The sequence below is a fragment of the Serratia quinivorans genome (assembly GCF_052113645.1).
GTDB classification, from domain to species: domain Bacteria; phylum Pseudomonadota; class Gammaproteobacteria; order Enterobacterales; family Enterobacteriaceae; genus Serratia; species Serratia quinivorans_B.
In genome coordinates, this window is record NZ_JBIEIU010000001.1 from 344,192 (window position 1) to 457,634 (window position 113,443).

Here is a 113,443-nt window from a genome sequence, read left to right on the forward strand (position 1 = left end):
CCATCAGGGTGCCGCGACGTTTGTTCAACTTCTTCATGCGATCGTCGTCGCTGTCACCTGGACGGTAGCCCAACGGTGAGTAGTAACCCATCAGACTCAGTTGGTTTTCCTGATCTTTCCACAGGTAATAACCGGCCGTCAGCGTGCGGAAGTAGAAGTCGTCACCTTCATAGTTAATAACGGGAACCGGATACACGCGGTCCTGATAGCCACGATACGGATCCGGGCTAACCAGCGCGGAAGCACCGAGTGACCAGGTCCCAGCCTGGGCACTTTGCGCACAAACCATTGCGGAAGCGATAATGGCTAGCGTTTTGAGTTGAAAAATCTTCACTGGTTTTTTTCCATAAATAACAGAGTTAATAGCGGGCTTAGTTTATGTGAAAAAGTCGTTACGCGCATAATCTTTACAATAGAAAAGAACCAAGATCGAATAACTTAGAATAGAAATATGAATTAATCATGGCGGAACAATGACGTTTTTTGCCGCAGGCCGCGCCAGACAAGGCATTTGGCTATCCCTGTAATAACTGAGTCATTGATATGACTTAAAAAAAGCTTTTTATCGCGCAGGAAATTTTCTGGTATGCAAACTAAGCTTAATTCAGAAGGTGAATGGATCCTGAGCCCAGTGGCAATACAGCGCAACTCGCGATAATAAGCGCACCAAGTTGGCATACGGGTTGCTGTACTCAAGGATAACTTCTTCTTTTGGGGGCCAAAACACAATCATCAGCTCCCTTTAACCTGTGCTAATAACGAAAGGACGGGCATCGCCATGAACATATTTGACCACTATCGCCAGCGCTACGAAGCTGCCAAGGACGAAGAGTTCACACTGCAGGAATTTCTTACCCTCTGCCGGCAAGATCGCAGTGCATATGCCAATGCGGCAGAACGTCTACTCATGGCCATCGGTGAACCAGTTATGGTGGATACCGCGCTTGAGTCGCGTATGTCTCGCCTGTTCTCCAACCGCGTGATCGCACGCTATCCGGCATTCGAGGAGTTCTACGGCATGGAAGAGGCTATCGAACAGATAGTTTCTTACCTGAAACACGCCGCGCAGGGCCTCGAAGAGAAGAAACAAATTCTTTATCTGTTGGGCCCGGTGGGCGGCGGGAAATCATCGCTGGCGGAACGCCTGAAAGCGCTGATGCAACTTGTGCCTATTTACACCCTGAGCGCCAACGGCGAACGCAGCCCGGTCAACGACCACCCGCTGTGCCTGTTCAACCCGCAGGAGGATGCCAATATTCTGGAAAAAGAATATAACATCCCGAATCGCTATCTCGGCACCATCATGTCCCCGTGGGCGGCCAAACGCCTGCACGAGTTTGGCGGCGACATCACCAAATTCAAAGTGGTCAAGGTGCGCCCTTCCATCCTGGAACAGATCGCCATCGCCAAAACGGAACCGGGTGACGAGAACAACCAGGATATCTCTGCGCTGGTCGGTAAGGTCGATATTCGCAAGCTGGAAAACCATGCGCAAAACGATCCGGACGCCTATGGCTATTCCGGTGCCCTGTGCCGTGCCAACCAGGGGATCATGGAGTTCGTGGAGATGTTCAAAGCGCCAATCAAGGTGCTGCATCCTCTGCTGACCGCCACCCAGGAAGGTAACTATAACGGTACCGAAGGGATCTCCGCCCTGCCGTTCAGCGGCATCATTCTGGCGCACTCCAACGAATCCGAGTGGGTGACCTTCCGTAACAACAAAAACAACGAGGCTTTCCTCGACCGTGTTTATATCGTCAAGGTACCGTATTGCCTGCGGGTGTCGGAAGAGATCAAAATCTACGACAAACTGTTGGATCACAGCGAATTGACCCATGCGCCATGTGCCCCCGGCACGTTGGAAACCTTGGCGCGCTTTACCGTACTTTCACGTATGAAAGAGCCGGAAAACTCGAGCATCTACTCGAAGATGCGCGTCTATGACGGCGAAAGTCTGAAAGACACCGATCCAAAAGCCAAGTCGTATCAGGAATACCGCGACTATGCCGGGGTCGATGAAGGCATGAACGGCCTGTCCACCCGTTTCGCGTTTAAAATTCTGTCACGGGTGTTCAACTTTGATCACGCAGAGGTCGCCGCTAACCCGGTTCACCTGTTCTACGTGTTGGAACAGCAGATCGAACGTGAGCAATTCCCGCAGGATCTGTCGGAGAAATACCTGGAGCACCTGAAAGGCTATCTGATCCCGAAATACGCGGAGTTTATCGGCAAAGAGATCCAGACGGCTTATCTGGAATCTTATTCGGAATACGGTCAAAACATTTTTGACCGCTACGTGACCTATGCAGACTTCTGGATCCAGGATCAAGAGTACCGTGATCCGGATACCGGCCAGCTGTTCGATCGCGAATCCCTGAACGCTGAACTGGAGAAAATCGAGAAACCGGCCGGCATCAGTAATCCGAAAGATTTCCGCAACGAAATAGTCAACTTCGTGCTGCGCGCCCGTGCCAACAATAATGGTCGTAACCCTAACTGGACCAGCTATGAGAAGCTGCGTACCGTGATCGAGAAGAAAATGTTCTCGAACACCGAAGAGTTACTGCCGGTGATTTCATTTAACGCAAAAACCTCAACGGACGAGCAGAAAAAACACGATGACTTCGTCGATCGCATGATGGAGAAAGGCTACACCCGCAAACAGGTTCGTCTGCTGTGTGAATGGTATCTGCGGGTCAGAAAGTCTTCATAACGTCTAATGAGAATTAGCGTCATGGAGATGGCGTAGAAAGTTGGCAACGTCGTTTGGGGGAAGTATGGCCTATTTTATTGACCGACGGCTTAACGGTAAAAACAAGAGCATGGTTAACCGCCAACGCTTCTTGCGCCGTTACAAGTCGCAAATCAAACAGTCGATTGCCGAAGCCATCAACAAGCGTTCGGTCACCGACGTAGACAGCGGGGAGTCAGTCTCGATCCCCACTGACGATATCAACGAACCGATGTTTCATCAGGGTCGCGGTGGCACACGCCACCGCGTTCATCCGGGTAATGATCATTTTGTGCAGAATGACCGCGTCGAACGCCCTCAGGGCGGCGGCGGTGGAGGCAGCGGCCAGGGCAATGCCAGCCAGGATGGCGAAGGCGAGGACGAGTTCGTTTTCCAGATATCCAAGGATGAGTACCTCGACCTGCTGTTTGAAGATCTGGCACTGCCGAATCTGAAAAAGAACCAGTATAAGCAGCTCACCGAGTACAAGACCCATCGGGCCGGCTACACCGCCAACGGTGTACCGGCCAATATCAGCGTGGTGCGCTCGTTGCAAAACTCCCTGGCGCGACGCACCGCCATGACCGCCGGGAAACGGCGCACTTTACATGCGTTGGAGGACGAGCTCACCCAGATGGAAAACACTGAGCCGGTGCAACTGCTGGAAGAAGAGCGGCTGCGTAAGGACATTGCCGAGCTCAGAAAAAAAATCGAACGCGTGCCGTTTATCGACACCTTTGATCTGCGTTACAAAAATTATGAACGGCGACCGGAACCCTCCAGCCAGGCGGTCATGTTCTGCCTGATGGACGTTTCCGGCTCCATGGACCAGGCCACCAAAGACATGGCCAAACGTTTCTATATTCTGCTCTATCTGTTCCTGAGCCGAACTTATAAAAACGTCGAGGTGGTGTATATCCGCCACCATACCCAGGCGAAGGAAGTGGATGAACAGGAGTTCTTCTACTCGCAGGAGACGGGCGGCACCATAGTGTCCAGCGCGCTGAAATTGATGAATGAAGTGGTTGAAGAGCGTTACGACCCAGCTCAATGGAACATCTACGCCGCACAGGCGTCTGATGGCGATAACTGGGCCGATGACTCCCCGCTGTGTCACGAACTGCTGGCGAAAAAGCTGCTGCCGATGGTGCGTTACTACAGCTACATTGAAATCACCCGTCGCGCCCACCAGACACTGTGGCGCGAATACGAGGATCTGCAGGCAAAATTCGAAAACTTTGCCATGCAGCATATCCGCGAGCCGGACGATATTTACCCGGTATTCCGCGAACTCTTCCATAAACAGACAGTTTAGCCACGAGCAAAATCAGCCGGTTAACCCTGTTATCCGGCTGATCCTTTTACAGGGTTTGCGTGGCGGAATATCATCTTCAGCTCCCTTGTCATTTACCGTTAACCGCCGGCTGCTCGCTGAGGTAATTCCTAATTACGCTTTCTTTACCCAATGCTCATTGCTTAAATTAGGAATATTCCTATTTAATGGGTTGCCAAAATGGCATCTCAGGTGGGCGCTATGGAATTACTTCCCGTCGCAATCATCGTCGTTTTGATCGCCGTTGTCGTATTTTCCTTTGTCATGTATTTGCGACAAAGAAGAGTCAGTACTTTCAACGCCAGGCGGAAACGACGATAGGACATATCTCCACAGGGAAGTGGTTCACAGCCAGGTTCAGACGATTGCATTACCGACCCCCAACGCCTGGCGCAGTTTCCCATTGAGTCAATGCTCACGAGTTTTTCTGAGGATATTCTGATACCTGCGGCATTACGGATTTTCTGCTTGTCGCTAAAATTCAGGTGCGCTACTGTCGCCCTCTGGAGACACACGCCATCACATAACCAGAACAACATCCAGTTTGTCGCTATCATCCCTTAATCCCGCCGCTGTGCGGGATTTTTTTGGCCAGAAACTGGCGCGACCATCGTTAATGACAGCTGCCATAGCCATTATTACCGATAATTTTTCCGATTGGGAAACCGCCCTATCAACGCCATTTGCCGCGGCTATTATGGATTCGACAGTTTTGCCTCTCCCGAAGGGTTTCCGGGCATAAAAAAGCCCCGCGCACGCGGGGCATGATCCATAAAGCGTTACAGGCTGTTGGCCGCATCATCAATCAAAGTGGCAATGTCGTGCGGATGCGAAGCGAGCGAGGCATGACTCGCATTCAGGGTAATCACTTTTTTAGCGTTTAACCGTGCCGACATCCGCTGTTGATTCTCGGGTGCAATCATTCGGTCATCGCTGGAGATTTGATACCAGGAAGGTTTGTGTTTCCATGCCGGTTCGGTGATTGCATTACTGAAAGTACTGGCCAGCGGTGCCTTTTGCGTGACCGCCATCACCAGCGCTTCATCAGCAGTAAGATCCTGACAGAAGCTTTCATGAAACTTGTCTGTTTTAATCCATAAATAACCGTCGCTGTCCGGTGTCAGATTCGCCGCCGCGACAGGCGGATGTGTCTGGGTGATACCCCCGGGACTTTCGCCGGCATCCGGCGCAAAAGCGGCGATATACACCAATCCGACCACGTTGGGTTGGTTACCCATCTCACTGAGGACCGCGCCGCCATAGGAATGGCCGACCAAAAGCACCGGGCCTTGCTGCTGCGCCACCATCTTGCGCGTCCGCTCCGCATCATCGGCCAGCGATGTCAACGGCATCTCTACAGCGTGAATCGAGTGATACCCCTTGCGCGATAATTCGGTAATGACTTTACTCCAGTGCGCTGCTCCACCCCAAAATCCATGGACCAGGACTACGGTAGGTTTTGCCTTCATTACTGACTCCCTTTTTCACATGGAGGCGCTACGCCAGGCTTGTTCATTCGCACTGCAGTCCTTCCAGCACAATCTGCTGCAAGCCAAACGCCTTATATACCCCTTTGTATATAGTTCACATCCGGAGTTTCCAGCAATAGCTATGAATAGTTAACCTGGGGTCGGATCTCTCCTGGCATGCCATTCGTCCCGGGTGATCTCCCAAATCTCCGTTGCCATCCGGCCACTAACCAGTAGTACAACGCGATTAAAACTAGGATTTATACCTATAACGATCTAAAATCCCATGAAAAAACAACGAGAAGTAATTTCAATAATATCAATAGGGAATTTTTGCGTGAAGGAAATGATCACCATTCTTTTTATTGCAAGCCTGCTGGCGATGCTTTTTTCGTGGTTATTTGTCTACAGCCTCAATATTCATTAACGTCCTGCGAGAATAAAAAACCCCGGCATGCGTCGATGCCAGGGTTATCAAAACCACGCTACTGCCGTCCAGATTCTACAACCGCGGCAGCTACTGTTTCGTTTGGATCCAGAAAGCGTGGATCAGGCCAGGGAAGTAGCCAAACAACGTCAGGATAATGTTGAGGATAAACGCTCCACCGATACCTTTATCCAGCAATACGCCCAGCGGTGGCAGGATGATGGTAAATACGATTCTCCAAAAGCTCATAATAGCGCCTCATTGTGTTCCATAAGACATCAACATATTATATCTGCTTAACATTTTCAAATATCGCCCCACAATACAACCTGCCACAGAGTGTGAAAAAACGCCTATAGCCACAGCAATTGTGGTGATACCGGTCAAAATTGAATAAATAATTAATAAGCATTGATTATGTAGGGTCAAGTCCTTAAAATTTGTAACTTAACAATACAACTGGGAAAGGTTCATGTCGTCGCTGTGGGTTGCAACACAATACTTTTATTTAATTGGCTTGGTAGTTTCTATGATTTTCACCTACCTGGTCAGCCGGGACACCATAAAGATTCGCTTTCTCAGTGCCTTAACGATTGGTTTGACCTGGCCACTGAGCCTGCCGGTAGTGTTGATGTTCTCCTTGTTCTAGCGCTGCAGAAACCACCCCGTCAAACACTGACGGGGCGATATTGCCCCCTACATCAGAAATCATACCCTACCGTCGCCACCACGGAGCGTTCTGCGCCCCAGTAGCAATAACCGGTGCCGTAGCAGGCCGCGACATATTTTCTGTCGGTCAGATTATTTACATTCAGTTGCACATAGGCCCCCTTCAACGACGGATTAACCCTGTCCAGATTCATCCGAACCGAGGCATCCAACAGCGTCACGGAAGGGATCCGCAACGTATTTTCGTTATCTGCCCACTGCTTGCCGATGTAACGCACCCCTGCACCCAGATCCACGCCGTAAGCGGAGGCGTATTTGCCCCACAGTGAAGCCATTTGGTCCGGCGCCAGATACGGCGTATTGCCGTCATTGCCATCAATCGCATCCTTGAATTTCACTTTATTGTAGGAATAGCCTGCGATCAGATCGAAACGTTCGGTGATCTTGCTGCGAGCCTCCAGTTCAATCCCCTGAGAATGCACCTTGCCGGCAGGCAGGTAATAGCTTTGTTGCACCACGCGGTTAGCCACGTCTTTTTGCGTCAGGTCATACAACGCCACACTGTAGAGCGAGGAGCTGCCTGGCGGCTGGTATTTCAGGCCCACCTCATATTGCTCGCTGGTGCTCGGTTTGAGCATATGTCCGCTTTGATCGGGCAGCGCCTCCGGGGTGACTGCGGTGCTATAGCTGGCATAAGGCGAAAAACCGTTGTCGAAGCGGTATAACAACGAAGCGCGACCGCTAAAATTGTCGTCAGTACGAGCATCGCTGGCACCGGTGTTAACCACCGTATTTTTGGACTCTATACGATCAAAACGCCCGGAGAGATTCAGATACCAATTCTGCAGGCTGATCTCATCCTGCAGATAAACCCCGGTCTGCTCATAGTGACGTCGGGAATCGGTATGCGTCAGGTTGGTCAGGGCTGCGCCACCGGACACGCCGGTATAAGGATTGAGCGGCGAAGCTTCCGCAGACTCCTCCCACAGGTTATTGCGCAGACGCTGATAATCCAGGCCCAACATCACCTTGTGATCCAACGACCCGGTGGCAAAATCCGCCTCCAGCTGATTATCGACGGCGAAAGCATCCAGCGAGGTAGCTGAACCGCTGTAATAGCGATTCAGTAAGTTGTGATCGTCGTTCCAACCAATCTGATACACCTGTTGCAATTCAACATTGGAATGGGTGTAGCTGGCATTCTGGCGGAATGACCAAACGTCGTTAAAGCTGTGCGAGAAAGCGTAGCTGTAAATCTGCTCCCAACGTTTGAACAGGTTGCGACTGCTCTCACCGTCAAAGAAGCCGCGCCCAAGTTTGTCGCCTGAACTGGAATAGAGGCTGCCATCTGCCGGTACCGCGCTGTGATAACCGCCGGACGGATCTTTTTGCAGGTAAGCTTTCAGCAGCAGCGAGGTATTTTCATCCGGTTGCCACAGCAATGACGGTGAAATGGCATAGCGTTCCTCGCGTTGATGGTCATACATGGTTTCACTGCTGCGCGTCATCCCGGTCAATCGATAGGCCCACTGATCCGACAGCGGACCGGTCACATCGAAAGCGCCGCCCTGGGTGCTGTTATTGCCCGCCATGAGATTAACGTGCCCTTCCGTGGCGAACTGCGGCCGTTTGGACGTCAAGGCGACCAGGCCGCCCGGAATGCTTTGCCCGTACATTACCGATGAAGGCCCTTTGATCACGTCGATGCGTTCCAGGAACCAGGGATCAACCTGCAAGGCGTTATAGGTGCCGCCGTCGCTCAATAAGCGCAAACCGTCGAGGAAGGTGTTATTAACATCCCCACCGTGGAAACCACGCAATGCAATGGTGTCGTAGCGAGTGGCCCCGCCGGCGAAATTGGTGAAAACCCCCGGAGCATATTTCAGAGCATCGTTCACCGTTTGGGTATTTTGATCGGTCATCTGCTGACGGGTGACCACCGAAACAGACTGTGCCGTCAGGATCAGCGGCTTATCGGTTTTGGTCGCCCCCTGGCTGGTGGTAGCCTGGTACCCCTGGGTCGCAGCCTCTGCCGTATCGGCGGGTTTGGCGGTAACGATCAGAGTATCCTCAGCTAAAGACGTCAGTGGAAGGAACATCGCGAACGCACATAAAACCCGCGACCGTTTGACAGGAAAAATCCTCGGCATGCCCGTAATCCCCAGTAAAAATCATTGAATGACACCCAAAATGACCCCGTCAGCAACGCTGGCTGACAACCCGTGCAGAGGTTCTATTGGTGTGTTGTATGTAAAGGAAGTGAAACATTAATGATAATTATTATCTTTATCAATATTGAATTTCAAACATTAGTCGACTTTTTATCAGCGAGCAAAGTCATTGCTCCCGAGAAAGAGACCTTAGTAAGGACATGGTTATTGAGTTGAAAATTAACCATAAAAAAAGCCAGCGCCAGGCTGGCAAGAAAACAGGAAGCAATGTCGTGCCCGTTCGGAGGAGCGCACAAGGAGACAATCCTTTCCCTACGATGGGCGATCACATATGATAACGACTATCATTATCCTTTGAGGCGAGATGACTATCCACAACTTTCTGCGATCGGCTCTCAGCGAGGCCGTCTGATGAACCAGGCATGCAAACGCCCTATCGCCGACAGAATGGCGCCAAGCAAAACATTTGCCACAATCCACAAAATTAATATATATAAAAAGGTTTGATAAAGAGGAATTCCCCGCGCGGCAGAAAAGGGATTAAAATGCCAAAAACGAATAATATTGAAGGGATTCAGATTAAACCATTGGCAAAATAAAGCGACCACCATCGGCGGCAGGAAAAAATAAAGCCCCAGGGTGGCAATCAGCAGATACATTGTGACACGTTCGTTTTTATACTCTTTCATATCAATTAATTACCATCTCAACCCAGAGATAACACACCCTGAAAATTATGATATAAACAGACCCGACATGCCCTGATTAGTTCCCGGCCGAGGGTAAAATAAAGCCTGTTTAGCGTTTAAATTCCATTTAGTTTATGAATGGTATAACGCTAGTCAGCTCAGGAGGCTCCAATGATACCGGATTATTACCCTATCTCGCCAACACCCAAAAAACTGAAGATTATCTATGGTTGGTATATATATACCGTCTATGCCCTGCTGATCTTTAATATCTATCTGGCGGTATACAACGGCTGCGTTAGGCACCCGATTGAAGCTCCGCTGATCTCGGCGTGCCACAGCCTGTTCATCGGATTTATGCTTTACCATCTGCTTAAGAAACGCACGAATTTTGCCTGGGTGATGCTGGCCTATTACATTCTGATGCGGATTTACTACGCCAATGTGCTGCATATCGAGTTCACTGTATGGAGCCGTGGGCTGGTATTTATTTTCCTGATGTTGCTGCTTACCGGCCCTACGGTACTGGGTCAGTTGGCAACGCCACCGCTGCGTCAGGATTGGTTGGCGCGCTTAGGGTGGCGGCAGTGGGCTACGCTGGCCGGTTTATCGGGGTTGCTGACGCCATTAATTACCACCGATTACTTAGGCTGACAGCCGACATTCAGCGGGGTATATGGGGTTCCGAGATATCGACCAGGCGGCAGATCTTGGTGTAGTTATTGGATTTCTCACATATTTTATCAGTGACAAAAACGCCAAGGTAACTCAGTACCAGTAGATAACCGGCCATGCACAAAATGAAAATAAGCGTTCTCACCGATAGGACCAACCTGACAACAAAACCCTGAGCATCATACCTTGGTTACCCCACTCTAGACTATTTCAAAGTATTTCATTAATCCGCTGGTCATTTCAGACACTGAAATGTTATGTTATTACATATCATAAAAACCTACTACAGATGTGTTAATGGAAAGCCAAACCCCGCCGTTACTTACCCTGGAACACCTGACGCTGTCGCTCGATGGCGAGGTCAAAATTCACGATCTGAATTTCACTCTGCATGCCGGCGAACGTTTGTGCCTGCTTGGCGCTTCCGGCTCGGGCAAATCACTCACTGCCGCCGCCATTTTGGGCACATTACCGCTCGGCGCCGTGGTCAGCGGCTCGATACGGCTGCAGGGACAAGAAATCAGTGGCCGGCGTTTACAACAACGTACAGGTGCTAAATTAGCGGCTATTTTTCAGGATCCTTTTACCAGTCTCAATCCCCTGACCACCGTGGGGCAGCAACTGATCCTGGCGTTGCGCAGCCAAAGTAACATGGCAAAATCGCGGGCACGCCACTGTGCTGCCGAGTTACTGACCGCATTGGGGATGTCACCGGACAGCATCATGGCGCGCTACCCCGGCCAACTGTCCGGTGGCCAATGCCAGCGGATCTGTGCCGCTCTGGCATTGGTCGGTGAAAAAAGCCTGCTGATCGCCGATGAGCCCACCACCGCACTGGACATGGTCAGCCAACATCAGCTGATTGATATCCTAAAATGCTACACCGAACGCCCTTGCTCGCCGGCACTGCTATTTATTACTCACGATCTCACCGTGGCTGCCGGCCTGTGCCAACGCGTCATCGTACTGGTGAAAGGGGAAATAGCCGAACAGGGGTCCTTCGCGCAGTTGTTGCATCACCCTGCACATCCCTATGCCCAACAGTTGGTCACCACCGCTCAGCGCCCGGCATTCGACCGGACGGCGCCATTGAGCCTGGCAGGATAGCGGCATGAACAGCATGCCAGTTAACGCCGCACTGCCCTTTATCAGCCTGCAGCAGGTCAGTCGGCAATATTCATCTGGGGCCGGTGGGCTGAAACCCACCGATCTGAATCTGTATCCCGAAGATCGCGTTGGGTTGGTGGGGTGTTCCGGTGCCGGGAAATCAACACTGCTGAAGCTATTGCTGGCGTTGGAAGCGCCAGACACCGGTCATATTATGTGCCAGGGTGAGGAGATCCGCCCCGCCCCCGTGCATCGATTACGTTGGTACCGGCGCCTGGTGCAGTACGTCCCCCAGGACGCCCACGCCTCACTGAACCCTCGCCACACGGTGGCCGAATTGATTACCGCCCCCTTGCGCCAACTGACCCCGCCTCAGGATTGGGGTATCGCCGCCGAACGGGCACTGCGACAGGTCGAATTGGATGAAGGTCTGCTGTATGCCCGGCCTGGTCAACTTTCCGGCGGACAGGCGCAACGGGTGGCCCTGGCGCGCGCGATTGCACTGAAGCCCCGTTTTTTACTGGCCGATGAGCCGGTCAGCGGCCTGGACTTGCCGCTGCGCCAGCAGATCATTGTCCTGCTGGACCAGATTGCTCGCCGGCAAAATATGGGCATGCTGCTGGTCTCCCACGATATTTCACTGGTGGCCGCCTTGTGTCAGCGCACGCTGGTGATGGCCGCAGGCGTCATCGTGGAAGATCGTCCAACCCACGAGCTACTGCACACCCCTCGTCATTCCGCTACCCGCGATTTAATCGGTGCGATCCCGTCGTTACCTTCCCTTTTACCGCCCTGACATTCTGAGGAATTTTGCATGTTGAACCCGCGCTTTATTGGCCCAACCGGCTGCTTGCTCGCCGGCAGTTTACTGCTTGGCGGCTGCTTTGACCCTGCGGATCCGAAAGAAGGCACCGGCGAAGAACGGCGCATCCGGCTGGCCATGCTGCAACCCCCGCGCTCCGGACTCACGCCGTTGAGCGATGACGCGTTTAAACTTTCACGCTGGAGCAACGCCGAAACGCTGGTGGTACTGAACGCAGACGGCGACGCCGAGCCGGCGCTGGCAACCGAATGGCAGCCATTGGATCAACACCGCTGGCGCTTTGTATTGCGATCGGGCGTCAACTTCCACGACGGCAGCGCCATGACGCCGGAGAGCGTTGTGCGTTCGCTTTCTGCGGCGATGCAGGCCGCGCCCAAACCTCGCATCCTCGATGGCGTTGAATTGACGATCGCCACAGAAGGTGAGCATGCCGTAGTGATCTCCACCGCCGCGCCCGATCCGTTACTCCCGCAACGGTTGTCCAGCCCGCAATTGGCCATTCTCGCTGAACGGGCCTACGGTGCCAACGGCGTGGTCAATCCGTTACAGGCCGGGACCGGCGCCTTTGTATTAACCGAGATCAACGGCACCAGCAGCGTGCGGTTAAACCGTTTTGACGGCTATTGGGGCGAGAAAGCGGCCGCGCCGGGGATCGACGTCAGCTTTGTGCCGGACAGCACCGCCCGCGCTGCCGCCTTACGCACCGGCAGTGCCGATTTGGTTGAGGCGCTACCGGTATCACAGTTGCCGTTGATTGCCGCTGAATTGATCCACGAAGTGCCCATGCCGCGCACCAATACGCTGTATCTGAACACCAGAGTCGGCGCTTTCCGCGATCCGGCAGTACGCGCCGCCGCCGCCGCTGCGATTAAGCGTCGCCCTTTGGTGGAAAACGTCTACGAAGGTCGCGCCGATGTCGCGAGCGGGCTACTGGGGCCCGCACTGCCGTGGGCCGCGCCATTACGACAGCCGCAACCCGTACTGCCCACCACCGCGGTAGAGGGCAAAACCATCACCCTGGCCACTTTCAGCGATCGCGCCGAGTTGCCGGAAGTGGCGGTCTATCTGGCGCAACAACTCAGCGCCGCCGGCTTTGTGGTAAAGCAAGAAGTACGGGAATATGCACACATTGAAGCCGACGCGCTGGCGGGTAAATTCGACGCGTTTATTTTATCGCGTGCCACAGTGCTGGACTCGGGCGATCCGCTGGCTTACATGTACAGCGACTTCGCCTGCCGGGGCTCCTTCAATATTGCCCAGCTGTGCGATCCGCAGGTCGACGAAGCCTTGACTCGGGCCGCCGCCATTCCCGCAGGACCACAACGCCGCCAGGCGATCATCGCAGTGGAAAACCGCATCCTGGCAACGCATGCGGCAATACCCTTGCTGCATGAGCGCGTTATTCAGGGAGAGGCTGCCGTAATGAGGAACGCAAAGCGCGATCCCCGTGAGCGTCTGCTGGTTACGCCCAGCAGTTACATTGCCGTCGGACAGCCCTGATGGCGAAAGCGCAACGGCTTGTGCCGCTCGCCTCGCGCCTGTTTTCCCTGTTGGCGATGATTGTCCTGATTGGCCTGATGCCCTGGCTGTCCGGTCGCGATCCGGCCCTCAGCTTACTGAGAGCACGTTCGGGGGAACAGGAGGCTACGCCAGAAGCCCTGAAAGCTATTCGCCAGCAGTATGGCCTGGACGATGGGCCGTTGATTCTACTTGGGCGCTGGTTTAGCGAAGTATTGCAGGGTAACGCCGGTCACTCCTGGATTTCCGGCCGTCCCGTGCTGGAGGGCATGTTGCAGGCCACCGGGGTCTCTCTGACACTGATGGGCTACGCGCTGGCCATAGCGATGTTGGTGGCGGTGCTGCTGGCGCTGCCAACGCTGTGGCGCGGCCTGCATGGCGATAATCGCCGCCCCGATGGCATCGTGGCGGTTGCCTTGACCGCCCTGCCCGAATTTTTGCTGGCGGCGTTGTTATTGATTGTTGGCGCCGTCTGGCTGCACTGGTTTCCGCCTTACGGCTGGCAAGGCCTGAGGCATGTCGTTCTGCCTGCGCTGGCATTGGGTTTGCCTGCTGGCGGTCTGCTGGCCCTGCTGCTCAATGACGGCCTGGCCGCGACTTTTACCGAACGTTGGCTGATTACCTGGAGTCTCGCCGGCATCTCCCGGCGGCGTTGCCTGCTGGCCGTGCTACGCCGCACGCTGCCTGCCCTATTGCCGCAAATCGGTTTGGTGCTGGTCGGGCTGACCGGCGGTGCGATCGCCGTCGAGAAAGTGTTCGCCATTCCCGGCCTGGGCCGAGCCACTTTAGGCGCGGCCATCGCCCAAGATCTGCCGACCTTGCAATGCGGTATCCTGATCCTGCTGTTACTCGCTTTTGGTACCGGCTTTATTACGCAGGGCGTACATTACCTGTTGTTGGGCCGAATAGCGGCAGCGTTACCCAACTCGACACCGCCACAGCACCATCCCCGAGGAAGCTATGTTTTCGCTGCCGTCGCGGCACTGTTACTGTGCCTGTTGGTGCTGAGCGGGATCATTCGCGATCCTTTTTCATCGCTGCATATTCGCCTGCAACCGCCCAGCCTGGATCTGCCCTTTGGCGCGGATGCCACCGGCCGGGATATTCTGGCGCGTGTCGCCTACGGGGCGCTGAATACCAGCCTGCTGGCGCTGGCGGTCAGTTTCGTTTCTCTGTTCCTCGGGATCCTGTTTGGGCTGATGCCCCGCCTGATGTGCGGAGTCATTGAGTTAGCCAACGCTACGCCACCGATAGTCGCGGGCCTGTTGGTGACCGCAGTCACCGGCCCTTCCACCTACGGTGCCGCCTGTGCTGTGCTGCTGGTCAGTTGGGCACCGCTGGCCGCCCATTGTGCCTCTCTGCTGGCAGAGGCCCACACTCAACCCTATATCCGTATGTTGCCGGTATTGGGGATCGGCCGTTTGCGTACGCTGACGCACTATCTGTTGCCGGCGCTCTGGGTTCCACTGCTGCGTCACGCCATGCTGCGCCTACCGGGCATTGCACTGGCGCTGGCGGCGCTGGGCTTCCTTGGCCTTGGGCCGCAGCCGCCCAGCGCTGAATGGGGGCTGGTACTGGCGGAGGGCATGCCGTATATCGAACGTGCGCCATGGGGCGTATTGGCACCCGCAATTGCTCTGATGCTGCTGGCCGTGTTGGCGGTCACGCTGGCCAATACCGCCGGTAACCGCCGATAGCCGCCGGCGCATCCCGGCACGGTTTGTAGTAACATTATGTGATACCTCAACCGGCCGGGAGACCCCATGCACCATCTGATGTTAGACATTGAAACGCTGGATATAAAACCGAGTGCGGTGATCCTGGTGGTTGCCGCCGTTTTTTTCGATCCCCAAACCGGCCAGCTCGGTGCCGAATTTGAAAACGCCGTCAGCAGTCAAAAAGATCAGCCCGGCAGAACGATCAGCCTGGACACCGTCGCCTGGTGGGCGAAGCAGTCGGACGAAGCACGTAAGCTGGCTTTCGGCGGTACAGAAAGCCTCAAGCGCACGCTGACCAACCTGAGTCGGTTTATCCATATGAACAGCACCGATCAGGTCAAAGTCTGGGGCAACGGCAAGGAGTTCGACTGCACCATCCTCGAACATGCCTTTGAGCAGCTTGAGATGCCGTGTCCTTGGAAGTTTTGGGATACGCAAGATGTGCGCACGGTGATCACTCTGGCCGAATTGCTGGGTTTTAACCCTAAGAAAGAGCGAGCATTCGAAGGCACACCCCATCGCGCACTGGATGACGCCAAACATCAGGCTCGCTACGTGGCAGATACGATCTCCGCGCTGTACTATCGCAAAGCCGCCGCACTGTGAATCGGGCAAGTTAGCCGTGCCGATGACAGGCGGGTGTTTTGCCCCTTTCCATTTAGTGTCAGAGTCTCTACTCTAGCCCTCTTTGTCACTCGGATGTGCTGTTTTTGTTATGCAAAAATTTCTGTTTCTGCTTCTTAGCCTGGTGCTGCTCGGCCCGCTGGGTATCGATCTCTATCTGCCGACCATCCCTGCCATCGCACTTGGCCTTAACAGCAGTGAAGCGCTGATCCAGTCCACCATTTCACTGTTCATTCTGGTGCTGGGCCTGGGGCAGATTATCGCCGGGCCGCTGGTGGATAACTACGGTCGCAAACCCGTGGCACTGGCCGGAATTGTCATCTACATGATTGGCGCGGCCATGGCGGCGTTGGCCACCACGCCGACGGTATTTGTCGCCTCGCGCTTGCTGCAAGGTGTGGCGGTCTGTTGTACGGCCGTCGTGGCCTTCAGCGGCGTACGCGATCGGATGAACGGCGACGACGCGGCTCGCGCCTTCGGTTTCCTCAACGGCACGCTTAACATTATTCCCGCACTGGCGCCGCTGCTGGGTGGCTTGCTGGCAGAAGCCTTTGGCTGGCGCGCGCCGTTCTGGTTCCTGGTGTGTTATGCCCTGGCCGTACTGGTGTTAATCGCCCTGCGCCTGCCGGAAACTCGCCCGGCAGATACGGTACGCGTCAAAGGTTTGCCGGTACGCCAATATGTCAGCATCCTCAAAGAGCGCCGTTTTCTGTCCTTTGCCGTGGTCAACTCCGGCGCGATGGGCATGGCGTTGACCTACGTTTCGCTGGCCCCCAATGTGCTGATGGGGACCGCCGGACTGACGCCATTGCAATTCTCTTTGGTGTTTGGCGCCAACGGCTTCTGGATCATGCTGGTAAGTTTTTTCGCCAACCGCATTATTCACAAGGTTGGGCGTCCGGTTTGCCTGGCGACCGGCGGAGTATTGATGGGGCTTGGCTGTGTTGGCTTGCTGCTCGGCGTCTCTGTGCTTTCCGACACGGCGCAAACCCACTGGCTGGCCTATATGCTACCCGTCGCCAGCGCCTGCGCGGGGCTGGCCTTCGTGATGGGTCCGGCGACCAGCTATGCGCTTGAGCCTTACTCCAACGAGGCCGGCGTCGCTTCTGCGTTGGTAGGTTTTGTGCAGATGGCTGGCGGTGCAGGTTTGGGCCTGTTGGCGATGGCGCTGCCATTGCAACCCAAACTGTCGCTGGCGTTGGTGATGCTGGCAGGTTGCCTGCTGGCACTGCACGCAAGGCAGCGCAGCAAGCAAATAAAGGGTCAGTTGAAGAAAATTGCCTGAGGCTTAGGCCTCAGTGACTACGGGTACTCTGGCAGCCAGGGCCGTCAGCAATTCATAACCCAGCGTGCCTGCCGCGGCAGCGACATCGTCGACCGGCAGGCGCCGCCCCCACAGTTCCACTTCCGCCCCGATATCGGCATGGGGACAGGGGGTCAGATCGACCGCCAGCATATCCATCGAAACCGTACCCAGCGTTCGCGTCAACACGCCATCCACCCAGACCGGCGTACCTGTCTGCGCATGGCGCGGATAACCGTCCGCATAACCGCAAGCGACCACGCCGATACGTTGCGCGCCCCCGGCGCGATAACGCCAGCCATAGCCAACCTGGTCATTCTGTTTCAACGATTGAATGCCAATAATTTCGCTGCTCAGCGTCATCGTGGGCTGCAGGCCGCTGTCGGCAATGTCCCGCCATTGGCCACTGGGCGAAGCGCCGTAAAGCACAATCCCCGGCCGCACCCAACTGCCATGGGTTTCCGGATGCCACAAGGTCGCGGCAGAGTTGGCCAGACAACGAGGTAATGTGATGCCCGCCGCCGCCTCTTCAATGGTCGCCATCTGCTCTACCACACCCTGCGGACCGTCGGCGGTGGCAAAATGGCTCATTAGCGTCAGACTGGCGATATTGCCTATCTGCTGGGCTTTCAACCAAACCGAGTGTAAACGTTCCGGGGCAAATCCCAGACGATTCATGCCACTGTTCACTTTCAAATAAACATCCAGCGGTGCCGATAATTTGGCTTCGGCTATCGCCGCCAGTTGCCAGTCGCTGTGGACTGACGTCGTTAAACGATAGCGATCGAGCAGGGCTAAATCCTGCGCTTTGAAAAAGCCTTCCAACAGCAAGATCGGCCCTTGCCAACCGGACTCGCGCAACACGATGGCTTCAGCAAGATCCAGCAGTGCAAAACCGTCGGTTTGCGCCAAACTGCGCCAAACATGCTTGATGCCGTGCCCATAGGCATTGGCCTTGACCACCGACCAGACTTTGGCGCTGGGGGCAAAGCGACGAACCACCTGCAGGTTATTTTCAAAGGCGCCAAGGTGCAGCGTGGCAGTAATCGGGCGAGGCATGGGAAACTCCTACGGGCCTGCGAATGCGGTCACGGGCCGACGCCCGTGACGACAACATATCAATTAAGGTTTTTTAACGCGCGGGATGCACATCGTTCAAGGGCGCAGTGTAGGCGCTGCGAAACCCGGCGCTGTAGCGCGCCACCGCCAGGTCGTCTGAAGGAATGGCCGGCGTGATACCGGAAATCAGATCGGAAAGCAGCTGCCCCGAACCGCAGGCCATCGTCCAGCCCAGGGTGCCGTGCCCGGTATTCAGGAACAGGTTTTTCAATGAAGTCTTACCGACAATCGGCGTGCCGTCCGGCGTCATCGGACGCAAACCGGTCCAGAAGGTCGCCTCCTCCACTCGCCCACCGTTAGGGTAAAGATCGCGCACCACCATCTCCAGCGTCTCGCGACGTTTTTGCTCGAGCTGGGTATTAAAACCGACAATTTCCGCCATGCCGCCGACGCGAATACGCTGGTCGAAACGGGTTATGGCAATTTTGTAAGTTTCATCCAGAACGGTCGAGAATGGCGCCGCAGCCTCATCCGTAATCGGGATGGTCAGCGAGTAGCCTTTCAGCGGATATACGGGGATCGAGACCAGATCGCGCAACAGCGCGGTGGAATAGGAACCAAAAGCCACCACATAGCTGTCAGCCTTGAAGATTTCACCGCCGCACTGCACGCCGCTGATTTTATCCCCTTCCACCAGCAGGCGATCGACGCTGCGGTTATACAGGAAAGTGACGCCCGCTTGCTGCGCCAGTTTGGCCAGTTGCTGGGTAAAGAGTTGGCAATCGCCGGTTTCGTCGTTTGGCAGTTGCAGGCCGCCGGTCAGCTTATGCGCCACCTGAGCCAATGCCGGTTCGACGGTGGCCAATTGGCTGGCTTCCAGCAATTTGTAAGGCACGCCGGCATCTTCCAACACCGCGATGTCTTTGGACGCACTTTCAAACTGTTGTTGAGTACGGAACAGTTGCAGCGTGCCCCCCTGGCGGCCCTCGTACTGGATACCGGTTTCCTGGCGCAGCGCTTTGATGCAGTCACGGCTGTATTCTGCCAAACGCACCATACGACCTTTGTTGGTCATATAGTGTTCGGTGTTGCAGTTTTTCAGCATCTGCCACATCCAGCTCAGCTGGAAACTGCTGCCGTCCAGACGAACGGCCAGCGGTGCATGGCGCTGGAACATCCATTTAATCGCCTTTAACGGCACGCCAGGAGCAGCCCAGGGTGCCGCATAGCCCGGTGAGATCTGTCCGGCATTTGCCGCGCTGGTTTCCATTGCGGGGCCGGGTTGACGATCGATCACCGTCACCTCATGCCCTGCCTTCGCCAAATACCAGGCACTGGCAACGCCCACCACCCCACTACCTAAAATTACCACTCGCATCGCTGACTCCGGCTCAAGGCTTCACAAAGCATAATCTTCTGCTCACAGGAAATTAACTCAGTGGAAAAATCCGTCCAACATCTTCATCATCAAACGTGACAACATTCACAATTAATTTATCGTTCATGGCCGGTTCTTTTGCAATAGCGTCCTATAAATAGCGATAAGATGTTGTGAAAGGTCAATTTAAGAGCGAAATGGGCCCTAACATGCTGTCATTGCTAGCAATGAAATCACCATGAAAAGCTGCGGCATGCAACAAGGATTTAACAGAATATAAAAATGGAACGGCACTACTCAAGCAGGATAAAAAACCAATAAAAAGCCAATTTATCGAGATAACCTTTCGTACAACCCTGCGGCGGAATCAGCAGAAAAAACTCGCCTTAAACTCCCCCTGACAGCTCATCAGGTGGGATAGTCGCGACAGATCGTTGAATTTTTAAGCTTTATATCATTATTACCTCTGCCCAGATTGAGCTACGATTGATCTAGGGTCTGCCGTTCGAGCAAGGTCCGTAATAACGAGGGTGCGCTGATGACTACTTCAACACATGATAAGGTCAAGGAAGATAAGCGTCTGAGCGATGGACCGGACTGGACGTTCGAGTTGCTGCAGGTGTATCTGGAGCACATCGACCGCGTAGCCAAACATTACAAGCTCGATACTTACCCGCATCAGATTGAGGTCATTACCTCAGAACAGATGATGGACGCTTATTCGAGCGTCGGTATGCCGATTAACTACACCCATTGGTCATTCGGTAAAAAATTCATTGAGACCGAGCAGCGTTACAAACACGGGCAGCAGGGTTTGGCCTATGAAATCGTGATCAACTCCAACCCTTGTATCGCCTACCTGATGGAAGAAAATACCATCACCATGCAGGCATTGGTCATGGCGCACGCCTGCTACGGCCACAACTCCTTTTTCAAAAATAACTACCTGTTCCGCAGCTGGACCGACGCCAGTTCGATCGTCGATTATCTGCTGTTCGCCCGGCACTACATCAGTCAGTGCGAAGAACGCTACGGCGTTGAGGAAGTGGAAAAACTGCTCGATTCCTGCCATGCACTGATGAACTACGGCGTGGACCGCTATAAACGGCCGCAGAAAATTTCCCTGGTCGAAGAAAAAGCGCGGCAGAAAAACCGCGAGGAGTACCTGCAAAGCCAGGTCAATACGTTGTGGAAAACCCTGCCGCGGGTAGAACGCGAAGAAGCACCTGAACAAGCGCGCCGCTACCCAAGCGAACCGCAGGAGAACATCCTCTACTTTATGGAAAAAAATGCGCCGCTGCTGGAACCCTGGCAGCGTGAGGTTCTGCGCATCGTGCGTAAAGTGAGCCAGTATTTTTATCCGCAGAAACAAACGCAGGTGATGAACGAAGGCTGGGCGACGTTCTGGCACTACACCATCCTGAATCATCTGTACGACGAAGGCCGGGTAACCGAGCGCTTTATGCTGGAGTTTTTGCACAGCCATACCAATGTGGTGTACCAGCCGCCCTACAATAGTCCTTATTACAACGGCATTAACCCGTACGCACTGGGATTTGCCATGTTCCAGGACATCAAGCGCATCTGCCAGTCACCGACGGAGGAGGATCGCTACTGGTTCCCGGATATTGCCGGTAAAGATTGGTTGGAAACGCTGCATTTCGCCATGCGGGACTTTAAGGACGAAAGTTTTATCAGCCAGTTCCTGTCCCCCAAAATCATGCGTGACTTCCGGCTGTTCACCGTGCTGGATGACGATCGCAACAACTACCTCGAGATTGCCGCGATCCATAATGAGGCCGGTTATCGGGCGATCCGTCAGGAGCTGTCGGCGCAATATAACCTGAGTGACCACGAGCCGAACATTCAGATCTGGAATGTAGATTTGCGCGGCGATCGCTCATTGACGCTGCGTTATATTCCGCAGGACCGAGCACCACTGGACAAGAGCCGGCGTGAGGTAATGAAGCACCTGCACCGCCTGTGGGGTTTCGATATTATTCTGGAACAACTCAATGAGGATGGCAGCGTCGAGTTGCTGGAACGCTGCCCACCGCGACCCGCGCCACTCTAAAATTGGACCATAACAAAGGGGCGCCGTTGGCGCCCCTTTTGCTTAATGCGAGAGAAGATATTAACGGCGAGCTTCGGTCAGATCGCTCGGCATAGTGCCTTGCATGCTCTGCCAGATGGCTCCACTGTCTTTACCGTAGTTACGCACGCAGTCCATCACCTGATCGTAGGACTTCTCATGGCACAGCGTCGACAGCTTGCTGTAGAAGGTCAGTGCCAGCTTGCGGGATTCCGGGTTCGAGAAATAGTAGCGGCCCACACGGGTGTACAAACCTTTCAGACCGTTAAAGATCAGACCGTAAATCGGGTTGCCGGAGGCAAATGCCAGACCACGGAAAATTTCGTAGTCCAACAGATTGAAAGCATCCGCCTGATCTTCCACCTGGGTGGCTCGCGCCAAGACTTCCTGGGCAGCCTCTGGGTGATTACGCACCGCTGCGCGAATAAAGATCGCGGCAATATTGGTACGAACCGACAGCAAATTGTCGATCAACTGTGGAACGCTTTTATGATCGAGGCGTGCCACCGTTTCAAGGATATTAAGGCCGGATGTTTCCCAGAAATTATTTACTTTGGTCGGTTTGCCATGCTGAATGGTCAGCCAGCCATCACGGGCCAGGCGTTGTAAAACTTCGCGTAACGTGGTGCGCGTGACACCAATCAGTTCTGAAAGCTCACGCTCCGCGGGCAAAATAGAGCCAGGAGGGAAGCGATTATTCCAGATACTCTCGATAATGTATTCTTCCGCGAAACCGGCAGGACTCTGCGCCTTTATGACCATGTGTTTGACGTTCCGTAGCGACGATAATCAGTAATAGTAGTCGGCTGATCATACCAGATCGCCATGGCATGACATAGCGTGAGCGAAAAACATTAAACGAAAGTGTGCATAAAGTGGCAAAAAACGTGCAAAAACACCGCTTCAGAGAAATTTTTCGTCGTAAAGCAAGCCCATATTGCTTCTGCCCTGCCGCCGTTGTTAGGGTAATATGTGACAACTTATTTTCAGGACGTGTAACGCATAATGGAAACGACTTTACGCAGTGCCCTGGTGAAAAACTTCCTCGGGCAATCACCTGACTGGTACAAACTGGCCATCCTCATCTTCCTGTTGGTCAATCCGCTGGTTTTCTTTTTGGCCGATCCTTTCATTGCCGGCTGGCTGTTGGTGATCGAATTTATCTTCACGCTGGCGATGGCGCTGAAATGCTACCCCTTGTTACCGGGTGGCCTGCTGGCGATTGAAGCGGTGCTGATCGGCATGACCAGTCCCGATCGGGTTGGCGAAGAAATTGCCCATAATCTGGAAGTGCTGCTGTTGCTGATCTTTATGGTGGCCGGCATCTACTTTATGAAGCAGTTGTTACTGTTCGTCTTCACCAAGCTACTGCTCAACATTCGCTCCAAAATGCTGCTTTCTTTGGCATTCTGTTTTGCCGCGGCTTTTTTGTCTGCCTTCCTCGATGCGCTCACCGTGGTAGCGGTGGTCATCAGCGTGGCGACCGGTTTTTATTCGATTTACCACAACGTGGTTTCGAACCGTTCCGGCGACCATGCCAACGCCAACGACGACAGCACGTTGGTGAGCGACGATAACAAACAGACGCTCGAACAGTTCCGCGCCTTTCTGCGCAGCCTGCTGATGCATGCCGGTGTCGGTACCGCGCTGGGCGGTGTGATGACCATGGTGGGCGAGCCGCAAAACCTGATTATCGCCAAAAGCGCCGGCTGGGGATTTGTCGACTTCTTCCTGCGCATGGCACCGGTAACTTTACCTGTGTTGGTCTGTGGTTTATTGGTCTGCCTGCTGCTTGAGCGCTTTTGCATCTTCGGCTATGGCGCAAAACTGCCGGAGCCTGTGCGTGAGGTACTGAGCGAGTTTGACCGCCAGGCTACCGCCGGGCGCAGTAAACAAGAACAGGTCAAATTAGTGGTTCAGGCGCTGATCGGCGTTTGGCTGGTGGTGGCGCTGGCCTTCCATTTGGCAGAGGTTGGCCTGATTGGCCTGTCGGTGATTATCCTCGCCACTTCCCTGTGCGGCGTAACCGATGAACACGCCATCGGCAAAGCATTCCAGGAAGCCTTGCCCTTCACCGCCCTGCTGACGGTCTTTTTCACCGTGGTAGCGGTGATCATTGAGCAGCACCTGTTTACCCCCATTATCCAGTTTGTGCTGCAGGCGCAGCCGGCTTCCCAATTGTCGCTGTTTTATCTGTTTAATGGCCTGTTGTCTTCGGTATCTGACAATGTGTTCGTCGGCACGGTTTACATCAACGAAGCGCGCACTGCCTTTGAAAACGGCGCCATTTCCCTGAAGCAGTTCGAAATGCTGGCGGTCGCCATTAACACCGGAACCAATTTACCGTCGGTTGCCACGCCGAATGGTCAGGCCGCCTTCTTGTTCTTGCTGACTTCCGCATTGGCGCCACTGGTGCGTTTATCTTACGGCCGAATGGTATGGATGGCTTTGCCCTATACTGTGGTATTAACCCTGGTCGGTCTGCTGTGCGTACAGTTTACTCTGGCGCCCATGACTGACCTGCTGACCCAGTGGCATTGGCTGACGCTGCCGCCGCTTGAAGCCTCTGCACCTTAACCGTGTTAACCCGCTCCGCTGTCAGCGACTATTTTTATGCTGAATCAGGCTCAGGTGGCTGGCAGCGGGGTTGAATTGGTTTACACTGACACTTCAATTGCTTACTGCATGGAAGAATAAATATATGTTGCAATTCTTTAACCGCTGCTCGCAGGGGCGCGGTGCTTGGCTGTTGATGGCCCTGACTGCGCTGGCGCTGGAATTAGTCGCACTCTACTTTCAGCACGTAATGCTACTGCAACCCTGTGTGATGTGCATTTACGAACGCTGTGCGCTGTTTGGCATTCTGGGTGCCTCACTGCTCGGTGCCATTGCGCCGAAAACGCCGCTGCGTTATGCCGCTATTCTGCTGTGGATTTACAGTGCCTGGGAAGGCCTGCAGCTGGCGTGGAAACACACCATGATCCAACTGCACCCTTCGCCGTTTAATACCTGCGATTTCTTCGTCAGCTTCCCGTCCTGGCTGCCGCTGGATAAATGGTTGCCGGCCGTGTTTCACGCATCAGGCGACTGCTCCGTGCGTCAATGGGATTTCCTGACGCTGGAAATGCCGCAGTGGCTGGTTGGCATCTTCGCCGCTTATCTGTTGATCGCTATCGTTGTGCTGATCGCGCAATTCGTTCGCCCACGCCGCCGCGACCTGTTCGGCCGCTAAGCGTAGCAGCATGAAAAACGGCGCCCCAGGGCGCCGTTTTTCATGAAATAACTTATGATCTTCAGAGGTAATGCAACATTAGGTATGTGTAAGGTAATAAACGAGCACTATTAGCACTCCAGCCACGGCAAACAGTCGGATCATTTTCATTATTTTACTCTCGGAACTTAGCGTGAGAGCGCCCAAACTACCTAACCTTCCGGCTAAAAAGAAGCGTTCTGGCAGGATTTGGCGCGTAATTTACATAACATTAAGTTAGGAGAGTAAAAGGTCTTATCCACGAAAGCAGCCTTGCATTTTTTCGACCTGAATTCGAAAAAAAGGGGACGTTGATTTACCCCCAAACGCACGTCATACAAAAAAATTCATCATAGGGATGCATTATTGCATCGATATTTTGATGAACTTTTACCAAAGAATCCTTATAATATCCGCAAGTTAATATTTAACGATTTCCCTGGTGTTGTTGTGTGTCTTGCCCCTCTTCTTTGCAGGGGCTTTTTTCTTTATCTCGCCCAGCTCGGTTTGTTCAAGATGTGATCCTGCCAATCCACCACTTCGCTTTCGCGTACTGCAATGTGGCGCACCGTAATACGCTCACCGTGCATCGCCGCTTTAGAGCCGCTGACCAGTGGGTGCCAGGAAAATAACGGCTTACCCTCACCAATCAGACGATATGCGCAGGTCGGCGGCAACCAGTCAAACGTCGTCAGGTTTTCACGCGTCAACTTGATACAGTCTTCTTCCAGCTCAAAACGACGCTCATAGTTGCGGCACTGGCACGATTTAATGTTCAACTGGTTACAGGCTACGTTGGTGAAATAAATCTCGTCGGTATCTTCGTCGATCAGCTTATTCAGACAGCATTGCCCACAACCGTCGCACAGCGATTCCCACTCTTGTTCTGACATTTCCGCCAGCGTTTTTTGTTGCCAAAAAGGGGTTTGTGACATGTTCGCGTCCGGTATAGGTAAATGAATAGATAACCTGCGTACAGGTTTTGAGGGTGCACTATATAGATATCCCAGCCAAATAGAAAGGCCAAAAACACAATATAATCATAGCGATAACAATAAATTCGCTTAAAAAAAATGCTATTTAAAACAACAGCATTCGCCCTGCCCCGGCAGGATTATCAGGCCATTGCTGCCAGGGTTCTGCGGTTTAAAACGCCGGGTTTATCGCCTAATTATACGTACAAAACCCAGGTCTATCATCCTTTCGTTTTCCCGGCCTGTCCTCCGGTAAGATTCATCTCATAAAGCACGTTTTGCCGCCAACAACAGCATAATCCTGCTATGGTTAATGTTCGCCTTTTGAACGAAGATAAGGAGCTAAGTATGTTTGGGAAAGCAGAAGATAAGGTTAACGAAGCTGCCGGTGCCGTTGAGGAAGCCTTTGGTAAGGCAACGGACTCTCCGGATCATCAAGTCAAAGGCGCAGCCCGCAAATACGCATCTCAGGCCAGCTACGCGGCCCGCGATGCGGCCGATACGGTGCGGACTCAGGTTGAATCTAACCCGCTAGCCGGCGTAGCCATCGCCGCCGCCGTCGGGATTGTTTTCGGTTTCTTGCTGGGCCGTAAATAAGCCCTTTACCCAGATTCCACCGAAAGAAAAGGCCCCGCGGGGCCTTTTTTCATGCCGTTTACCCCGGTTTCAAATCACGCGGGTCGTCAGTGATTTACCGTTGAGAGTAATTTTCAGCATATCACCGGAGCTCATCGGACCGACGCCTTGCGGCGTGCCGGTAAGAATAATGTCGCCTGCGCGCAGCGTGAAGAAACGGCTCATATAGCTGATCAACGGCAGGATCGGCGTGATCATGTCACGGGTATTGCCTTGTTGACGCACCTGATCATTGACCGTCAGGGACAACTCGGCATTTTGCGGATCGCCAAACTCCGCCACCGGTATAAACCCGGAAATGGGGCAGGAACCGTCGAAGCCCTTGGCTTTCTCCCAGGGTTGCCCTGCTTTCTTGAAGCCCGCCTGCAATTCTCGCAACGTCAGATCAAGCGCAACACCGTAGCCAGCAATAGCGCGCGCCACGCGATCTTCATTCGCCTGCTTTAACGGCGTACCGATCAGCACCGCCAGTTCCACTTCGTGATGCACCGAACCAAACTCTTTGGGGATCGCCACCGGCTGGCGGATATCGCACAACGCCGTTTCAGGCTTGATAAACACTACCGGTTCTGCCGAGGTTGCACTGCCCATTTCCTTGATGTGGTCGGCGTAATTACTGCCGACGCAGACCACTTTGTTTACCGGAAAATCGAGTAATGAACCCTGCCAGTCTCTATGTTGATACATACCGCCTCTCCCTACAATCATGTAGGGGCTTAGCATGCTAAGCCCGTTATTCCACACGCTGGTGGAGGCACCGCAGCCCTTATCTAGTGCCCGATACCGTCAGCCATCATACCCACACCGATCGCAAAATAGTAAGAGCGATTCCAATGCATAATCGTGCGAAAGTTATCATAAACCAGGAATGCGCGGCCCTGCATGTCATCCGGTGTGATCACCCAACTGCGCAGGCTGGAATGTGGCAATGCCGAACCATCCGGACGTCGCACCCCACGCTTTTGCCATTCATTTACGCTGTGTGCCTGACGATCCTTTAACCCCAGATCATCGGTGCTGAAACCGGCAGGCAGCTTAACCTCTCTGCCCCAACCGACGCCCCGCTGCCAGCCTTCGCTCGACAAATAGCGGGCCGTAGAGGCAAAGACATCGTCAACGTTGTTCCAGATATCAATACGGCCATCACCGTCGCCGTCCGCCGCGTAGTTAAGGAACGAGGTCGGCATAAACTGGCACTGCCCCATCGCACCGGCCCAGGAGCCTTTCAGCTGGTCGCGGCTGACATGGCCTTGTTCGAGGATTTGCAGCGCCGCCATAAGCTGTTGACTGAAGAAAGCCTCACGGCGGCCTTCAAAAGCCAAAGTGGCAAGCGCAGATATCACATCTTCACGACCCTGGATTTTGCCGAAGGCGCTTTCCATCCCCCACAACGCCACGACAAAGCGTCCCGGCACGCCGTAGTGTGCGGTAACGCGAGAAAGTTGCGGTTGATACTGCCGATACAGGGCGCGGCCTTGTGCGACTTTGGCTGGGGGTAATACGCGCTTCAGATAATCATCCAGCGTGATTTTCTTTTCCGGCTGATTACGGTCCGCTTTGATCACCCGATCGACAAAATGCACGTTGTCGAAAGCGCTTTCGACAACGGTCGGGCTAATGCCCTGCGCCAGCGCCTGGCGTTTCAGTTGTTCCACATAGGCGGGGAACTGCGCAGGATCTCGGCCAGTATCAGAAAGCCGGCTTTGGGCCGGCGGATTAGCGGCACTCGTCGACGTTTCCGACACCGGAGTGGCAACCTGGGCCATCGCCTGCTGGCCCACCCCGCATCCCAGCGTCAACAGCATGGTTATCGCCGATAATCTCATCACGCGGCTCCTTTATCTGTTTAGGGCTTTTGCGCCAGCGTCACCCTGTGCACCTGAGGAGGTTATTTTTTGTCACCCGACAGGTGCTGGCTTAATAAATTTTCCAACGGCGGCGGAACCTGCAGATAAAACCCTTCTTCTTTCAGGGCTTCTTTCACTTTCTCAATATCCGCCGAGGCTAACTTTTCCCGACCGTCCAGAGAAAGCACCATCGCCAATTGCGGCGTGCCGAAACTTTTCATCAGATCTTCCGGTACTCGGGAGAAATCGTCTTTTTTTTCGACATAAAGATAAGTTTGATCGCGTTTAGCACTTCTATAGATCACACAAAGCATGTTTTTAACTCTATTTAATTGGGGCAGCGTCTTGCCTGGATATAACTCTGACTATAACATGCTTATAGTACTTCGGAATATCGCACCCCGATTGGTATTCCGGGGATTTAAAGTTGCTGAGACTGAGTCAGGATAGATGTCACAATCGCCAATTGAGCTAAAAGGCAGCAGTTTTACCCTATCGGTTGTTCATTTGTATAATTCGGAACCCGAGGTAATACGTCAGGCGTTACTGGAAAAAGTAGAGCAAGCTCCCGCTTTTTTGAAGAACGCCCCTGTTGTTATCAACGTTGCAACGCTGAACGGCGACGCAAACTGGAAAGAACTTCAACAGGCTGTCACGGCAGCAGGTCTGCGCGTTGTGGGTATCAGCGGTTGCAGAGATGAGCGACAGAAGCGCGCAATAACCCGTGCCGGGCTGCCGTTACTGAATGAAGGCAAAGGCCAAAAGATGGCCACTCCGGAACCGGCGCCCGCGCCAGCCCCGGTGGTGGATCCCAACGCCCCCGCCAAGACGCGTATCATCAGTACCCCTGTCCGTTCCGGCCAACAGATTTATGCCCGCAACAGCGATCTGATTGTGACCAGCAGCGTTAGCGCCGGCGCTGAATTGATTGCCGATGGCAATATTCACGTCTACGGCATGATGCGCGGTCGTGCGCTGGCCGGTGCATCAGGTGATACGCAGTGCCAGATTTTTTGCACGCACCTGGGTGCTGAGCTAGTCTCTATCGCAGGGCAGTACTGGTTGAGCGACCAAATCCCGTCCGATTATGTCGGGCAGGCCGTACGACTCAGCCTGTTGGATAACGCTTTAACCATACAACCTTTAAATTAAGCCCTTTTGACAAGGAATCCATTTCATGGCACGCATTATTGTTGTTACATCGGGTAAAGGGGGCGTTGGCAAGACCACTTCAAGCGCGGCCATCGCTACCGGTTTAGCCCAAAAAGGAAAGAAAACCGTAGTGATCGATTTCGATATCGGCCTGCGTAATCTTGACCTGATCATGGGCTGCGAACGCCGGGTTGTTTATGATTTCGTTAACGTAATTCAGGGTGACGCCACGCTGAATCAGGCGTTGATCAAAGACAAGCGCACTGAAAATCTCTTTATCCTGCCGGCTTCGCAAACGCGTGACAAAGACGCGCTGACCCGCGAAGGCGTTGAGAAGATCCTCAACGACCTCGGCGAGATGGATTTTGACTTTGTGGTTTGTGACTCACCGGCAGGTATCGAAACCGGCGCGCTGATGGCCTTGTACTTTGCTGATGAAGCCATTATCACCACCAACCCGGAAGTCTCCTCGGTACGTGACTCTGACCGTATCCTGGGCATCTTGTCTTCCAAATCCCGCCGCGCTGAGAGAGGCGAATCGCCGATCAAGGAACACCTGCTGCTGACCCGTTATAACCCGGGCCGCGTCAGCCGTGGCGACATGCTGAGCATGGAAGACGTGCTGGAAATTCTGCGCATTCCATTGGTCGGCGTTATCCCGGAAGACCAATCCGTACTGCGTGCATCCAACCAGGGTGAACCGGTGATCCTCGACGGCGAGTCGGATGCCGGCAAAGCCTATGACGATACCGTTAGCCGCTTGTTAGGGGAAGAACGCCCCTTCCGCTTCATTGAAGAAGAGAAGAAGGGTTTCCTGAAACGCCTTTTTGGGGGATAAACCATGGCATTACTAGACTTCTTTCTGTCCCGCAAAAAGCAGACAGCCAATATAGCCAAGGAACGGCTGCAGATTATCGTCGCAGAGCGTCGTCGCGGGGACAGTGAGCCCCCGTATCTGCCTGATTTGAAACGCGATATTCTGGCGGTAATTTGCAAATATATTCAAATCGACCCTGAAATGCTGCACGTGCAGTTTGAGCAGAAAGGGGATGATATTTCGGTACTTGAGCTCAACGTGACATTACCGGAATCGGAAGAAGCAACTAAATGAGTGTGACGCATTAATTACCCCCTGTATATTTTATATAGGGGGTAACTGTATGCATAACCAGTTATTGAGATAAAAAACGCCTAATAATCGTTTTTCACCCTTTGGGATTAATCTCAATTAATCTTGCGTCACTGTTGTTTAAAGTAAATGCTGCCGGTAAGTGTTTTTTTGATTATTTCAGATAAATAATCAGAGCAGCGTTTCCTTACCCTGCTCCAACATTTTACATCCCGATTAATAATCCTTCAAAATAGCCTGCAGCGGCGCCGCTAATAAATCACCACGCCAGCCGCTGACTAATTCTGGCAGGCTGTCGATGGCTTTCAATTTCCAATGCCAGTTCAGCAGTTGGTTAATCTGTCGACGCGATGCCAGCAATTCGCTGCTCAACCCGCTTTGCTCACTGACAATGACGATCGCCGCTTTGATATCCTTGAACACTTTCTTGTAGCCCGGTTGATCGACCAGGTTCGACAGCGGCTCTGGCAGTACGGCCTCGTCCAGCTCGCTCGCCTCTGCCACCAGCGCCAGCAGGGTTTTACCGTGATAACGGATTTCCGGACCGCTCAGGCCCAGTGAATCCAGTTCCCCCAACGATGTCGGCATATGACGCGCCACCTGCCAGAGGTTTTCCTCGCGCACCACGAAGTTCACCGCCAGGTCACGCTCCCGCGCCTGACGCAGTCGCCATTCCGCCAGCTTCTGTAAGCACCCCAACTGACGCGGGCGCAACTGCCAGGCGTTAGTGATTTCCCGGTAGGCTAATTCCGGTGCCAGGGACTCGCTACGGCGTTGGCACAGCAACAGGCATTCATTGTTGGCGGCGGCCGTCCAACCGGCCTCCTCCGTCTCCTGAACCAGGCGTTTGGCCATCGGCAGCAGATAGAACACGTCGGCAGCCGCATAGACGCACTGTTTTTCCGTCAACGGACGCGCCAGCCAGTCGGTGCGGGCTTCGCTTTTATCCAGATCCACCTGCATATATTCCGACACCAGCGTCGCAAAACCGCATGATAACGGTCGACCGGTGAAGGCCGCCAGAATTTGGGTGTCCACCATCGGCGTCGGCAGCGTTTTGAACGCGTTGAGGAACACTTCCAGATCCTCACTGCCGGCGTGCAGGAACTTCACAATCTGGGTATTGCTCAGCAGCTCGATAAACGGCTGCCATTGCTTGATGGGCAAGGGGTCAATCAGGGAGAGTTGTTCACCGTCGTATAACTGAATCAGGCCTAACTGCGGATAGTAGGTGCGCGTTCTGACAAATTCGGTGTCCAGCGCAATCTGGGCATGCTTTTTCGCCTGCTCGCAGACCTGCTGCAATCCGGCATCGGTAGTGATCAACTGATAGTTCAAAACGTCATTCTCTTGGTCGCTTCATGATTCAAACACAACAACGCCGGCATTCACCGGCGTTGTTGATCTGTAAGGCGTGGATGATAACCTAGGCAGCATCGGCCGCCGCAGGTTTTTTCTGCTCATCACGCAGTTCTCGCCGCAAAATTTTACCGACGTTAGACTTCGGCAACTCGTCACGGAACTCAACAATTTTAGGTACTTTATACCCGGTAAGCTGCCGACGACAATGGGTCAACAGCTCTTCTGCGGTCAGCGAGGCGTCTTTCTTCACCACGCAGATCTTGACCGTTTCACCGGATACTTCGTTCGGTACGCCAATCGCCGCGCATTCCAACACTTTCGGATGCTGGCTGACCACGTCTTCGATCTCGTTCGGGTATACGTTAAACCCGGAAACCAGGATCATGTCTTTTTTGCGGTCGACGACGCGGACAAAACCCATCTCGTCCACTGTAACGATATCGCCGGTCGCGAGCCAGCCATCTTTCAATACTTCATCGGTGGCATCCGGCCGCTGCCAGTAGCCTAACATAACTTGCGGCCCTTTGACCCACAGTTCACCCGGCTCGCCGACCGGCACGTCCTGACCGTTGTCGTCCACCAGACGAATATCCGTCGACGGCACAGGCAAACCGATACTGCCGCTGTAGTGCTTCAGATCGTAAGGGTTACCTGAGACCAGCGGCGCGCATTCCGTCAGGCCGTACCCCTCCAGCAGGTGTTTGCCGGTAGTTTTCTCCCACTTGTCTGCCACCGATTTCTGTACCGACATACCGCCACCGACGGAGAAACGCAGCGTGGAGAAATCAAGCTTGTGGAAGTCCTCATTGTTCAACAACGCATTGAACAGAGTATTCACCCCGCTCATGGCGGTAAACGGGTATTTGCCCAGCTCCTTCACCAGCCCGGGAATATCGCGCGGGTTGGTGATCAGCAGATTGCGTCCCCCCAGATCGATAAACAGCAGGCAGTTCACCGTCAGCGCGAAAATGTGGTACAGCGGCAGCGCCGTCACCACCAGTTCCTGCCCTTCTCGGAACAGCGGTAAATAGGCAGCCTTGGCCTGTTCCAGGTTAGCCTGCATATTACGGTGCGTCAGCATCGCGCCTTTGGCCACGCCGGTGGTACCGCCGGTATATTGCAGGAACGCCAGATCGGTATTGATAATATCGGGTTTGACATACTGTTGGCGACGCCCGCGCTGCAGCGCACTGCGGAAAGAAACGGCAGCCGGCAGATGGTATTTCGGCACCAGCCGTTTGATGTATTTCACCACGAAGTTAACCAACGTACCTTTGGCGGCAGAGAGCTGATCGCCCATGCGCGTCAGGATCACGTGTTTTACCTGGGTGTTGAACACCACTTTTTCCAGCGTGTGGGCAAAGTTGGAGACGATCACGATGGCGCTTGCACCACTGTCATTCAGTTGGTGTTCCAGCTCACGCGGCGTATACAGCGGGTTAACGTTCACCACCACCATCCCCGCGCGTAAAATGCCAAACAGCGCGATCGGATACTGCAACAGGTTCGGCATCATCAGAGCAACGCGATCGCCCTTCTGCAGACCCAGTTCGTTTTGCAGATAGGCCGCGAAAGCCCGGCTACGTTCTTCCAACTTGCGGTAGGTCATCACCTCGCCCATGTTAATGAAAGCAGGCTGATCGGCGTAGCGCTGAACCGCATTTTCAAACATTTCGACCAAAGATGAATAACGATCGGCGTCGATCTCTGCCGGAACATCCGCCGGGTAACGTTTTAACCAGACCTTATCCAAGGTATTACTCCTGAAATCATTATTCATTATCATCATCGCAGCCCCCAAACATGCAGCCAAACCATAACAATATTTTAACTCAGCAGACCAGTTTGAGTTTTAAACAATATTCAGGTTGCGATGTACGTCACTAATTGACGGGGTCCCCCTCGCCAAAAGAAAAAGGCGGCCGGAGCCGCCTCAAATTGCTGACAATGTTCTTTGCGTTTAAAAGCCCTGATCTGAGGGCTAATAAAAAACCAAGAATGATGTCTTCTGATTTACCCCAAACACCCGAAAATCCCATTTTTCGGGTGTTTGTCATCAGACTAAGGCGGCCGGGCCGCCCTCTTAAAATGGTTTACAACAAGCGAACACTACTCGGTGACGATGGTTTGCACCTGCGCCGGGCCAGGGTTATACCAGCCGTATCCCACGCCCCAACCTGGGCCCCAGGTGCCGCTACGCCAGCCCCATGGCCCCATCGGCGCCGGTGGCATCATCACCTGCTGGGTCAAATGCCAGCGTTTGTAGCCGGTGGCGTTCATGGTGACAAATTTATACGGCGTCATACCGATCTTACCGTCTTTCACACCGGTGATCGGCCCCACCACGGTCACCAGCTGACCTTTAAAATCAACCGGCTCCAGGAAGCCGTTAACCGAAGCTAACAGCCGGCCCCGCGACGGCTCACCCAAAATCGGCCGGGCACCGGAATCGAGTGGCACGGCAGCAATTTCCAACACCGTGCGCCCCTGTTCATTGGCGACGTTGACTACGGTGCCGCCAAAGCGAGCCTCGGCCCCGGCAAACAGATTCGGTGCATTTTGCACCGAAGATAGCTGTTGCACCGGCGTTGCCGTGCTGCCTTTGATGACATCAGGCACGGTTACGCAGCCTGACAGCACCAGCGCACCGCCGGCGATGGCCAGCAGCGACATTTTTTTACTTACAGTGCGGGTTAACATCGTCGCAATCTCCTGAAATGGCTGTAACTTTGACATCAATTCACAGAGCAAGTTGCAGAACATTCATATTCCGGCTGCCACCCAAGCACAATGGGCTGCGGCTATTCGCGGCCCGGCAATTTTTTCCAGGTGACTTCGTTGCGCAGGTAAGTTGGCTCGGCATTTTCGACCGCGACCGCCAGCCCTTGTTGCCAGGCATGCAGCGCCAACGGCAGCATATCTTCCGCCTGAGGCAACAGCATTTGCCCATCGCTCAGGGTTAACGAGGAACCGGCAACCAGATCCGGATAGGTTTGCCAACCGGTACCGACATGCGCCCAGTGGCCTTGCAGACCCTGCGCACGTACCAACGCCTGCTGCGGCGTCAGTACCGCTTCACCTTCGCTTTCAAGCCAGTTGCCGTCTTGCTGACGCTCAAACTGTCCCCAATAAACTTCCCCCATCCGCGCATCTATTGCCGCCAACACCCGGTCAGCCCCGGTGAGACGCCAGGCGCCTTGCGCCATGGTTTGCAGCGTGGAGATCCCCAGCAATGGCAAGCCGGCACCCAGCGCCAGCCCTTGAGCGATACCGATGCCAATACGCACGCCGGTAAAGCTGCCTGGCCCGCGGCCGAACGCCAGAGCATCGAGCTGATTAAGGGCGACGCCGGATTCTGCCAGCACCTGCTGCACCATAGGTAAAATACGTTGCGTATGCTCACGTGGGCACAGCTCAAACAGGGCGTGGATTTCGCCTTGATTCCAGATAGCAACGGAACAGGCTTCCGTCGCTGTATCGATCGCTAAAATTCGCGTGGACATGCCAACCTCAGGCGGGAAAAAAACAGGGTTTTTCATACAGGGCGCGCATTGTAGCACAGCCCTGGGGTCACGCCTATCGGCTAGCGCTCCGCCTGCAGGAAGGCAATGGCCTGGGCGATATCGCGGGTGCGCGGCGTTGGCGGCAGGCTATTGAGAAACACCTCGCCATAGGGTCTCATCACCAACCGATTATCGCAGATCACCAGTACGCCACGATCGTCGGTATCACGGATCAGTCGTCCCACGCCCTGTTTAAGCGTGATGACCGCATCCGGCAGTTGCACGTCGTTAAACGGATCGCCGCCGCGCAATCGACAGTCTTCAATTCGCGCTTTCAGCAACGGATCCTCAGGGGAAGTAAACGGCAGTTTGTCGATAATCACGCACGACAATGCATCGCCGCGCACGTCCACCCCTTCCCAGAAACTGCTGGTCGCCACCAACAGCGCATTGCCGGCCTCGACAAACTGCGCCAACAGTTGGCCTTTGCTGGTTTCCCCTTGCAACAGCACCGGCAACGTCATGGTCGCGCGGAACTCTTCCGCCAGTTCTCGCATCATCTGATGCGAGGTGCAAAGGAAGAAGCAGCGACCGTTATTGGCCTCAATCAGCGGCCTTAACATACGCGCCAATTGCCGGGCGCCGCCAGGCTGATTCGGTGAAGGTAAAAAACGTGGCACGCACAGCAACGCTTGCTTGGCATAGTCGAATGGGCTGGCCAGCAGCAGCGTTTTGGCCTTATTCAACCCCAGACGCTCGGTAAAATGCCCCATTTGTTCATTAACCGACAGGGTAGCCGAGGTGAAAATCCAGCTACCTGGTTTCTCATCCAGCAATTCGCGGAAGCGATCGGCCACCGTCAGCGGCGTCAACGCCAGTACAAAATGGCGTGAGTTGCACTCATACCAATAGCTGAAGCCCGGCTCATTGACCTCTTTCAAACGTTTAAGACGTGCACGGTACAAAGTCGCGCGCTCGAAGGCCGCATCCAGCAGGGCCGACCGACCAAGGGACAGTTTGACCACGTCGTAACACAGCTCCAGCGCATCATCGAGCAGCAGCAGGGCGCGTTGTACATTGGGCTGGCTCAGCACCTCGCGTAGGTTGCCGCGAAACCCCGGCTCCCCCAGCATTAAGCGAAAATCCTGCGTGCTTTGGCTGAGGCGGTCGGCGCTTTTTTGCAACTGTGCGGCGTCGCGCACTTCGGTGCGGTAGGCAATGGAAATGTCTTTGGCCAGATCCAGCAACTGACGGCTGGTCAACTGCTTGCCGAAATACTGGCTGGCAATATCCGGGATTTGATGCGCTTCATCGAAGATCATCACGTCAGCCTCAGGGATCAACTCGGCAAAACCGCCCTCTTTCACCACCATATCCGCCAGGAACAGATGGTGGTTTACCACCACCACGTCGGCATCCATGGCGCGGCGACGCGCCTTGACCACAAAGCAATCTTTATACAGCGGGCAGTCGCTGCCCAGGCAGTTGTCGTTTGTGCTGGTCACCAGCGGCCAAACGAAGCTGTCTTCCGCCACGTCGCTGCAACTGCTGATGTCGCCCTCTTTGGTCATTGACGACCATTTGCGCAAATGGACCAGATCGATCAGCGCCTGCCCGGCCAGCTCACCGCCGGCCATCGACTGCTGTTCCAGACGTTCCAGACACAGGTAATTGGAGCGCCCTTTTAACAGCGCCATCTTGCCTTTGTACTTCAGTGCCTTGGCGACGGTGGGTAAATCGCGCGCATAAAGCTGATCCTGCAGCGCTTTTGACCCGGTGGAAATAATCACTTTGCGATCGGCCCGCAGCGCCGGTACCAGGTAGGCGAAGGTTTTGCCGGTCCCGGTGCCCGCTTCGACCACCAGTTCCTGCTTGAAGTTAATGGCTTCGGTGACCGCTTCCGCCATCTGCCGCTGTGCTTCACGCGGTTTGAAACCCTTGATTGCCTGCGCCAGGGCGCCGTCTGTTGCGAAATCGTCTGTCACGCTATCTCTCTGCCGATGTAATTCAGCGTTAATTATGCCTATCCTGCCGCACCGCTACCACCGACTTTATCGTCACGCATTTTTGCCGATGGCTGTGTTACCCTTAACGCGATGATGATATGGAGATAATTGCATGAATATCGAACGAATTGATCCTGACCAGCGTTGGTCCGAAGCCGTGGTTCACAACGACACCGTCTATTACACCAGCGTGCCGGAAAATCTGGATGATGACGCTACCGCCCAGACCGCAAACGCCCTGGCGGCGATTGACGTGATCCTGGCGCGCGTAGGCTCCGACAAAAGCCGGGTGCTGGACGCCACCATTTTTCTGGCCGACGGCGCCGATTTTGCTGGCATGAACGCCGCCTGGGATGCCTGGGTGGTTGCGGGTAGCGCGCCGGTGCGCTGCACCGTGCAAGCCAAATTGATGAATCCGAAGTACAAGGTCGAAATCAAAATTATTGCTGCGCTGTAAAACCAAAAACCGCAGACGATAACGCCTGCGGTTTTATTTTTTCTACTCTTGTGCTGATTAAGCCAGTTTGATGATCACCATGCCCGCCAGCAACAGTACCAAGCCAATCCAGCCTTTGGCATTCAGGCGCTGACCGAACAGGATCCAGCCGGCGGCGATTGTCGCGGCGATACCGAAACCGCCCCACAATGCATAAGCCACCGACAGGTCAATCCCCTTCACCGCCTGTGCCAGAGCACTGAACGCTCCCAGCACCGACAGCAATGACAGCAGGCCTAACCAGATTTTACGGAAACCGTCTGACATCTTCAGGAAGATGTTGGCGACAATTTCCAACACAATCGCCAGTCCCAAGAACCCAATGTGGTACAACTCAAGCTGTTGCATGGTTGTCACCTCGCGGGCTGGCCTGTTTTCGTGGTTTGCGGGTGCCGGACTTCACCAACATGATACCGGCGATCAACGTCACCAGACCCAGCACTTTCAACGCCGAGATCGGTTCGTCGAACCACAGCACGCTGAACAGGGTAATAAACAGGATACCGATCCCTTCCCACAGGGCATAAGCAACGCCCAGGGCAACGCGTTTTACCGCCAACGACAACATAATGTACGACGCAGTGATCATCACATACATCACGATATGGCCGGTCATGCCGCCGCTGACGCTGGCGTATTTCATTGACAGGGTACCGATAATTTCGGCCACGATGGCCAAGCCTAAAAAGATCCAATAAATCATAATTTCTCTCCCAAACGGCGAATAACGCACGCTAAGGCATATTTATCCCGATTTATCTCGTCAGACAGGCGCAACCAGGCGCTGAAGACGCAGAGATCCCTGGGGATAAACTGACCCAAACGTAATAAAGATGTTTGCCCGGATACGCGAAATGACGGAGGACTGAACCTGTCACCAGCACCGGTTAAGGGAGAAAGACGCTATAGCTCGCTGCACCAGTGATGCTCACTGGCAAGGATGGCAGACAGGAAAAGCTGGCAAGTAGAGGTTCTGAGGGTAATTCCATTAGTTGTCATCATAAGTATTCTCTATTCTCAGCCGCACATTATCTTGTTACACGGAGTGCGATTTGCCCAATATCCTCATCAAGTAAAATTTTCAACTGCGATAGTTGTACCATAGCCGAAATTATAAAGCAAACCGCCGTTTTCACAAAAACGATAAAAAAAGAGTTTAAAAATAAGAAAGTTAACTGATTTAAAAATAAAAAAAGGCTCAACACGTTGTTGAACCTTGGTTTAAATTGGCGGGGCCAAATAATCGCCAACCCCAGGCCCGGCGCAGGTTACGCCGTAGCGCCGCTGACCGCAGTACGGGCCAGCTCGGTGATGCGGGCATAGTCGCCATTTTCAAGCGCGTCAGCCGGAACCAGCCATGAACCGCCGATACACAACACGCTTTTCAGCGCCAGATAATCACGGTAGTTGTTTGGCGTGATGCCACCGGTCGGACAGAAACGGACCTGCGGGAATGGGCCACCGATCGCCTGTAGCGCCTTCACTCCCCCGTTGGCTTCCGCCGGGAAGAACTTGAACTCACGCAGACCATGATCCATGCCCAGCATCAGCTCTGAAACGGTGCTGATGCCCGGAATTAACGGAATGCTGCCTGCGGTAGCCGCCTTCAACAGCGCTTCCGTCAGGCCCGGGCTGATGGCGAATTGCGCACCGGCCTCGGTCACTGCCTGCAACTGCTGCGGATTAATCACCGTACCGGCACCAATAATCGCCTCCGGCACCTCGGCCGCGATAGCGCGGATCGCCTCCATGGCGCAATCAGTGCGCAAGGTAACTTCCAATACGCGCACACCGCCGGCTACCAGCGCCTTGGCCAGCGGCACCGCATGTTCCAGTTTGTTGATCACAATGACAGGAACCACCGGGCCTGCGGTCAGGATCTGTTCTGCGCTGGTTTTCCAGTTTTTCATCGTTACTTCTCCATTACTTACGGGTTATCAATGGCACGCCCCTGCCACAGGGCCCCACGCGTTAACGCGGGCGTCCGGCCGTACCCCAAGTGATGTTAGCCCCGGTACTGCGGGCAAAAAAATGCCGACAGGTTAAGCTGCCGGCAGGGTTATTACTCGAACTCGTTCCAGGAACGGCCGTCGCGGGTGATCATCGCCACCGAAGCGACCGGGCCCCAGGTACCGGATTGGTACGGCTTAGGCGCTTCGTTATCCGCTTTCCACGCGTCCATGATGGAGTCAACCCACTTCCAGGCCTCTTCCACTTCGTCGCGGCGTACGAACAGCGCCTGAATGCCACGCATGGTTTCCAGCAGCAGGCGCTCATAAGCGTCGGCCACGTGCTCCTGGTTAAAGGTTTCGGAGAAACTCAGATCCAGCTTGGTGGTTTGCAGACGGTGCTTGTGATCCAGGCCCGGCACCTTGTTCAACACCTGGATCTCGATGCCTTCATCCGGCTGCAGACGAATGGTCAGTTTGTTCTGCGGCAACTGCTGGTAAGAATCGCTGAACAGGTTCAATGGCGGGTTCTTGAAGTAGACCACCACTTCAGAACATTTGGTCGGCAGGCGCTTACCGGTACGCAGGTAGAATGGCACACCGGCCCACTGCCAGTTGTCGATATCAACCCGGATAGAGACGAAGGTTTCGGTGTTGCTGCTTTTGTTCGCCCCTTCCTCTTCCAGATAGCCCGGCACTTTTTTGCCCTGCACGAAGCCGGCAGTGTACTGGCCACGCACCGTGGTTTCACGCACATTGGTCTGATCGATACGACGCAGTGAACGCAACACCTTCACTTTTTCGTCACGAATACGGTCAGTGGTCAGATCCGCCGGTGGCGACATGGCGATCATGGTCAGGATTTGCAGCAGGTGGTTCTGGATCATGTCACGCATCTGGCCGGCTTGGTCAAAATAACCCCAGCGCCCTTCGATGCCCACTTCTTCCGCCACGGTGATCTGCACGGAATCGATGGTACGATTATCCCAGTTGGAAGCGAACAGTGAGTTGGCGAAACGCAGTGCCAACAGGTTCAACACCGTCTCTTTACCGAGATAATGGTCAATACGGTAAACCTGGCTCTCGTTAAAGTATTCCGCGACCTGATCGTTGATCACGCGTGAAGAAGCGAGATCGGTGCCTAGCGGTTTTTCCATCACCACGCGAGCCGGCTCATGGTTCAGCTTGGCTTCGCCCAACCCTTTGCAAATCGCGCCGAAGGTGCTTGGCGGCATGGCAAAGTAGTTGATGGTGGTGCGATGCTTCTGGTCCAGCATTTTGCCCAATTTGGCAAAATTCTTGCTGTCGTTCACATCCAGGTTGCAGAAATCCAGGCGCGCGCTCAGCGTAGCCCAGAGTTCGTCATCCAGTTTTTCTTTCATAAAGGTGCCAAGCGCTTCCTTGACCACCTTGATATAGGCTTCTTTATCCCACTCGGCACGGCCGACGCCGATAATACGGGTATCCGGGTGGATATGACCGGCTTTCTCTAACTGGTACAGGGAAGGCAACAGCTTACGACGCGCCAAATCGCCTTTCGCGCCGAAAATAACCAGGTCACACGCCTGGGCTGTAGAGGTTACCGCCATGTTCATCTCCTCGTTGCAGGATATTTGTAATTTTCTTACATTACTAATGTACTCTCTTTAACTACGGCCAGTAAACCCGGATCAAAAGCAGAAAAAAAGCCCTAGAAATTGCAGTGTTAAGCGTTAACGACCCAAAGTGCCGCTGACCGAACCCAAAACTGTAATTTTCTGTCTTTTTTGACGCTCTTTTACCATTATGAAAGTTAGACACAGGTCATGTTCTGATGAAAAAAGCCTGCATACCCTCTGTCGACACTGCCAACGGTTACCAGCACGTAGTATATTTTCACTAAACCGGCATTGATTTCTCCTTTGATTGAAATCGACATACCCTATGAGTTTCAAGTTATAGCCAGTGCATTCACCTCCGCTATAGCTTGAAATACGACGGGTATAAACCATGAGTGACTCTCGTTATATGAATACGCTGGAAAAAATCCAGAGCCATCTGGAGCTGCTTAGCAAATCTGAACGGAAAGTCGCTGAGGTGATCCTCGCTTCCCCGCAGACCGCCATTCACTCCAGCATCGCGACGCTGGCCCGGATGGCGGACGTCAGCGAACCTACCGTCAACCGCTTTTGTCGCCGTCTCGATACCAAGGGCTTCCCCGATTTTAAGCTGCACCTGGCCCAAAGCCTGGCCAATGGCACTCCGTACGTAAACCGTAACGTGGAGGAAGATGACAGCGTCGATTCCTATACCGGTAAAATATTCGAATCGGTAATGGCCAGCCTGGATACAGTAAAGGCAAATTTGGATATTGCCGCAATCAATCGTGCTGTTGATCTGCTTACCCAGGCAAAAAAGATCTCTTTCTTCGGGCTAGGCGCCTCGGCAGCCGTCGCCCACGACGCGATGAACAAATTTTTCCGCTTTAACATCCCGGTGGTCTATTTCGACGATATCGTCATGCAACGCATGGGGTGCATGAACTCCAGCGAGGGTGATGTGGTGGTGCTAATCTCCCACACCGGTCGTACCAAAAACCTGGTGGAAATGGCGCAGTTGGCGCGGGAAAACGATGCTACGGTGATCGCCATCACCTCGCGCGATACCCCGCTGGCACACGAAGCCACCCTGGCATTGCTGCTCGATGTACCGGAAGATACCGACGTTTATATGCCGATGGTGTCGCGAATTGCGCAATTAACGCTCATCGACGTTCTGGCCACCGGATTTACCTTGCGCAGAGGGGCCAAATTCAGAGATAACTTGAAGCGGGTCAAGGAAGCGTTGAAAGAATCGCGCTTTGATAAGGGTGTGGTCATCCCCAACAATTTCGACTCGTAACCGATGTGAAAAAAACCGTCGTTCCGGATCCTCGCAACGAAGGCATTAGAAGCAGTACCCTGTTACAACGCTCATGCGGGTAACCCGAGTGAAATATCAGTGTAGTAAAATTACATTTCACTCCTGGTTTCGTTACCCGACGTTATCGCAACACCAATAATTTGCTTCACCAGTCAACGGAGTAATACATGTCCAGACGGCTCAGAAGAACCAAAATCGTTACCACCCTGGGTCCGGCTACTGACCGCGACAATAATCTGGAAAAGATCATTGCCGCCGGCGCTAACGTAGTTCGGCTTAACTTTTCCCACGGCACTGCAGAAGATCACCAGGCTCGCGCTGACAAAGTGCGCGAAATTGCTGCCAAGTTGGGACGTCACGTCGCTATTCTGGGTGACCTGCAAGGGCCGAAAATTCGTGTTTCCACCTTTAAGGAAGGCAAAATCTTCCTTAACATCGGTGACAAGTTCCTGCTCGATGCCAACATGTCCAAGGGCGAAGGCGATAAAGAAAAAGTCGGTATCGACTATAAAGGCCTGCCTGCCGACGTGGTGCCGGGCGACGTACTGCTGCTGGATGACGGCCGTGTACAGCTGAAAGTGCTCGAAGTTCAGGGCATGAAAGTCTTTACCGAAGTGACCGTTGGCGGCCCACTGTCCAACAACAAAGGCATCAACAAACTGGGTGGCGGCCTGTCCGCGGAAGCCCTGACCGAAAAAGACAAGGCCGATATCGTCACCGCGGCCAAAATCGGCGTCGACTATCTGGCGGTTTCCTTCCCGCGTACCGGCGAAGATCTGAACTACGCACGCCGCTTGGCGCGCGATGCAGGCTGCAACGCCAAGATCGTGTCCAAGGTTGAACGTGCCGAAGCCGTTTGCAGCGACGAAGCCATGGATGACATCATTCTGGCCTCCGACGTGGTGATGGTTGCCCGTGGCGATTTGGGCGTCGAAATTGGCGACCCGGAGCTGGTCGGCATCCAGAAAAAACTGATCCGTCGCGCCCGTACGCTGAACCGCGCCGTGATCACCGCGACCCAGATGATGGAGTCGATGATCACCAACCCAATGCCGACTCGCGCCGAAGTCATGGACGTGGCAAACGCCGTGCTGGACGGTACCGACGCCGTGATGCTGTCTGCAGAAACCGCCGCCGGCCAATACCCGGCAGAAACCGTGGCTGCGATGGCGCGCGTTTGCCTGGGCGCTGAGAAGATCCCAAGCATCAACGTTTCCAAGCACCGCCTGGACGTGCAATTCGACAACATCGAAGAAGCTATCGCCATGTCTTCAATGTATGCGGCTAACCACCTGAAAGGCGTTACCGCACTGATCGCCATGACCGAATCTGGCCGCACCGCACTGATGATGTCGCGTATCAGCTCCGGCCTGCCGATCTTCGCCATGTCCCGTCATGAGCACACGCTGAACCTGACCGCGCTGTATCGCGGTGTGACTCCGGTGTACTTCGACAGCCATAACGATGGTGTCGTCGCCGCCAATGACGCGGTTAACCGCCTGCGTGATAAAGGCTTCCTGGTGTCCGGCGATCTGGTGATCGTCACTCAGGGTGACGTGATGGAAACCGTTGGTACCACCAACACCAGCCGCATTCTGCGCGTCGAATAATCCGTCCTGCTGCCGGCCGATAACTCGGCCGGCATTTTTTATCGCCCCGCCCTTTTCCCCTGTTAAATTCGTCTCCTGTCGCCGCCACGGTAAAGGGAGAACCTTCGATGCTTCATCAGCACCCACCGCAAAACCGCACGGCCCAAAAGCTGGAACAACTTTGCACAAATGCCAGCCGTGCTGGAGCCGCTGATCGCCCAAGGTGCATGGTGCATATTTGAACCGCCAGAAACAGCAAGGGCCAGTCACCCGCAGATGACTGGCCCTTGGCCTGACGCGAAAACTGAGCTTAGCGGTATAAATCGTCGCGCGAATAGGGTTCGATTTCCCCTTCTTTGCGTGTTTTCAGCAATTTGAGGATCCAGGTGTACTGTTCCGGGTTGGGCCCGACCAGATTCTCCACCTCTTCATTCATTCGCCGCGCAATGCTGTGATCGTCAGCCGTAGCCAGGTCGTCCATCGGCGGGCGAATATAAATATCCAGCATGCTGGTTTTGCCATCATAGACCGGGAACAAAGGCACAATGGCCGCGCGGCAGACTTTCATCAGACGGCCCACCGCAGGCAACGTAGCTTTATAGGTTGCAAAGAAATCCACGAACTCGCTGTGTTCGGCGCCGTGATCCTGGTCAGGCAGATAATAGCCCCAGTACCCCTGGCGCACTGAGCTAATAAACGGCTTGATGCCGTCATTGCGCGCATGCATACGACCGCCAAACTTACGACGCACCGTATTCCACAGATAATCGACCAACGGATTGCTTTGGTTATGGAACATTGCCGCCATCGGTTGGCCACGCGCCGCCATCAGCATTGCCGGGACATCCACCGCCCAACCGTGCGGAACCAGGAAAATCACGTTTCGGCCTTCTTCGCGTATTTTATCCAGCACCTCTTCCCCGTGCCAGCGAACGCGCTTCAACACTTTCTCCGGTTGGGTGCAGGCCAGCTCGGCCATCAGGATCATCGACTGCGGAGCCGTAGCGAACATCTCGTCAATAATATGCTCGCGCTCATTTTCCGGCACCTCCGGCAGGCAGTACAACAGGTTGATGCGCGCACGGCGACGGGCACCTTTAGCCACCTTACCGGCCAGCTTGCCCACCGCGCCAAGCACCGGATCGCGCAGACGCGCAGGCACCAGTGAAATACCGGCCATCAGCCCGGTGCCCAACCAAACGCCCCAGTAGCGCGGGTGGTAAAAGGCTTTCTGAAATTGCGGAATGAACTCTGGGTTCGATTTTTTCTCGTTTTGCATGCACAAGCTCTTAGCATAGCGGTTCGGCTAATCATAATTGCAAAGGGTGATTTTGCAATTAACAACGGCGAAGCACCAAAATAAAACAACATCGGCCCGTAATCAGGCCGATGGAATCACTGGCGCGATAACGCGCCCGGACAAGAGGATTAATCCAGCTGCAGTTGAGGCACCACTTCTTTCACCTGCGCCAGGTAATCGCTGCGATCTTTACCGCTCAGCCCTTCAGAACGTGGCAGTTTCGCCGTCAGCGGGTTCACCGCCTGTTGGTTGGTCCACATTTCGAAGTGCAGGTGCGGGCCGGTAGAGCGCCCGGTGTTGCCGGACAGCGCAATACGGTCGCCGCGCTTCACCTTCTGCCCCGGCTTAACCAACAGCTTTTTCAGGTGCATATAACGCGTGGTGTACTGGCGGCCGTGGCGGATTGCCACGTAGTTACCTGCCGCGCCGCTGCGCTTGGCGATCAACACTTCACCGTCACCCACAGCCAGCACCGGGGTGCCGACCGGCATCGCAAAGTCGACGCCTTTATGCGGCGCGATGCGCCCGGTGACCGGATTGACCCGGCGTGGGTTGAAGTTTGAAGAAATGCGGAACTGCTTCATGGTTGGGAAACGCATAAAGCCGCGCGCCAGGCCGGAGCCCTGACGATCGTAGAATTTACCGTCTTCGGCACGGATGGCGTAATAGTCTTTGCCACCGGTACGCATACGCACGCCTAATAATTGGCTCTGTGCGCTCTTGCCGTCAAAGTGTTCACGGGACATCAGGACCGAGAACTGATCGCCTTTGCGCAATTTACGGAAATCCAACTGCCACTGCAGCGCTTTGATCACCGCATTGATTTCAGCACGGTTCAGGCCGGCATCACCGGCGCTGCTGACAAAGCTGCCGTTCAAGCGACCGCTGATCACGTTGTTGCGCCATTCGCCCTGCTGAGCTTCCTGCGTTTCTTTGAAACTGTTGCCGGTGCGATCGTAGGTGCGGGTTTCACGCCGGGACACTTCCCAGGTCAAACGCTGCAGATCGCCGGCGTCGTTCACCGTCCATGACAGCTGTTGGCCGATTTTCAGATTACGCAGATCGCGGTTTTGCGATGCCAGCAGCGTGACGTCCGACATATCGATACCGTATTGGGTCAGAATGCTGCCCAGCGTATCACCGGTGGAAACGACATATTCATGCACACCATCCTCGCCGGCGACCTTCTGGTCCAGCTCATCCTGTGGGATGTCATCATCGGGGGTGGCTTGGTCGATATCGATCGGCTCACTGGCTTCCGGCAGCAAGGATCGTAACTGACTGGATTCTAATTCAATGCTTTTAACGATGGGGTTATGTTCTGGGTGATAAACAAAAGGCCGCCAGACGGCAACGGCCAATGTAACCACTGTCAACGACCCCAGCATGACGCGATGGGGCCGTGGCAGATTGTTATACGCCAGAGCGATAGTTCGGACTATCTGCTGCACTCGATTTTATCCTCATAATCTTTACTTCAGGCAGCTCACGTACTGGTTTGACAGCTGAGTCAGGAAGTTCCCGTAGCTGTCTTTCCCCAGTGCGATGCCGGTGCCCAACGGGTCCAGCGTTCCAGAACGCACTTTAGTCCCCTTGGCAACGGCATTGATTACGGCCGGCCTGAATTGTGGCTCAGCAAAAACGCAGATTGCTTTCTGCTCAACCAACTGTGTTCGAATTTGGTGTAAGCGCTGTGCTCCAGGTTGGATTTCGGGATTCACGGTAAAATGGCCCAACGGGCTCAAACCGAAATGTTTCTCAAAATAGCCGTAAGCATCATGAAAAACAAAATATCCTTTACCTTGCACAGGCTTGAGCATGTTACCAACATTTTTGTCAGTTTGCGTCAGCAGATTCTCGAACTGGCGCAGGTTTGCGTCTAATTTGTCCTTATTCTGTGGCATAAGTTCCAATAACCTGTCGTGAATCGCGATCGCGGTCACTTTTGCCACTTCCGGAGACAGCCAAACGTGCATGTTATATTCACCATGATTATGTCCATCCCCCTCATCATGGTCGGCATGATTATGCGCATCAGCTGCATGATCATGATCCTGTTCATGCTCGTGGTGGTCGTCTTCGCCCTTCATCAACAGCGGTTTTACCCCACTCAGTTCACTGATGGCCAATTGGCGATTGGCCGCTACCGGCGTTAACGATTTGGTCAGAAAAGCTTCCATGTCCGGCCCCACCCACACCACCAGATCGGCGGCGCGCAGGCGCTGGATATCTGAAGGCCGCAGTGCAAAATCGTGCGGCGATGCACCATCCGGCAACAGCACTTCGGTCGGCGTTACGCCATCGGCAATGGCGGAAGCGATAAAGCCCAGTGGGCGAATGGAGGTCACCACCGCCGCAGAGGCGCTGCTCAGTGGTCCGGCCATCATCAGTGCAGTAGCCAGCAACGTGCGCTGCAGCCATTTATTTTTCTGTGCCATTGTCAGTAATCCCGTCGTTTTCATCAGCGAGGCGTGATATTATAACATTCGGTTAGTTCTGCAAAATGTAATCATGAGATGTCCACACTGACAACGCTAAAAAATATCTCCGTCTCCTTTGGTAACCGCAAGGTGCTGTCGAATATTTCGCTCAGCCTGCAGCCGGGCCGTATTCTGACGCTGCTCGGCCCAAACGGCGCGGGCAAATCCACGCTGGTCCGAGTGGTGCTCGGGCTGATTGCGCCCACCGAAGGTACGCTTGAACGCGAACCGGGCCTGCGCATTGGTTATGTACCGCAAAAACTGCACCTCGACGCTACCCTGCCGCTCACCGTCAGCCGCTTTATGCGCCTGAAACCCGGCGTTAAAAAAGCCGATATTCTGCCCGCGCTCAAACGCGTACAGGCGGCGCACCTGCTCGAACAACCGATGCAGAAACTCTCCGGCGGCGAGAATCAGCGCGTACTGCTCGCCCGTGCGCTACTGAACAAGCCACAGCTGCTGGTGCTGGATGAGCCAACGCAAGGGGTTGACGTCAACGGTCAACTGGCGCTGTACGATCTCATCGATCAACTGAGAAAAGAGTTGGGCTGCGCGGTATTGATGGTGTCCCATGACCTGCACCTGGTGATGGCAAAAACCGATGAAGTACTCTGTCTCAACCAACACATCTGCTGTTCCGGCGCGCCGGAAGTGGTCTCGATGCATCCTGAATTTATCGCCATGTTCGGCAACCGCGGTGCGGAACAGCTGGCGGTCTATCGCCACCACCATAATCACCGTCACGACCTGCAAGGACGAATTGTGTTGAAGAAAACCGGGGGCCGTGAGGCATGATCGAACTGTTATTACCCGGCTGGTTGGCCGGGGTATTGTTGGCCGCCGCCGCCGGTCCACTCGGCTCATTTGTGGTCTGGCGTCGGATGTCCTATTTCGGCGATACCCTGGCGCACGCGTCATTGCTGGGCGTGGCCTTCGGCCTGCTGCTAGACGTGAATCCTTTCTATGCGGTGATCGCCGTGACACTGGTGCTGGCGCTGGTGTTGGTGTGGCTGGAGCGTCGCCCGCAGCTTTCGGTTGATACCCTGCTCGGCATTATGGCGCACAGTGCGCTGTCGCTGGGGTTGGTGGTAGTGGCGCTGATGTCCAACGTACGGGTCGATCTGATGGCCTATCTGTTTGGCGATCTGCTGTCGGTGACTCTCAACGATATCTGGATGATTGCCATTGGGGTCAGCATCGTACTGCTGATCCTGTGGTGGCAGTGGCGAAACCTGTTGTCGATGACCGTCAGCCCTGAGCTGGCACACGTTGACGGCGTCAATCTGGTACGCGCGCGCACCGTATTGATGTTGGTTACCGCCCTGACCATTGGCCTGGCGATGAAATTCGTCGGCGCGCTGATTATCACTTCACTGCTGATTATTCCAGCGGCTACCGCACGACGCTTTGCCCGCACTCCGGAGCAAATGGCTGCCTATGCGGTGCTGGTGGGGGTGCTGGCAGTGACCGGTGGCCTGACCTTCTCGGCATTTTACGATACCCCGGCCGGTCCCTCGGTGGTGTTGAGCGCGGCGGTGTTGTTCGTCCTGAGCTTGTCCAAGAAGCAGCAAGCCTGATTTCACGACGCAGAGACGACAAGGGCCGCATAAGCGGCCCTTTTTAATGCGGATTGCGGAGCAATATTTACTCTTCGCGCACCATGCCAAAGTGCTTATAGGCATGATTGGTGGCCATGCGCCCACGCGGCGTGCGCTGGATGAACCCTTGCTGGATCAGGAAGGGTTCGATAACGTCCTCGATCGTTTCCCTTTCTTCGCCAATCGCGGCCGCCAGGTTATCCAGGCCCACAGGGCCACCGGTGAACTTGTCGATAATCGCCAGCAACAGTTTGCGGTCCATGTAGTCGAAACCTTCGGCGTCAACGTTCAACATGTCCAACGCCTGCATCGCCACTTCGCCATTGATCACGCCATTGGCGCGTACCTCGGCAAAATCGCGCACCCGGCGCAGCAAACGGTTGGCGATACGTGGGGTACCGCGCGCGCGGCGAGCCACTTCATGCGCCCCTTCGTCCGACAGATCCAGCCCCAGACAGTTAGCGCTGCGTGAAACGATGTGCTGCAAATCGGCGACCTGATAAAACTCCAGGCGCTGCACAATGCCGAAACGATCGCGTAGCGGCGAAGTCAATGAACCGGCGCGGGTGGTTGCCCCCACCAGCGTAAACGGCGGCAAATCGAGTTTGATCGAGCGAGCGGCCGGCCCTTCGCCGATCATGATATCCAGTTGATAATCTTCCATCGCCGGATACAGCACTTCTTCCACCACCGGAGACAGGCGGTGGATTTCATCGATAAACAGCACGTCGTGCGGCTCGAGGTTGGTCAGCATCGCCGCCAGATCGCCCGCCTTTTCCAGCACCGGGCCGGAAGTGGTGCGCAGGTTAACGCCCATTTCATTGGCAACGATGTTGGCCAGCGTGGTTTTTCCCAGCCCTGGTGGGCCGAAGATCAACAAATGGTCCAGAGCGTCGCCACGCTGCTTGGCCGCCTGAATAAAGATTTCCATCTGCTCGCGGACATGCGGCTGACCGACGTATTCCGTCAGCAGCTTTGGCCGGATGGCGCGATCAAGAATTTCTTCTTCATTGATCGGCTCGGCAGAAATCAGGCGATCGGCTTCAATCATTCTCTACCCCTTATCGGCGCTTACAGCGCGGCGCGCAGTGCGTCGCGGATCAGGGTTTCGCAATCTGCGCCCGGCTTGGCGATTTTGCTGACCATACGGCTGGCTTCCTGCGGTTTATAACCCAGAGCCACCAGCGCAGAAGCGGCCTCGGCTTCGGCATCCAGCTCGGCAGCTTGCGCCGCCGTAGCGGGAAGCGTGATTTCACTGCTGCTGTTGAACAGATCGCCATTGAGCCCTTTGAAGCGGTCTTTCATTTCGACCACCAGACGTTCTGCCGTTTTCTTGCCTACGCCCGGCAATTTTATCAGCGAAGTGATCTCTTCGCGCTCAACCGCGCTGACAAACTGTTGCGCAGACATGCCGGACAGAATAGCCAACGCCAGTTTTGGCCCTACGCCGTTCACTTTGATCAACTCGCGAAACAGCGCACGCTCTTGTTTATCGTTGAAGCCATACAGCAGTTGTGCATCTTCGCGCACCACGAATTGGGTAAACACAATAGCCTCTTGCCCCAGCTCGGGCAGTTCATAAAAGCAGGTCATCGGCATATGCACTTCATAGCCCACGCCGTTTGCCTCCAGTAATACCAGTGGCGGCTGCTTTTCCAGAATATATCCTCTGAGACGACCTATCATTTACCCTCCTGCTGAATTCTTGAACATGACCTTCTGCCATGCCGTGCTGGTAAAGCTTATAACATAAAAAAGGCTGGATGAATATCCAGCCTCGGAACTGATTAAGCGTTACTTTAAACGTCCACGCGCCAGATTCAACCGCCCTTCGCTCATCCGCAGCACGTTTTGGCTGAGATGGCAGTGGGTAATGGCGATCGCCAGCGCATCGGCGGCATCGGCCTGGGGATTGGCCGACAGCTTAAGCAACGAACGCACCATGTGCTGCACCTGTGCCTTTTCCGCCGCGCCGGTACCGACCACCGTTTGTTTCACCTGTCGTGCCGCATACTCAAACACTTCCAGATCCTGGTTCACGGCCGCGACAATCGCCACGCCGCGCGCCTGCCCAAGCTTGAGCGCCGAATCCGGGTTTTTCGCCATAAACACCTGTTCAATAGCGAAAAAGTCAGGTTTGAACTGGGTAATGATTTCACTGACGCCGGCATAAATCAGCTTCAAACGCGTCGGCATGTCATCCACCACGGTACGAATGCAACCGCTGGCAATGTAGCTCAACTGGCGGCCCTGCTGACGAATCAGGCCGTAACCGGTGACGCGCGATCCGGGATCGATACCGAGTATGATCGTCATCCCTACACCCACCTTGCGTTAAGCATTAACTTCGCCAGGCGCTGCCACAAAGCAGCGCCGTACTTCCACCCCATTACAGCGTCGCGGCAACCTCGTCGGAGATCTCACCGTTATGGTAAACCTCCTGCACGTCGTCGCAGTCTTCCAGCATGTCGATCAGGCGCAACAGCTTAGGCGCGGTTTCTTCATCCATATCGGCCTTGGTCGATGGGATCATGGAAACTTCGGCCGAGTCGGCGGTGAAACCGGCTGCGGTCAGTGCGTCTTTCACTTCGCCCAGATTTTCCCAAGCGGTGAATACGTCGATAACACCGTCGTCATAGCTGACGATATCTTCAGCACCGGCTTCCAGCGCCGCTTCCATCACCACGTCTTCATCCAGACCCGGAGCGTAAGTGATCACGCCCTTCTTGGTGAACAGATAAGCCACGGAACCGTCGGTGCCGAGATTACCGCCGCATTTGGTGAAGGCATGACGCACTTCGGCCACGGTACGGTTGCGGTTGTCACTCAGGCATTCGATCATGACGGCAGTGCCGCCCGGGCCGTAACCTTCATAAATGATGGTTTCCATATTGGAATCATCATCACCGCCCACGCCGCGTGCGATGGCACGGTTCAGGGTGTCACGCGTCATGTTGTTGGACAGCGCCTTGTCGATCGCCGCACGCAGACGCGGGTTAGCCCCCGGATCGCCACCGCCCAGTTTCGCGGCGGTCACCAGCTCGCGAATAATTTTGGTGAAAATTTTACCGCGCTTGGAATCCTGCGCTGCTTTACGGTGCTTTGTGTTGGCCCACTTACTATGACCTGCCATAAAAAATCTCCGAAAAAAATTACTGGACTGAATTAATCACAAACTCTTCAATCGCCTGCTGATTGCTCCAGGACTTGGTCAACTTCACGGCTTGCGCCGCCTCAAGCCACTGGTAGGCGTGATGCTCGGTAATCACCGGATCGCGCTCTTCAGGTAAAGCCAGACAGAACCAATGCTCTTTATTGCGCGTGGTTCCCGGGGCATAGCGATGTCGCAAATGGACAAAGAGTTCAAACTCCACACAGCGCTGGCAATCGAACAACGGCAGTTTCTCTGCTTCGATATCGATGCCGACTTCTTCCATGACCTCACGCCGTGCGGCATGCGGCGGCGACTCATCTTCCTCCAGGCTGCCGGTCACCGACTGCCAGAATTCGGTATCATCGCGCCGCTGTAACATCAGCACCCGGCCACTGGATTTGGCATAAATCACTACCAGAATAGACTCGGGACGCTTGTAGTTCATTACGGATTCTCTACATTTGAATCGTCAGTCGCTTTCTTTACCACGCTGATTGCCAGCTCTTGCAACGAAGCCGGGTTCGCGAAGCTTGGTGCTTCGGTCATCAGGCAGGCCGCTGCGGTGGTTTTCGGGAAGGCGATCACGTCACGAATGTTGTCGGTACCGGTCAGCAGCATCACCAGGCGATCCAGACCAAAGGCCAGACCGGCATGCGGCGGCGTACCGTACTTCAACGCGTCCAGCAGGAAGCCGAACTTCTCGCGCTGTTCGTGCTCGGTGATACCGAGAATGCTGAACACCGTCTGTTGCATTTCGCTACGGTGAATACGCACGGAACCGCCACCCACTTCGTAGCCGTTAATCACCATGTCGTAGGCGTTGGCGATAGCATTGATTGGCGTGTTGGCCAGCTCTTCCGGGCTCATGTCGCGCGGTGCGGTGAACGGATGGTGCATCGCGGCCAGGCCACCTTCGCCGTCTTCTTCGAACATTGGGAAATCCACAACCCACAGCGGTGCCCAGCTGTCCAGCTTGGTCAGTTCAAGGTCACGGCCCAGCTTCAGACGCAGTGCGCCCATGGCATCGGTGACAATCTTGAAGCTGTCGGCGCCGAAGAACAGAATGTCGCCTGTCTGCGCGTTGGTGCGCGTCAGGATCGCTTCCAGCACTTCTGCGCTGAGGAATTTAGCAATCGGGCTCTGTACGCCTTCCATGCCGGCGGCGCGGTCATTGACCTTCAACCAGGCCAGGCCTTTGGCACCATAGATGTTAACGAAAGCGCCGTATTCGTCGATCAGCTTACGGGTCAGCTGCGCGCCGCCCGGGACACAGATCGCGGCAACGCGGCCTTTGGCATCGTTAGCCGGGCCGGAGAACACTTTGAACTCTACGTCTTTCACCAGATCGGCAACGTCCACCAGCTCCAGCGGGTTACGCAGGTCCGGTTTGTCCGAGCCGTAACGACGCATGGCTTCTTCGAAGGTCATCACCGGGAAATCGCCCAGATCGATGCCCTTCACGTCCAGCCACAGTTCACGTGCCAGTTTCTCCATCACTTCACGCACCTGATCGGCAGTCATGAAGGAGGTTTCCACGTCGATCTGGGTAAATTCAGGCTGACGGTCGGCACGCAAGTCTTCGTCGCGGAAGCACTTGACGATTTGGTAGTAGCGATCAAAACCGGACATCATCAACAGCTGTTTGAACAACTGCGGTGACTGCGGCAACGCATAGAATTTACCTTTATGTACGCGGCTCGGCACCAGGTAATCACGGGCACCTTCCGGCGTGGCTTTGGTCAGCATCGGGGTTTCGATGTCGAGGAAGCCGTGGCTGTCCATAAAACGACGAACAAAGCTGGTGATTTTGGCGCGGGTTTTCAGGCGATCGGCCATTTCCGGGCGACGCAGATCCAGGTAGCGATATTTCAGGCGCGCTTCTTCGCTGTTGACCTGGTTGGAGTCCAGCGGCAGTGGCTCGGAGCGGTTAATGATCTCCAGAGCATGGGCGAACACTTCCACTTCGCCAGTCGCCATATCTTTATTGATCTGGCTGTCCGGACGGGCACGCACGGTGCCGACGATCTGGATGCAGAATTCATTGCGCAGGTCGTACGCCTTATCGAACGCGGCCTTCTGGTCCGGATCGAAGAACACCTGCACGATGCCTTCGCGGTCGCGCATATCAATAAAGATCAGGCCGCCCAGATCGCGACGACGGTTGACCCAACCACACAAAGTGACTTCCTGGCCCACGTGGGACAGATTCAACTGCCCGCAATATTCAGTACGCATACGCTATCCTTTTGGCTTAAGCCGATGCCGCGCGGGCTTTTAGCGCCTGCCACGCGGCTGTTTTCTGATGAACTCTATACCCGTCATCTTTCAAGTTGCAACGTTGTTATCTGCACCGGCTCACCCCAGTGACTTACTTAAGTAAGCGCCTGGGGTGAGCCGGCTGGTCGCCTGGCTGCAACTCGAAAGCTATAGGGTATATTTACTTACCCGGTTTGAAGTCGGTTGCATACCAGCCGGTGCCTTTTAACTGGAAACCGGTGGAAGAAATCAGCTTGGTCAATGCGGGCTGCCCACACGCCGGACAATCCGTCAGCGGCGCATCGGAAAATTTTTGCAACTTCTCTAACCGGAGGCTGCAAGCACCACATGCATATTCATAAATCGGCATAGGTCGTTGGAGTAAAGTGAGTTGAAAAAAGGCGATCATTATAAAGGAAATTCATGCGCCAGATAAGTGCGAACTCAGCTTTGTTGCAACACTAAATGGCGTGTTTTTGCCCGAAGTAACACATTGATTAACAAATTTCTCATTAACCGGTGATGCTTTTTTCACGTAGCCTGAATCGATACTTGTTTAGCGCGCCATTTCAGCTGCGCGTATTTTATCCACCCCGTCACGAGATATTTCCATGTTGAAACTTGAGGCTCCAACCACCGCCCTGGTGTTAATTGATTTGCAAAACGGCATCCTGCCCTTCGCCGGTGGCCCGCACAGTGCCGAAAGCGTGGTTGCCAATGGTGCGCAGTTGGCCGCACATTTCCGCTCGCTGGGCGCACCGGTGATCCTGGTACGCGTCGGCTGGTCCGATTCCTTCGCCGAAGCGCTAAAACAGCCGGTCGACAAGCCATCCCCCGCGCCTGTCGGCGGACTGCCTGCCAACTGGTGGGACTTCCCTGAATCCCTGGCAGTGAGTGACAGCGACGTTCTGGTGACCAAACGTCAATGGGGTGCGTTTTACGGCACCGATCTTGACTTGCAACTGCGTCGTCGCGGCATTAAATCGATCGTGCTGGGCGGTATCTCCACCAATATTGGCGTGGAATCCACCGCTCGCGCCGCCTGGGAACACGGCTACGAATTAGTGATCGCCGAAGATCTGTGCAGCGCGCAAAATGCTGAAATGCACCAGTTTGCTTTCGACAATATCTTCCCGCGACTGGCGCGCGTCCGCAGCACCTGCGAAATTCTTGCCGCACTCGGCGAGTAACGTTAAGTTGTAGGGGCGCCGCATGTTGCGTCCACCTTTGACTGGCAGGGAAAATTAAGGAAGATGCAAGCTTGATGTATATCGGACTCCCACAGTGGCAACACACGGCCTGGAATCGTATCGGGCTGCGCGATCTGGCGGATTACAGCCGCTATTTTAACTGCGTGGAAGGCAATACCACCTTCTACGCGTTACCCAAACTGGAAATAGTCCAGCGCTGGCGCGACATGACCACCGATGATTTTCGCTTCTGTTTCAAATTCCCCGCCACCATCAGCCATCAGGCCGCTCTGCGCAACTGCGCTGCCGATCTTCAAGCCTTCTACCACTGCCTGGGCCCGGTACATCAGCGCATAGGCCAGCTTTGGCTGCAACTGCCTGCCGCGTTTGGCCCGGCAGAGCTGCCAGCGATGTGGCAGTTCTTTGACGCGTTGCCCAAAGAATTCACCTACGGCGTAGAAGTGCGCCATCCGGCATTTTTCGGCAAGGGTGAAGAAGAACGGCTGTTGAATCAGGGATTGCATCAGCGCGGTATCAACCGGGTGATCCTCGACAGCCGACCGGTGCATCACGCCATCCCCAACAGCGCGGCGGTGCGCGATGCCCAGCAGAAAAAGCCCAAGCTGCCAGTGCATGCGCTGGTCACTGCCGATAATCCACTGGTGCGTTTTATCGGCGGCGACGTGTTGCAAGATAATCTGCGCTGGTTCGACGCCTGGCAGCAAAAATTGCCCGTTTGGCAACAACACCACCAGCCGTTCCTGTTTATTCATACGCCGGATAATGGCGATTCGCCCCAACAAGCGCAGAAAATCTGGCAGCAACTGCATCAGGCTATTCCGAATTTGCCACCCCCGCCTGACTGGCCGGAGCAGGATGCACTGTTTTGACCGATTAATCTGACCAATTACATCAGATTTTTCCTCGCGACAGTGATTGCAATGGCGGCTATGATGCTGGCTGCCAGTTTTGGTTAGGGAATGGAGTTAAAAATGGTAAGCGCGCTTTATGTTGTGCTCGGCGCATTGTTGTTGATCAAACTCTCTTATGACGTGGTTAGGTTAAGGATGCAATACCGTGTCGCCTACGGGGACGGCGGTTTTTATGAGCTGCAAACCGCGATCCGCGTTCACGGCAATGCCGTAGAATACATTCCTATCGCCGCCGTCCTGCTGGTGATCATGGAAATGAACGGCGCTGAAATATGGATGATCCATATTTGTGGTCTGATGTTGATGGCCGGCCGTTTGGTACATTATTACGGTTTGCGCAACCGCGAGGTTCGCTGGCGTCGCTCTGGCATGGCAGCCACCTACATTTCGTTGGTGTTAATGGTGCTGGCCAATATTTTCTACTTGCCATGGGATCTTATTTTCAGCCTGCATTAATCCCCTGCTTGTCCTCAGGCGGCTACGCCGCCTGCTTCCGCTGCGCTTTCTCGCCATTATCTGTTAGAATATGCCCCTTCGAATTCTGAACTGATTTTCCGCTATGCCAAACCGCGATACTCTTTTTTCTGCCCCGATCGCCAAACTGGGCGACTGGACCTTCGACGAACGCGTCGCTGAAGTGTTCCCTGACATGATCCAGCGTTCCGTTCCCGGCTATTCCAATATCATTTCGATGATTGGCATGCTGGCCGAGCGTTTCGTGCAACCCGACAGCCAGGTTTACGATCTGGGATGTTCACTGGGTGCAGCAACGCTGTCGATGCGGCGGAATATCAAGGTGGCGGGTTGCAACATCATCGCCGTCGACAACTCTCCGGCCATGGTTGAACGCTGCCGCCGTCATATTGATGCTTTCCGCGCCGACACCCCAGTAGAGGTTATCGAAGCCGACATCCTCGATATCAACATCGAAAACGCCTCGATGGTGGTACTGAACTTTACCCTGCAATTCCTGGAGCCGGCCGACCGCCTGCGCCTGCTGGAGCAGGTTTACCGAGGCCTGCGCCCAGGCGGCGCACTGGTGCTGTCGGAGAAGTTCAGCTTTGAAGATGCCGATGTCGGCGAGCTGCTGTTCAACATGCACCACGATTTCAAACGCGCCAACGGTTACAGCGAGCTGGAAATCAGCCAGAAGCGCAGCATGCTGGAAAACGTCATGCTGACCGACTCCGTAGACGCCCACAAAGCCCGTCTGAAACAGGCCGGTTTTGAGCATGCGGAAGTCTGGTTCCAGTGCTTTAACTTCGGTTCGCTGATCGCGTTGAAAGCGGGAGCCGCAGCATGATTGAGTTTGGCGATTTTTATCAGCGCATTGCGAAAAGTAACCTCAGCCACTGGTTGGATACCTTGCCCGCGCAACTCAGCGCCTGGCAGCGTGAATCGCTGCACGGCAAATTCAAACAGTGGTTTAACTCGGTTGAACATTTGCCGGCACTGACACCGACCCAGCTTGATTTGCTGCACGGCGTACGCGCCGAGATGGAACCGCCATTGTCGCCGGGGCAGTTGGAAGGCATCGAAAAGATGCTGCGGACCATGATGCCGTGGCGTAAAGGCCCATTCTCACTGTACGGCATCGATATCGACACTGAATGGCATTCCGACTGGAAATGGGATCGCGTATTGCCGCACATTTCTCCGCTGGCCGGCCGTACCATTCTCGACGTCGGCTGTGGCAGTGGTTATCACCTGTGGCGCATGGTTGGCGCCGGTGCACAGTTGGCGGTAGGTATCGATCCGATGCAACTGTTCCTGTGCCAATTCGAAGCAGTGCGCAAGCTGCTGGGCGGCGATCAACGCGCCCATCTGCTGCCGCTCGGCATTGAGCAACTGCCGGAGCTGGCTGCCTTCGATACGGTATTTTCGATGGGCGTGCTGTACCACCGCCGTTCACCGCTGGACCACCTGTATCAACTGAAAAACCAGCTGGTTGCCGAAGGGGAACTGGTACTGGAAACTCTGGTAGTGGAAGGCGATCGTCATCAGGTACTGGTACCGGGTGACCGCTATGCGCAAATGCGTAACGTCTACTTTATTCCGTCGGCTGAAGCGCTGAAGTGCTGGCTGGAGAAGTGCGGTTTCGTCGACGTGAAAATCGCCGACATGTGCGTAACCAGCACCGAAGAGCAACGCCGCACCGATTGGATGACCAGCGAGTCACTGGCCGAGTTCCTCGATCCGAACGACCCAAGCAAAACCGTCGAAGGTTACCCCGCTCCGCTGCGTGCCGTGCTGGTGGCGAAGAAGCCTTAAACCAAAAACGTCATCACTCCGCGCCAAACGGGGTGATGACGTAGCCCCCTTATTTTCGCCAGGCCTCCAGCAGATCCTTTTCCAGCACGCCGCTGGATTGACATGCAAAAGGTTTAACTTTGTCATTGCCGTCCGGCGCGGTTAGCCCGGCAATCCCGTTGACCTGCACCATGACATTGCTCCCCTCCCCGGCGCGGTAAATCTGCACCAAAATTCGGTATTCCTCCGTCAGGTTTGATGGCCCGTCCTGGTCGGTGCAAACCAGAAATAGCCCCGCCAGTTCAGGCTCATGGCCTGTAGCCCCGATGACGCCCAGACGACTGTCCGTCAGTGTCGGGGTTATTCCTTTCGCGCTTAAAATAGCAAGGGTACGGGCGAACAGCTCATCCGGCTTTCGGTTTCCTATCAGGCTGACATCGGTGATCCCGGATGAACCTGATGCAGCAGCCCCCGTTGCTTCAGCAGGCTGATTGCCGGTTTTGGTCGGGCCATACACCGACACGCAGCCGGTCAACATCAGCAACGCAATAGCGGTTAGTCGTCTCATCATTCACCTGTAATACAAAGAGGCACAGGCGCTTAAACAGCATACCAGCGATAAAATAATCAGATAACGCATGCCACTCTCCTTAGCGGTAATAGGCTGTGACGCAGCCGGACAATGCAAGACAGGTCAGCAACAACAAAATCAAATAACACTTCATGACGCCTCCATAACCGTGAAAATCCCTGTGTTTTATCCAGCCCGATGAACTGGCTGACGACAGAGGTTATTGCACTTTCCACGGGCCTGTCATTGGGTGCCAGTCGTGTCAGCGCTGGCAGAACAAAACTTGCCTTTTACAAGCTATGTCATGCGTCATGTCCGTTAGCTTCAACATTCAGTGCCGGTTTGTTGTGCCATATCCCAGCGACACCGAACCGCTACATTGAAAATAGCCACCCACCTAGAATGGCGATGAACCTAACGAAGGAGAAAACCATGTCTATTTTACAAAACATCGATAGCATCAGTGCTTTGAGAACCTATGCGCCAACGGAAAGTAACCAGGTGATTTTTTTGGTTTCGCATCAAACAGGCAGCTATCAGGGGGGCGGAAAATTCTACTATGACTCGGCGGATAATAGCAGCGCAGACAATAATGGCACCGTGATTGTCACGGCTTCAGGTGCTCGTTGGAAGAGGTTCGATGAACAGATCACTTTCGATGATTTTGGTGCAGATCCTACTGGTATTTCATCATCAGACAATGCCATAGCTGCAGCCATTAACGAGGTCGCGTTGCGACAAAACAAAATCGTCTTTAGCAGTAATAACGCACGATATCTGCTTAACAGCGCCACACCGATTACCGTACCAGCCGGTGTTACTCTTAAAGGAAATCGCAGCGCAATGGCGCAGGGCCCTTCCAGCAACACGAATAATGGCCCTGCGCGAGCCAACCTTTCTGATGACAGCGCATTTATTATCCGCAAACCAGCAGGTATTATCTGTTTCAGTTGCGCCAGAGACGTAGTTTTTGACGGTTGGTCATTCTTGTACCCAGGGCAAAACTACGCTGCGGAAAATAACACGCAATTTATCCAATACGGTGCGACAATTTCTTCCACAGGCACCCTTTCGGTATCACATTGCCGCTATGTTGGTGCCTATGACTTCGTTAATGCCAAAGGTGAAGCAAACTATTTCGACAGCATTTACGGTTGGGCAGTTCGCTGTGACTATCGGGTTTATGAGAGTCGGGAAATAAACCGATTTACTAATGTTCATGTTAACGCCAACGTAGTGCGGCCGACCGAAAAAGCTGTCACGGCCTCGCTGACAGTAGAAGGTTCATGTGCTTTTAACCTAGATCGCCATGACAACACCTTTTTAACCAACGTTTTTTCCTATGGGAAAAAGATATTCCTCAAAACCACTACAGTGGGGACCAGCTACCTAGGAGGGATCAGTTTGTCCAACTTTATGGCAGATCGGAATGGCACCTGCCTGGACATTGACTCTGATTCAGCCGCCAATATACAGATTTCCAACGGTTCTTATATCAATGATTACGGCGATGTGGACGGTGGATTCCTGGTGCTGAAGAAATCTTCATCCATCAAAAATATCACGCCGATTCAAATCACCAATGTAGTTTTTTCGACTGCCAATAACCCCAAGGGTACACTTTCGGCGCAAGCCATTCGCTTTGTTACTGAAAGCGGCTATCAGTTGAGTTTCAGCAATACCTGTATGCCGTTGTGGACCGAAGGCAAGCTCAATAATGCCAGCGGATATAATCTGCTCAGGGGTGAGATCAGCATTGCTCAGCGCTGCTATCGGCTGACAGCACCACCATTGAACTACCTATCTAACGCCAGTATGGTCGATATAGATGCCAACGCTCAGCCAGTCAACTGGTCGATTGATGGGAACCTGACGGCAAATAGCAATCAGCTTACATCGACCGGCATTAACCCTGGATACAAAGGTATTCTGCAGCGGGTTCATCGGAGTATCGGCCCCAGAACATTTTGGGCCGTCGCCTCATCGATTGGTGACCCTAATGCTAGCGCCCCTCCAGGAACACCTGTTCCAAATATTTCAACGGGGATTTGGGCCCGAGGTTTTAACGATGGCTATACCGATCTTATTGAAAGTGGGACGGTACCTTGGGTGCAGATAGGCAGCCTGTTCTATGCCCAGTTCCCTATGAGTAACACCCGGACAATTCACGATATCCTGGTCAATCCCGGCTCTAACGGTAATGTGGTCCAGATTATCGCCTGCGGCATTAGTCCTGGACAAATTTTCGATTTTAGCTCTCTGTCACTACGCTGAAGGACCTAAAAAAGCCCCGACAAAACGTCGGGGCTCGATACAAACATGACAACTTGGGAGCTGATTTTAAGCCAAGTAGCCTTTCAACCTGGAACTGATCGTCTGAACACGGTTACGTGGGGTGTTTAGGCACTTTGCGCCAGGGGATCAACCAGCGCCAGCGAGTTTTTCATCGCCTCTACCATGTCGCCATCCACGCAATAATGGCTGAACTCGTCAAACTCGCTGTCTGAACACATGGTTACCCCGGCTTTGCGATAGCGCATGGTCGAAGGTACCGCATGACCGGATGAGCTATGCAGTTCCTGAATACCGATATCGACAAATTTGTACAGGTTGCTGAGCCGCACGCCGGCGCCGGCCATAATCACCGGCCCCTGACTGGCCTGTACCAGGTCACGCAACAGCGGTAACCCCAGCTCCGCATTTTGCTGCTGGCCGGAGGTCAGTATCCGCGCCACGCCCAGTTGCGTCAGTTGTTCGAGCGCTATCATCGGATTTTGGCACATGTCGAAAGCGCGATGGAAAGTCACCGCCATATTGCCGCTCAAGCGCATCACTTCACGCATGCGCGGCAGATCGATATGCCCCTCTTCATCCAGCATACCCACCACCACGCCAGCGAAACCCATATCGCGGATCTGAGCAATATCATGCTTGATCACGTCAAAATCTACCGCGCCGTAACAAAAATCCCCTCCACGCGGGCGCACAATAGGATGCACCGGCACGCCGATCCTGTCGCGTGCCAGGCGCAATGAGCCGAAGCTCGGTGTCAAACCGCCTTCGCTTTGGCTGGCACATAACTCTATGCGATCGGCTCCTGCCCGCTCGGCCGTCAGCGCGCAATCGACGCTATAGCAGCAAACTTCCAGTTTAATCATTGTCACCCCCAGATGGCGGCTAACCTGCGACGGCCATTGTTAATTTTTCAATTTCTCACGTAGGCTCATATTAACCATAAGCCAGCTCAGGGTAGTAACTATGGCATTCAATTTTGATCTATGGGTAGACCGCAGTCACAGTGACAGCGTTAAGTGGGATAAATATCGCGACCGCGACATTATACCGCTGTGGGTCGCCGATACCGACTTCCCCTCGCCGCCGGCTATTATCGACGCATTACAGCAACGCGTGGCCCATGCGGTGTTCGGCTACGGTCATCCTTCCCCTGAGCTTATTGAGGTTTTTACCCGCCGTATGCTAGAGCGCTACGGTTGGCGTATCCATCCCGAATGGCTGATTTTCCTGCCTGGTTTGGTTTGCGGCCTTAATTTATGCGTGCGCGCTTTTACCGCTGAGGGGGAAGGCACTCTGGCGCCTTCGCTAATCTACCCGCCGTTTCGTAAAGCGGCGAAATTCGCCGGGCGCTCGCAGTTGCCGGTGCCGTTAACGCTGCACGACCAGCGCTGGCTATTGGATTTCAGTACTATCGAAGGGGCGCTCAATGGCACAGAGAAATTACTGATGCTGTGCAACCCACAAAATCCGGGTGGCACCGTCTATCGCAGGCAGGAGCTTTTGCAACAGCATGAGTTCGCTAAAGCCCATGATTTAATTGTCTGTTCAGATGAAATACATTGCGATCTGTTGCTCGAACCGGACAGTGTTCATATCCCCTTTGCCACTCTGAATGAAGATGCCGCCCAGCGTAGCGTCACACTGATGTCACCGTCGAAAACCTTCAATATTGCCGGTCTTGGCGCCTCAATGGCGATAATTCCCAACCCTGACTTGCGGCGAAAACTGGCCCGTGCGCGCAGTGGCATTGTGCCGGAGGTCGACGTACTGGCCCTGGTTGCCGCACAGGCCGCCTATCAACACGGGCAAGCGTGGTTGGACGCGCTGCTGGGTTATCTGCGCGCCAACCGCGATTTGGTGACCGAGCGTATTAATGCCATGCCCGGCCTGCTGCTGCCCCCCATCGAAGCCACCTATCTGGCCTGGATAGACTGCAGCCAACTGCCGGTTGATAACCCGCACGCGTTCTTTGAACAGGCCGGTGTAGGATTAAGCCCGGGCCTGGACTTCGGCAACCGGCGCTTTGTCCGGTTGAATTTTGGTTGTCGGCGCGAACTGCTCAACCAGGCGTTGGATCGCATGCTGCAGGCCACTCGCGCGCTGCAGTAACATTAGCCCTGTTCGCTGGCGACAACTTCCCTGATGGAATAAGGATGAAACTTAATCGTCACGGTGCCGTCGGTGATCGCCAATGTCGGGTTCGGCAAACGTTCACCTTCCCCCTGCGGGGAGCTTTGTTTCAGTTTGATCCCCGGTGCCAGCAGTGCTTCATCCGGCAGATGGGACAGCGCACGCGCGTACAGCGTGGCCGGGTCGCCACTAAGCACCAGTTCCACGTGTTCCCAACCTTCGTGCGGATAGCGTTTGTTGCCGGGATAAGGCAGCTCCACGCAGTCGATCAACCAGGGTCCTAGCTTAAGCGGTTGCTGGAGATCAAACAGGCAAATCGGACGGCCATTAATTATTGCCTCCGATAGCAGCGAGCCACACTGCTGCAGCCCCTGTCGCCAGCGGTCTGCCGTTGCGTTTTGATGGCAACGCAACGAGATGTGATCGGCGGTGAACTGGGACAGATCCAGATGCAGCTTGTCAGCAAACCGGCTCAGCGCCTGTTCAAAGCGCGGCAGATCCAGCGCTAAATCGTTAAGTTCGGCAATGGCCGGAAAGGTCGTCATGGGATCCTCGACGCAGAGAAAGCAGTTTTCAGGAGGAGTAATTTACACGTCTGGGACGCAGCTAGCCACATACCCGTGGCGGCAAACTGCCATTTTTAACGGAAGATGCTATTTCAGGTGAAGTTTAGGGTTCAGAAGCCCCTAAAAGCACAAAAATATAATTTTCTCATTTCCTATTACAACCGGGGATGACATCCCCCATCGCAATTTCAGATAATGGCTATGGCATAAGTTTATAGCTTTTTCTTATGACCTGAACGGTGAGGATATTACTAACTTATTAAGCCTGATAATTCGCGTAATCTGGCGTTCAAAAATGCTTAATAAATAGGTAACTCGCGTGTAGCAAAAAGCCAATGGTAAATTCAATGGAATTAGGATTAAAAATTCAATACCCTGTTTTTTATTGGTTTATTTTGCATATAGCATGAGAATCTTCCTAAACGGGACGTCCGCAATTGCTTGAAAATATCAATTGAGCTACTTTAGTGAAAATCGAGCCAGAGATAATCAATCATGTTTCTTTTAATAGTTTCCTTGTTACTGGTCGTTATTGCCGCTTACGCGATATTTCGCCACTTCAAATCACGCCGCAATAGCACGCTGGATTCCGGTCGTAGAAACAAAAAACACTAGTTCTGTCATTTCATTTTTTCACGGATATATTCTTTTGCTCACCCGTTTCCTTTCGCTCCACCTTCAACAACATTTGCGCTTTGTGGACCCGATATTACCCCACTGCAACTTTCACCTTATCCCCCGCGCCAACTGCTGACGTAACCCATCAGATCGGTTACAATTACAGGCTGTTTTGTGGTGGGCCGCCGTCTCGACGCGCAGCCAAAAAACCACCTTTGAATCCCACAGGGGCATGGCATACGGCCCCTCGTTCGTCATTAAGGTAACCCGGTGAATATTCAGGTTCTTCTTTCAGATAAAGTCAGCCAGGCGCTGATTGCCGCAGGCGCGCCAGCCGATTGCGAAGCGCAGGTCCGTCAGTCCGCCAAAGCACAATTTGGCGACTATCAGGCCAATGGCGTGATGTCCGTCGCCAAGAAACTCGGCATGCCGCCACGCCAGTTGGCGGAAAAAGTGGTGCAACTGCTTGATCTCGGCGACGTCGCCAGCAAAGTGGAAATTGCCGGTCCCGGTTTTATCAATATCTTCCTGAACAGCGCCTGGGTCGCACAGCAAACCGATTTGGTGCTCAGCGCGCCAAAACTGGGCATTGCGCCAGTCGAACCGCAAACCATCGTCATTGACTACTCTGCGCCCAACGTGGCAAAAGAAATGCACGTCGGCCACCTGCGCTCCACCATTATCGGTGACGCCGCCGCCCGCACTCAGGAGTTCCTCGGTCATAAAGTGATCCGCGCCAACCACGTGGGTGACTGGGGCACCCAGTTCGGCATGCTGATTGCCTATCTGGAAAAAATGCAGAACGAAAACGCCAGCGATATGGGCCTGTCCGATCTGGAACAGTTCTATCGTGAAGCAAAGAAACACTATGACGAAGACGCCGAGTTCGCAGAGCGCGCCCGCGCCTATGTGGTGAAACTGCAAGGCGGCGATCAATACTGTCTGAAGATGTGGCGCAAGCTGGTCGACATCACCATGGCGCAAAATCAGCTGACCTATAACCGTCTGAACGTCACCCTGACCGAAGACGACGTGATGGGCGAAAGCCTGTACAACGCGATGCTGCCGGGCATCGTTGCCGATCTCAAGGCCAAAGGTCTGGCGGTGGAAAGCGAAGGCGCTACCGTGGTCTTCCTCGACGAATACAAGAATAAAGACGGCGACCCTATGGGCGTCATCATCCAGAAGAAGGATGGCGGCTACCTGTACACCACCACCGACATCGCCTGCGCAAAATACCGTTACGAAACGCTGGGTGCCGACCGCGTGCTCTATTACATCGACTCGCGCCAGCATCAGCATTTGATGCAAGCCTGGACCATCGTGCGTAAAGCCGGTTATATCCCGGACACCCTCTCGCTGGAACACCACATGTTCGGCATGATGCTGGGCAAAGATGGCAAGCCGTTTAAAACCCGCTCGGGCGGCACGGTGAAACTGTCCGATCTGCTGGATGAAGCGGTCGATCGCGCCGGTAAACTGATCGCCGAGAAAAACCCGGACATGCCGGCGGAAGAGATGCAGAACCTGGCCAATGCTGTGGGCATCGGTGCGGTTAAATACGCCGATCTGTCAAAAAGCCGCACCACCGACTATATCTTCGACTGGGACAACATGCTGGCGTTTGAGGGCAATACCGCGCCTTATATGCAGTATGCCTATACCCGTGTGGCTTCCGTATTCAAACGTGCCGGTGTCGACGAAAGTAATCTGACCCTGCCGCTGGTGATGACCGAAGAGCGCGAAATTGCGCTGGCAACCCGCCTGCTGCAGTTTGAAGAAGTGATCACCACCGTGGCGCGCGAAGGCACTCCGCACGTGATGTGTAGCTACCTGTACGACCTCGCGGGCCTGTTCTCCGGCTTCTACGAGCACTGTCAGATCCTCAATGCAGACAGCGAAGAAGCGCGTCAAAGCCGCCTGAAGTTGGCGTTGCTGACGGCTAAAACGCTGAAAATCGGTCTGGATACTCTGGGTATCGAAACCGTCGAACGTATGTAAGCCACCCGTGCTGAATACGAGAAAGGGTCGCCGAGGCGACCCTTCAGATTGCTGACAAAGTCCTTTGCGGTTAAAAGTCCCGATCTGAGGGTTAATAAAAACAAAGGATGATATCTTTTGATTTACCCCAAACATCCGAAAACCACGTTTTTCGGGTGTTTGTCATCAGACTAAAGGGTCGCCGAGGCGACCCTTTTTACGTTCTGAAAGTGGGATAGCCCAGTTACGCCACCCGCCGGGCAAAATCGCGCGGACGGAAGCCCAGCCCCGCCAATACGCCGAAGTAAGCCACAACCCCCGCGACCACGACCACCGCCAAACGCAGCAGGCGTGCCAGCATATTGCCCTGATCCCAGGCCGGCATCAGCCACAACACGCCGACCAACACCACCGACATCACGAGCACCGCAATCACCAGCTTGGTCAGGAACATCGCCCAACCCGGCTGCGGATGGAAAATCTTCTGTTTACGCAACTGCCAGTACAGCAGCGAGGCGTTAAGACAGGCTCCCAGACCAATCGACAGCGAAAGCCCGGCATGCTTTAACGGGCCGATAAACATCAGGTTCATTACCTGAGTCAAAATCAACGTGATAATGGCGATTTTAACCGGCGTCTTGATGTCCTGACGCGAATAAAACCCTGGCGCCAAGACCTTCACGACGATCAACCCCATCAGCCCCACCGAGTAAGCCACCAGCGCGCGCTGAGTCATGGCGGCGTCGAAAGCGCTGAACTTGCCGTATTGGAACAAAGAGACGGTCAGCGGCTTGGCCAAAATACCCAGGGCAATGGCGCTCGGCAACGCCAGCAGGAAGCACAGGCGCAGCCCCCAATCCATCAAGCGCGAATACTCATCGTGGTTGCCACTGGAAAAACTTTTCGCCAACGACGGCAACAAAATGGTGCCCAACGCCACGCCCAGCACGCCGGAGGGAAACTCCATCAGACGGTCGGCATAGTACATCCAGGACACCGACCCCGAGACCAGGAAAGAGGCGAAAATGGTATTGATAATCAGCGAGATCTGGCTGACCGATACGCCAAAAATCGCCGGCCCCATCTGACGCATCACGCGCCACACGCCGGCGTCGCCAAGCTTGAGACGCGGCAGTACCAGCATGCCGATCTTCTTCAGGTGCGGGAGTTGATAACCCAGCTGCAGCACGCCGCCCACCACCACCGCCCAGGCCAGTGCCATCACCGGTGGATTGAAGTAAGGCGCGGCAAACAGCGCAAAACCGATCATGCTGACGTTGAGCAGCGTCGGCGCAAACGCCGGGATTGAAAAACGGTTCCAGGTATTGAGGATTGACCCGACCAATGAGGCCAGCGAAATCAACAGAATATAAGGAAAGGTGACCCGCAGCAGTGACGAAGTCAGGGCGAATTTGTCCGGTGAATCGACAAAGCCCGGCGCGGTAATGTAAATCACCCACGGGGCCGCGAGCATCCCCAACACCGTCACCACGGCCAACACCAGCGTCAACAGTCCGGAAACATAAGCAATAAAGGTGCGCGTCGCCTCTTCGCCCTGCTGGCTTTTGTATTCGGCCAGGATCGGCACAAAGGCCTGCGAAAAAGCCCCCTCGGCGAAGATGCGCCGCAGCAGGTTAGGAAGCTTGAACGCCACGAAGAAGGCATCCGTTGCCATGCCGGCACCAAATACCCGCGCCACGATGGCGTCACGGGCAAAGCCCAGCACCCGTGAAAACATCGTCATAGAGCTGACGGCTGCCAGTGATTTAAGTAGGTTCATGTGGTTTTTCTGATGTGCCCTGTAAATGTCGACGCCTGCATCAGCAGGCGTCAGTAAAACTATCGGCTAAGTTTACCCATACGTCGCAGAATAGCTACTCTCATATGTTACATGGAGTTATCTTACAAATTAGCGTCTCGCAACAGGCGTTCAATCACCCGTTGGGCGGCGATCGCCTGCTCACCGGCGGTTTCCGGCACAGTCTGATTGCTGACGGAGGCAAGGAAATGGCGGACCGCCCCGTCAAAACCGCGCTGCGCCAGCGTGGTCTGCCAGCCTGGCGCCGGTTGTTCCAGCACGCCCTGGGGATCTTCCCGCAGCCACTGACGCATATCGTTCAACTGATATACCGCGCCGTCCGTCACCGCCTGCACGCTTTCGCGCTGACTGCCTGCCCGGCGGTGCATGCTGGTGGTCACCTGCGTTTCTCCGCATTCAAAATGATGTTCGGCATAAACCAATTCACCGACTTCATTGGTGCGCAGGCAGCCACTGAGCAATGATCCGGCGTCCCCACCCAGCCACAGTGCGGTATCGATCACGTGCAGATAATCGTCCAACAGTGTAAAGCGCGCACTGTTTGGCCCGACGCTGTCGGCACGATGTTTATCCATGCGAATCGATGCCGGCTGATTCATCTCTTGCTTTAACTGACGATACAGCGGGGCAAAACGGCGGTTAAACCCGACCATCAGCGCTTTCCCCTGTTTTTCAGCCAGCGCGATCAACTGTTCGCCCTGTTCCACGGTTTCCGCCAGAGGCTTATCGACATAAACGTGGACGCCGTGACGCAGCAGTTCCCCGATCACCTGAAAATGGCTGGCGGTGCTGCTGTGAACAAACACCGCATCGCACTGCTGTGCCAGACTGTCGAGCCCAGTAAAACAGGCCATGCGATAACTGTCGCAAATCGGCTGCGCCTTCTGCTGATTAGGCGAGAAACCGCCGACCAACGTCCAGTCTGCCGCCTGACTGAGGATCGGCAGATACGCTTTTTGCGCGATGCCGCCCAACCCCACCACGCCAACGCGTAATTTACTCATGCGACTCTCGCTCCAATAACGCCTGCACTTGCTGTTTAAGCTGCGCCACTTCGTTTTCCAGCGTACTCACTCGCTCGTGTAAATCGCCGTCACTGGCCGGTAATGCATCCGCGGGCGCCTCATCAATCTGGCCGCTGAACAAATGCATAAACCGGCTTTCACGTTTGCCCGGCTCCCGCGCCAGACGCACCACAAAGGGGCCATCTTCCCGCGCGCTCAATTGCGCCAGCACCTGCTCCACTTCGGTGACATCATTAAATTCATGCATGCGGTTGGTACGAGTGCGCAGTTCACCGGGTGTTTGTGCGCCACGCAGCAGTAAAGTGGCGATTACCGCCAATTCAGCAGCGCTCAGCTTGAGCTGACCAAACTCCGAATTGCAAAAACGTTGTTCATATTTGACCACCCGGTTGCCGAAGCCGCTCAGGGTGCGCAGGAAGTGTTTCTTTAACAGCAGGTCGAGAATTTGCTGAACTTCATTTTCCGCCAGATCCATCACCGGTTCACGGTTGGTTTTCTGGTTACAGGCCATAGTGATGCCATTGAGGGAAAGCGGATATTGATCCGGGGTGGTCACCTGCTTTTCCAGCAGGCAGCCAATCACCCTGGCTTCTTTGGCGCTTAATTCGTATTTCATTATTTTGCCTCAGCGTGGCGGTAGCCATTCTTTATTGGTTAAAGCCGTCAGTACGTGATCCTGCCACTGCCCGTTGATCAGCAGATAGTCCTTGGCATAACCTTCACGTTCAAATCCCAGGCGGGTCAGCAATGCGCCGCTGCGCTGATTGTGCGGCATATAGTTGGCCATGATGCGGTGCATGCGCTGCTGGCGCAGCATATAACGGATGGCGGACTGCAGCGCTTCATACATCAGCCCTTGCCCCTGCCATTTTTCGGCCAACGAATAGCCGAGGAAACAGGCATGGAATGAACCGCGCAACACGTTGCTGAAATTCGCCACGCCCCGCACTTCATTTTCTTCCGGATCGAGCAGGATAAAATAGTAGGCGCTGCCCTGCTTTTGCATTTCGGTGATCATTCCCAGCCGCGCCTGCCAACCGGAAGGATAACAGTGGCTTTCATCCCGTACCGGCTCCCAGGGCTTAAGGAAGCTTCGGTTTTCGGCATAGTATTCCGCCAGCCGGTAGGCATCGCGTTCATTAACTAAACGGACAACCAGCCGATCGGTAGTAAGGCGTACTTTTGGTGATGCAGAGCGGTAGCCAAACATCATTTCCCCCGCGGTCAGAACGGTTCGATAAGAAGTATTTATTGGGCGCACGTCCGGATAATAATCCGGCGACGAACCTATTCTGGGCCATTATTTGTCAACTACCGGCGCAGAACCGCACTTACCCTCATTTAATATAACCGCAGCCTGCCCCGGAGGTAAAATCCCGGCAGCTCAGTAAATAAGCGATTAGTCATTTTACGGCTATTTTCGTGCGGTTTTGCCGCGCAGGTAACGTATTGACGATAAAAAAATATTATCTACCCCGCCCCTATCGGCCATCCGGGATTGGGTACAAACTAGAGCGGTCACACTCCTCTCCCTCTTAATTGCTCGTGGTGAAGCATGTCTCTGGTATCGCAAGCTCGGAGCTTGGGTAAATATTTTCTATTACTCGATAATCTGTTAGTGGTTTTAGGCTTTTTTGTGGTCTTTCCGCTTATTTCGATTCGCTTTGTCGATCAGCTCGGCTGGGCAGCCGTCGTGGTCGGCGCGGCGTTGGGTTTGCGGCAGTTAATTCAGCAAGGCCTGGGGATCTTCGGGGGCGCGATAGCTGACCGGTTCGGTGCCAAACCGATGATTGTCACCGGCATGCTGATGCGCGCAGCCGGCTTCGCCACCATGGCAATGGCCGACCAACCCTGGATGCTGTGGTTCTCCTGTGCCCTTTCTGCCCTCGGCGGCACGCTGTTTGATCCGCCACGTACCGCGCTGGTGATTAAACTCACTCGCCCGCATGAGCGTGGCCGCTTTTACTCCCTGCTGATGATGCAAGACAGCGCCGGTGCTGTTATCGGTGCCCTGATCGGCAGTTGGCTACTGCAATATGATTTCCACTTTGTCTGCTGGGTCGGCGCGGGCATTTTCGTGTTGGCGGCGGGTTGGAACGCCTGGCTGCTGCCGGCATACCGCATTTCTACCGTGCGTGCTCCGATGAAAGAAGGCATGATGCGCGTCCTGCGCGATCGCCGTTTCCTGACCTACGTGCTGACCCTGACCGGTTACTACATGCTGTCGGTACAGGTCATGCTGATGCTGCCGATCGTCGTCAATGAAATCGCCGGATCACCGACGGCGGTAAAATGGATGTATGCGATCGAGGCGGCATTGTCGCTGTCGTTGCTCTACCCACTGGCGCGCTGGAGCGAAAAACGCTTTCGCCTGGAACAACGCCTGATGGCCGGTCTGCTGCTGATGACCCTCAGCCTGATCCCGGTTGGCCTGGCCACCAGCCTGCAGGGCGTTTTTAGCCTGATTTGCTGTTTCTATCTCGGCTCAATCATCGCCGAACCGGCGCGAGAAACCCTCAGCGCTTCACTGGCAGATCCGCGCGCGCGCGGCAGTTATATGGGATTCAGCCGCCTGGGCCTGGCGCTGGGCGGCGCGCTGGGCTATACCGGCGGTGGCTGGATGTACGATACCGGTCATGCGCTGGGCATGCCTGAACTGCCCTGGATACTGCTCGGCATCGTGGGCTTGATTACCCTGTTCGCCCTTTATTGGCAGTTCAATCCGCGCAGCGCCATCCCGGAGGTTCTGCCCGGTGGCTGAGATTTTTCTCTAAGTTGCCAGAAAATCAGCCGAATTTCCCACAGCTGCTATCCTGATAGTAAAAACATAAACGGGAGAAGTTGGCGATGAGTGACGAAGACAAATTACCGCAACTGTTGGAACACATGGTACTGAACCTGCGCATGATCTATGCGCGGTCAACATTGGTAGAAAAAGCGCTGGCCCATATCATTGCTGACAATGCTACGCTGAAGAGTGACATCATCAAACAGCTGCAGATAGTCAACGCCACCAACGACCGCGATAAAATCGATCTTGAAGAAGCGCGCATCCATTTGATAGAAGTGATCAATTCCGTACCGACCAAAAAGTAACCCCAGCTTCGGCCCGCGCAACAGGCGCGGGCAATACAACAATAACGCACCTTCCAACAAGAACTTTTCGCGACAGCCTCAGTATGCTGTGATAACTATTGCTGTTAAAACCTGACAACCGGAGCAAGCATGAAACTGTTTATCTACGATCATTGCCCATTCTGCGTTAAAGCCCGCATGATTTTCGGCCTTAAAAACCTGCCCGTCCGCCTGGTCACCCTGCTCAACGATGATGAAGCGACGCCTGTCGGCATGATTGGCAAAAAAATGGCCCCGATCCTGCAAAAGGATGACGGCAGCTATCTCCCGGAAAGCATGGATATCGTGCATTACATCGATAACCTCGACGGCAAGCCGCTGCTGACCGGTAAAACCCGTCCGGCAATCGCCGACTGGCTGCAGCAGGTCGGCAGTTACAGCCTCTACTTACTGCTGCCGCGCTTTGCCAATGCCGACTTCGAAGAGTTCGCCACTGACAGTGCACGCCAGTACTTCATCGACAAAAAACAGGCTTCAATCGGCGATTTTTCCGCACGCCTGGCCGACAGTGCCGATCTGATTGCCCAACTGGAAACCGATCTGCAGGCGCTTTCCGGCCTGATCGTGTCTCCTGATGCGGTGAATGGCACGCTGTCGGAAGATGATATTCATCTGTTCCCCCTGTTGCGTTCACTGTCGATCGTCGCCGGACTCACGCTGCCGGATAACGTGGAAGCCTATCGCAACCGTATGGCGCAACGCAGTGATATTCCGCTGCTGTTCGATATGGAACAGTGACCCTCGCAATAAGGATATAGCGCGCAAATGTTGAAAATGGTGTTGGTCACCGCCCGCGATCGGGCACGGTTGAAAGAAATTTCCACGGTGCTGATCCGCTATGGGCTACAGGATGTGATCCGCCTGCTGGGCCTGAGTAGCCTGCTTAGTGGCGGTGACAGCGGCGGTGAGCAGCAAGACGGCCAAACAATGCCGCAGCGCCTGCGTGCTGCGCTGGAAGCCTTGGGGCCGACCTTTGTCAAATTCGGCCAGATCCTGGCGACCCGCTCAGATCTGTTGGACTCAAGCTGGACCGACGAACTGGATCGCCTGCACAGCCAGGCCAGCACCCTGTCGTGGGAGCAACTGGCGCCGCAGATCACGGCGGATTTGGGCGGTGACCCGCACAGCCTGTTCGCCGAGTTTGATCAAACGCCCCTGGCCGCCGCATCGATGGCGCAGATTTATCGCGCCCGCTTGCACAGTGGTGAAGCGGTAGTGGTCAAGGTATTGCGCCCCGGCCTGGCGAAAACCATTCAAGCCGATCTGCGCCTGCTGACCTATCTGGCGGAAACCGTGGAGCAGCAGAGTCCGGCACTGGCCCGTTATCGTCCGCGGCAGATGGTGAGAGCGCTGGCGACCGCGCTTAATCATGAACTGGATCTAACTCACGAAGGCAATAACTGTGAGCGGGTCGCCCAGCAGTTTGTTCAGCAGCCCGACGTAGTGATCCCCAAAATTTACTGGCAGTGGTCGTCCCAACGTTTGCTGGTGCAGGAGTTTCTGCCCGGCATCGCGCCGGAAAATCCTCAGCAATTGGCGGCGGCCGGTTTTGATGGCCCATTACTCGCACAGCGCGGCGCACAAGCCTTTATGAAAATGGTGCTGGAGCACCGTCTTTATCATGCCGATCCGCACCCCGGCAACGTGATGGCGCTGGCGGATAATCGCGTCGGCTTTATCGATTTCGGCATGGTCGGCCAGCTTTCCGAACGGCGACGCAATCAGTTGCTGCTGTTACTGCAAGCCATCGCCGAGCGGGAATCCAGCGGTATCGTTAATACCTTGATCGCCTGGTCTGACAGCGATCCTTTGGATCTGCTGGATCTGGAACTGGCGGCGCAAAACTTCCTCGACAAGCAAGCCTCCGCCACTCTCACTCTGGGCAAGGCGCTGACCGACCTGTTGGTGATGGCGCGTGAGCATCAGCTGGCGCTGCCGCCGGATCTGGTGTTGCTGTTCAAAGCGTTAATCACCGCCGATGGCGTGTTGCACCGGCTCGATCCCCATTTCGATATCATCGCCACCCTGAAACCGATGCTGCAACAGGTGATGTTACAGCGTTACACCCCTGAGGCCGTGCGTCGACGCATGCTGGCGCTGGGGGGTGAGGCACTGGACGCGGGTGAAGAGCTGCCGCAAGCCCTGCGCCTGTTAATGCGTCGGCTGAAAGGCGGGAAAATCAGCGCCGATATCAACCTCAAAAACATCGATCAGTTGAGCAAGGCGCTGGAACGGGCCGCCGTCACCTTGGCCATTGCCATTGTCACCGCCGCCTTCACGCTGGGTCTGGCCCCCTATCTGATGCATTCCTCGCTGCGGTTGTGGGGTATTCCTCTGTTTCCTGCGCTGGGCGCGCTGGCCTGCCTGGGCGGAGTCCTGTTGCTGGTGCTGCGTCTGCGACGCTGAACAGTTTCAGCGTTATCCGATAGGTGCCGGGGCATTTCACGCGCACTATCACCCTGTTCGCTGACAACAACGGTTCCCTTCGCGGACAGCGAGTGTTTATAATGATAAATCAATTATCTGCAGCATTTTCGTTGGCAGTAGCTATGAGGCACAAATGAAAAAGATCCTGATGGGCGCAGCCGCCCTGCTGTTCGCCGGCGTATTGGTCGGCTGCAATCAGCTGACCCAATACACGCTTAGCGAGCAGGAAGTGAATGATTACCTGCAAAAGCACAACGATTACCAGAAACAGATCGGCGTGCCGGGGCTGCTGGACGCCAATATCGTGCTGACTCAGTTACAGAGCCAAATTGGTCGCAGCGAACCGGGCAAGGTGACCCTTTCCGGCGACGCGAAAGTGAACATCACCTCGATCCTCGGTCCGCAGACGGCAGATCTGAAACTGACGCTGAAGGCACAACCGGTGTATGACCGTGAGCAAGGTGCGGTATTCCTCAAGGACATGGAATTGACCGACTACAGCGTGCAACCAGAGAAAATGCAGACGGTGATGAAGGCCCTGACGCCTTACCTGAATCAGTCGCTGAAATCCTACTTCGATCAAAAACCGGCCTATGTGCTGAACCCGGATAACAGTAAAACGGAAGCCATGGCCAAGAAACTGGCCAAAGGGCTGGAAGTGAAGCCAGGCGAGCTGGTTATTCCATTTACTGACTGAGCTCGGCGTTAAAAAGCAAAAAGCCCGCTGATAAGGCGGGCTTGATATTTTCAGGCGGTCATACGCCGAAAACGGTGAGATTACTGCGGATCGCTATAGGTAATTTTACCGGCGTTACAGTCGAGGGTGACGTTGTAGGTTTTATCCTGTTTAGTGCCCCGCACCGTCAACGGCACCTGCCAGACCGCGTCCTTGCCGGTAATGGCTTCCGGACTGATCCAGGCTATCGGGGTGGCCGTACCCAGCAGTTTCTTATCCGATTCCCAACGCGTAATGCGGTTTTGCAGGTAATCGCGTTTCACCTGAGCGGCGACGTCTGCCGGTTGCAAACCCGCGCATTGCGCCACTTTGGCGCTGCGTTGTTCCTGCGCCTGCACCGTGGTCGTTAAACCCGCCATGGCCAACAGCGCTACGGCCAAACTCAGTCCTGTTGCTTTCATATTCCCTCCAGTTGTGATTAATGCTATCCGCAGGCGCTTGCCCTTGGCTCACAACTGGTCTGACGAAAGATCAGCGTTTGGCAAAGGTGATGACGAACAGCTCATCCAGCCCCGGATAGATTTCCTTGATCACCTGCTTCAGCTCGCTGAGCGACATATTTTCCTGCTGGGCATGCTGCGCGGTTAACGCATCCAGACGCACCGGCGTGACTGACAGCACTTCAATCAGGCAGAAAAACACGCCATCTTCATTGCGACTAACGCGTAAAACCTCACCGGGTTGAAAGTGAGATTCACTGGCGTCCCTAATGGTAATGGTTTTACGCTCGGCCAAAATATCTTGCTCAAAGCGACTGAAGAAAGTTATTTCACGGCTCATTCTAGATCCTTTTTCATCACATTGCCGCAACATAAGTCATTATGCTGCCTGCTTTTCTGACGCAGATCCCTCTTTTGTGGTAGCGACAGGTTTTTCCGTTTTCACTTTGGCGGGTTTCTTCGGTGCTTCAGCCGGCGTTGCGCCGCGCAAAATCTGCCCCAGCACGTCTTTATTTTCCGCCAGGAAGAAGCCCAGCCCTTCTCGCTGTTCGTCGTCCAGCTCAAGCGGCGCCTGCTGCAGCCACTCACCGAGGCTGTCGGCCAGATCCAGCATTTTGTCGTAAGCGTCGGCTTCTTTCTTGGTCGCGAAAGTCATCTTTTCCTCACCGTTTCTCACCACCACATAGTTAACTTCAACGGCCATGTGTGCATTCCTCAAAGGTTAGAATACTGTATTTTTATACAGTATAAGGTGATTTTAGGCAGGGATGCAAGCGCACCCCTGACGCGGACTTATTTCAACAACCGCACCTTGCAGTTCTTACCCTTGATTTTGCCCTGCTGCAGCTGCTGCAACGCCTTACGGGCGCTGGCCTTGCGGATCGCCACGTAGGCATGCACCGGGAACATGTCAATCTTGCCCACTTCCGCCGCTGTCAGCCCGGCTTCACCGGTCAGTGCACCGAGAATATCGCCAGGACGGATTTTGGCCTTACGCCCACCGTCGATGCACAAAGTGACCATTTCAGCTTCGAGCGTGGTATTGCCCGCACCGCTTAACTCGGACACTGGCGCCCAGTTAACTCTGATCTGCAGATACTCTTCAATCGCATGCGCACGCGTCATTTCCTGCGGCGTACACAGGCTGATCGCCAGACCGCTCAAACCGGCACGGCCGGTACGGCCGATGCGGTGAACGTGAACTTCCGGATCAAACGCCAGCTCATAGTTGACCACCAGCTCCAGCTCTTTGATGTCCAGACCGCGCGCGGCAACGTCAGTCGCCACCAACACACGGCAGCTGCGGTTGGCAAAACGCACCAGCACCTGATCACGATCGCGTTGTTCCAGATCGCCATGCAGCGCCAACACATTAATGCCGCGCGCTTCCAGTGCTTCATACACGCTCTGGCAATCGCGCTTGGTGTTGCAGAACACCACGCAAGAAGAAGGCTGGTAATGACGGATAGCGGACACCAGTACCGCCGGGCGCTGGTCGCGGGTCGTTTCATAGAAACGTTGTTCGATGGTGGTTTGCTCTTCACCGTCGTCCACTTCCACATTCAACGGATCGCGTTGCACGCGTGCGCTGATGCGTTCGATACCGCTGGGGTAGGTTGCGGAGAACAGCAGCGTCTGACGCTGTGGCGGCGTATAGCTGATCACATCGTCGATATCGTCGGCGAAGCCCATATCGAGCATGCGATCGGCTTCGTCCAGCACCAACACTTTCAGTTCATCCAGTACCAGCGTTTTCTTGCGCAGGTGTTCCTGAATACGTCCCGGCGTGCCCACCACGATATGCGGCGCGTGCACCAGTGAATCGAGCTGCGGCCCCATTGGCTGACCGCCGCACAGGGTCAAAATTTTGATGTTCTGGGTGAAGCGCGCCAGACGACGCAGTTCTTTGCTCACCTGGTCCGCCAGTTCACGCGTTGGGCACAGGATCAGCGCCTGCGCCGCCACCTGGGAAACGTTGATTTTATCCAGCAGGCCAATGCCGAACGCCGCCGTTTTACCGCTGCCGGTTTTTGCTTTGGCACGTACGTCCTGCCCTTTCAGGATGGCGGGCAGTGCGGCAGCCTGCACCGGTGTCATTTCGGCATACCCCAGTTCGTTGAGGTTGGCCAACTGTTCGGCTGGCAGCGGCAGGGAAGAAAAGGAAACTGTGCTCACGGCGATAACTCTTATATGGCAAATGGAATGGCGGCGCGCCCACGGCAGCACCGAATCAGCCGCAGATGATAACAGAGATAGTCTGGATTACGGATTTCACGCACAAAAAAAGCCGCCGGCCGCGGATTTTGGCAACCCGTTGGCCTGCGGCTGCACACGCAAACGTTTTCGTATATACTGCTCGCCCACTATCAGACCGCGTTACTATCCACAGATCCAGGTACGAAACTATGTTGACTATTGGAACCGCCCTGCGCCCCTCCGCCACCCGCGTTATGTTGCTCGGCTCCGGCGAGCTGGGTAAAGAAGTTGCCATCGAATGCCAGCGTTTGGGACTGGAAGTGATCGCCGTAGACCGCTACGCCGACGCCCCAGCCATGCATGTGGCACATCGCAGCCACGTAATTAACATGCTGGACGGCAACGCGCTGAAAGCCGTGATTGAACAGGAGCGCCCCGACTACATCGTGCCGGAGATCGAAGCCATTGCCACCGACATGCTGGTGGAACTGGAGCAGCAAGGACACCGGGTGGTGCCCTGCGCAGAGGCGACGCGCCTGACCATGAACCGCGAAGGTATCCGTCGCCTGGCGGCAGAAACCCTGGGCCTGCCAACCTCCCACTACCGTTTTGCCGACGGCGAAGCCGCCTTCCGACAGGCCGTCGACGAAATCGGCTACCCGTGCATTATCAAACCGGTCATGAGCTCTTCCGGCAAGGGCCAAAGCCTGATCCGCAGCCCGGAACAGCTGAAAACCGCCTGGGATTACGCCCAACAGGGAGGTCGTGCCGGCGGTGGACGGGTGATTGTCGAAGGCCTGGTGAAGTTCGACTTTGAAATCACCCTACTGACCATCAGCGCCATCGACGGTGTACATTTCTGCGCGCCGATAGGGCATCGTCAGGAAGACGGGGATTACCGTGAATCCTGGCAACCGCAGCAGATGAGTGAACGGGCGTTGAGCCGCGCGCAAGCCATTGCGGAAAACGTGGTGAAAGCACTGGGTGGGTTTGGCCTGTTCGGCGTCGAGCTGTTTGTCTGCGGCGATGAAGTGATTTTCAGCGAAGTTTCGCCGCGCCCACACGATACCGGCATGGTGACCCTGATTTCACAAGACCTCTCCGAATTCGCGCTGCACGTTCGCGCTTTCCTCGGTCTGCCGATTGGTGCCATTCGCCAGTTCGGTCCTTCTGCTTCTGCGGTGATCCTGCCACAACTGATCAGCAGCGACCTGCGTTTCAGCGGGCTGGATGCTGCGCTGAGCGGTCATAATCAATTGCGTTTGTTTGGCAAACCGGAAATTAACGGTCAACGTCGGATCGGGGTCGCGCTGGCGACGGCAGAAAATGTTGAGCTGGCGGTGGAGTCGGCCAAACAGGCCGCTGCGGCGGTGGTGATTGAAGGTTAACGCTTCGGGGCCGGCTTGCCGGCCCCTGCAACATCAATAGTTTTCGTCTTCTTCAGAGTCTTCATCGCCCTGGTCGTCCGGACGTTCCTGATACTCTTCCACGTCATCTTCGTCATCGAACATGACGCTAACCTGGTCACCCTGATGCTTTTCGCGGATTTCCTGCGCAACCCGTGCGATGGCTTCACCACTGCTCATGCCTTGTTCCATCAACTGATGGATACGATCCGCAGCTTCCTGCTGCTCTTGATGGCTCAACGACGGCATACCTGCAAGCATGTGTTTCTCTCCGGTAAAATGGAGGGCGAGTATACGCCTTAAACCGGCGGATCCCAATGCCTGTTATTCAGCGGCCGTTTGCGAACAATGATCGCCGTGTCGCCACTGTTTCAGGCGGTGCAGCCAGAGGACGACGTGCCAGCCCTGTTTAAGGCCGCGCGCATTTTCGGACATCGCTCGGTCGATACCGCGCAGGTAGAACTCATCGGTGATGCGACACTGCGCTGCCAGTTCGGGTTCACGGCGAATACTGTGACAGATGCCCAAGGCCTCACGGGTGATCTGCCAGTGGAAAGCCGGCCGGATCTTGATTTTACTGGCGTAGCGCCGGTTTAGCGCCACCAGCATTTCCACTATTTTCATATAGTGGCGCTGATACTCGACGTTGGCCTGGCCCGTCCGGCGACGATTACTGATCGATTTATCGTGTACCCGCTGGCGATACAGCGCTTTGCTGAGATATTTCACCCGCTGCGCATTAAACATCACCTCGGTGGTCCAGGGAATATCCTGATGATGCAAACCCGGTTCAAAATACAACCGATGCTGCTTAATAAAATCAAGGCGATATATCGCCAACCAGACCACGTGAATAAATTTTCTCGATTTCAGCGCGCGCTCCAACCAGTCAGCGCCGCTAATAACACCGGTATCGCCTAAGCGCTTTTGCGGAATAATCGGTTGCAGTTCATCTTGACCGGTGAAATAACGTTCACCGTTGCATTGCATGACATCCAATTGATTTTGCTCGGCCAATTCTATCAAGGTTGCATACATTTCCGGCGCCAGTAAATCATCGGCGTCGGGAAATGCCACATATTTACCTTGGGCAACGGCCAACCCGGCGTTACGGGCACAGGACACGCCGGCATTAATTTGGTCAATAACGGTAATATGCGGATGCTGTCGGGCATAGCGGTGGGCGATATCGCCAGAGCCGTCGGTGGAACCGTCATTGACGATGATCACCTCCAGCCGCCGCTCATGTTGGGCTAACAGCGAGGCCAAAAATGGCTCAAACAGTTCACCCACGTTGTGTAGCGGGACGATGACACTCAGCATTAGGGGCATAGGCAGCTCTTCGCAAAAAGTAACGAATGAATATTTCTATTTTTAAAAATATCAGGGTGCAATTAAATTAAAAATCCAGTGGCCAGTCGATAAAACAAGGCCTAAATGAGTCTTGTTACCATTTATTTTTAATACACGACGCACTCGTTATCGGGAATTTGTGGTTCAAAAACCGGCATCTGTTGGCATTATAATGTGGCCATCATCACAATTAGTGATGGCCTTACAAAAACAGTACCGCAGCAAAACCAATGGCCGAGTCTGGTTTATTAAACTCGAATCCCGAGACTAAGATATATCTCAACCATTAATTTATATTGCTGTTTTTAACATATTGGATTATAGCTGAAGTCGCAAAAAATGCTTCATTTGCAAATTTGTTGAATCGTCGTTTATGCACATTATGCCTTACCGGCAGATGCCAGGGCATGCGCCCCCCCGTCGAATATGGCAGAATAGCCGCCATAAGCAGCCGCCCCGTCAGTCAGGTTTATTGAGGCCCATGAGCGCAACCGCACCGAATCTAAAATCTTTGCCTTACACCCACACCGCCCTGCTGGAGCTGTTTGCTCCCCTTGCTCAACAGCCTTGGGCCATATTGCTGCATTCCGGTTTTGCCGAACACTCGCATAACCGTTTCGATATCCTGGTGGCGGCCCCCAGCGTCACACTGACCACCCGAGGGCAAATCACCGAAATTTGCCGCGGCGAACAACGGCTGCAATCAGTGGAAGATCCCTTCCATCTGCTGCAACAACAGCTGGAACAACAAAATCGACATCCGGCCATCGATGCCGACTTGCCGTTTCAGGGTGGCGCCCTGGGGTTATTCGGGTACGACCTGGGCCGCAGAGTGGAGAAACTGCCGCAGTGGGCACAGGCGGATATTGCGTTGCCGGACATGGCGGTGGGCATTTATGACTGGGCGCTGATTGCCGATCACCACCGGAAGACGCTGACGTTACTCAGCCATGGGGACGTTGAGCAGCGCTGGCAGTGGCTCCGTAGTCAGCCATCTCAGCCTCGGCAAGCTTTTACCTTAACCAGCCGTTGGCAGGCCAACATGACGCGGCAACAGTACGGTGAAAAATTCCAGCGCATTCAGCACTATCTGCGCAGCGGCGACTGCTACCAAATCAATCTGGCGCAACGATTCTCTGCGGATTATCAGGGTGATGAATGGCAGGCCTTTCAGCAATTGAGCGCCAGCAACCGTGCCCCCTTCTCCGCCTTTTTACGCCTGCCGGACAACGCAGTACTGAGCGTTTCGCCCGAGCGCTTTCTATGGCTGGAAAACCAGCAGATCCAGACCCGTCCCATCAAGGGTACCCTGCCACGGCTGGCCGATGCCGAGCAGGATGCGCAACAGGCGCAGCGGTTGGCCAATTCCACCAAAGACCGGGCGGAAAACCTGATGATTGTCGATCTGCTGCGCAATGATATCGGCCGGGTCGCCGAACCGGGCAGCGTCAAGGTTCCCGAACTGTTCGTGGTGGAACCTTTCCCGGCGGTGCACCATCTGGTCAGTACCATCACCGCCACCCTGCCGGAAGGTACCCCGGCAACCGAGCTCTTGCGCGCCTGCTTCCCGGGCGGTTCCATCACCGGTGCCCCCAAAGTGCGGGCAATGGAGATTATCGAAGAGCTGGAGCCACAGCGTCGCAATGCTTACTGCGGCAGCATTGGCTATATCAGCGCCTGCGGCACCATGGACACCAATATCACCATCCGCACCTTGTTCACCGAAAATGGCCGCATCTACTGTTCGGCCGGCGGCGGCATCGTGGCCGACAGCCAGGAACAGGCGGAATATCAGGAAACCTTCGATAAAGTCGGTCGCATTCTGCCGCAACTGGGGGAGTTTATCGCTTCGTGAGCCAACCGACTTATCCAACCTCGCTGGCGGCCTTTATCAGCCGCTTCCAACTGCAACTGCCGCAGGCGTCGCAAATTTCGCATAACGTTCGTCCAGCGGCGGTGCTGATACCCATTATCTGCCGCCCCGAACCCACACTGCTGCTCACCCGCCGCGCCGACTCGCTGCGCAAACATCCAGGCCAGGTGGCATTTCCGGGCGGTAAAACCGATGCCGAAGACGGCTCGGCGATGATTACCGCCCTGCGTGAAGCTCAGGAAGAAGTGGCTATCCCTCCGCAGGCGGTGACCATCCTTGGCCAACTGGCGCCGCTCGACAGCAGCACCGGCTTCCAGGTCACCCCGGTGGTCGGATTGATCTCACCCGATGTGCAATTTTGCGCCAATGAAGACGAAGTGGCTGACGTTTTCGAAATGCCATTGCATGAGGCGCTGACGCTCTCGCGCTATTACCCGCTGGATATTCAGCGTGGCGGCCATTCACACCGTATTTATCTTTCCTGGTATCAGAGTCAATTTGTCTGGGGATTAACCGCCGCCATCATTCGTCGACTGGCGCAGCAGGTCAGTATTTAGCGCCAATTGCGTGACACAGATCACAAGCCAAACGGTTACCTGCTGCCTCGGCACGGGTAAAGCGATCGGCATCACTTCATTCGTTTGCTTTTTCAACTACCGTTCTGGCTATCAGGGTTTTAAAAAAACTGTAAACCCTCTCTTCAACCTTACGAAATACCTGTAAAATACCGCCGTCCGGAATAAACCACTATTTCAGCAGGGTTTAAGCCGGCCGCGTTCAGCAGCGGAAGCTGGCGCGATTGCCATTAACCGAGTTTAGGTGGCGGCTGTTCCCCGGCCAGCCGAATGCCTGCGGCAATCAGCAATAAAACTAACACCAAGGATTATTTTATTTCATGCGAAAAAGGCAGCCGAACCCGTGCAGCCCTTTTACAATATCGCTGTTCCCTGCGCGGTTTTTAACCGATGCAGCCATAACAATATGCCTCTAAGGAGTTCTAGCGTGATTAGCGTTTTCGACATGTTTAAGATCGGCATCGGCCCGTCCAGCTCTCATACGGTTGGACCGATGAAAGCCGGCAAACAGTTTGTCGACGATCTGGTAAACAAAGGCCTGATGCCTTCTATCACGCGTGTTGCCGTAGATGTTTACGGCTCACTCTCATTGACCGGTAAAGGTCACCATACCGATATCGCTATCATCCTCGGCCTGGCCGGCAATATGCCGGACACCGTTGATATCGATAGCATTCCGGGCTTTATTCGCGATGTAGAACAACGTCAACGCCTGATGTTGGCCAACGGCCTGCATGAGGTTGATTTCCCGCGTGACGGCGGCATGGTGTTCCGCAGCGACAATTTGCCGCTGCATGAGAACGGCATGCAGATCCACGCCTTCGCCGGGGATAAACAAGTTTACAGCAAGACCTACTACTCACTCGGCGGCGGTTTTATCGTCGACGAAGAGAACTTCGGCAAGGTCGATGCGCACGAGTTGAGCGTTCCTTATCCGTTCAGTTTTGCTCGTGATATTCTCGCCCGCTGCCGTGATACCGGGCTGTCCTTTTCCGGCCTGGTGATGCAGAACGAGCTGGCGCTGCACAGCAAGCAAGATATCGAAACCTACTTCGGTAACATCTGGCAGGCCATGCGTGCCTGTATCGATCGTGGTCTGAATACCGAAGGCGTGCTGCCTGGTCCACTGCGCGTACCGCGTCGTGCTTCTGCATTGCGCCGCCTGTTGGTTTCTTCCGACAAGCTGTCCAGCGATCCGATGAACGTCATTGACTGGGTCAATATGTTCGCGCTGGCCGTCAACGAAGAGAACGCGGCCGGGGGGCGTGTGGTTACCGCGCCGACCAACGGTGCCTGCGGCATCGTACCGGCGGTGTTGGCTTATTATGATCACTTTATCGAATCCGTCAGCCCGGATATTTATATCCGTTACTTTATGGCGGCGGGCGCCGTCGGTGCGCTGTACAAGATGAACGCTTCCATTTCCGGTGCCGAAGTCGGCTGCCAGGGCGAAGTGGGCGTAGCCTGTTCGATGGCGGCAGCCGGCCTGGCCGAACTGCTGGGTGGCAGCCCGGAGCAGGTTTGCATCGCGGCGGAAATCGGCATGGAGCACAACCTGGGCTTGACCTGTGACCCGGTTGCCGGCCAGGTTCAGGTACCTTGCATCGAGCGTAATGCCATTGCCTCCGTGAAGGCGATCAACTCGGCGCGTATGGCCTTGCGCCGCACCAGTGAGCCTCGCGTGTCACTGGATAAAGTGATCGAAACCATGTACGAAACCGGCAAAGACATGAACGCCAAATACCGCGAAACCTCTCGCGGCGGTCTGGCGATCAAAGTGCAATGTGACTGACATCCTAACCCCGCCTAATGGCGGGGTTTTTCTTGATACGATCCCTGAATAATCAATCCACTAACGTTCATTATGTGACGTTGTCACGAAAAAACACGTCGACGATATCATGCCGATCCTGCGGTTAACCCGCAAATTTGCCCTCTGTTTCGCCAAATTTAAATAATTTATTGGGTTACCATCACTTCTTGTATAACAACAGGCTAGAATTAGCCGAGTATCATTTAGGACAGTTTGGCCTGACGGTGATCCTGGGCTGGCTTACCGAACAAGGATTTAGCGATGTTGATGACCCAACTTACCGTGACCAAATACCGCTATTACCGTTGGCTGCTGGCCGGGGTGGTCGGGTTGGCTATTCTGCTGCTGTCGTTGTACACCCGCTATTATCAAGAAATTGCCACCATCGAGCACAATCGGCAGGTGCTTGCCACCCGCACCGTCGCCAAGATCAATAATCTGTTGGCCCCGGCTGAACAGCAGGCCAGGCGTTCCATGCCATTGCTGACCTCCACCTGCGAAACCGTGATGCCAACGCTGCGTTTTCGTGCCGCGCAAAACCAGGCTCTGCGGGCGATGTTGCTGGTCAAGGATGGCGTTATCTACTGCTCCAGCCTGTTTGGCGCTCGTCAGTATGTTTTCAGCACTATTTTGCCCACCCTGGCAAACGATGGCGCGAAGCTGGTACTACGTCCTTCGTTGTCCGTCGCCAAAGGGGTGCCTACCCTGATCATGTGGACGCCAGAACAGAACGAAAACCGCCGTAACGGCGTCTTGCACGTCTTCAATATTGAGCTGCTGGCAAATTTCCTGCTGGAACCCCAGGAACCCTATGCGCAACGGGTGGTGCTGAACGTCGGTGATGACAGCCTGGAATACGGCCGCCGAGAGATCCTGCGCAGCGATAGCCTAACCAACGATTTGCGCTACACCGCCAAGTCGACGCAATATCCCTTCTCTGTTTCGCTGTTCGGCCCCCAGGCCGGCATGCTGGCGCTGGCGGCGTTGCCGCGGCACATTCCGCTGTCGTTGTTGATCAGCCTGCTGGCAGCCTATGTGGTGTACCTGCTGACGGCGAACCGCATGAGCCTGTCGTACCATATCGGCCATGCCATTTCTCACCGAGAGTTTCGCGTTTACTGTCAGCCGATCATCAATGCCGAAACCGGTCGTTGCGTTGGGGTTGAAACCCTGTTGCGCTGGAAAAACAAACGGCAGGGCTGGATCTCCCCCGATGTGTTCATCCCACTGGCGGAACAGCATGGCTTGATCATTCCCCTGACCCGCTACCTGATGAGCACCGTGGTGGAAAACCTGCAGTTATTCCCGCCGCGCCCGTCGTTTTATATCAGCATCAACGTCGCCGCCGAGCATTTCAACGCGGTCACCGTCATCGACGATATCCGCCGCCTGTGGCTGCCGGCCCACCCTATGCCTTCGCTAATGCTGGAGCTGACCGAACGCACCGCACTGTCGGAAATTCAGTATGAGCAAATCAAAACGCTGAAGGAAATGGGCATCATGCTGGCGATTGACGATTTTGGCACCGGGCACAGCTCCCTCAGCTATCTGAAAAAACTCAGCCCGGACGTGTTGAAGATTGATCGCGGCTTTACCGCCGCCATCGGCACCGATGCCATTAACGCCACCGTTACCGATACCATCATTACCCTGGCGCAACGCCTGAAGTTGAAGCTGGTGGCTGAAGGGGTAGAAACCGCCGAGCAGGCAGAATATCTGCGCTCACGCGATGTGAATGCTCTGCAAGGGTTCTATTTCGCCAAACCCATGCCGATCAATGTCTTTCCATTGTGGTTACAGCAGTACGAGTCGCGATTGCGGACGGGAAAGCAGCGTGAGGAACAGCGGAAGGGGCAGGAAAACAAGCCGGAGGCATAATGCCCCCGGCCGCTGTGTTACTGATGTTCCTCGTCGTGAGGATCCACTTTGGTGATGCGTACCAGTTCAATACGGTACTCGGACACCTCAATGACGTCGAAGCGCAGCCGGTTAAGCTCCACCACGTCGCCCACCACCGGCATTTGGCCGTAGTGGGCAAGCAGGAACCCTGCCAACGTCGCGTAATCCGCCGTCGGACTGACCAAATCTTCGCAGTTCAACGCCTGCTCCAGCGAGTGCATATCGGCACCGCCCTTCACCAGCCAGCTGTCGGCTTCCACCACGATATCCGGAGTTTCATCCTCGTCAGGGAATTCACCGGCAATGGCTTCCAGCACGTCCAACGGCGTGACCAACCCCTGCACCACGCCGAACTCATTGGTGACCACCACCAGGCGCCCTTTGGCGCGGCGCAATACGGCCAGCAGATTAATCACGTCCATGGTTTCCGGCACCACAATCGGCGGCGTGCGCGCGGCAAACTCGGCAATATCCTCGCCCCGTTCTACCGCCACCAGCAAATCTTTGGCACGGACCACACCGATGATTTCATCCAGTGAATCACGGCAAACCGGGAACAGACTGTGCGGCGTATCCAGCAGTTGTTCACGAACCTCTTCACGAGAACGGTCGCAATCCACCCATGAAATTTCGGTGCGCGGCGTCATCACGCTACGCAGTGAGCGCGAGGCCAGCGTCAACACGCCGCTGATCATATAGCGCTCTTCTTCCGCAAAGGTCTCATTCACCGGCAGCGCTGCCGTCTCGTCCGTCTGCTGTGCACGCTGTTGCCCCATCAGACGCATAATCGCCTCGGCGGTACGTTCACGCATCGGGCGATGTGCCTGGTGCTTGATAAAGTTACGGCGCGCAATTTGGTTAAACAGTTCGATCAGGATCGAGAAGCCAATCGCCGCGTACAGATAACCTTTAGGAATATGCATGCCAAAGCCTTCGGCGATCAGGCTCAAGCCGATCATCAGCAGGAAGCTCAGACACAACACCACAATGGTCGGATGCGCATTCACGAAGTTGGTCAGCGGTTTTGACGCCACCAGCATCACTATCATAGCGATCACTACGGCGGTCATCATGACCGGCAGGTCGTTCACCATCCCCACGGCGGTAATGACCGCGTCGAGCGAGAACACTGCGTCAAGGATCACAATCTGCACCACCACCGCCCAGAACTTGGCATAGCCACGGTTGGCGCCATCCTGATGCGTCTGCCCTTCCAGCCGTTCATGCAGTTCCATGGTGGCCTTGAATAACAGGAAGACACCGCCGAACAACAGGATCAGATCACGGCCTGAGAAGCTGAAGTCCGCAACGCTAAACAGCGGCGTGGTCAACGTCACCATCCAGGAAATGACCGACAACAGGCCCAGACGCATAAACAGCGCCAGCGACAGGCCGAGTATGCGCGCTTTGTCACGCTGCTTCGGCGGCAGCTTATCGGCCAAAATGGCGATAAACACCAGGTTGTCGATACCCAATACAATTTCCAACACCACCAGTGTCAGTAACCCAGCCCAAATTGAGGGGTCCATTAAAAATTCCATCTCAGACTCCGGAAAAAAGACAGGATTGCCGAGCAGTGCTCAGGCGTGACCATGCCGACGCAAGAGAAGCGCAGACAACAACAGCAAGATAACGGGATTGTAGTACCGGGGAATGGCCGAGCGGCCGTGTGATTTGTGCTACGCCAGCAGGTGGCGGGTGGAACCTTGAAAAACAGTAACTTCGGTGACAGTCCATAGGGTGGGCTGAGGCCCTTCACTCCTGAATATGAAAGAGGAAATACTCTAGCAGGAATTTTTTGGCCGGCAAAGAAGCTTTTTTACCTTCTGCATCGTCTTGTAACAGCTCTGTCGTTTAATTCCGCAAACACGCGTTAAGAGTTATCTGAGCGCTCAATAACAGAGCAATGTCACAAAATTTATTTTTTCACTCACTAAAATAAATGGCGCCGACGCAGTTCAATACGCACAGGCTTTTGAAACTGCGCGATAAATGTTAAGAGCGGGTTTCTGAATTTCTACCATAATGTATCTGAACCACGGAAGTGACTGCCAGGAAACAAATGAACTAAAGAAACACACCATCCGTGCACGAAGTTCAATGAGGAGGTAGCGAGTGGCAATAGCTATTATCATCGGCACACACGGGACCGCAGCGGAACAATTGCTGAAAACGACGGAAATGCTATTGGGCGAACAGGACAACGTCGCTTTTATAGATTTCGTCCCCGGTGAAAATGCCGAAACGTTAATCGAGAAATACAACGGAAAAATCAGCGGACTCGACACCAGCGGTGGCGTCCTGTTCCTGGTGGATACCTGGGGCGGCAGCCCATTCAATGCGGCCAGCCGCATCGCCGTCGATAAAGAAAACTATGAGGTCGTCACCGGAGTTAACATTCCGATGCTGGTGGAAACCTTCATGGCACGCGACGATAACCCCGGCTTCGACGAATTGGTCGCGCTGGCGTTGGAAACCGGCCGCGAAGGCGTGAAAGCGCTGAAAAAACCGGCAGAAGAGAGTGTTAAGCCCGCAGCATCTCAGACTCCTCCCGTCGCAAAACCCGCCGCCCCGCAGGCACCGCTGGGCCCCAATGACCATATGAAAATCGGTCTGGCTCGCATCGACGACCGTTTGATTCACGGTCAGGTGGCCACCCGCTGGACCAAGGAAACCGACGTCACTCGCATCATCGTTGTCAGCGACGAAGTGGCCGCCGATCACGTCCGCAAAACCTTACTGACTCAGGTTGCCCCGCCGGGCGTCACCGCGCACGTGGTTGACGTAGCGAAAGCCATTCGCGTGTGGAACAACCCGAAATACGCCGGCGATCGCGTGATGCTGCTGTTTACCAACCCGACCGACGTTTGGCGCCTGGTGGAAGCCGGTGTGGATATCAAATCGGTGAATATCGGTGGCATGGCGTTCCGCCAGGGCAAGACTCAGGTGAACAATGCCGTGTCCGTTGACGAAAAAGATATCGAAGCGTTTAAGAAATTAAACGAGCGCGGTATTGAATTGGAAGTTCGTAAAGTCTCGTCCGACAGCCGGTTAAAAATGATGGACCTGATTAACAAACTCAATTAATGGCGACAGCCAATAATTATTTTACTCAGAGATCTTTGGTCATAGGAGAAGTGCAATGGAGATTACCACTCTTCAGATTGTACTGATATTTATCGTTGCCTGTATCGCCGGGATGGGTTCCGTCCTCGACGAGTTTCAATTTCACCGTCCGCTGGTCGCCTGTACCCTGATCGGTTTTATTCTCGGTGACATGAAAACCGGCATCATCATCGGCGGTACGCTGGAGATGATCGCCCTGGGCTGGATGAACATCGGTGCGGCGGTTGCGCCAGACGCCGCGTTGGCGTCTATCATTTCCACCATTCTGGTTATTGCCGGCGGACAGAGCGTCGGTGCCGGTATCGCGCTGGCCATTCCGCTGGCGGCGGCCGGGCAAGTGCTGACCATCATCGTGCGTACCCTGACCGTGGCCTTCCAGCACGCGGCGGACAGTGCGGCGGAACGCGGCAGTTTGCGCGCCATCACCTGGTTGCATATCTCCGCCCTGCTGCTGCAGGCGATGCGTATCGCTATCCCGGCGGTGATCGTGGCTATCTCGGTCGGTACCTCTGGCGTTCACGCACTGCTTAACTCGATCCCGGAAGTCGTCACCAGCGGCCTGAACATCGCCGGCGGGATGATCGTGGTGGTCGGTTACGCCATGGTGATCAACATGATGCGCGCCGGTTACCTGATGCCGTTCTTCTACCTCGGCTTCGTTACCGCCGCCTTCACCAACTTTAACCTGGTGGCGCTCGGCGTTATCGGCGTGGTGATGGCCGTGCTTTATATCCAGCTCAGCCCGAAATACAACAAGTCTCAGGCGGTGCAAGCTGGCCCGGCTAACGCCAACGACCTCGATAACGAACTGGACTAGGAATAGGTGAGAGAAATGGTTGATACAACAGCTCAAAAGAAACTCACGCCAGCCGATATTCGCGGTGTGTTTATGCGCTCGAACCTGTTCCAGGGTTCATGGAACTTCGAACGTATGCAGGCGCTGGGTTTTTGCTTCTCAATGGTGCCGGTGATCCGTCGCCTGTACCCGGAAAATAACGACGATCGCAAACAAGCGATCAAACGCCATCTGGAGTTCTTTAACACCCACCCTTACGTGGCGGCGCCGGTACTTGGCGTAACCATGGCGATGGAAGAACAACGCGCTAACGGCGCACCGATCGACGATGCGGCCATCAACGGCATCAAAGTCGGTCTGATGGGGCCACTGGCCGGCGTAGGCGACCCGATTTTCTGGGGTACCGTACGTCCGGTATTCGCGGCACTCGGTGCCGGTATCGCCATGAGCGGCAGCTTGCTTGGCCCGATTTTGTTCTTCGTCCTGTTCAACCTGGTGCGCCTGTTGACCCGCTATTACGGCGTGGCCTACGGTTACCGCAAAGGGGTGGATATCGTTAATGATATGGGCGGCGGCTTCCTGCAAAAACTGACGGAAGGAGCGTCCATTCTCGGCCTGTTTGTCATGGGGGCGTTGGTCAACAAGTGGACGCACGTGAATATCCCGCTGGTGGTGTCGAAGATAACCGACCAGACCGGGCATACCACGGTGACCACGGTGCAGACCATCCTCGACCAACTGATGCCGGGCCTGGTTCCGCTGCTGCTGACCTTTGGCTGTATGTGGCTGCTGCGCAGGAAAGTGAATGCGCTGTGGATCATCATCGGCTTCTTTGCCATCGGTATCTTCGGTTACTGGGTTGGCCTGCTGGGCCTGTAAGACGGTTAACTGCCGGGGGAACCCCCTAATGTCGGTCAGTGTCCCCTCTCCCTTGGGAGAGGGTTAGGGTGAGGGGATACGTACCGACACAAAAGCCCCTCACCCCGGCCCTCTCCCCCTGGAGAGGGAGACTTAACACTGCATTGGGAAACCCCCGGTTTTTTTATTTATGGAGTTGAACGATGTCGCTGACCGATGGCGTATTACTGATTTTCACCGCGCTGATGCTGTTGTATGCGATTTACGACGAATTCGGTATGAACCTGCTGAAAGGCAAAACGCTGCTCAAGGTGCAACTAAAACGCCGCAATCGGATCGATTGCCTGATTTTTGTCGGCCTGATCGCCATTCTTATTTATCGAAATGTCACCACTCAGGGTGCTGCATTAACCACCTATTTGCTTATTTCTTTAGCACTGATCGCCGTCTACATTTCTTATATTCGCTGGCCCAAGATGTTGTTTAAAGCGCAGGGGTTCTTTTATGCCAATGCCTTTATCGAATATAACCGCATTAAAGCCATGAATTTATCCGAAGATGGCATTCTGGTCATAGATCTGGAGCGGCGTCGTCTGCTGATTCAGGTCACCCAATTAGACGACCTGGAAAATATTTATCACTTTTTCGTTGAAAATCAGTAAATAAAGTAATCCCAATCACTCCCCTGCTGCTACCTTGCGCTGTATGTGGATAATTAATCACCAGCGCATAAGGCTACCTGATTATTATTTACGCAACATTATTGCACTCGTCTACATTATATTCCTTCTTGCATACTTCATTAATGAAAACAGTTATCAATCCCAAACAAATATCCGTCGGGAATAAGGCTTGTTGCCAAAGGAAATAATATGGTATGGTTGCGCCGTCATTGGGGAGTAGCCGGTTTCTGGACAATAAAACGCCAGAAACGCCCGTATCAACATACTCGTTTTATTCGTTAAAACGTGGTGCGGGCAGCCAGGTAAGGTTGGCGAGACCATAGACACGTAACTCCGTCGTATGGTTGGGGGTGGGTTACGTGTATATGGAGCCGCCCGGCCGAGGCTATTTAACATGAACTTGTCAGCTACACTCATTCTCGCTTTTGGCATGTCTATGGATGCGTTTGCCGCATCGATTGGCAAAGGTGCCAGCCTGCATCAACCCCGTTTTCGTGAAGCGCTCCGCACCGGACTCATCTTCGGCGTGGTTGAAGCCATTACGCCGATCATCGGCTGGGGCATCGGCCTGTTCGCCAGCCAATACATCATGGAATGGGATCACTGGGTGGCCTTCTCGCTGCTGTTTATTCTCGGCATGCGCATGATTGTCGAAGGCGTCAGAAACCGGCCGGATGAAGTGGAAAAAGTGAAGCGTCACGGGTTCTGGCTGTTGGTGGCCACCGCCATCGCTACCAGCCTTGATGCCATGGCTATCGGTGTCGGCCTGGCTTTCCTGCAGGTGAACATTGTGCATACGGCGATGGCCATCGGCATGGCCACCATGATTATGGCGACGCTGGGCATGATGATTGGCCGCTTTATCGGGCCACTGCTGGGCAAACGGGCGGAGATCCTCGGCGGCGTGGTGCTGATTGGTATCGGCGTCAATATCCTGCTGGAACATTTGGGCTATTTCGCCTGATCCCGCTGAAGGTAAAAAACCTGCCGACGGCAGGTTTTTTTGTTTTTGTGGCGGAGAACCCAGCCGGCGACCTAATCGGCTTGACGGCGATAGAGCGCAATAATGAAATCCGTTTCGCAGGCGAATGCCTCACTGGCGCTCAGACGCTGCTGCACCTCTGGAGAAGCCCGCCAGGCAAAAGGCGTCATCTGCAGCAGGTTGGCCGCCTGTTCACCCGGCAGCGTCATCGGGTACGCCAACGACTCAACCTTTTCACCGACAAAGCCCGCGAACTGCTCATCTTGTTCGGCATGCAGTTGCACCTGCTGATAAACCTGTTCTTTTAACTGGTACAGATGGCGTGGGCCAGGCGATACCGTCACCACCACCCCGCCGGGTTTTACCACCCGCGCCAGCTCTTGCGCCTTGCAGGGGGCATAAATTCGCAGTACCGCATCCAAAGACCCGTCGGCAAACGGCAGACGGTGGCTCGACGCCACGCAGAATGACACCGCAGGGTAACGCTTGGCCGCATAGCGGATCGCCACCTTGGCGACGTCCAGCCCATAAACGGTCATATTGCGCTGCTGCGCCAAGCGGGCAGCCACTTCCGCCGTGTAATAGCCCTCACCGCAGCCGATATCCAGCAGCGCCTGTGCATCGGGCGCCAGCGCTTCATCCAACAACTCGGCCACCCGCTGCTGTAGCGGTTGATAAAAACCGGCATCCAGGAACGCGCGCCGCGCCTGCATCATTTCCGTGCTGTCCCCGGGCTGCTTCGAGCGCTTGTATTGCACCGGCAGCAGGTTGACGTAGCCTTCTTTGGCACAGTCGAACTGGTGGTTAGCATCGCAACGCCATTGCGGTGGGGAAAAATGAAGTGGCTGATGACACAGAGGGCATTGATAAGACATGGCTTGGATTCCAGAGAGATACGGCGCGGCTAGTCTAAAGAAGGCTTCTGTGCGATGCAAGACGCATCCCATGGGGTCTAGCCAGGGAGCAAAAAAACTGACTACACTGACGCTAAGTTTTCTGACGCAGGCAAAGACGTTTTATGACTGATTATTCCCCGCTTCTCAACCGCGTTCCCGCTATTCGTCACGGATTCGGCAACAAGAGCGCGCTACTGCCTGGGCATCTGCAGCCCTACCGCGCCACCCTGCCGGAGAAAAAACAGGTGCACGGCACACGTATCGTCGACGTCACTCAGGCGGCGCAAGCCTGCGGTGAAGCCGATGGATTCTATACCACCCAGCCCGGCATCCTGCTCAGCGTGTTAACGGCAGACTGCCTGCCGGTGATTTTCAGCCGTAACGACGGCTCGGCCATTGCTGCCGTGCATGCCGGTTGGCGTGGCCTGCTGGACGGCGTTCTGGAGCAACTGGCAGCGCGTATCGACCGCGATGACTCAACCCGCAATTGGGTTGCTTCCATCGGCCCTGCGGCCGGCCCATGCTGTTATGAGGTGAATGAGGAACTGGTCGCGCGATTCAAACAGCAATTGCCGCTGCCGGCCAGTTTAATCAGCCCCCGTTATCGCCATCTGGATCTGGCTGCCATTGCCGAATCCAAGCTCCGCGAACTGGGTTTTGCCGCCGTGGATCATGCCGGGAGCTGCACCATCTGCACGCCAAACACTGACCCGCACCAGCCGCAGCGTTTTAAATACACCAGCTACCGGCGCAACAGCCATCGTCGTGTGCAAGATCCCACCCACCCCGGCATCACCGGACGCAATCAGTACGCAGCCATTATTATCACCGGCGAATGACAGAAACGAAAAAACCCGCACCAAGGCGGGTTTTTTGTACAGCTGACGCTGATTAGATTGCAGTAACGTTTACTGCAGATGGGCCTTTCTGGCCATCTTGGATTTCGAACTCAACGTTCTGGCCTTCAGCCAGGGTTTTGAAGCCGTTACCCTGGATTGCAGAGAAGTGTACGAACACGTCTTTGCTGCCGTCAGCTGGAGTGATGAAACCGAAACCTTTAGATTCGTTGAACCACTTAACTTGACCTTTGATCTTTGCCATCTTGAGTATTTCCTTTGGATTGTTTAAACCGCCCGTAGGCGTTACATAGACAAACTAGAGTCGTTACTGCTTGAGGCACTAAGATAAGGATCGGCAGAGAAGCGGTATTCAACGCTAACGTTTTTACTCAGAACTTCTTTACTGAAAATGCCACACATATACAGAACTGTACCTCGTTTTACCCAGATGCGTTATCACATACTCTGTATTCGATGGCAAGCCATTTTTAATCACTGATGGAGCTGTCGCACATATTTGAAACGGTCGAGAGCAACATAAGCTTAAATAGGCTAAAAGATGTTGAAGCCTTAGCTATTTTCTGCTTAACACTTACACCTCGCTACACTCCGCATCCTGACTGAATTTTAACAATTCTTTCATCCGATTGACCCATGTATGTTGCAACATATAACCCCAGCCGGACGCTTAGAACGTTAAAAAATTTGAATCTTTATGGAATTTCTTATACGACATTTGAATATCGATGAACGGGCGCAGAGAACAGCGGCTGATCCGACCATTGAGCCGCCATCCGGACGGCTCAACGCGGGCACAGCCCACCGTTAGGCAATCCCCTCGCCTGGAGCAACAAAATAATACCGGGGTAAATTATTGCCATCACCCTGGCTGGCCATAATTTATGCAGCCGACTTCCCGTCACGAAAATCAAATAGCGTGCCACTTTTAGGTGCATAAGCATGCAAAATCAGAATTTACGCACTGTCATCGTGCATCCGCGGATAAATACACCGACCGTAACGCGGTTAAATAACGGCAATAACCTTAAGGTCAGTGTGAATCTATAGCGGAATTAAATCTTAAAAACCGAGCGGGTATTTACGCGATCAACAGCGAGACCCAAACGGCGTATTTATTTTGCCTTTTTCCGCCCGTTAGCCCTATTCGCGTCAACAGGTTATGGCCACTTGCGGATAATGCCGTCCACTACGCTGACGCCGGGCTACAACCGGCGTCGGGACTGATCTGCGGGCGGCGGTATGCGCGTGTTGGCCCCGCTGGCCAAGGGTTAACGCTTAAGAGTTAGGCTCGAGCAGGATGCGCTCACCAATTTTAATGGGCCGGAATTGATGTTGCTCTATTCCCGCCGAACTCAGCGCCAGGTTCAATTGTTGTGGGGGTTCATCCAGGGATTCATCGGCTAATTCAAATACGCCCCAATGGATCGGAATGACCCGCGGCGCATTTAATTGCTGATACAACGTTACCGACTGTTGTGGATCCATATGCTGTTCCTGCATGAACCAACGTGGTGCATAAGCGCCAATCGGCAGCGCCGCCACGTCAAAAGGCCCTAAACGAGCGCCAATGTCCGCCAGCCGATCCGAATAACCGCTGTCGCCCGAGAAATAAAAACGCAGCGTCGGGTGATGGATCACCCAACCGCACCACAAAGAGCGATTGCGGTCCCACAGGGTACGCATGCTCCAGTGGCGCGCAGGCGTACAGTGAAACGTCAGATCGCCCAACGACAGGCTATCCCACCAGTCCAACTCCTCGACCCGTTGCAGGCGGTAACGCCGGAACCAGTTTTTCAGCCCGAGTGGCACAATAAAAGTCGCGTGCGGAAAACGGCGCGCCAACTGCCTTACGGTACGCCGATCGAGATGGTCATAGTGGTTGTGCGAAATCAAGACGATGTCCACCGTCGGCAGTTGCTGTACCGTCAGCGGCGGTGGGGTCTTGCGTTTTGGGCCATAGAAACTGAGCGGCGATGCGCGCTGCGACAACACCGGGTCAATCAGGATATAACGCCCCTCCAGGCGCAGCAGCATTGAGGCGTGCCCCAGCCACCAGATGCTGTTATCGCTGCCGCTAAGATCAGCCTGCTGCCACCAGCGCTCGGTAAACTGCTGATACCCCATTTGCGGCGGCTTGGGCAGGCCCTGCTGTTTACGCTCATCCTGCCAGCGCTTCAAATCCCCTTCCCGGCGCACAGAAGGCTCTGGGTTGCGAAACCCCTGCGGGGTATGGTGCGCTTTGCCGGCATCATAGTAACGATTGGTAATCTTCAAGTTGCTCTCCCGACCACTGCGGCACCCTGACGGGCGGATTCGATAACATAGCAAGATACCCGATTGGTGCGCTTTGTGAACTGTGCTCACCTCAAGGGGGACCTTTTCGCGTATTGTGTTGTCACAGTCCCTGTGAGAATGCCAGGGCCGCCTAGAGCCTGTTAAGCATCTCTTAAGATCCTTGTGTTTTACTTATAGGACATTCAGAAAAGGAGAAGTTATGAGCCGTTCTACATCACGCAAACCCCGTGTTCGCATGGGCCGTATCCGTAGCGCGATGCTGGCGCAGATGCAGTATTGGAAAATGTATGCCGCGATGAAACTGCGCCGTGTACGGGTGCCGGCACCCTTGGTGCTGTTGTTTGGCGCGCTGGTGAGTTTTTTCATGCTGGCCGTGCTGATGCTTAGCGTGGTCGCTATCGATATCATCACCACGGTGTTCCTGCTGTGCAGGAAACTGTTGGGATTGGGCCGCGCCACCCCAGGCAATGCCTTTATGCCACGCAGCTAAAAATGAATCGGAGGCGCAGGCAGCGCCTCCGTTAAACCTTAACGCCGAACTTTAACGCCCTTGCGACGTGTCAGCTTGAACCCTACCCACAACAGCAGGATCCACACCGGCATCAGCAACACGGAAATGCGGATCCCTTCGCTGAAATACATGATAACCAGGATCAGGCTGAGGAATACCAGGCACAAATAGTTGCCAAACGGGTACCACAGCGCCTTAAAGCTCGGGATCACCCCCTGACGGTTTTTCGCCGCGCGGAACCGCAGGTGCGCCAGGCAAATCATCACCCAGTTAATCACCAATGTGGACACCACCAGCGCCATCAGCAACTCAAACGCCTTACCGGGCATCACATAGTTGATCAGGACACCGACAGAGGTCACCAGCGCCGACAGTGCAATCGACAGCACCGGCACGCCGCGTTTGTTCACCCGGGTCAACGCCTTCGGCGCATTCCCCTGCGTAGCCAGGCCGAACAGCATGCGGCTGTTGGCGTAGACGCCGCTGTTGTACACCGACAGCGCCGCCGTCAGCACCACAACGTTAAGGAGGGTCGCCACCAGACTGCTGTCCAACGCATGGAAGATCATCACGAACGGGCTACCGCCTTCTACCACCTTGTCCCACGGATAAAGCGACAGCAGTACCGTCAGCGAGCCGATATAAAAAATCAGGATGCGGTACACCACCTGATTGGTGGCCTTCGGGATGCTGCGACGCGGATCGGCAGCTTCGGCCGCCGTGATGCCGACCATCTCCAGCCCGCCGAACGAGAACATGATCACCGCCATCGCCATCACCAGCCCTTCGATGCCGTGCGGCATAAAGCCCCCCTGCTCCCACAGGTTGTTGATGCTGGCTTGCGGACCGCCGTTGCCGCTGGCCAACAGCCAGGCACCGAACAGGATCATGCCGACAATCGCCACCACCTTGATGATGGCAAACCAAAACTCGGTCTCGCCATACAGCCGTACGTTCACCAGGTTGATCAGATTAATCAGGACAAAAAACACCGCGGCGGAGACCCAGGTTGGGATGTCCGGCCACCAATATTGAATATAAATACCGACCGCCGTCAGTTCGGCCATGCCGACCAAAATGAACATCGCCCAGTAGTTCCAACCGGAAAGAAAACCGGCGAAATCCCCCCAGTATTTATACGCGAAATGGCTGAATGACCCGGCGACCGGCTCTTCGACCACCATCTCACCCAACTGGCGCATAATCAGAAAGGCGATAAATCCGCCGATGGCATAGCCCAGCAATACCGAGGGGCCGGCCATTTTAATGGTCTGCGCAATGCCGAGAAACAGGCCGGTGCCAATGGCGCCGCCCAGGGCGATGAGTTGTATGTGTCTGTTTTTTAAACCGCGTTTTAGCGGGGTATCCTGCTGCTGACCGCCCATCTTATCCTCATATGGCGTGGGATCCTGGCGCTTTTGCGCAAGATTTCGCCAATCAATAAATGTATCTGCGGGCGGCTTTTTAACACTTAACCCCGTGAGCATCAAGGAGTAGCGCCCCGGCGACATTGGCCAGAGCGCTATTTTATGCTGGGAGTAACGCCAGTAAGGGGAGGTTTTTAGCTGGACAGCCCGCAGAGTTTGGTCAGATTGCGGGCGCCAATCATCAGCGTGGCGACGTAGGATTGGCGGCGTGTCACCACCTCTACCGCCACGCGATCGTTTTGATATTTTATCAGGTAGGTCGACGGCCAGCCCTGTCGGCGCTGACCAAAGCTTTCGGCATGACGATCGATTGCCGCGTGGGCAACCACCAGATGAGACAAGTTTTTATCACCTTTAATAATGCGCTTCATAAACAGGCTCCGCCAGAGACAGTTCTGTTGTCATAAAAAGGGAAAAATCATCAGTAATTCTGGTGCTTCAACGGGCCATTTCGCTGGTTTGCTGGCTGAGCAGGAAACAGATCATCGCCGCGCGCAACGGACTGCTGCTGTCCGCCTGCCATTCGCCGCTTTGGGTGATCATACGCGCTTGCCACTGCGACTTGTCGCCCTGGCTGTCGGCATTCAGACTGATTTTATTGGCGCAGATAATCGGCCAGGCGTCGGAGGGATTCTTGCAATAATCTTTACCTTTCACACCGCCGTAGGGATACCATTTATCCGGATTTTCTCCGGTGATCAGCGCAATGCTGCGGTTCACCTCGGCGTCGCTTTCTTCATACCATTTAATCATCGGCTTTATCCATCTTTCGTAGAGTTGGCGCTACATTACGACGCCAATACGACAGATTTATGACAACGCGAGGGCTTTTCACATTATCTCTACTAATGTTTTTCTCGCTTTATCTTTTCCCAGCGGCTGATTACACTTTTTCCCTGATTTGTTGCGCAGGAATATCCGCCATGTTGACTGGCCTCAACCATCTGACGCTCGCCGTACGCGATGTTAGCCGTAGCTTCGATTTTTATAGCACCCTATTGGGTTTCGTCCCGCATGCGCGCTGGCAAAACGGCGCGTACCTGTCCCTGGGGGAACTGTGGCTGTGTTTGTCATGGGATGATACGCGGTCGGTGAACGCAGCGAAGGATTACACGCATTACGCGTTCAGCGTGGCAGCGGCAGATTTCGCAGAGGTCGCCTCACGGCTGCGTCAGGCAGGGGTTGAAGAGTGGAAAAGCAACCGCAGCGAGGGCGAGTCGCTGTACTTTCTCGACCCGGACGGGCACCAATTGGAAATTCACGGCGGCGACCTGGCCAGCCGGTTGGCAGCGTGCCGTGCACAGCCTTATCAGGGAATGGAGTTTTACTGAGCAATGCGGGTGGCGTAAAGTTCGCCACGCCACCCGGCAGGAAGTTTGATTAACGCTCGGGAATAAAACCTTTGAAGTCCAGCGTCGGGCTGAGATCGTCATCGTCCGTTACGCTATCGCCCCGCGCGCTTTGCGCCAGGCTTTTCAATAATGCGGTTTGCTGACGCTGTTGCTCAGCAATTTCCTGCAGCAGTCGGATCTGTTCATTGGCGCGCACGCTGGCGCGGTTCACCAAAAACCAGACCCATAATCCCACCAGCAGCGCCAGCGCCGCGAGGGCCAGCGAAACCAGGCTATTTGAACCAAAACCTAAATCGTACATGGACAACCCTATCTACTGCTAAAAACAGGCGGACATCTTAGCACTCCGGGCACGGGCACGAACATCTTGATAAAAAATTGTTATGCACCGCTGCGCATTTCACCAGGGGATAAAGCGGGTGACGGAACAAACTCCCAACGCAAAAGTCCCTCCCTCATCGCAATAGCTATCCAGCGCCAACAGGTAAAAAAACAGGCAGGCCGCGAGGAACGCCACTATTACGAGGATTTTTTTTGGCAACAAATTTAGCAGCCTCATTGTTATCTTGATAATTTATTGCGCATGCTATCACAGAGAACTTAAACGAAGTTTAACCTGTCGTTTAGAAACCGGCGTGCGGGTCACTTTTAAGATTGTTACCGTTGCGCCGCGTCCTGGGGCATGGCTATATCGCAAAGACGATAAATAACAAGGAGTCACAATGGGCAAGTTGATAAAGTGGGTGCTGCTGTTGGCGGTGGTTTATGGCGTGTTTCTGTTTTCGGGCTATGGCGTGTTGGTCGGCAGCAACAAAAACGTGGGTGGACTGGGGTTACAGTGTAAATACATGACGGCACGGAATGTGGTGATCGCGCAGTATCTGCATGGTGACAACGGGGTGATTGGCGTGGCCGACTGCCCGCTGTTCAAAAAAGTCGAAACGGTGGTGGATTAATCACCACCGTCCGAAACCGTCGCTAAGCGGCGGTTTCCCCATTAATTGCGGGTAAACTTCATCTCAATCAGCGCAATCGCTTTTTCGATCGCCCTGCGGGTCACGGGATCGGCGCCAGCAGGATGCGTGGAGAAATCGATGCTTTTCAACTGACTTGCCATCTTGTCCCGCACCTCGGTTGGCGCGATAACGTCGATAACATCCAGAATCTGTTTGATCACCAGTTGGCAGGCGACCAGGTCGGAGGCCAATTCCTGATCGTTGCTCAGCATGTCGGACATAATTACTTCCCTTCTTGATTCAGACGCCGCACAGAATAGCATGCCGCCTGACGCTTTGCCGCCCCCCGGCCGTTTGCCGCTGAATTTTCAACCTTAATGCGCATTAGGCAGCAAAACAGCCGGCCGAATTAACCTATACTGGATGTTCAAGCGACGCGCTTATCGGCGCATCCTTCGGCCACAACCAACAGGAGAAAGTTATGGCAAACCACAATGTAAAATCCTGGGCAACCGTGCGTGAAACCTCGGTTGAGATCGCTGAGGCCATTTTTGAGTTGGCGAAAAACGATGAGGTGCTGGCACAAAAGATCTGGGAGGAAGGCAGTGACGAAGCGTTGCAAATGGCTTTTGCCAAAACCAGTGCCGATCAGCTGTACTGGGGTGAAGAAACCGTAGAGCGGAAAAACGTCTAATCGAGTGTCACTCGCCAATAAAAAGCCCGGGTCACTGATGCGCCCAGGCTTTTTCGGTTGTCGGTCACACCCCGTTTGGGGTTATGTTGTTCCCTGAAATCACGGCTCTTCACCTCCCACACCTTTCGCATTATTCATTCTCATCACCGGCGTCACCATAAAGGCGGCAACACCTACAATTACAACCAGAGTAATAATCACTGTCATTAACATGCGATCACCCCATCAACGCTGAATTGTCACGGCTGACTTTGCTTAGGCGGTTATTTGTTGCGACCAGAACCACTTCGGTATCAGCGGTAGCGGGCAACCTCAGATTAGCCGTTTTTCCTTCCGGCTGACAAGCCACCCGACGATGGTTTTTCCGAATAATTTCACTTGGGCATGGGCGGCTTTTTTGTCCATGGCGGCAAGTTGTGTATACTTCAGCGCTATGTAGATCTCACACAGACGCACTGATGATACAAGAACATCACCTCTCATTAGTCTGCGCCCTCAGTAAATGGGTCGAAACTCACCTTGGAAGAGTGATCCATCTCGAAGAGCTGGCCGAATACTCCGGCTACTCCCTGTGGCACATGCAGAAGCTGTTCAAAGAAGCGACCGGGATTTCGCTGGGCAAGTACATTCGCGAACGCAGGCTGGCCGGTGCGGTTTACCAGCTACGTACCAGTGACGCCTCCATTTTCGACATCGCTCTCGACTTCGGTTTCGGTTCGCAGTCGCATTTCACTTATATGTTCAGAAAGCGGTTCAACATCACGCCTTATGACTTTCGTCAGGATTTAAGCGTGGATCTGCATATCGCCCCGCCGCTGCACGTCATCCATCAAAAGACCGCCTGAGCCACTTTCCCGCTGCCGCTCACGGCGGGTCAATGCACCCACAGCACCACCAAAATACCCACCAGCGCGGGCAGCGCCTGAACCCGGAGAATTTTACGGCTCGCCGTCAGCCCACCAAACACGCCTGCCACCAGTACACAGCCCAGAAAGAACAACTGCACCGCAGGCTCGTCGCGCCAGACGCCCCAGGCTAACCCTGCCGCCAGAAAGCCATTATATAACCCCTGGTTGGCCGCCAGCACCCGTGTTGACGCGGCAAATTCGGCGGTCGTCGCGAACACGCGCCTGCCGGTAGGCTTCTGCCAAAGGAACATTTCCAGGATCAGGATATACAGATGGATCACGGCAATTAACAACACGACAATATTAGAAAGAATTATCATTATGATTTTCAAGGTTAATCAGGTGTTGGGTTTAATAAGTATAACCACGCCCGGAGTATTGCGAATATACCGGCATAAAAAAACCCGCCGCAGCGGGTTTATTGCATAATCATTCAGAGTTAGTTCAGAGCAACAACCAGCATGGCTGCGATAGAGATCCAAAACGCCGCCGTTGCAATAACAACATGGGATAATCTTGCACGATAGAGTACTTGGCTCATAATAACCTCACAGGCTTCTGACTAGCGGTAGATAACATCACTTCTTGAGAGTTATCTTAATCCACTGCTCCGACCATTTATTTGCGCCAGATCACTATTTCCCAGATAAACTATATCAGTGCGAAAACATGGAATTTCGATCACATTAATTTAACGTTAATAGAGCGAAATGAATAAAAGTATCCGGTTGTTATAGCTTGTGGATATCAATTATCGCTCCAGGGCAGGTGTGGCGCGGTCATGCGCGGTCCGGAATAGCCGACAACATCGGGAAAACGTGTATTCCCTTGCTCCCAGTCGTGTTGCGCACGAGTAATCTCCTGCTTGCTGTGACCGACGAAATTCCACCAAATGAGAATCTCTTCGTTTAATGGCAAGCCACCGATGAATAATGCACGGCTGCCCTTCTTGGCATGTAACTCGATACGGTTAAGATTTATACCTAAATAGGCAAACTCGTCAGGTGAAAATTTTTCATCATTAACCTCAAATGCACCAATAAGGGGCAAGAAACCTATTTCAAAATCCTCTCGTACGGGTAACTCTAAATAACCGTCGGCCTGCCATTCCAAATCAAGGGCGATTAAGGGTGAAAACGTCGACACCGGGGAACGATATTGTTCAAACTCCCCCACCAGTAAAGTATGTTTGACTCCACTGTTCGACCAGCACGGCAAATCAGGATAATGATCGAAGCGCGGTGCCGTATCGGCCTGTTCGGCAGGCAGTGCGATCCACAATTGCGCGGCATGCAAGCGCCGTTCTTCACCGGTAGACTGTTCGGTATGCGCGATACCGCGCCCTGCGGTCATCAGATTAACCTGGCCGGGCCGTATCACCTGCTCGCTGCCCAGACTGTCGCGGTGCAGCACTTCCCCTTCAATCATCCAGGTAAAGGTTTGCAGGCCGATATGCGGGTGCGGCCCTACGTCCATCCCCGGCGAAGAGCCACTGAATACCGATGGCCCGGCATGGTCGAGAAAGCACCAGGCGCCGACAGTACGCCGCTCACGGGTGGGCAAGGCGCGATTGATCGCAATACCGCCCACTTCGGCGTTGCGTACGGCAATGCGTTGGATCTGACGGATGCCGTCAACCACAGGACAATCGCGGGAAGATGAAGAATAGGTTGGGCGGGAATTGCTCATGGTAAACGCCTCCAGAACGACACACAGGTTGAGTGAGTAGCTGGACGCCAGCTTAGCATGAGCAAGCGGCCAGAACACAACCAGGGAGGCAGGACGCTATGACGCCCTTATATAGCAACCTTTTATGTCGACTTCATCGCGCGCATGCTTTAGATCGGAGAAGTAAGTCACGCCAAATAGAATTGATACCACCAGCAACACGGAAACCAGTAAGCCGATAACGGCCAGCAGCTTGGTTTCATCGTGGAGATTGTGCTCCATTTTATCTCCTGTATTGAACGACGTCATGTCAGCCATAGCGTGACTGAAAGCGTAAAAATGATCAGGGAGCAGGACGCTATCGCCAGCACAATGACAGCGAATTGCGCATCTCCCAGAGTTTCACGGTAGTTTTTATCTTGTGAGGTATTACGTTGCTGTTTCACAGAATCTATCTTAACTCATCACGCGTTAACGTTTATGTGAAGGGTGACTGATAAAAAGCCCGCCTTGCGGGTTTGTCAGATTCCGCGCCCCATATCGCTCAGACCTCGATAGTGGCAAGACGCTATCAACTTTCCTCGCCAGGGTCAACATTCCCCCCGGAGTGAGAGGACGAAGATTATGGTGCATTCGAACATCTTATTATGACAATAAAATAATAAGACCGACTAATGCAAGTAAACATGAAAAAGCCCGACCAGAGATCGGGCTAAGCAGAATGTGTCGAGGGTGTCGGTATTATTCCGGAATACGCAGCACCTGCCCCGGATAGATTTTGTCCGGGCTGGACAACATTGGCTTGTTCGCTTCGAAAATCTTGTTGTACAGATTCGCGTTGCCATACACTTCTTTCGAAACGGCGCTCAGGGTGTCACCCTTCTTCACGGTATAGAAACGGCTCTCTGCGGCAGCTTGTTCAACCGTTACTTTGTCTTCCACGCCGCTGATGCCCGCCACGTTACCGATGGCCACCAGGATCTTCTCTTTCAGCTCCTGGCTAACGGCGTCCCCGGTCACCACGGCTTTACCGTCAACCACCTGCACATCAACCTTATCGATTCCCGGCAAGCCGGTTTTATTGAGATGGTCCTTCAGTTTGGCGCTTTGATCTTCAGCGGTAGCATTGCCGGTCACTGTGTCCCACAGTTTTTCGCCCGCTTCTTTGACGAAGTTAAACAAACCCATATTCACTCCTTTCGATGGTTACAATGTTACGTTGACTTAAGGCTTGTTAAGCTTAGCACTGGAAGAGGGATATTCAATTGGTCCTGAGGTATTAAGCGGTTAGAGTAATCCGAAAGTGTCCTCTTTCGTTGCCACTCCTTCCTTTTGCGCCGAGCCAGGCATGAAACAATCGTCGAAGTTACCTACAATAGAAGCATGGAAGGACAGGATGAAGGACATAAGACGAGATGTACGCCTTGGTGATGTTTGTCTGTTATCTGGATGGCGGCTGCGCCGATATCGTGGTTGACGTACTGCGTGATGAACGCCAGTGTCTGATTAGCATGAAAGAACAAAACCTCCGCCACGCCGGTTGTTTCCCGTTTGAAGATTTTATCGATGGCTTCTGGCTGCCCGCCAACGAATATGCGCCGATGTAAACGGCCTATAGACTTTTCTACCACCTTCCCCTGAGGAATTTCTGAATTCACCGGAAAACCGGCATGCCGACAATGTTTTATGCCGCTATTTTGCTAAATTGCTTCACCCGAACGATATGGAGATGGCGCCATGCCCGTTTCTACCCCCTCAAACGAACATTATGAAGCCCTGTTGCGCGACGTCAGCCTGGTGGTCGGCGGTGCGGTGATTCAGCTGATCAATCTCAATAAAAAAGTTTCCGGCAATAATATCCTGGCTCATTTGGTGGCCGAGATTGAGCATGAGAGAGATCAACAGCGCTTTGCCACACTGCGTTCTGCCATTGAAATGATGGGGTTAGCCCCGAAAGGCTAGCGACGCCCATAAAAAAGGCAGAGCGCGAGCCCTGCCTGGTTACCGTTTTTTCCCGACACAGGAAGAAGGTAATAGTGTTGAAACTTAGAAACGATAGGTCAGGTTCACGGCCACGACGTCGTCGGTGCTCAGTTTCAGCTTGTTATCGTCGTTCAACTGGTTGATTTTGTAGTCAACGTAGGTGTACATGTTTTTGTTGAAGTAGTAAGTCGCACCCACTTCCACGTATTTCACCAGATCGACATCGCCAATCCCTTCGATATCCTTGCCTTTAGACTGCACGTAGGCCAGAGAAGGACGCAGACCGTTTTCGAACTGGTACTGGGCCACAACTTCGAAGTTCTGCGTTTTGTTGGCGAAGCCAGACACGCCATTGCCGCTGATTGGCGTCATATTGCGCGTTTCGGCGTACATGGCGGCCAGGTAAACCTGGTTAGCGTCATATTTAACGGCGGTGGTCCAGGCCGTAGCGCTGTCGCCTTTACCGTAGGCCAACTTCTTCTGATCGCTGGTGCGGTTGGAATCCGAGAATGCCGCCGCTACGCCAATGCCGGAGCCACCGATGTCCTGGTAGTCCAGGGACATGCCGTAACCGTCGCCGTTTTGTTTGGCTACGCCACGACCGTCACCGTCATTTTTACCCTGGTATTGCAACGCCAGGTTCAGGCCTTCCACCAGGCCGAAGAAATCGCGGTTACGGTAGGTTGCCAGACCGTTGGAGCGCGCGGTCATGTAGTTGTCGGTGTAGCTGTAAGAGTCACCGCCAAATTCCGGCAGCATGTCGGTATAGGCTTCTGCGTCGTACACCACGCCGTAATTACGGCCGTAATCGAAGGAGCCGTAGTCGGCGAACTTCAGGCCGGCAAAGCCCAAACGGGTTTTGGTGCCCGCAGTACCCTGCGCTTCATCGTGGTTGGCCTGGACGTTGTATTCCCACTGGCCATAACCGGTCAGTTGGTCATTGATTTGCGTTTCGCCTTTAAAACCCAAACGGACGTAAGTCTTGTCGCCGTCTTCGGATTTATCATCGCTGAAAACATGTTTGGCGGATACACGACCGTACAGGTCGAGTTTATTGCCATCTTTATTATAGATTTCAGCCGCGTTGGCGAACGAGGTGATTGCCCCGAGGGCAATAGCTAAGGCTAATACACTGCGATTCATCATTTATTTTCCTAGATATTATAATTTTAAATTCCTGCCCATCACGCCCAATTTATGGTTTGGGCTGTGATCTTTATCATTTAGTGTTTTATGAGCATCCCTAATTAAGGAGCCATGTGACATTAGCACCATGAATCCAAACTTAAAATAAAAAAGTTCATAAAACACCGTGGATAAAGCATGTTTATTTGTAACCAAATATTACATTTGCGATGATTATCAAATCATTGATTCATATTGATATTTGCCACATAACTTATAACCAACTTGGTGCAATGCACCAAATTGGTGCAATTTAGTTTCTTTTTGTATGCTTTCCATTCGTTTTATAAATACCATGAATCTTAGCAGGGTTATCAATAACGTTACTTATTTCACATTTTTATCTGAGCAAAGTCATTGCGTGGATTTAGGTTGTTTAACCACTTTTAAGCAAAGCTTTTATCGGTTCGAATAATTAATTTAATTCAAGTCGCCAAAATGAGGACTGAGGCGTTCTGAAGATAAAAAATAAAAATAAGGCACGGCGGAATATAAAGCGAGGGAAATAAGAGGAATGAGCAGCAGGATAAACTGCCGTTATTTAAGGTTGCAGCCGACATCGCTACAACCCTAAATACGGTAAGTATAAAACTTTATTCGGTACTAACAGGTCAATACAACGTGCTGCGGGGAGCTTCAATCAGCACCATACCGGCGCGTAACCCAAGTGCCACACTGGGGTTAGGGAACAAAATCCATTCGCTGGCATGCTGCACCCGGTACTCCTCCCCCGGTTGCTCGCACAACAACGTCCCCTGCTTCAGCTCGGTAAAATTGGCCGTATCGTCACTGAGGTGCAGCCTGAAGTCTTCACTGCGTTTGATCAACGACCGCTCCACGCAAAACACGCGCAACGCATCCGCAACTCGCCGTGGTAAAGCCTCGCCACTCACCGCCGTCTGCAACGCACGATTAATCGCCGCAAACTGCTGCAAATCGTTGTTGCCAAACGGGCGAGCCTTGCCCAGTTCCAGCGTACAGCTGGCGGCACCGGCATGCTCGCTGGTGAAATTGCTGAAAGTACCGCCTGGGGCGCTGTGGATCACCAACGCATCCAGATCGGCAGCATCCAGCAACGCCAACATATCCGCACTGTAAGGCCGCGTCTGAAAAGGCAGAATGCCAAAGCGCGGCAGGCGTGAATCGCGGATCGCCGTATGCAGGTCGTAATGGAAACGTGCGGCTTGCTCACCGTCGAAAAACGTCGCGATCACCTGCTCCAACTGCTGCGCCCGTGCGGTTTCACCGCTGGGATTAAAATCACGATAGCGGCCGCCGAACATTCGGTTCATATCACTGTGCAGATAACGTTTGTTAGCGCGCATGGCCGGTGGATTGCCCAACAGCACCAGCAGCCGAACCGCTAACGGGCGCACGCCGGAAAGCAAATCGTTAACCAACTGATCCAGCAATTCAATGGGTGCCGTTTCATTGCCGTGGATCCCCGCAGACAGCACCACCGCCTGCCGGTAACCCTGTCGCGGCGTGATTTCCAGCAGCCCTTCTCCCAGCCAACGCCAGCGCAAATCCGCATTCTCGCCCTGCTGCTCGGCGGGGGCTTGCCCCGCCAGCGTCAGGGCCAACAAATCAAACATGAGGGTTCCGCCTATTGTTGGAAAGGATAAACCGACCCCAACCCGAGGATCGTCGTCAGGGCATCCAGCGCATCGCGCCCTTCGCGCAGCAGCTGCGGATCGGCCAAATCGTTTTGCGACAGGCGATCGCGGTAATAACGGTCGACCCAGTCATTCAGCGTCACGAACAGAGTATCGTTCATCATCACGCGCGGGTTGACCACCCGCAGCTCCTGCTCATTCAGCGCCACGCGGAGTCGTAAGCAAGCCGGGCCGCCGCCGTTACGCATACTTTCACGCAGGTCGAACACTTTGATTTCATCGATCGGCCCACCGCCGGCCACCATCTCGCTCAGATAGCTCCACACGCCACTGTGCTGACGCGACTCTTCCGGCACCACAATCATCATCTTGCCGTTAGGCTTGGTCAGGATTTGGCTGTTGAACAGATAAGTCGCGATCGCGTCCGCCACGGAAACTCGCGCCGTCGGCACTTCAATCGCCACCAGTTCGCTGTCGAGTGACGCCATTTTGCGTCGCACTTCCTCCAGCGCCTGCTGCTGCTGATAAAACGCCTGCTGATGATGGAACAGCACATTCTGGTTGCTGACGGCAATCACGTCGTTATGGAACACGCCCTGATCGATCACCGCCGGATTCTGTTGCACAAACACCGTATGTTGCTCGTCCAACTGGTGCAGGCGGGCAATCGCCTCCCCGGCCTCGCGCGTCTGGCGTGCCGGATAACGCGTCGGGGCAATTTCTCCCCCAAACTCCTGTCGGCCGTAGACGAACATCTGCACGCTGCGTTTGCCATAATCGCCGCCCAGCCGGTTATGGTTAGCCGCGCCTTCATCGCCAAACAGCGCCACCTGCGGTAACGCCTCATGGTGGGCGAAATGGCGAGGATCGTTAAAAATCGCCCGCAGCACGCCGGTGGTGGTCTCGGCCTCAATCGCGCGATGGAATTTGTTATTCAGATTGGCCGCGGTGAAATGCACCTTGCCGTCGGCACTGTCAGCAGAAGGTGAAACCGTGGCCGCATTGGCAGTCCACATGCAAGACGCCGAACTGAGCGCGGACAACAGGCGCGGAGACTGTTTCATCGCCTGTGCCAATACCTTTTCGTCGCTGCCGCTAAACCCCAACTTGCGCAGCATAGGCAGGTGCGGCCGTTCCTGCGGTGGCAAGACCCCCTGCTGAAAGCCGAGATCCGCCAGCGCCTTCATCTTCAACAGCCCTTGCTTGGCCGCCAGCTTCGGGTTCGACACGCTGTTTTGGTGCTGCGTCGAAGCCTCATTACCAAATGACAATCCGGCGTAGTGATGCGTCAGGCCCACCAGACCATCGAAATTGACTTCATATCCTGACATGCTGTTCTCCTGGGACCGAGCAGGCTCGGCCCTACTCAAAACATACCCTATGAATTTCAAGTTGCAGCCAGGCGGCCAGCTCGCTCATCCCCAGACATTGTAGGGGCGCTGCATGCTGCCCCCGCGTTAGTCGGGGCGAACTTTTTCGCCCCCTACAGTAACAACGCTGCGGCTTGAAAGGCGACGGGTAAAATTTAATTAAACGACAACCCCGGTGACAAACTGGCCGGCAGCGTCAGGCTTTCGCTTTCCAGCGATGCCATTGGCCAGGCGCAGTAATCCGCCGCGTAGTAGGCGCTTGGGCGATGGTTGCCTGAAGCCCCCACGCCACCGAAGGGTGCCGCGCTGGAAGCTCCGGTCAACGGCTTGTTCCAGTTGACGATACCGGCTCGCGCTTCCAACAACAGCCGATCAAACTGCTCACGCTGCGGCGATACCAGACCGACCGACAGGCCATAACGCGTCTGGTTGGCGATACGCAGGGCTTCATCAAAGTCGTTATAGCGAATAATGGTGGTCAGCGGACCGAAGTACTCTTCGTCCGGCACGTCACGCACGCCGGTCACGTCAATAATGCCCGGGCTGAGCAGCGCGCTGCCGCTTTCCAGCCGCTGCATGGTCAGCAGGGTTTTACCGCCCAGCGCCAGCAGGTGATGCTGCGCCGCCAGCATTTTTTCCGCCGCCGCCGAGGAGATCACCCCACCCATAAACGGCTGCGG

At 54.4% G+C, this 113,443-nt stretch carries 116 protein-coding genes and 1 riboswitch (2 of these 117 cut by a window edge); of the genes, 53 read left to right on the forward strand and 63 right to left on the reverse strand.

The window, feature by feature from the left end:
* Positions 1-289, reverse strand: the 5' portion of a protein-coding gene (locus ACGS9J_RS01540; RefSeq protein WP_442229956.1) for a MipA/OmpV family protein. The gene continues 416 nt to the left of window position 1, outside the view; 289 of the gene's 705 nt are visible here — the first part of the coding sequence; it begins with the start codon at positions 287-289; its stop codon lies beyond the left edge, outside the window.
* 489 nt (positions 290-778) lie between these two features.
* Between ACGS9J_RS01540 and yeaG the strand changes: the two genes are divergently transcribed.
* Positions 779-2,713, forward strand: a complete 1,935-nt coding sequence (gene yeaG / locus ACGS9J_RS01545) for a protein kinase YeaG (protein ID WP_442229340.1) — start codon at positions 779-781, stop codon at positions 2,711-2,713.
* Positions 2,714-2,777: 64 nt separating this feature from the next.
* Complete coding sequence (locus ACGS9J_RS01550) at positions 2,778-4,046, forward strand: YeaH/YhbH family protein (RefSeq protein WP_442229341.1); 1,269 nt, start codon at positions 2,778-2,780, stop codon at positions 4,044-4,046.
* A gap of 797 nt (positions 4,047-4,843) precedes the next feature.
* Here the strand turns inward: ACGS9J_RS01550 and ACGS9J_RS01555 are convergent.
* Both ACGS9J_RS01555 and ACGS9J_RS01560 read right to left on the reverse strand, forming a co-directional pair.
* Positions 4,844-5,533: an alpha/beta hydrolase gene (locus ACGS9J_RS01555; RefSeq protein WP_442229342.1), complete on the reverse strand. Its 690-nt coding sequence runs from the start codon at positions 5,531-5,533 to the stop codon at positions 4,844-4,846.
* Positions 5,534-6,050: 517 nt separating this feature from the next.
* Positions 6,051-6,209 carry a YqaE/Pmp3 family membrane protein gene (locus ACGS9J_RS01560; RefSeq protein ID WP_020827220.1) on the reverse strand — a complete coding sequence of 53 codons (159 nt, stop codon included), beginning with the start codon at positions 6,207-6,209 and terminating at the stop codon, positions 6,051-6,053.
* A gap of 223 nt (positions 6,210-6,432) precedes the next feature.
* Here ACGS9J_RS01560 and ACGS9J_RS01565 point away from each other — a divergent pair, with 223 nt between their 5' ends.
* On the forward strand, positions 6,433-6,609 hold the full coding sequence (locus tag ACGS9J_RS01565) for a GhoT/OrtT family toxin (RefSeq protein WP_020827221.1): 177 nt from the start codon (positions 6,433-6,435) through the stop codon (positions 6,607-6,609).
* Between the two features lie 52 nt (positions 6,610-6,661).
* Here the strand turns inward: ACGS9J_RS01565 and ACGS9J_RS01570 are convergent, their stop codons facing one another.
* Together ACGS9J_RS01570 and ACGS9J_RS01575 are read right to left on the reverse strand one after the other, a co-directional pair.
* On the reverse strand, positions 6,662-8,779 hold the full coding sequence (locus tag ACGS9J_RS01570) for a TonB-dependent siderophore receptor (protein WP_442229343.1): 2,118 nt from the start codon (positions 8,777-8,779) through the stop codon (positions 6,662-6,664).
* Between the two features lie 416 nt (positions 8,780-9,195).
* Positions 9,196-9,489: a hypothetical protein gene (locus ACGS9J_RS01575; protein ID WP_442229344.1), complete on the reverse strand. Its 294-nt coding sequence runs from the start codon at positions 9,487-9,489 to the stop codon at positions 9,196-9,198.
* 171 nt (positions 9,490-9,660) lie between these two features.
* On the opposite strand from ACGS9J_RS01575, the gene ACGS9J_RS01580 reads away from it, so the two are divergent.
* From ACGS9J_RS01580 to ACGS9J_RS01610, 7 genes are all read left to right on the forward strand, one after another.
* Positions 9,661-10,143, forward strand: coding sequence for a hypothetical protein (locus tag ACGS9J_RS01580; protein WP_442229345.1), 483 nt, complete (start codon positions 9,661-9,663; stop codon positions 10,141-10,143).
* Positions 10,144-10,461: 318 nt separating this feature from the next.
* A complete protein-coding gene (locus ACGS9J_RS01585) occupies positions 10,462-11,271 on the forward strand; it encodes an ATP-binding cassette domain-containing protein (protein WP_442229346.1) in 810 nt (269 codons plus the stop codon).
* A 4-nt stretch (positions 11,272-11,275) separates the two neighbouring features.
* A complete protein-coding gene (locus ACGS9J_RS01590; RefSeq protein ID WP_442229347.1) occupies positions 11,276-12,067 on the forward strand; it encodes an ABC transporter ATP-binding protein in 792 nt (263 codons plus the stop codon).
* 18 nt (positions 12,068-12,085) lie between these two features.
* The gene (locus ACGS9J_RS01595; RefSeq protein WP_442229348.1) at positions 12,086-13,594 is read left to right on the forward strand and encodes an ABC transporter substrate-binding protein; all 1,509 of its coding nucleotides are present in this window, start codon (positions 12,086-12,088) and stop codon (positions 13,592-13,594) included.
* Positions 13,594-15,309 (forward strand): ABC transporter permease subunit, encoded by a 1,716-nt coding sequence (locus ACGS9J_RS01600; RefSeq protein WP_442229349.1) that lies wholly within the window; start codon positions 13,594-13,596, stop codon positions 15,307-15,309. The genes ACGS9J_RS01595 and ACGS9J_RS01600 overlap by 1 nt, the downstream gene beginning before the upstream one ends.
* 66 nt (positions 15,310-15,375) lie before the next feature.
* Positions 15,376-15,936: a 3'-5' exonuclease gene (locus ACGS9J_RS01605; protein ID WP_442229350.1), complete on the forward strand. Its 561-nt coding sequence runs from the start codon at positions 15,376-15,378 to the stop codon at positions 15,934-15,936.
* Between the two features lie 109 nt (positions 15,937-16,045).
* Complete coding sequence (locus tag ACGS9J_RS01610; protein WP_442229351.1) at positions 16,046-17,239, forward strand: multidrug effflux MFS transporter; 1,194 nt, start codon at positions 16,046-16,048, stop codon at positions 17,237-17,239.
* A 3-nt stretch (positions 17,240-17,242) separates the two neighbouring features.
* Here the strand turns inward: ACGS9J_RS01610 and dadX are convergent, their stop codons facing one another.
* Positions 17,243-18,316, reverse strand: a complete 1,074-nt coding sequence (dadX, locus tag ACGS9J_RS01615; protein ID WP_442229352.1) for a catabolic alanine racemase DadX — start codon at positions 18,314-18,316, stop codon at positions 17,243-17,245.
* Between the two features lie 73 nt (positions 18,317-18,389).
* Complete coding sequence (locus tag ACGS9J_RS01620) at positions 18,390-19,694, reverse strand: D-amino acid dehydrogenase (protein WP_270102223.1); 1,305 nt, start codon at positions 19,692-19,694, stop codon at positions 18,390-18,392.
* Between the two features lie 538 nt (positions 19,695-20,232).
* On the opposite strand from ACGS9J_RS01620, the gene ACGS9J_RS01625 reads away from it, so the two are divergent.
* Positions 20,233-21,768 carry a SpoVR family protein gene (locus ACGS9J_RS01625; RefSeq protein ID WP_442229353.1) on the forward strand — a complete coding sequence of 512 codons (1,536 nt, stop codon included), beginning with the start codon at positions 20,233-20,235 and terminating at the stop codon, positions 21,766-21,768.
* A 60-nt stretch (positions 21,769-21,828) separates the two neighbouring features.
* Here ACGS9J_RS01625 and fadR read toward each other — a convergent pair whose 3' ends face one another.
* A complete protein-coding gene (fadR, locus tag ACGS9J_RS01630) occupies positions 21,829-22,548 on the reverse strand; it encodes a fatty acid metabolism transcriptional regulator FadR (protein ID WP_442229354.1) in 720 nt (239 codons plus the stop codon).
* Positions 22,549-22,791: 243 nt separating this feature from the next.
* Here fadR and nhaB point away from each other — a divergent pair, with 243 nt between their 5' ends.
* Both nhaB and dsbB read left to right on the forward strand, forming a co-directional pair.
* Positions 22,792-24,363, forward strand: coding sequence for a sodium/proton antiporter NhaB (gene nhaB / locus ACGS9J_RS01635; RefSeq protein WP_442229355.1), 1,572 nt, complete (start codon positions 22,792-22,794; stop codon positions 24,361-24,363).
* Positions 24,364-24,487: 124 nt separating this feature from the next.
* Positions 24,488-25,018 (forward strand): disulfide bond formation protein DsbB, encoded by a 531-nt coding sequence (dsbB, locus tag ACGS9J_RS01640; RefSeq protein ID WP_442229356.1) that lies wholly within the window; start codon positions 24,488-24,490, stop codon positions 25,016-25,018.
* A gap of 506 nt (positions 25,019-25,524) precedes the next feature.
* On the opposite strand, the gene ACGS9J_RS01645 is transcribed toward dsbB, so the two are convergent.
* Positions 25,525-25,971, reverse strand: a complete 447-nt coding sequence (locus ACGS9J_RS01645) for a YcgN family cysteine cluster protein (RefSeq protein WP_065506309.1) — start codon at positions 25,969-25,971, stop codon at positions 25,525-25,527.
* A 387-nt stretch (positions 25,972-26,358) separates the two neighbouring features.
* Between ACGS9J_RS01645 and ACGS9J_RS01650 the strand changes: the two genes are divergently transcribed.
* Positions 26,359-26,607, forward strand: a complete 249-nt coding sequence (locus ACGS9J_RS01650; RefSeq protein ID WP_012145476.1) for a CsbD family protein — start codon at positions 26,359-26,361, stop codon at positions 26,605-26,607.
* A 69-nt stretch (positions 26,608-26,676) separates the two neighbouring features.
* Here ACGS9J_RS01650 and ACGS9J_RS01655 read toward each other — a convergent pair whose 3' ends face one another.
* From ACGS9J_RS01655 to ACGS9J_RS01665, 3 genes are all read right to left on the reverse strand, one after another.
* Complete coding sequence (locus tag ACGS9J_RS01655; RefSeq protein WP_012145477.1) at positions 26,677-27,333, reverse strand: fumarylacetoacetate hydrolase family protein; 657 nt, start codon at positions 27,331-27,333, stop codon at positions 26,677-26,679.
* Between the two features lie 83 nt (positions 27,334-27,416).
* Positions 27,417-28,472 carry a lytic murein transglycosylase gene (locus ACGS9J_RS01660; RefSeq protein ID WP_442229957.1) on the reverse strand — a complete coding sequence of 352 codons (1,056 nt, stop codon included), beginning with the start codon at positions 28,470-28,472 and terminating at the stop codon, positions 27,417-27,419.
* Between the two features lie 62 nt (positions 28,473-28,534).
* Positions 28,535-28,807, reverse strand: a complete 273-nt coding sequence (locus tag ACGS9J_RS01665) for a YcgL domain-containing protein (RefSeq protein ID WP_442229357.1) — start codon at positions 28,805-28,807, stop codon at positions 28,535-28,537.
* Positions 28,808-28,943: 136 nt separating this feature from the next.
* On the opposite strand from ACGS9J_RS01665, the gene minC reads away from it, so the two are divergent.
* The 3 genes from minC to minE are packed head-to-tail and all read left to right on the forward strand — an operon-like array spanning position 28,944 to position 30,756.
* Positions 28,944-29,645, forward strand: coding sequence for a septum site-determining protein MinC (gene minC, locus ACGS9J_RS01670; protein ID WP_442229358.1), 702 nt, complete (start codon positions 28,944-28,946; stop codon positions 29,643-29,645).
* Positions 29,646-29,670: 25 nt separating this feature from the next.
* The gene (gene minD, locus ACGS9J_RS01675; RefSeq protein ID WP_442229359.1) at positions 29,671-30,483 is read left to right on the forward strand and encodes a septum site-determining protein MinD; all 813 of its coding nucleotides are present in this window, start codon (positions 29,671-29,673) and stop codon (positions 30,481-30,483) included.
* Positions 30,484-30,486: 3 nt separating this feature from the next.
* On the forward strand, positions 30,487-30,756 hold the full coding sequence (minE, locus tag ACGS9J_RS01680; RefSeq protein ID WP_442229360.1) for a cell division topological specificity factor MinE: 270 nt from the start codon (positions 30,487-30,489) through the stop codon (positions 30,754-30,756).
* A gap of 234 nt (positions 30,757-30,990) precedes the next feature.
* On the opposite strand, the gene rnd is transcribed toward minE, so the two are convergent.
* From rnd to ACGS9J_RS01705, 5 genes are all read right to left on the reverse strand, one after another.
* The gene (gene rnd / locus ACGS9J_RS01685) at positions 30,991-32,112 is read right to left on the reverse strand and encodes a ribonuclease D (RefSeq protein ID WP_442229361.1); all 1,122 of its coding nucleotides are present in this window, start codon (positions 32,110-32,112) and stop codon (positions 30,991-30,993) included.
* Positions 32,113-32,200: 88 nt separating this feature from the next.
* Positions 32,201-33,889, reverse strand: coding sequence for a long-chain-fatty-acid--CoA ligase FadD (gene fadD, locus ACGS9J_RS01690; RefSeq protein ID WP_442229362.1), 1,689 nt, complete (start codon positions 33,887-33,889; stop codon positions 32,201-32,203).
* Between the two features lie 356 nt (positions 33,890-34,245).
* Positions 34,246-34,836, reverse strand: a complete 591-nt coding sequence (locus ACGS9J_RS01695; RefSeq protein ID WP_442229363.1) for a Slp family lipoprotein — start codon at positions 34,834-34,836, stop codon at positions 34,246-34,248.
* A 101-nt stretch (positions 34,837-34,937) separates the two neighbouring features.
* Positions 34,938-35,639, reverse strand: coding sequence for a tRNA (adenosine(37)-N6)-threonylcarbamoyltransferase complex dimerization subunit type 1 TsaB (gene tsaB / locus ACGS9J_RS01700; RefSeq protein WP_442229364.1), 702 nt, complete (start codon positions 35,637-35,639; stop codon positions 34,938-34,940).
* Positions 35,640-35,719: 80 nt separating this feature from the next.
* On the reverse strand, positions 35,720-37,624 hold the full coding sequence (locus ACGS9J_RS01705) for an ATP-dependent DNA helicase (protein WP_442229365.1): 1,905 nt from the start codon (positions 37,622-37,624) through the stop codon (positions 35,720-35,722).
* A gap of 133 nt (positions 37,625-37,757) precedes the next feature.
* Between ACGS9J_RS01705 and ACGS9J_RS01710 the strand changes: the two genes are divergently transcribed.
* Positions 37,758-38,102, forward strand: a complete 345-nt coding sequence (locus ACGS9J_RS01710; protein WP_442229366.1) for a RidA family protein — start codon at positions 37,758-37,760, stop codon at positions 38,100-38,102.
* 57 nt (positions 38,103-38,159) lie between these two features.
* On the opposite strand, the gene mdtI is transcribed toward ACGS9J_RS01710, so the two are convergent.
* The 4 genes from mdtI to zwf form a co-directional block, all read right to left on the reverse strand.
* The gene (gene mdtI / locus ACGS9J_RS01715) at positions 38,160-38,489 is read right to left on the reverse strand and encodes a multidrug/spermidine efflux SMR transporter subunit MdtI (RefSeq protein ID WP_020827249.1); all 330 of its coding nucleotides are present in this window, start codon (positions 38,487-38,489) and stop codon (positions 38,160-38,162) included.
* Complete coding sequence (gene mdtJ, locus ACGS9J_RS01720; RefSeq protein ID WP_442229367.1) at positions 38,476-38,844, reverse strand: multidrug/spermidine efflux SMR transporter subunit MdtJ; 369 nt, start codon at positions 38,842-38,844, stop codon at positions 38,476-38,478. The genes mdtI and mdtJ overlap by 14 nt, the downstream gene beginning before the upstream one ends.
* Positions 38,845-39,409: 565 nt before the next feature.
* The gene (locus ACGS9J_RS01725; RefSeq protein ID WP_442229368.1) at positions 39,410-40,051 is read right to left on the reverse strand and encodes a bifunctional 4-hydroxy-2-oxoglutarate aldolase/2-dehydro-3-deoxy-phosphogluconate aldolase; all 642 of its coding nucleotides are present in this window, start codon (positions 40,049-40,051) and stop codon (positions 39,410-39,412) included.
* A 152-nt stretch (positions 40,052-40,203) separates the two neighbouring features.
* Positions 40,204-41,679: a glucose-6-phosphate dehydrogenase gene (gene zwf, locus ACGS9J_RS01730; protein ID WP_037419787.1), complete on the reverse strand. Its 1,476-nt coding sequence runs from the start codon at positions 41,677-41,679 to the stop codon at positions 40,204-40,206.
* Between the two features lie 418 nt (positions 41,680-42,097).
* Here zwf and ACGS9J_RS01735 point away from each other — a divergent pair, with 418 nt between their 5' ends.
* Together ACGS9J_RS01735 and pyk are read left to right on the forward strand one after the other, a co-directional pair.
* Positions 42,098-42,970, forward strand: a complete 873-nt coding sequence (locus ACGS9J_RS01735) for a MurR/RpiR family transcriptional regulator (protein WP_442229958.1) — start codon at positions 42,098-42,100, stop codon at positions 42,968-42,970.
* A 188-nt stretch (positions 42,971-43,158) separates the two neighbouring features.
* A complete protein-coding gene (pyk, locus tag ACGS9J_RS01740) occupies positions 43,159-44,601 on the forward strand; it encodes a pyruvate kinase (protein ID WP_442229369.1) in 1,443 nt (480 codons plus the stop codon).
* A 289-nt stretch (positions 44,602-44,890) separates the two neighbouring features.
* On the opposite strand, the gene lpxM is transcribed toward pyk, so the two are convergent.
* From lpxM to znuA, 3 genes are all read right to left on the reverse strand, one after another.
* Positions 44,891-45,859: a lauroyl-Kdo(2)-lipid IV(A) myristoyltransferase gene (gene lpxM / locus ACGS9J_RS01745; protein ID WP_442229370.1), complete on the reverse strand. Its 969-nt coding sequence runs from the start codon at positions 45,857-45,859 to the stop codon at positions 44,891-44,893.
* A gap of 149 nt (positions 45,860-46,008) precedes the next feature.
* Positions 46,009-47,331, reverse strand: a complete 1,323-nt coding sequence (gene mepM, locus ACGS9J_RS01750) for a murein DD-endopeptidase MepM (RefSeq protein ID WP_442229371.1) — start codon at positions 47,329-47,331, stop codon at positions 46,009-46,011.
* Positions 47,332-47,352: 21 nt separating this feature from the next.
* A complete protein-coding gene (znuA, locus tag ACGS9J_RS01755; RefSeq protein ID WP_442229372.1) occupies positions 47,353-48,318 on the reverse strand; it encodes a zinc ABC transporter substrate-binding protein ZnuA in 966 nt (321 codons plus the stop codon).
* A gap of 78 nt (positions 48,319-48,396) precedes the next feature.
* Between znuA and znuC the strand changes: the two genes are divergently transcribed.
* Both znuC and znuB read left to right on the forward strand, forming a co-directional pair.
* Positions 48,397-49,155, forward strand: a complete 759-nt coding sequence (gene znuC, locus ACGS9J_RS01760; RefSeq protein ID WP_037419807.1) for a zinc ABC transporter ATP-binding protein ZnuC — start codon at positions 48,397-48,399, stop codon at positions 49,153-49,155.
* The gene (gene znuB, locus ACGS9J_RS01765; protein WP_442229373.1) at positions 49,152-49,937 is read left to right on the forward strand and encodes a zinc ABC transporter permease subunit ZnuB; all 786 of its coding nucleotides are present in this window, start codon (positions 49,152-49,154) and stop codon (positions 49,935-49,937) included. Before znuC ends, znuB begins: the two co-directional genes overlap by 4 nt.
* A 67-nt stretch (positions 49,938-50,004) precedes the next feature.
* Here znuB and ruvB read toward each other — a convergent pair whose 3' ends face one another.
* The 7 genes from ruvB to ACGS9J_RS01800 all read right to left on the reverse strand — a co-directional run bounded on the left by ruvB (position 50,005) and on the right by ACGS9J_RS01800 (position 55,777).
* A complete protein-coding gene (gene ruvB, locus ACGS9J_RS01770) occupies positions 50,005-51,009 on the reverse strand; it encodes a Holliday junction branch migration DNA helicase RuvB (protein WP_020827261.1) in 1,005 nt (334 codons plus the stop codon).
* 20 nt (positions 51,010-51,029) lie between these two features.
* The gene (gene ruvA / locus ACGS9J_RS01775; RefSeq protein ID WP_442229374.1) at positions 51,030-51,644 is read right to left on the reverse strand and encodes a Holliday junction branch migration protein RuvA; all 615 of its coding nucleotides are present in this window, start codon (positions 51,642-51,644) and stop codon (positions 51,030-51,032) included.
* Between the two features lie 108 nt (positions 51,645-51,752).
* Positions 51,753-52,274 carry a crossover junction endodeoxyribonuclease RuvC gene (ruvC, locus tag ACGS9J_RS01780; protein WP_004945529.1) on the reverse strand — a complete coding sequence of 174 codons (522 nt, stop codon included), beginning with the start codon at positions 52,272-52,274 and terminating at the stop codon, positions 51,753-51,755.
* 73 nt (positions 52,275-52,347) lie between these two features.
* The gene (locus tag ACGS9J_RS01785; protein WP_012145503.1) at positions 52,348-53,091 is read right to left on the reverse strand and encodes a YebC/PmpR family DNA-binding transcriptional regulator; all 744 of its coding nucleotides are present in this window, start codon (positions 53,089-53,091) and stop codon (positions 52,348-52,350) included.
* A 19-nt stretch (positions 53,092-53,110) separates the two neighbouring features.
* Positions 53,111-53,557 (reverse strand): dihydroneopterin triphosphate diphosphatase, encoded by a 447-nt coding sequence (gene nudB, locus ACGS9J_RS01790; protein WP_262240421.1) that lies wholly within the window; start codon positions 53,555-53,557, stop codon positions 53,111-53,113.
* A complete protein-coding gene (gene aspS / locus ACGS9J_RS01795) occupies positions 53,557-55,347 on the reverse strand; it encodes an aspartate--tRNA ligase (protein ID WP_442229375.1) in 1,791 nt (596 codons plus the stop codon). The genes nudB and aspS overlap by 1 nt, the downstream gene beginning before the upstream one ends.
* A gap of 202 nt (positions 55,348-55,549) precedes the next feature.
* A complete protein-coding gene (locus ACGS9J_RS01800; RefSeq protein ID WP_442229376.1) occupies positions 55,550-55,777 on the reverse strand; it encodes an FmdB family zinc ribbon protein in 228 nt (75 codons plus the stop codon).
* A 202-nt stretch (positions 55,778-55,979) separates the two neighbouring features.
* On the opposite strand from ACGS9J_RS01800, the gene ACGS9J_RS01805 reads away from it, so the two are divergent.
* The 5 genes from ACGS9J_RS01805 (at position 55,980) to cmoB (ending at position 59,761) form a co-directional block, all read left to right on the forward strand.
* Positions 55,980-56,558: a hydrolase gene (locus ACGS9J_RS01805; RefSeq protein WP_442229377.1), complete on the forward strand. Its 579-nt coding sequence runs from the start codon at positions 55,980-55,982 to the stop codon at positions 56,556-56,558.
* Between the two features lie 74 nt (positions 56,559-56,632).
* Positions 56,633-57,448 carry a DUF72 domain-containing protein gene (locus tag ACGS9J_RS01810; RefSeq protein WP_442229378.1) on the forward strand — a complete coding sequence of 272 codons (816 nt, stop codon included), beginning with the start codon at positions 56,633-56,635 and terminating at the stop codon, positions 57,446-57,448.
* A 102-nt stretch (positions 57,449-57,550) separates the two neighbouring features.
* Entirely contained in the window at positions 57,551-57,946 is a 396-nt protein-coding gene (locus tag ACGS9J_RS01815; RefSeq protein ID WP_020827270.1) for an MAPEG family protein, read from the forward strand.
* Positions 57,947-58,049: 103 nt separating this feature from the next.
* Positions 58,050-58,793 carry a carboxy-S-adenosyl-L-methionine synthase CmoA gene (cmoA, locus tag ACGS9J_RS01820; protein WP_442229379.1) on the forward strand — a complete coding sequence of 248 codons (744 nt, stop codon included), beginning with the start codon at positions 58,050-58,052 and terminating at the stop codon, positions 58,791-58,793.
* Entirely contained in the window at positions 58,790-59,761 is a 972-nt protein-coding gene (gene cmoB, locus ACGS9J_RS01825; protein ID WP_442229380.1) for a tRNA 5-methoxyuridine(34)/uridine 5-oxyacetic acid(34) synthase CmoB, read from the forward strand. Before cmoA ends, cmoB begins: the two co-directional genes overlap by 4 nt.
* A 49-nt stretch (positions 59,762-59,810) precedes the next feature.
* Here the strand turns inward: cmoB and ACGS9J_RS01830 are convergent, their stop codons facing one another.
* Positions 59,811-60,311 (reverse strand): hypothetical protein, encoded by a 501-nt coding sequence (locus ACGS9J_RS01830; RefSeq protein ID WP_442229381.1) that lies wholly within the window; start codon positions 60,309-60,311, stop codon positions 59,811-59,813.
* Positions 60,312-60,743: 432 nt separating this feature from the next.
* Here ACGS9J_RS01830 and ACGS9J_RS01835 point away from each other — a divergent pair, with 432 nt between their 5' ends.
* On the forward strand, positions 60,744-62,585 hold the full coding sequence (locus tag ACGS9J_RS01835; RefSeq protein WP_442229382.1) for an exopolysaccharide biosynthesis protein: 1,842 nt from the start codon (positions 60,744-60,746) through the stop codon (positions 62,583-62,585).
* 125 nt (positions 62,586-62,710) lie between these two features.
* Here ACGS9J_RS01835 and cutC read toward each other — a convergent pair whose 3' ends face one another.
* Positions 62,711-63,469: a copper homeostasis protein CutC gene (cutC, locus tag ACGS9J_RS01840; RefSeq protein WP_442229383.1), complete on the reverse strand. Its 759-nt coding sequence runs from the start codon at positions 63,467-63,469 to the stop codon at positions 62,711-62,713.
* A gap of 100 nt (positions 63,470-63,569) precedes the next feature.
* Here cutC and ACGS9J_RS01845 point away from each other — a divergent pair, with 100 nt between their 5' ends.
* Positions 63,570-64,715 carry a MalY/PatB family protein gene (locus ACGS9J_RS01845; protein WP_442229384.1) on the forward strand — a complete coding sequence of 382 codons (1,146 nt, stop codon included), beginning with the start codon at positions 63,570-63,572 and terminating at the stop codon, positions 64,713-64,715.
* A gap of 2 nt (positions 64,716-64,717) precedes the next feature.
* Here ACGS9J_RS01845 and ACGS9J_RS01850 read toward each other — a convergent pair whose 3' ends face one another.
* The gene (locus ACGS9J_RS01850; RefSeq protein ID WP_442229385.1) at positions 64,718-65,281 is read right to left on the reverse strand and encodes a VOC family protein; all 564 of its coding nucleotides are present in this window, start codon (positions 65,279-65,281) and stop codon (positions 64,718-64,720) included.
* A gap of 909 nt (positions 65,282-66,190) precedes the next feature.
* Here ACGS9J_RS01850 and argS point away from each other — a divergent pair.
* The gene (gene argS, locus ACGS9J_RS01855) at positions 66,191-67,921 is read left to right on the forward strand and encodes an arginine--tRNA ligase (RefSeq protein WP_442229386.1); all 1,731 of its coding nucleotides are present in this window, start codon (positions 66,191-66,193) and stop codon (positions 67,919-67,921) included.
* Positions 67,922-68,144: 223 nt separating this feature from the next.
* On the opposite strand, the gene murJ is transcribed toward argS, so the two are convergent.
* From murJ to rimJ, 4 genes are all read right to left on the reverse strand, one after another.
* Positions 68,145-69,680: a murein biosynthesis integral membrane protein MurJ gene (gene murJ / locus ACGS9J_RS01860; protein ID WP_442229387.1), complete on the reverse strand. Its 1,536-nt coding sequence runs from the start codon at positions 69,678-69,680 to the stop codon at positions 68,145-68,147.
* A 122-nt stretch (positions 69,681-69,802) separates the two neighbouring features.
* Positions 69,803-70,723, reverse strand: a complete 921-nt coding sequence (locus ACGS9J_RS01865; protein ID WP_442229388.1) for a Gfo/Idh/MocA family protein — start codon at positions 70,721-70,723, stop codon at positions 69,803-69,805.
* On the reverse strand, positions 70,716-71,360 hold the full coding sequence (locus tag ACGS9J_RS01870) for a YceH family protein (protein WP_442229389.1): 645 nt from the start codon (positions 71,358-71,360) through the stop codon (positions 70,716-70,718). The genes ACGS9J_RS01865 and ACGS9J_RS01870 overlap by 8 nt, the downstream gene beginning before the upstream one ends.
* A 9-nt stretch (positions 71,361-71,369) precedes the next feature.
* Complete coding sequence (rimJ, locus tag ACGS9J_RS01875) at positions 71,370-71,954, reverse strand: ribosomal protein S5-alanine N-acetyltransferase (protein ID WP_442229959.1); 585 nt, start codon at positions 71,952-71,954, stop codon at positions 71,370-71,372.
* A gap of 345 nt (positions 71,955-72,299) precedes the next feature.
* Between rimJ and mdtH the strand changes: the two genes are divergently transcribed.
* From mdtH to ACGS9J_RS01900, 5 genes are all read left to right on the forward strand, one after another.
* Positions 72,300-73,505 carry a multidrug efflux MFS transporter MdtH gene (mdtH, locus tag ACGS9J_RS01880; RefSeq protein ID WP_442229390.1) on the forward strand — a complete coding sequence of 402 codons (1,206 nt, stop codon included), beginning with the start codon at positions 72,300-72,302 and terminating at the stop codon, positions 73,503-73,505.
* An 86-nt stretch (positions 73,506-73,591) separates the two neighbouring features.
* Positions 73,592-73,840, forward strand: a complete 249-nt coding sequence (locus ACGS9J_RS01885; RefSeq protein WP_442229391.1) for a hypothetical protein — start codon at positions 73,592-73,594, stop codon at positions 73,838-73,840.
* Positions 73,841-73,969: 129 nt separating this feature from the next.
* Positions 73,970-74,617 (forward strand): glutaredoxin 2, encoded by a 648-nt coding sequence (gene grxB, locus ACGS9J_RS01890; RefSeq protein ID WP_442229392.1) that lies wholly within the window; start codon positions 73,970-73,972, stop codon positions 74,615-74,617.
* A 27-nt stretch (positions 74,618-74,644) separates the two neighbouring features.
* Positions 74,645-76,285 carry an ABC1 kinase family protein gene (locus ACGS9J_RS01895; protein WP_442229393.1) on the forward strand — a complete coding sequence of 547 codons (1,641 nt, stop codon included), beginning with the start codon at positions 74,645-74,647 and terminating at the stop codon, positions 76,283-76,285.
* A gap of 154 nt (positions 76,286-76,439) precedes the next feature.
* Positions 76,440-77,003: a lipoprotein gene (locus ACGS9J_RS01900; RefSeq protein WP_442229394.1), complete on the forward strand. Its 564-nt coding sequence runs from the start codon at positions 76,440-76,442 to the stop codon at positions 77,001-77,003.
* 80 nt (positions 77,004-77,083) lie between these two features.
* On the opposite strand, the gene yebF is transcribed toward ACGS9J_RS01900, so the two are convergent.
* The 4 genes from yebF to dbpA form a co-directional block, all read right to left on the reverse strand.
* On the reverse strand, positions 77,084-77,443 hold the full coding sequence (yebF, locus tag ACGS9J_RS01905; RefSeq protein ID WP_442229395.1) for a protein YebF: 360 nt from the start codon (positions 77,441-77,443) through the stop codon (positions 77,084-77,086).
* Between the two features lie 70 nt (positions 77,444-77,513).
* Positions 77,514-77,822 (reverse strand): N(4)-acetylcytidine aminohydrolase, encoded by a 309-nt coding sequence (gene yqfB, locus ACGS9J_RS01910; protein ID WP_442229396.1) that lies wholly within the window; start codon positions 77,820-77,822, stop codon positions 77,514-77,516.
* Positions 77,823-77,861: 39 nt separating this feature from the next.
* The gene (locus ACGS9J_RS01915) at positions 77,862-78,185 is read right to left on the reverse strand and encodes a YebG family protein (protein ID WP_442229397.1); all 324 of its coding nucleotides are present in this window, start codon (positions 78,183-78,185) and stop codon (positions 77,862-77,864) included.
* Between the two features lie 89 nt (positions 78,186-78,274).
* Positions 78,275-79,657: an ATP-dependent RNA helicase DbpA gene (gene dbpA / locus ACGS9J_RS01920; protein WP_182821991.1), complete on the reverse strand. Its 1,383-nt coding sequence runs from the start codon at positions 79,655-79,657 to the stop codon at positions 78,275-78,277.
* 230 nt (positions 79,658-79,887) lie between these two features.
* Between dbpA and purT the strand changes: the two genes are divergently transcribed.
* Positions 79,888-81,066, forward strand: a complete 1,179-nt coding sequence (gene purT / locus ACGS9J_RS01925; protein WP_442229398.1) for a formate-dependent phosphoribosylglycinamide formyltransferase — start codon at positions 79,888-79,890, stop codon at positions 81,064-81,066.
* A 33-nt stretch (positions 81,067-81,099) separates the two neighbouring features.
* Here purT and ACGS9J_RS01930 read toward each other — a convergent pair whose 3' ends face one another.
* A complete protein-coding gene (locus tag ACGS9J_RS01930) occupies positions 81,100-81,345 on the reverse strand; it encodes a YoaH family protein (protein WP_442229399.1) in 246 nt (81 codons plus the stop codon).
* Between the two features lie 63 nt (positions 81,346-81,408).
* Positions 81,409-82,416, reverse strand: coding sequence for a glycosyltransferase (locus ACGS9J_RS01935; protein ID WP_442229400.1), 1,008 nt, complete (start codon positions 82,414-82,416; stop codon positions 81,409-81,411).
* Between the two features lie 502 nt (positions 82,417-82,918).
* On the opposite strand from ACGS9J_RS01935, the gene pabB reads away from it, so the two are divergent.
* From pabB to ACGS9J_RS01955, 4 genes are all read left to right on the forward strand, one after another.
* Complete coding sequence (gene pabB, locus ACGS9J_RS01940; RefSeq protein ID WP_442229401.1) at positions 82,919-84,292, forward strand: aminodeoxychorismate synthase component 1; 1,374 nt, start codon at positions 82,919-82,921, stop codon at positions 84,290-84,292.
* On the forward strand, positions 84,289-84,867 hold the full coding sequence (locus tag ACGS9J_RS01945) for a CoA pyrophosphatase (protein WP_442229402.1): 579 nt from the start codon (positions 84,289-84,291) through the stop codon (positions 84,865-84,867). Before pabB ends, ACGS9J_RS01945 begins: the two co-directional genes overlap by 4 nt.
* Positions 84,868-85,312: 445 nt before the next feature.
* The gene (gene sdaA / locus ACGS9J_RS01950) at positions 85,313-86,677 is read left to right on the forward strand and encodes an L-serine ammonia-lyase (protein ID WP_442229403.1); all 1,365 of its coding nucleotides are present in this window, start codon (positions 85,313-85,315) and stop codon (positions 86,675-86,677) included.
* Positions 86,678-86,959: 282 nt separating this feature from the next.
* Positions 86,960-88,576 (forward strand): EAL domain-containing protein, encoded by a 1,617-nt coding sequence (locus ACGS9J_RS01955; RefSeq protein WP_442229404.1) that lies wholly within the window; start codon positions 86,960-86,962, stop codon positions 88,574-88,576.
* Positions 88,577-88,593: 17 nt separating this feature from the next.
* On the opposite strand, the gene ACGS9J_RS01960 is transcribed toward ACGS9J_RS01955, so the two are convergent.
* On the reverse strand, positions 88,594-90,138 hold the full coding sequence (locus ACGS9J_RS01960) for a TerC family protein (RefSeq protein ID WP_442229405.1): 1,545 nt from the start codon (positions 90,136-90,138) through the stop codon (positions 88,594-88,596).
* Between the two features lie 574 nt (positions 90,139-90,712).
* On the opposite strand from ACGS9J_RS01960, the gene manX reads away from it, so the two are divergent.
* From manX to mntP, 5 genes are all read left to right on the forward strand, one after another.
* Positions 90,713-91,684: a PTS mannose transporter subunit IIAB gene (gene manX / locus ACGS9J_RS01965; RefSeq protein ID WP_442229406.1), complete on the forward strand. Its 972-nt coding sequence runs from the start codon at positions 90,713-90,715 to the stop codon at positions 91,682-91,684.
* Positions 91,685-91,739: 55 nt separating this feature from the next.
* A complete protein-coding gene (locus ACGS9J_RS01970; protein WP_442229407.1) occupies positions 91,740-92,540 on the forward strand; it encodes a PTS mannose/fructose/sorbose transporter subunit IIC in 801 nt (266 codons plus the stop codon).
* 15 nt (positions 92,541-92,555) lie between these two features.
* Positions 92,556-93,398, forward strand: coding sequence for a PTS mannose transporter subunit IID (locus ACGS9J_RS01975; RefSeq protein ID WP_012145539.1), 843 nt, complete (start codon positions 92,556-92,558; stop codon positions 93,396-93,398).
* A 182-nt stretch (positions 93,399-93,580) separates the two neighbouring features.
* The gene (locus tag ACGS9J_RS01980; protein WP_442229408.1) at positions 93,581-94,039 is read left to right on the forward strand and encodes a DUF986 family protein; all 459 of its coding nucleotides are present in this window, start codon (positions 93,581-93,583) and stop codon (positions 94,037-94,039) included.
* 220 nt (positions 94,040-94,259) lie between these two features.
* A riboswitch (yybP-ykoY riboswitch) is annotated at positions 94,260-94,443 on the forward strand.
* A gap of 11 nt (positions 94,444-94,454) precedes the next feature.
* Positions 94,455-95,024 (forward strand): manganese efflux pump MntP, encoded by a 570-nt coding sequence (gene mntP, locus ACGS9J_RS01985; RefSeq protein WP_442229409.1) that lies wholly within the window; start codon positions 94,455-94,457, stop codon positions 95,022-95,024.
* Positions 95,025-95,095: 71 nt separating this feature from the next.
* Here the strand turns inward: mntP and rlmA are convergent, their stop codons facing one another.
* The gene (gene rlmA, locus ACGS9J_RS01990; RefSeq protein ID WP_442229410.1) at positions 95,096-95,917 is read right to left on the reverse strand and encodes a 23S rRNA (guanine(745)-N(1))-methyltransferase; all 822 of its coding nucleotides are present in this window, start codon (positions 95,915-95,917) and stop codon (positions 95,096-95,098) included.
* A 143-nt stretch (positions 95,918-96,060) separates the two neighbouring features.
* Here rlmA and pgeF point away from each other — a divergent pair, with 143 nt between their 5' ends.
* Positions 96,061-96,777 carry a peptidoglycan editing factor PgeF gene (pgeF, locus tag ACGS9J_RS01995; protein WP_442229411.1) on the forward strand — a complete coding sequence of 239 codons (717 nt, stop codon included), beginning with the start codon at positions 96,061-96,063 and terminating at the stop codon, positions 96,775-96,777.
* A 52-nt stretch (positions 96,778-96,829) separates the two neighbouring features.
* Here the strand turns inward: pgeF and cspE are convergent, their stop codons facing one another.
* The 3 genes from cspE to ACGS9J_RS02010 all read right to left on the reverse strand — a co-directional run bounded on the left by cspE (position 96,830) and on the right by ACGS9J_RS02010 (position 99,072).
* Positions 96,830-97,039 carry a transcription antiterminator/RNA stability regulator CspE gene (gene cspE / locus ACGS9J_RS02000; RefSeq protein ID WP_002221949.1) on the reverse strand — a complete coding sequence of 70 codons (210 nt, stop codon included), beginning with the start codon at positions 97,037-97,039 and terminating at the stop codon, positions 96,830-96,832.
* 41 nt (positions 97,040-97,080) lie between these two features.
* The gene (locus ACGS9J_RS02005; protein ID WP_071593021.1) at positions 97,081-97,197 is read right to left on the reverse strand and encodes a DUF2627 domain-containing protein; all 117 of its coding nucleotides are present in this window, start codon (positions 97,195-97,197) and stop codon (positions 97,081-97,083) included.
* An 876-nt stretch (positions 97,198-98,073) separates the two neighbouring features.
* Positions 98,074-99,072, reverse strand: coding sequence for an MBL fold metallo-hydrolase (locus ACGS9J_RS02010; RefSeq protein ID WP_442229412.1), 999 nt, complete (start codon positions 99,070-99,072; stop codon positions 98,074-98,076).
* Between the two features lie 220 nt (positions 99,073-99,292).
* On the opposite strand from ACGS9J_RS02010, the gene ACGS9J_RS02015 reads away from it, so the two are divergent.
* A complete protein-coding gene (locus ACGS9J_RS02015) occupies positions 99,293-99,583 on the forward strand; it encodes a hypothetical protein (protein ID WP_442229413.1) in 291 nt (96 codons plus the stop codon).
* A 38-nt stretch (positions 99,584-99,621) separates the two neighbouring features.
* Here the strand turns inward: ACGS9J_RS02015 and ACGS9J_RS02020 are convergent, their stop codons facing one another.
* The 3 genes from ACGS9J_RS02020 to ACGS9J_RS02030 all read right to left on the reverse strand — a co-directional run bounded on the left by ACGS9J_RS02020 (position 99,622) and on the right by ACGS9J_RS02030 (position 101,784).
* Entirely contained in the window at positions 99,622-100,989 is a 1,368-nt protein-coding gene (locus tag ACGS9J_RS02020) for an amino acid permease (protein ID WP_442229414.1), read from the reverse strand.
* 176 nt (positions 100,990-101,165) lie between these two features.
* Positions 101,166-101,402 (reverse strand): DUF4060 family protein, encoded by a 237-nt coding sequence (locus tag ACGS9J_RS02025; protein ID WP_442229415.1) that lies wholly within the window; start codon positions 101,400-101,402, stop codon positions 101,166-101,168.
* A gap of 67 nt (positions 101,403-101,469) precedes the next feature.
* Positions 101,470-101,784 carry a phage protein NinX family protein gene (locus tag ACGS9J_RS02030; protein WP_442229416.1) on the reverse strand — a complete coding sequence of 105 codons (315 nt, stop codon included), beginning with the start codon at positions 101,782-101,784 and terminating at the stop codon, positions 101,470-101,472.
* Between the two features lie 170 nt (positions 101,785-101,954).
* Here ACGS9J_RS02030 and fos point away from each other — a divergent pair, with 170 nt between their 5' ends.
* Positions 101,955-102,362, forward strand: a complete 408-nt coding sequence (gene fos / locus ACGS9J_RS02035) for a fosfomycin resistance glutathione transferase (RefSeq protein WP_442229417.1) — start codon at positions 101,955-101,957, stop codon at positions 102,360-102,362.
* Positions 102,363-102,411: 49 nt separating this feature from the next.
* Here fos and ACGS9J_RS02040 read toward each other — a convergent pair whose 3' ends face one another.
* Both ACGS9J_RS02040 and ACGS9J_RS02045 read right to left on the reverse strand, forming a co-directional pair.
* Positions 102,412-102,684, reverse strand: a complete 273-nt coding sequence (locus ACGS9J_RS02040) for a YebO family protein (protein ID WP_442229418.1) — start codon at positions 102,682-102,684, stop codon at positions 102,412-102,414.
* Positions 102,685-102,783: 99 nt separating this feature from the next.
* On the reverse strand, positions 102,784-102,942 hold the full coding sequence (locus ACGS9J_RS02045; RefSeq protein WP_442229419.1) for a PhoP/PhoQ regulator MgrB: 159 nt from the start codon (positions 102,940-102,942) through the stop codon (positions 102,784-102,786).
* Between the two features lie 163 nt (positions 102,943-103,105).
* On the opposite strand from ACGS9J_RS02045, the gene ACGS9J_RS02050 reads away from it, so the two are divergent.
* Positions 103,106-103,339, forward strand: a complete 234-nt coding sequence (locus tag ACGS9J_RS02050; protein ID WP_442229420.1) for a YobH family protein — start codon at positions 103,106-103,108, stop codon at positions 103,337-103,339.
* A gap of 41 nt (positions 103,340-103,380) precedes the next feature.
* On the opposite strand, the gene ACGS9J_RS02055 is transcribed toward ACGS9J_RS02050, so the two are convergent.
* Positions 103,381-103,620 carry a DUF2766 family protein gene (locus tag ACGS9J_RS02055; protein ID WP_004945684.1) on the reverse strand — a complete coding sequence of 80 codons (240 nt, stop codon included), beginning with the start codon at positions 103,618-103,620 and terminating at the stop codon, positions 103,381-103,383.
* 200 nt (positions 103,621-103,820) lie between these two features.
* Between ACGS9J_RS02055 and ACGS9J_RS02060 the strand changes: the two genes are divergently transcribed.
* Complete coding sequence (locus ACGS9J_RS02060) at positions 103,821-104,033, forward strand: YccJ family protein (protein ID WP_012145555.1); 213 nt, start codon at positions 103,821-103,823, stop codon at positions 104,031-104,033.
* Positions 104,034-104,491: 458 nt separating this feature from the next.
* Entirely contained in the window at positions 104,492-104,878 is a 387-nt protein-coding gene (locus ACGS9J_RS02065; protein WP_041414657.1) for a helix-turn-helix domain-containing protein, read from the forward strand.
* 29 nt (positions 104,879-104,907) lie between these two features.
* Here the strand turns inward: ACGS9J_RS02065 and ACGS9J_RS02070 are convergent, their stop codons facing one another.
* The 4 genes from ACGS9J_RS02070 to lysM form a co-directional block, all read right to left on the reverse strand.
* On the reverse strand, positions 104,908-105,255 hold the full coding sequence (locus tag ACGS9J_RS02070) for a DUF1304 domain-containing protein (protein WP_442229960.1): 348 nt from the start codon (positions 105,253-105,255) through the stop codon (positions 104,908-104,910).
* A gap of 433 nt (positions 105,256-105,688) precedes the next feature.
* Positions 105,689-106,630, reverse strand: a complete 942-nt coding sequence (locus tag ACGS9J_RS02075; RefSeq protein WP_442229421.1) for a pirin family protein — start codon at positions 106,628-106,630, stop codon at positions 105,689-105,691.
* 96 nt (positions 106,631-106,726) lie between these two features.
* Positions 106,727-106,891 carry a hypothetical protein gene (locus tag ACGS9J_RS02080; RefSeq protein WP_442229422.1) on the reverse strand — a complete coding sequence of 55 codons (165 nt, stop codon included), beginning with the start codon at positions 106,889-106,891 and terminating at the stop codon, positions 106,727-106,729.
* A 459-nt stretch (positions 106,892-107,350) separates the two neighbouring features.
* A complete protein-coding gene (gene lysM / locus ACGS9J_RS02085) occupies positions 107,351-107,797 on the reverse strand; it encodes a peptidoglycan-binding protein LysM (RefSeq protein WP_442229423.1) in 447 nt (148 codons plus the stop codon).
* A 227-nt stretch (positions 107,798-108,024) separates the two neighbouring features.
* Here lysM and ACGS9J_RS02090 point away from each other — a divergent pair, with 227 nt between their 5' ends.
* Entirely contained in the window at positions 108,025-108,216 is a 192-nt protein-coding gene (locus ACGS9J_RS02090; RefSeq protein WP_012145560.1) for a YebW family protein, read from the forward strand.
* 130 nt (positions 108,217-108,346) lie between these two features.
* The gene (locus ACGS9J_RS02095; RefSeq protein ID WP_442229424.1) at positions 108,347-108,571 is read left to right on the forward strand and encodes a biofilm development regulator YmgB/AriR family protein; all 225 of its coding nucleotides are present in this window, start codon (positions 108,347-108,349) and stop codon (positions 108,569-108,571) included.
* An 84-nt stretch (positions 108,572-108,655) separates the two neighbouring features.
* Here the strand turns inward: ACGS9J_RS02095 and ompC are convergent, their stop codons facing one another.
* The 4 genes from ompC to astD all read right to left on the reverse strand — a co-directional run.
* The gene (gene ompC, locus ACGS9J_RS02100) at positions 108,656-109,738 is read right to left on the reverse strand and encodes a porin OmpC (protein WP_442229425.1); all 1,083 of its coding nucleotides are present in this window, start codon (positions 109,736-109,738) and stop codon (positions 108,656-108,658) included.
* 650 nt (positions 109,739-110,388) lie between these two features.
* A complete protein-coding gene (gene astE, locus ACGS9J_RS02105; RefSeq protein WP_442229426.1) occupies positions 110,389-111,372 on the reverse strand; it encodes a succinylglutamate desuccinylase in 984 nt (327 codons plus the stop codon).
* Positions 111,373-111,383: 11 nt separating this feature from the next.
* Positions 111,384-112,724: an N-succinylarginine dihydrolase gene (gene astB / locus ACGS9J_RS02110; protein ID WP_442229427.1), complete on the reverse strand. Its 1,341-nt coding sequence runs from the start codon at positions 112,722-112,724 to the stop codon at positions 111,384-111,386.
* A 194-nt stretch (positions 112,725-112,918) separates the two neighbouring features.
* Positions 112,919-113,443, reverse strand: the 3' end of a protein-coding gene (gene astD, locus ACGS9J_RS02115) for a succinylglutamate-semialdehyde dehydrogenase (protein ID WP_442229428.1). The gene runs 948 nt beyond the window's last position; only the last 525 of its 1,473 coding nucleotides appear in the window; the start codon falls outside the window, past its right edge; its stop codon occupies positions 112,919-112,921.

Coding starts and splice junctions, on each gene's coding strand:
- pgeF (WP_442229411.1), top strand. CDS start 96,061: ATGACTGATTATTCCCCGCTTCTCAACCGCGTTCCCGCTATTCGTCAC.
- yqfB (WP_442229396.1), bottom strand. CDS start 77,822: ATGAGCCGTGAAATAACTTTCTTCAGTCGCTTTGAGCAAGATATTTTG.
- ACGS9J_RS01600 (WP_442229349.1), top strand. CDS start 13,594: ATGGCGAAAGCGCAACGGCTTGTGCCGCTCGCCTCGCGCCTGTTTTCC.
- astE (WP_442229426.1), bottom strand. CDS start 111,372: ATGTTTGATTTGTTGGCCCTGACGCTGGCGGGGCAAGCCCCCGCCGAG.
- ACGS9J_RS02020 (WP_442229414.1), bottom strand. CDS start 100,989: ATGGGCGGTCAGCAGCAGGATACCCCGCTAAAACGCGGTTTAAAAAAC.
- ACGS9J_RS01710 (WP_442229366.1), top strand. CDS start 37,758: ATGAATATCGAACGAATTGATCCTGACCAGCGTTGGTCCGAAGCCGTG.
- mdtH (WP_442229390.1), top strand. CDS start 72,300: ATGTCTCTGGTATCGCAAGCTCGGAGCTTGGGTAAATATTTTCTATTA.
- ACGS9J_RS01895 (WP_442229393.1), top strand. CDS start 74,645: ATGTTGAAAATGGTGTTGGTCACCGCCCGCGATCGGGCACGGTTGAAA.
- ACGS9J_RS01590 (WP_442229347.1), top strand. CDS start 11,276: ATGAACAGCATGCCAGTTAACGCCGCACTGCCCTTTATCAGCCTGCAG.
- znuC (WP_037419807.1), top strand. CDS start 48,397: ATGTCCACACTGACAACGCTAAAAAATATCTCCGTCTCCTTTGGTAAC.
- ACGS9J_RS02055 (WP_004945684.1), bottom strand. CDS start 103,620: ATGTCCGACATGCTGAGCAACGATCAGGAATTGGCCTCCGACCTGGTC.
- ACGS9J_RS01870 (WP_442229389.1), bottom strand. CDS start 71,360: ATGAAATACGAATTAAGCGCCAAAGAAGCCAGGGTGATTGGCTGCCTG.
- ACGS9J_RS02075 (WP_442229421.1), bottom strand. CDS start 106,630: ATGAGCAATTCCCGCCCAACCTATTCTTCATCTTCCCGCGATTGTCCT.
- ompC (WP_442229425.1), bottom strand. CDS start 109,738: ATGATGAATCGCAGTGTATTAGCCTTAGCTATTGCCCTCGGGGCAATC.
- ACGS9J_RS02090 (WP_012145560.1), top strand. CDS start 108,025: ATGTACGCCTTGGTGATGTTTGTCTGTTATCTGGATGGCGGCTGCGCC.
- ACGS9J_RS02050 (WP_442229420.1), top strand. CDS start 103,106: ATGGGCAAGTTGATAAAGTGGGTGCTGCTGTTGGCGGTGGTTTATGGC.
- fos (WP_442229417.1), top strand. CDS start 101,955: ATGTTGACTGGCCTCAACCATCTGACGCTCGCCGTACGCGATGTTAGC.
- ACGS9J_RS01955 (WP_442229404.1), top strand. CDS start 86,960: ATGTTGATGACCCAACTTACCGTGACCAAATACCGCTATTACCGTTGG.
- zwf (WP_037419787.1), bottom strand. CDS start 41,679: ATGGCGGTAACCTCTACAGCCCAGGCGTGTGACCTGGTTATTTTCGGC.
- ACGS9J_RS01935 (WP_442229400.1), bottom strand. CDS start 82,416: ATGCCCCTAATGCTGAGTGTCATCGTCCCGCTACACAACGTGGGTGAA.
- ACGS9J_RS01575 (WP_442229344.1), bottom strand. CDS start 9,489: ATGAAAGAGTATAAAAACGAACGTGTCACAATGTATCTGCTGATTGCC.
- ACGS9J_RS01885 (WP_442229391.1), top strand. CDS start 73,592: ATGAGTGACGAAGACAAATTACCGCAACTGTTGGAACACATGGTACTG.
- ACGS9J_RS01810 (WP_442229378.1), top strand. CDS start 56,633: ATGTATATCGGACTCCCACAGTGGCAACACACGGCCTGGAATCGTATC.
- ACGS9J_RS01735 (WP_442229958.1), top strand. CDS start 42,098: ATGAATACGCTGGAAAAAATCCAGAGCCATCTGGAGCTGCTTAGCAAA.
- ruvB (WP_020827261.1), bottom strand. CDS start 51,009: ATGATTGAAGCCGATCGCCTGATTTCTGCCGAGCCGATCAATGAAGAA.
- ACGS9J_RS01805 (WP_442229377.1), top strand. CDS start 55,980: ATGTTGAAACTTGAGGCTCCAACCACCGCCCTGGTGTTAATTGATTTG.
- znuB (WP_442229373.1), top strand. CDS start 49,152: ATGATCGAACTGTTATTACCCGGCTGGTTGGCCGGGGTATTGTTGGCC.
- dadX (WP_442229352.1), bottom strand. CDS start 18,316: ATGCCTCGCCCGATTACTGCCACGCTGCACCTTGGCGCCTTTGAAAAT.
- ACGS9J_RS02080 (WP_442229422.1), bottom strand. CDS start 106,891: ATGGAGCACAATCTCCACGATGAAACCAAGCTGCTGGCCGTTATCGGC.
- ACGS9J_RS01620 (WP_270102223.1), bottom strand. CDS start 19,694: ATGCGAGTGGTAATTTTAGGTAGTGGGGTGGTGGGCGTTGCCAGTGCC.
- ACGS9J_RS01800 (WP_442229376.1), bottom strand. CDS start 55,777: ATGATCGCCTTTTTTCAACTCACTTTACTCCAACGACCTATGCCGATT.
- cmoB (WP_442229380.1), top strand. CDS start 58,790: ATGATTGAGTTTGGCGATTTTTATCAGCGCATTGCGAAAAGTAACCTC.
- cmoA (WP_442229379.1), top strand. CDS start 58,050: ATGCCAAACCGCGATACTCTTTTTTCTGCCCCGATCGCCAAACTGGGC.
- ACGS9J_RS02005 (WP_071593021.1), bottom strand. CDS start 97,197: ATGTGTGGCATTTTCAGTAAAGAAGTTCTGAGTAAAAACGTTAGCGTT.
- ACGS9J_RS01605 (WP_442229350.1), top strand. CDS start 15,376: ATGCACCATCTGATGTTAGACATTGAAACGCTGGATATAAAACCGAGT.
- ACGS9J_RS02030 (WP_442229416.1), bottom strand. CDS start 101,784: ATGATTAAATGGTATGAAGAAAGCGACGCCGAGGTGAACCGCAGCATT.
- murJ (WP_442229387.1), bottom strand. CDS start 69,680: ATGAACCTACTTAAATCACTGGCAGCCGTCAGCTCTATGACGATGTTT.
- nhaB (WP_442229355.1), top strand. CDS start 22,792: ATGGAAACGACTTTACGCAGTGCCCTGGTGAAAAACTTCCTCGGGCAA.
- ACGS9J_RS01915 (WP_442229397.1), bottom strand. CDS start 78,185: ATGGCCGTTGAAGTTAACTATGTGGTGGTGAGAAACGGTGAGGAAAAG.
- ACGS9J_RS01655 (WP_012145477.1), bottom strand. CDS start 27,333: ATGTATCAACATAGAGACTGGCAGGGTTCATTACTCGATTTTCCGGTA.
- ACGS9J_RS01930 (WP_442229399.1), bottom strand. CDS start 81,345: ATGCTTGCAGGTATGCCGTCGTTGAGCCATCAAGAGCAGCAGGAAGCT.
- pabB (WP_442229401.1), top strand. CDS start 82,919: ATGAGCGCAACCGCACCGAATCTAAAATCTTTGCCTTACACCCACACC.
- cspE (WP_002221949.1), bottom strand. CDS start 97,039: ATGGCAAAGATCAAAGGTCAAGTTAAGTGGTTCAACGAATCTAAAGGT.
- ACGS9J_RS02045 (WP_442229419.1), bottom strand. CDS start 102,942: ATGAGGCTGCTAAATTTGTTGCCAAAAAAAATCCTCGTAATAGTGGCG.
- mdtJ (WP_442229367.1), bottom strand. CDS start 38,844: ATGATTTATTGGATCTTTTTAGGCTTGGCCATCGTGGCCGAAATTATC.
- mntP (WP_442229409.1), top strand. CDS start 94,455: ATGAACTTGTCAGCTACACTCATTCTCGCTTTTGGCATGTCTATGGAT.
- grxB (WP_442229392.1), top strand. CDS start 73,970: ATGAAACTGTTTATCTACGATCATTGCCCATTCTGCGTTAAAGCCCGC.
- pyk (WP_442229369.1), top strand. CDS start 43,159: ATGTCCAGACGGCTCAGAAGAACCAAAATCGTTACCACCCTGGGTCCG.
- ACGS9J_RS01695 (WP_442229363.1), bottom strand. CDS start 34,836: ATGTTAACCCGCACTGTAAGTAAAAAAATGTCGCTGCTGGCCATCGCC.
- ACGS9J_RS01650 (WP_012145476.1), top strand. CDS start 26,359: ATGTTTGGGAAAGCAGAAGATAAGGTTAACGAAGCTGCCGGTGCCGTT.
- astB (WP_442229427.1), bottom strand. CDS start 112,724: ATGTCAGGATATGAAGTCAATTTCGATGGTCTGGTGGGCCTGACGCAT.
- ACGS9J_RS01560 (WP_020827220.1), bottom strand. CDS start 6,209: ATGAGCTTTTGGAGAATCGTATTTACCATCATCCTGCCACCGCTGGGC.
- ACGS9J_RS02040 (WP_442229418.1), bottom strand. CDS start 102,684: ATGTACGATTTAGGTTTTGGTTCAAATAGCCTGGTTTCGCTGGCCCTC.
- ACGS9J_RS02095 (WP_442229424.1), top strand. CDS start 108,347: ATGCCCGTTTCTACCCCCTCAAACGAACATTATGAAGCCCTGTTGCGC.
- yeaG (WP_442229340.1), top strand. CDS start 779: ATGAACATATTTGACCACTATCGCCAGCGCTACGAAGCTGCCAAGGAC.
- ACGS9J_RS02060 (WP_012145555.1), top strand. CDS start 103,821: ATGGCAAACCACAATGTAAAATCCTGGGCAACCGTGCGTGAAACCTCG.
- ACGS9J_RS01960 (WP_442229405.1), bottom strand. CDS start 90,138: ATGGAATTTTTAATGGACCCCTCAATTTGGGCTGGGTTACTGACACTG.
- znuA (WP_442229372.1), bottom strand. CDS start 48,318: ATGGCACAGAAAAATAAATGGCTGCAGCGCACGTTGCTGGCTACTGCA.
- lpxM (WP_442229370.1), bottom strand. CDS start 45,859: ATGCAAAACGAGAAAAAATCGAACCCAGAGTTCATTCCGCAATTTCAG.
- ruvA (WP_442229374.1), bottom strand. CDS start 51,644: ATGATAGGTCGTCTCAGAGGATATATTCTGGAAAAGCAGCCGCCACTG.
- ACGS9J_RS01645 (WP_065506309.1), bottom strand. CDS start 25,971: ATGTCACAAACCCCTTTTTGGCAACAAAAAACGCTGGCGGAAATGTCA.
- ACGS9J_RS01850 (WP_442229385.1), bottom strand. CDS start 65,281: ATGACGACCTTTCCGGCCATTGCCGAACTTAACGATTTAGCGCTGGAT.
- minE (WP_442229360.1), top strand. CDS start 30,487: ATGGCATTACTAGACTTCTTTCTGTCCCGCAAAAAGCAGACAGCCAAT.
- ACGS9J_RS01970 (WP_442229407.1), top strand. CDS start 91,740: ATGGAGATTACCACTCTTCAGATTGTACTGATATTTATCGTTGCCTGT.
- ACGS9J_RS02025 (WP_442229415.1), bottom strand. CDS start 101,402: ATGAAGCGCATTATTAAAGGTGATAAAAACTTGTCTCATCTGGTGGTT.
- ACGS9J_RS02065 (WP_041414657.1), top strand. CDS start 104,492: ATGATACAAGAACATCACCTCTCATTAGTCTGCGCCCTCAGTAAATGG.
- rimJ (WP_442229959.1), bottom strand. CDS start 71,954: ATGTTTGGCTACCGCTCTGCATCACCAAAAGTACGCCTTACTACCGAT.
- minD (WP_442229359.1), top strand. CDS start 29,671: ATGGCACGCATTATTGTTGTTACATCGGGTAAAGGGGGCGTTGGCAAG.
- ACGS9J_RS01785 (WP_012145503.1), bottom strand. CDS start 53,091: ATGGCAGGTCATAGTAAGTGGGCCAACACAAAGCACCGTAAAGCAGCG.
- dsbB (WP_442229356.1), top strand. CDS start 24,488: ATGTTGCAATTCTTTAACCGCTGCTCGCAGGGGCGCGGTGCTTGGCTG.
- ACGS9J_RS01610 (WP_442229351.1), top strand. CDS start 16,046: ATGCAAAAATTTCTGTTTCTGCTTCTTAGCCTGGTGCTGCTCGGCCCG.
- fadR (WP_442229354.1), bottom strand. CDS start 22,548: ATGGTCATAAAGGCGCAGAGTCCTGCCGGTTTCGCGGAAGAATACATT.
- ACGS9J_RS01975 (WP_012145539.1), top strand. CDS start 92,556: ATGGTTGATACAACAGCTCAAAAGAAACTCACGCCAGCCGATATTCGC.
- ACGS9J_RS01565 (WP_020827221.1), top strand. CDS start 6,433: ATGTCGTCGCTGTGGGTTGCAACACAATACTTTTATTTAATTGGCTTG.
- ACGS9J_RS01660 (WP_442229957.1), bottom strand. CDS start 28,472: ATGAGATTATCGGCGATAACCATGCTGTTGACGCTGGGATGCGGGGTG.
- ACGS9J_RS01900 (WP_442229394.1), top strand. CDS start 76,440: ATGAAAAAGATCCTGATGGGCGCAGCCGCCCTGCTGTTCGCCGGCGTA.
- mdtI (WP_020827249.1), bottom strand. CDS start 38,489: ATGCAACAGCTTGAGTTGTACCACATTGGGTTCTTGGGACTGGCGATT.
- ACGS9J_RS01980 (WP_442229408.1), top strand. CDS start 93,581: ATGTCGCTGACCGATGGCGTATTACTGATTTTCACCGCGCTGATGCTG.
- cutC (WP_442229383.1), bottom strand. CDS start 63,469: ATGATTAAACTGGAAGTTTGCTGCTATAGCGTCGATTGCGCGCTGACG.
- tsaB (WP_442229364.1), bottom strand. CDS start 35,639: ATGTCCACGCGAATTTTAGCGATCGATACAGCGACGGAAGCCTGTTCC.
- nudB (WP_262240421.1), bottom strand. CDS start 53,557: ATGAACTACAAGCGTCCCGAGTCTATTCTGGTAGTGATTTATGCCAAA.
- rlmA (WP_442229410.1), bottom strand. CDS start 95,917: ATGTCTTATCAATGCCCTCTGTGTCATCAGCCACTTCATTTTTCCCCA.
- ACGS9J_RS01835 (WP_442229382.1), top strand. CDS start 60,744: ATGTCTATTTTACAAAACATCGATAGCATCAGTGCTTTGAGAACCTAT.
- ACGS9J_RS01580 (WP_442229345.1), top strand. CDS start 9,661: ATGATACCGGATTATTACCCTATCTCGCCAACACCCAAAAAACTGAAG.
- lysM (WP_442229423.1), bottom strand. CDS start 107,797: ATGGGTTTGTTTAACTTCGTCAAAGAAGCGGGCGAAAAACTGTGGGAC.
- ACGS9J_RS01865 (WP_442229388.1), bottom strand. CDS start 70,723: ATGAGTAAATTACGCGTTGGCGTGGTGGGGTTGGGCGGCATCGCGCAA.
- ACGS9J_RS01555 (WP_442229342.1), bottom strand. CDS start 5,533: ATGAAGGCAAAACCTACCGTAGTCCTGGTCCATGGATTTTGGGGTGGA.
- ACGS9J_RS01585 (WP_442229346.1), top strand. CDS start 10,462: ATGGAAAGCCAAACCCCGCCGTTACTTACCCTGGAACACCTGACGCTG.
- ACGS9J_RS01550 (WP_442229341.1), top strand. CDS start 2,778: ATGGCCTATTTTATTGACCGACGGCTTAACGGTAAAAACAAGAGCATG.
- ACGS9J_RS01595 (WP_442229348.1), top strand. CDS start 12,086: ATGTTGAACCCGCGCTTTATTGGCCCAACCGGCTGCTTGCTCGCCGGC.
- aspS (WP_442229375.1), bottom strand. CDS start 55,347: ATGCGTACTGAATATTGCGGGCAGTTGAATCTGTCCCACGTGGGCCAG.
- ACGS9J_RS01665 (WP_442229357.1), bottom strand. CDS start 28,807: ATGCTTTGTGTGATCTATAGAAGTGCTAAACGCGATCAAACTTATCTT.
- ACGS9J_RS01625 (WP_442229353.1), top strand. CDS start 20,233: ATGACTACTTCAACACATGATAAGGTCAAGGAAGATAAGCGTCTGAGC.
- purT (WP_442229398.1), top strand. CDS start 79,888: ATGTTGACTATTGGAACCGCCCTGCGCCCCTCCGCCACCCGCGTTATG.
- ACGS9J_RS01845 (WP_442229384.1), top strand. CDS start 63,570: ATGGCATTCAATTTTGATCTATGGGTAGACCGCAGTCACAGTGACAGC.
- ACGS9J_RS01815 (WP_020827270.1), top strand. CDS start 57,551: ATGGTAAGCGCGCTTTATGTTGTGCTCGGCGCATTGTTGTTGATCAAA.
- ACGS9J_RS02015 (WP_442229413.1), top strand. CDS start 99,293: ATGAGCCGTTCTACATCACGCAAACCCCGTGTTCGCATGGGCCGTATC.
- yebF (WP_442229395.1), bottom strand. CDS start 77,443: ATGAAAGCAACAGGACTGAGTTTGGCCGTAGCGCTGTTGGCCATGGCG.
- ACGS9J_RS01725 (WP_442229368.1), bottom strand. CDS start 40,051: ATGAAAAACTGGAAAACCAGCGCAGAACAGATCCTGACCGCAGGCCCG.
- ACGS9J_RS01830 (WP_442229381.1), bottom strand. CDS start 60,311: ATGATGAGACGACTAACCGCTATTGCGTTGCTGATGTTGACCGGCTGC.
- minC (WP_442229358.1), top strand. CDS start 28,944: ATGTCACAATCGCCAATTGAGCTAAAAGGCAGCAGTTTTACCCTATCG.
- ruvC (WP_004945529.1), bottom strand. CDS start 52,274: ATGACGATCATACTCGGTATCGATCCCGGATCGCGCGTCACCGGTTAC.
- ACGS9J_RS01570 (WP_442229343.1), bottom strand. CDS start 8,779: ATGCCGAGGATTTTTCCTGTCAAACGGTCGCGGGTTTTATGTGCGTTC.